Here is an 83,127-nt window from a genome sequence, read left to right on the forward strand (position 1 = left end):
ACCCGCAACTAAGCGGCACAAGGCCCACGTCGGAACAACCGGCCGTACGAAGCAGTCACGCCACCCAGGCACGCCGGCTCCGTACAGACATCGGGTGGGCATCACCTCATTACGTGATGACTCTTAGTGAACGGTCCACAAGTCCCCCGAGAGGAGACGGGGCTCGCGGATCTCGTCGAGGACCTCGCGGTGATCGGCAGCAAGGTCAGCGACCGTGCGCACGTCTGTGGCGTCCAGACCCGAGGCGCTCAGGTCATCCGCGATGGCGTGCAGGGAGGCGAGAACGGCTGCACTCCAGGTGGGAAACCCTGGACCGGCGACCGGACCGAAGTGCGCGCCACGGATGGATTGCACCCGGCCGGTGATCTCGCCGAGCTGGGCGAAGAAGCCCCTCCAGAGCGGGCGGTCGTAGGCACCGAGACGTTCGGGAGCCGAAACGCCGGTCAGGTGGCTTTGCCGTACCCAGTCCCGGCCGATGATCTCCTGCGAACAGTCAGCGAACAGAATCCGCGGGACCAGGGTCGCGACCGTGGAGAGGCAGGGCACGGTGGCGTACTCGTTCCGCATGAGTTCCCGTTCGGAGGCGAATTGCCGATCTGGGGCGGGGGCGATCCGCAGGATGACCGGCTCCGGTAGGCCCTCGGCGGTGATCCGGTACGTCGTGTTGTACATGCCGCCGCCCAGCTGTACTGCCGAGGTGACGCGGACGCTGGCGCCGCAGGCACGCGCGCAGATCTCCTGGATATCGATGTCCGGAGACAGGCTGCTGGAAGGCAGACGACTCGCGAGAGATTGAACGGAACTCCACGAAGGCTCCTCGTGTCCTGGCCGTGGCCGGGGAAACGTAACTGGAAGCTCTGTCTGACCTGCCTGGCAGTGTCAGCGCATGCTCACCAGACCCCGCCCAGGAGCCGACCGTAACAACATCCGCAACGTGCTCCGCGAGACCCCCGCATCAAAGCAGAGAACCTCCGAGGCACTTCCCGGAGCGCCTTCGATCCTGCGATATCTGGAACGGGCCACCGACGCAGCGCGCATCCTGCGCTCCCAGGTCAGTGACAGGTACCTCGACCACCTCGTCATCACCCGCCGCTATCAGGCCCTCCTCGGCAGCTGCGGCACGCTCGCCGGCACCGACCAGCAGCGCCTCGTCAACGACCTGGTGGACCTCGAGATCACCGAACGCATCCAGGCCTTCGAGGAAGCCGAAGCTGCTCTCGACGCGCAGATAGGCCGCTGGAACGCGCGGGAGTGGTTCGTGGTCGCGGACTCCAGCTTCTACATCCACAACCCCGGCAAGCTGGCGAACGTCGATCTGCATAAGGTTCTCGGACTGCCCAGCGGTGACCACATCCGGCTGCTGTTCCCGATCGTCGTGGTCGACGAACTCGACGGTCTCAAAGAGGCCGGCAAGCAACGGGCCCACTGGCGCGCATCCCACACGCTCGGCCTTCTGGACGCAACACTCGCCGGCTCCACCTTCGGGGTTCTCCGGCGCGCGGACCCTGTCTGGCAGGACGGCGAGGTACGAGGTGAAGTAGACATGGAGATCGTCCTGGATCCGCCCGGGCACGTGCGCCTACCCATCCCCGATGACGAGATCATCGACCGGGCCGTGGCCATCCAGCCGCTTGCCGCACGCGACGCCGGAACCCGACTGGGAGGAGCTGGACAAACCGGGTTCGGGCGTGCGGGCTCAGCATCGCGTGCGGCATGCCTCCCGCGACGCCCAGCCTGACGCTCCGCGCGGTACATGAGGCACACCGACGGACCGCCAGAGTGCTTTCCGGCTGGTCCCGAGCGCGTACGAAGGGACGCCGACCTTCACTGAAGGCCCGTAGGAGGTCCCGGTGCCGCCCTTCGCTCTGCCCGCCCCGTTCGCTCTGGCCCGCGCAGTCACTGCCCTGCCCGAGTCGCCGGGCTGGACGCTCGAGCCCAAGTGGGATGGTTCTCCGGACTCTCTGGGGTGTCTCATTCGGGTGCCCGATTGAGGGCTTCCTTGACTATTTGTCGTGTATGGGTGGGTTCCCTCTCGGTGATTGGGGCACCCCAGGGCGGGGCCAGAAGCGGGCTTCCGGAACTCAGCCCGTTTACGGGTGTCGAGAATGGGCCGCTGGCTCCGTCCTCGGTATACCGGTGGCCTCAAAGGGCCGCGCAACGCAGAGGGAGATCCGTCATGACGCTTCAGCGGATGGACAACGTCGGCATCGTTGTCGAAGACCTGGACGCCGCCGTCGCCTTCTTCACCGAACTGGGCATGGAGGTCGAAGGCAAGGCGCAGATCGAGGGCCTCTTCGCGGATCAGGCCGTCGGACTCGACGGCGTCCGCAGCGACATCGCGATGATGCGGACCCCGGACGGCCACGGCAAGCTGGAGCTCGCGCAATACCACACCCCCGCCGCGATCGGCGACGGATCGCACAACCCGCCGCCGAACACACTGGGCCTGCACCGGGTCATGTTCGCCGTCGACGACATCGACGACACCATCGCCCGCCTGCGTCCCCATGGCGCCGAACTAATCGGCGAGGTAGCGCAGTACAAGGACATCTACCGCCTCTGCTACCTCCGCGGCCCCTCAGGCATCATCCTCGCCCTGGCCGAACAGATCAGCTAACGGCCCTTCGCGGCCGACCTGCGAGCAATCAGAACAATTCGCTGGATGGGGAGGACAGGCGATGAACACCCGTCTCGTTCATCTCCAAAGCGAGCCAGCATCCCCACCGCCGTGTCTCGCGATTGTGGATCTCTTGGAGGCCGGTCGCTTTGCCGGTGACCGGGTCGGTCTCCGGCTCCGTCGTCACCTTCCATCCCCGCTCGGACTACCGCCTGTGAAGGTCGGCGACCGCCGCGCGAAACCCGGCGTCGCCGTCGTTGAAGTCCGGGGCCCAGGAGACGGACGGCTGGTCCCGGTGGGTGTCAGCCTCGTCGACACCGAGGTCGTCCACACAGGATGCGCTGGCCCTGGACTTTCCCAGGATCACGGCGTCCGGATCCGAGCCCAGGAAGCGAACGGTGTCCTCGCCGGCGGCCTGCGTGTCGAGTACGTGCTCCAGAAACTGCGCCTCGGAACGGACGGGACCACCCATCACGGCGGTGCAGCCCTTGGCGAACCCGACGAGCAGGAACACCACAGCGGCCCCGGCAACGGACAGCCCCAGCACCCTGAACCGGCGACGGAAATCGGGCGCCGCGGGAGCGGCGGAAGGAGTCGGCGTCATGAAGCCATCCGAACACCGTCACCCAGGCCGACGACTCCGTCGCCCTACTCAGTCTCGTACTCAGACGGGCCGGAGTGTCGGGAGAGTCCGCATGGCCTTTGTGAGGCTCTGAGCACCTATCTGGCGAACGGTGCGAACTTGGGCGCTCAGTCACAATCCCCGCGACTGGTATTCACGAAGGTACCCATGGGTGCATACTCGGGGTATGGCTGACACCACCGTGAAGGTCGACTCCGAGACCAGGGACCGGTTCGCTGCGGTCGCCGCAGCCCGCGGTCAGAGCGTGCGCGCCTACCTGGCCGAGCTGGCCATAGAGGAAGAGAACCAGATCAAGCTGAGTAAGGCGACTGCCGTGTTCCGCGAGATCATCGCACGGCCCGGCCTGGCCGAGGCGTTCGACGAGGCCTTCCCCGACGACGCCCCGGCCCGGCGAAACACCGCGGGGCGGGCGGCCTGACCCTTGGAACTGCATATCGACATGCGATGGCTGCTTGACCGACAGGAGGAACTACTCGGCAAGGAACTCGGGGTCCGGGACTACTCGGGCCTGGTGGCCGCCGTCGCCCGACACCGGGTGAACACACCACAGCTGGAGGTGGGCGAGCCAGACGCCTACTGGCGGGCTGCTGCCCTACTTGAGCAGCTGGTCTTGCTGCGCCCTTTGCCGGCCCGCAACGCGTACTTCGCGTATGGCGTGGCGGTGGCGTACATCCGGGCCTCCGGGGAGGAGATCGACGACTCCTTCGAGCCGTGGCGGGACCTGATCACCGACATTCGCGCGCTGCGGCTCACCGTCTACGACATCGCCGACCGTTTGCGCTCCTGGCGCAGCACCGGGTGAACCGTACGGGACGGGCACGTCCGGACTGCTGGCGGCCGCCCGGAGAAAATCGGCTGGTATAGCGGCTGCCGAACCGTCCTGACTACAGGCATGCAAGGCCCGGCCTGTACGCACAGGCCGGGCCTTGCATGCTCCGCGTCGTATGGAGCCGAATCAGGCGCTGACCTTTTCCTCCGCGCGCTCCTGATCTGCTCGGCCTGACCGTCGGCGCCTGTCAGGCTCACATGTAGCTGCAGACGACCTGCCTGCACGGAGCACGTCGGATGACACCGCCAGTTCGATGCGCGCGAGCAAACCATGCGCTTAGAACTGCGCACGCGTATGCGAGGGAAAGATCACCCAACCGAAGCCGTCTTCTAGGTTCGGCGGCGCTCTCGCCGTGGCGGTGAGGGCTGCGTGGTCGCTCAGAGCGGGACGGTGTACGTCCCGCGAACGGGTGACGCTTGCCCGCCCCAGTCGTGACCTGGGATCTCACACGCTATTTTATTCGAACCTATATTCGAACTGGAGGGAGGCGATGCACCACACACCGAAGGGGGCAGGAGGTGACTCCACCCATGCGTAAGCGCGCGGGCTTCCTGTGCCGATGGCTAGGCCACGTCACAGAGGGCCAGCCCGGCCCTTTTGAGGACGTTCAGTGCTCCAACGTGATCCGCGTTGGCCGTGTAACCGCACGTCGTGCACTGGAACCTCGCTTGGCTGACGCGGTTCTCCTTCGCGGTGTGCCCGCAGGACGGGCAGGTGCGGGAGGTGTTGCGGGGGTCCACGGCGATGACGGTCCGACCGGCGCTTTCAGCCTTGTTGGCGAGGATCGCGAGGAACACCCCCCAACCCGCATCGAGGATCCTTCGGTTCAAGCCGGTCTTGGCGGTGGCGCCGTTCGGGAGGAACGCGCCAGGCCGTTCGGGGTTGGGCTTGGGGGCGGGGGCTTTGGTCATGGTCGCGGTGTTCAACCGCTCGTGCGCGATCGCGTCGTGATCGAGCACGAGGGTGAGCGCGGTCTTGTGTGCGTGGTCCAAGCGTTGGCGCTGGATCCTGGCGTGGATCTTGGGGACCTTCCGGGTGGCGGCGCGGTGCTTCTTCGTGCGCCGTTTGGTGCGCTTGGTGAACGTGGCCAGGTGCCGCTGTGCCTCGGCGAGTTCCTGAGTGGCTGCTTCGAGGAAGCGGGGGTTGGCGATGTGCTCGCCAACCGAGGTGGTCAGGAAGTGTGTGACGCCCATATCGACGCCGACGACCGCTCCTGCGGCCGGGAGTGATCGGCGGGCACGTTGTCACAGGAGAGGACGGTGTACCAGCGGTTGCCCTCCCGCTTTACCGTGATCGTTTTCACCCGGCCCTTAACGGGCCGGTGCTGATGCACCCGGATGTGCCCGACGCCCTGAAGTCGCACACGGGTGTGCGCATTGCGCGGGGTGGAGTCCCAGCGGCAGCTGTCCCCGTCCTTCGGGAAGATCACGCTGTCCGAAGTGCCGGACGCCCTTGAAACGCGGGTAGCCGGGCTTCTCGCCGTTCTTGATGCGACGGAAGAACGCGGCGAAAGCCTTGTCCAGGCGGCGCAGCGTGGCCTGCTGGCTGGAGAAGGACCAGTGGCCCTGCCGCTCTGGATCGAAGGCGCGGATCTCCTTGAGCTGCGCGGACTGGTCCCCGTACCTGATGCTCGTCCTGGAGCTGTGCTGGTAGGCGTCCCTGCGCTCCTGGAGCGCGGCGTTGTTGAGCGAGCGGTGGTCTCGGAGCATCTCGGCGAGCGCCTGGGCCTGGCGGACCGTGGGCCTCATCAAGAACTTGTACGCACGCAACAACGCGGCCTACCCCCCATCAAAGGCTCCCCTGATCAGGGCCGGTGCGATCACGCTATCTGCTGCCACTGACAAGGCAGCGGACTCCTCGTTTCGCGGCTCTGCCGCAAGGCTTCGATTCCCCCACCAGCTGAAACCGGTGGTCCCCACGAAAGTAGGTCTGATGCGAGGCGCGCCATGGGCGGGTTTAACCACCTCAACGCCGTCTCCGGGTTCTCCACCCGCTTCGGTGCTTCCCACCCCGAGCAGCTCCAGCGCGCCGCCGAACGCGGCATGACCGCCCTGGCCCTGACCGACCGCGACGCTGTCACCGGCGCGGTCCGGTTCGCGCAGGCCGCCCTCGAACACGGCATTCGGCCGATCTTCGGCATCAACCTCGCCGTCGCCCCGCTGGCCCCGGCGCCCGTGCAGCGCCTGCGCACCCCGGTCCGCGGCAGTGCCCACGTGTACGAGCCGCCCCACCGCGTCGTCCTGCTTGCCCAGTCCCGCACCGGCTGGGCCAGGCTGTGCCGGCTGACCTCCGCCGCTCACGCCCACAGCGATGGCCCGCCCCTGCTGACCTGGGACGACCAGCACCAGCAGCGGGGGAGGGGCTGACCATCCTGCTGGGCCCCGCCTACGAACCCATCCGCGCTCTGGCCGCCGGCCGAGGCGACCTCGCCGAATACCTCCTTGCCCCCTGGCGGCAGCTGCCCGGCATCCAGCTGCGCCCGGAAACCTGCTGGCTCGGTTTGCCCGGTACCGGGCCCGGCTCACTGCGCGTGGCCGCCAGCACCCTCGCCGACCAGCAGGGCATTCCGGCCGTGCTGACCAACGCCGTCCGCTATGCCGATGCCAGCCAGCACCGTCTCGCCGACGTCCTGGACGCCGCCCGCCTGCTGCGCCCCATCGACCGCCGCCACCTCGACTCCGGCGAGCGCTGGCTGAAGGACCCAGCCGCCATGGGGTGAGATCGCCCGCCGGATCGCCGCGGCCGCCGGCCACGGCGACGACCGCGCGGCCCGCCTGCTGGCCGGCACCGCCGCCACGGCCGACGCCTGCGCCGTCGACCCCGTGGAGGATCTCGGCCTGGGCCGTCCCCACTTTCCCGAACCCGCCGTCGTCGGCGCCACCGGCGGCCCCGAGCACGCCGCCCAGCTGCTGCGTGAGCGCGCCGAGGCCGGCCTCATCCGCCACGGCCTCGACCGCGACCCCCGCGCCCGTCAGCGCCTGGAGGAAGAGCTCGCTGTCATCCGCACGCTCAAGTACGACACCTACTTCCTCACCGTCGCCCAAGTCGTGGCCGACGTCCGCGAGCTCGGGATCCAGGTCGCCGCCCGCGGCTCCGGCGCCGGCAGCATGGTCAACCACACGCTCGGCATGGCCACCGCCAACCCGCTCGACTTCCACCTGCTCTTCGAGCACTTCCTGTCGGTGCGCCGCGCGAGCCTGCCGGACATCGACATCGACGTGGAATCGGCTCGCCGGCTGCGCCCGCCACGCCCTACGCGACACGGGCCTGGCCCTCGGAATCGCCCCTTACGACGTGGACCGGATCGCCAAATCCTTCCCGCACATCCGGGCCGCCGACATCACCGCCGGCTCGCCGAACTCCCCGAACTGAGCAAGCTCGCCACCGAGGCCGGCCGCTGCCGACTGCTGTTCGAACTCGCCGAAGGCCTCGACGCCCTCCCGCGTGGCCTGGCCATGCACCCCTGTGGCGTCATCGTTTCCGACGCCACCCTCCTCAATAGGCTGCCCGTCCAGCCCACTCCCGGCGGCTACCCCATGGTCCAGATGCCGAAGGAAGGCGTCGAGGATCTGGGGCTGATCAAGCTGGACGTGCTCGGCGTACGAATGCAGTCCGCGATGGCCCACGCCGTCACCGAGATCGAACGCGCAACCGGCACTCACATCGACCTCGACGACCCCCAACAAGTCCCGCTCGATGACCACTTCGCGTTCAAGCTCATGTAGGACGCCCAGACCCTGGGCCTCTTTCAACTCGATTCTGGTCAGCAGGACCTCCTGTCGAGGCTGCACCTGCGCAACGTCGCCGACGTGCCCGCCGGGGCACCGAGCACGGCTCCGGTCTGGGCACCCAACGCTGGGTCGTGGAACGCGCATTCGCCCACCTGACTGGTTCCGCCGCCTGCGGATCCGCTGGGAGATCCGCGACGACATCCACGAAGCCTTCCTCACCCTGGGATCTGCGGGTCAGGAGTGCATGCTGCTTCCTGGGCGGCCATAACCTCATCGCCGTACTCGAAGGCCCAGGCGCCGACGGCGTCGATGGGCGTCAGCAAGGTCCGGCCCAAAGCGGTGAGCTGGTACTCGACCCGTGATGGTGCGTCGGGGTCTGCGAGCCGGTCGACCAGTCCGTTGAACTGCAGCCGGCGCAGAGTCTCGGTGAGGACCTTGGAGCTGATGCCCCCGATCCGCTCTCGTAATTCGACCGGGCGCCTGGGGCCGTCGCGCAGTGCCCAGAGCACCACGGCGTTCCAGGTGTTGGAGAGCAGGTCGAAGGCGAGGCGGGCGCGGCAGTCGGCGAGGAAGGCGTCGGTCGTCACGTACCAAATGGTGCCCGAACCGCCTTCTAGCGTCGGTGTGAACGGTCGAAGTAGGCACGGAGAGGGAACGTGTGATGAGAATCGGCGTACTGGGAACGGGCAACATGGCCGACGCGCTCGCCACCCACTGGGTGCGGGCCGGGCACCAGGTGACCATCGGGGGACGGGATGTACACAAGGCGGAGCGGCTCGCGACGCGCATCGGAGGCTGCGTGAAGCCTGCCAGTCTGTGCGCGGCGGCCGAGTTCGGTCAGGAGGTGGTGTTGGCCGCCCTGCCCTTCGGGGCGGGAGTAGACGTGGCACGGGACCTGCACGCGGCCCTGGAGGGCAAGGTGCTGCTCGACTGCTCCAATCGGGTCGGGCCGGGCTTCCGGCTGCTGACGGAAGGGGGCCCCTCAGCCGCGCAGCAACTGGCTGCGGCGGCGCCGGGAGCCCACGTGGTCAAGGCTTTCAACCTCTGCCACGAGGACGTGTGGCGCATGCAGCCGCCCGTCTTCGATGGGCGACCACTGGCCGTGCCGGTCTGCGGGGACGACGAGACGGCCCTCGCGCGTGTAGGCGAGTTGGTGCAGGACGTGGGCTGCGAACCCGTGGCTGACGGCGGTCTCGAACGTGCGGGACTCCTGGAAGCGACCGCCGCGCTGTTCATCGCCCTGTGGGTCGGCGAGGGAGCAGATGCGCAGGCAATCGCACCTCCGCTGGCCTATCCAGCCGGACCGAGCTACCAGGAAGCGGAAGGCGGCACGGGGGCTTTCCGTTGGGAGTACTAAGGCGTTGTGCAGCGTCAGGGTGAGCTCGGCGATCCGCCACCCACCGTCGGACCGTCGCAGGCTGAACGTGTAGAGCCCGGTCGAGGTCATCTGGATGCTTTCGCCGGTGTTCCTCGTCTGCAGCAGATAGGCCCGTATCTCAGCGGTGGCGGCGTCCGTGGTCGCGACCACGACATTGCTCAGGTGGTGCCGCACCCTCCCGGTCTGGGCCGTGTGCCCGTCACGGATGATGTCGAGCACCGCCGTGCGTCCGGCGACCGGGCCGAACACTCCTTGTCCGGGCATCGTGAAGGTCCAGGTGGTGTCCTCGGTCAGGACCGCTTCCGGCTGGGGCATATTCAGCTCGTCCAAGGCATGTGCGTAGTTCGCCACCGCCTGGAGTTCGGCGATCACGAGACCACCGTCAGCACGATCTTGCCTTGGATGTGGCCTTGCGCGGCTCGCGTGTGTGCGCTGACCGCTTCGCGCAGCGGGTAGGTGCTGTCCACCCCGACCTGGAGCTTGCCCTCGTCGAACAGGCGCCCGATCTCGGCGAGCTGGGGGCCGTTGGAACGCACCTGAATGTTCGAGACTGTGATGCCCAAACGCGCCGTCTCTTCCGGGTCGTACTGGGCAAAGAACACCGGAAGCATGGTGCCTCCGCGTTTGAGCACGGTCAGGAAGCGTGAGCTGTCCGGGCCACCGACGGTGTCGATCACCAGGTCGACGCCGCTGGCCACGTCCGCGGCCTGCGTCGTGGTGTAGTCGATGAACTCGTCGGCGCCGAGCTTGCGCAGGAACTGCTCGTGCCGGCCCGAGGCCACCGCGATGACGTGTGCGCCCTTCCATTTCGCCAGCTGCACCGCGAAGTGGCCCACTCCGCCGGCGGCCCCGTTGACCAGCACGGTCATCCCTGGCGTGATCGGCACCGGCTGGTGCACCTGGCCTGTGAAAGGAGACGGCACGTCGTGGCCGAGATCAATCAGGTACTGCCAGGCCGTAAGCACGGCCATCGGCCCCCCAGCCGCCTGCACGTGGTCGATACCGGCTGGCTTGTGAGCCAAGTCAGAAGCAGGCGCGGTCACGTACTCGGCATACGTCCGGCCGTCGAATCCGGGGAACCGCAGCATGCCGAAGACCTCGTCACCGACGGCGAACCCCAGCACGTCCGCAGCGACCGCCTGGACCACGCCCGACATGTCCGTTCCAGGGATCAGGGGGAACTCCAGCGCCGGCCTCATCTCGGCCGGCATGACCTTCATCCCCTCACGCAGGTACCAGTCCGGCGGGTTGATGCCCGCTGCGCGCACCCGGACGAGCACCTCGCCCGGGCCGATCTCGGGAACCGGCACCTCGTCATACTGCAAAACTTCCGGCCCGCCCGCTTCGTGGAACTGGATCGCCTTCATCGCGCCTGTCGCTTTCTCGGGGAAACGTTGCTCCTTCAGTCAAGGCCCAGGACGGCATGGCCGTCCAAGACCGGTTCGGCAACCTGATCATTCCGAAACGGCATGACGCGTACGCTGGAAGGGTGAACGATCTCGGACAGGACCTGGAACTGCGGCTGGTGCGCTACTTCACCGTGGTGGCGGCGCACCAGCACTTCGGCCGGGCCGCCGCCGACTTGCACGTGGCCCAGCCGGCGCTGAGCCGCCAGATCCAACGGCTCGAGAAATATCTCGGCACACGATTGCTGGACCGAACCCCCCAGGGCACCCGACTCACTCCGGCCGGCCAGACGTTCCTCCCCCGGGCCCAAGCCCTGCTGCAGGCCGCCCGCCAGGCCGAGTTGGCCGTGCGTGAACAAGCCCAGACCGAACGAATCGCCATCGGCTACGTTGAAGACTTGGTGATCACTGCCGCCGTACGGGAACTGCGCCGCCGTTACCCGGACGCCGAGATCGCCAGCCGGCATCTGAGCTGCCGCGATGTCGGGGCGCTGTCCGACAAGCGCGTCGACGCCCTGATCGCGCGGGCCCCGCTGCCGCTCGCCGACGACGACGTGTTCACCACCCCGCTGTACGAGGAGCCCCGTATGCTCGTGGTGCCGCGCGGCCATCCCTTGGCCGACCATGCATCGGTGACCGCGGAAGAGCTGGCCGGTGAAGAGGCGGCGCCGTGCGCGTTCGAGACCGCAGACTGGACTTCCTACCGGATCCTCGGGGCTGGTGTGCCGCCGATCGAGAGCTACGAGGACAAGCTCGAACTCGTCGCGAGTGGCGAGGCGATCGCCGTGCTACCAGTCGGCGATCGGCGTAGCTCACTGCGTCCCAACCTCCTGACCGTCCCGATCGAGGGCGCTCCGCCCAGCCAGGTCGTCCTGGTCAGCCGCAAGGGCGACCCGAATCCGATGATCAGGAATCTCCGGCTGGCGGCCAAGGCCGTCCTGACCACCCCGGCAGCTTGACCGGAACCAGCCGACCTGCTTGGCGCTGAACTACAGCAAGCAGTGCTCACGCGCACCGTGTTCGTCGCGTATCTGACGCATCGCTCGAGTTAGGCCGTTCGACCGGTGGAGAGGCGATATTCCAGGAGTGCGCTATTCGGACGCCAGGGGCGGTCGCCGTTGCGTACGGGCAGCGTCCGGTGGATGTGATCAGCGACCCGTGCAGCGTGGACGGGTGGGATGGCGAGGGCGGGGCGTGCGTCGGCGTCTCACGGCACGTCCGTAGCGCGCGGGGCGGGCCCGTAACTGACGGGCCCGGACGGCATGGGTATCGCCCTCCTGCTAGAGCACTAACGGCCGCTGAAGAAGTCGGTGAGGGCGGCGGCGACGGCCTCGGGCTGCTCCTCGGGGATGTAGTGACCGGCGTCGGGCACGATGACGCCGGTCACGTTCTCGGCCCACGGGCTGATGGAGGCCGCCATATCCGGGATCGAGCCGTGGCTGCTGGAGATTCCGAGGACGGGCGCGGTCAGTCGCCGTTGCTCGAGTGCCGCGCGGTTCTTGCGCGCGGACTCGGCGGCGTCGCGGTAGTAGGCGAGGCCGGCGCGCAGGCCGCCATCGACGGCGAGGGCCGCGCCGTAGTGGTCGAGCTCTGCTTCCTCGAACGCGTCGGGCGCGAGGGACTTGGTCTTCAGGAACCAGCTGATGTACTCCCGCTCGCGGCCGGCTATCAGCGTCTCGGGAAGATCGGGCACCACGTGGAACGCGAAGTGCCAGGTCTTGAACGCCAGAGTCGGGTCGAGAGGGATCGCTTCCGGCATGGTGATACCGGGAATTCCGGCGTCGAGCAGCGCGACCCCGTGCAGTCGGCTCTCGTAGTTCAGGGCGAGGGAGAAGGCGACCCAGGCGCCGATGTCGTGCCCGGCGAGCCAGTAGTCCCGCACGCCGAGAGCGTTCACGGCGGCCTGGATGTGCACGGCGACCGTGTGCGTGTCGTAGCTGAGCTCCGGATGCTCGGAATTGCCTTGGCCCGGCCGGTCGATCGCTATGACCCGGAACCGATCGGCGAGAGCAGGCATGACCTTTCGCCAGGCCCACCACGTCTGCGGGAACCCGGTGAGCAGGACGACGGCCGGTCCGTCCGGCCGACCGCCTTCGACGGCGTGCAGGCGGACGCCGTCGGCGTCGACCCAGCGGTGCGTGAATCCGGCCAGGTCATGCAGGGGCAGGGCGGGGACGGGGTTGGTCATGGGAATCCTCCATCGAGGCGGGTGGACCGTGATTCGACGCTAGCACGTCTTGAACTGATCAGTCCAAGATGGGAGGATGGGCCGCATGGCAGGCAAGAAGCAGTTCGACATGGACACGGTGCTCGACGCCGCGATGATCCAGTTCTGGCGCTCCGGCTACGCCGACACCTCGCTCGACGACCTGTCCCGGGCGACCGGCCTGAACCGCAGCTCGATCTACTCCTCGCTCGGCGACAAGGACGCGCTCTTCCTTCGCTGCCTGGATCGCTACGCCACGCGCTACGGCGATAAGTTCGACGCCGCCCTCTCGTGCGCGGCCGAGGACCCCGTCGCCGCCGTCCGTGCGTTCTTCGATGTCACCCTGGGGCGCATCGCCGACCCGGCCGTGCCCGACGGATGCCTGATGGCCCAGTCGGTCATGGCGAGTCCGGCGCTGAGCCCGAGCGTCGCAGAGCATGTCAAAGAGTTGTTCGGCCTACAGCGCCCGCGCCTGCGCACCGCGCTGAAGGCCGGCGGAATGTCCGACGAGAACGCCGAGGACTTCGCCGTACACGTAGCGGCCGTGAACCAGTCTCTCGCGGTGATGGGTAGGGCCGGGTCGAGCCCGGAGCAACTCCGGGCGATCGTCGGTGTGACCGTCGACGCGCTCGCGTGGGCGCTGAGACCGGTCGGATAGCTGGCGTATCAAATTTCTGTCTGAGAGTCTAGGTGCTTCTCAATGAGCCGTGTGCAACATGAAGTTGCAGGTCACGGGTCTGGTGTGCGTTCGCTATCGGCATGCTCACGCTGGTCATGGGCGGATGGCCTCCGTGAAGATCGGCGGTCAGCGGGCGACTTCGCGGTTCGTCAGGACGAGCAGGGCTCGTACCAGTGCAGTTGCCCATTTCGGGCCGGTTCGGAGCTTGCCGAGCACGCGCCAGTTCTTGAGGTGGGCGAAGCCGTGCTCGACCGGCGCCCGGACTGCGGCCAGCGCCTTGTTGGACAGCTTCTGACTTCGGGTCAGGGGTCGGTTGCGGGCGGCCTTGTAGCCGGTGATCACCTCCGGGTCGGCGTCCGGGCCGCTGTCGTCGAGGCCGACGAAGCCCAGGTCGGCGATCGCGCCGAGGCCGGCCGCGCGCAGCTGGGCGGTCAGTTTGTCATAGCGGCAGGCGGTGATCTCCGAGGTGCGTCCGGGCCGGACCGCGGAGACCCACACCAAGCGGCCCTTGTCGTCGGTGAGCGCGATCACGAGCAGGCCGTGGCATTTGTGCTTGCCGGAGTAGTTCTTCCGATTCTCGGCCCCGGTGCGCCGACGGGTGCGTATCAGGGAGCCGTCCAGCAGTACCACCCCGCCACCCGAACGGGTGATCTTCTTCAACGCGCGATCCAGGCGCGGGGCGCGGCCAGCGAGCAGGCCGACGACCTCCCGCACCCACCGGGTGACAGTGGTGCGGTGCACCCCGTTCCCGCCGGCCAGATCGCCGGGCCGCTGGTCACAGCGCAGCACAGCCAGCACGATGCCGGCGATCTTCCCCGCGGGCAAAGCCCGCCATCTCGACAGCGGCAGGCGGGCGGTGTAGATAAGACAGTCGGGGCCCTCGGCGTGAGAGTTGTTTTTCTTCACACCAAACTCAACTGCCGCCGAGAACCCTTCAGTTACGCGGTTGCGGCATTTTCCACCAACTCGGCTACAGGCGTGCGGTGAACTTCCCGTCAGGGCGCTTGTGCAGCCAGCCGCGGTCTGCGAGCTTGACCAGCTTCGCCCGCAGCGGCTCCGGCTTCCCGCGCACCTCCACCTCAAGGCCCAACTCCTCGCCCACCGCCCGCACCTGCACCGGACCGTCGGCGGCCCGCACGATCGACAAGATCCGCCGATAGTCACCGGGCAGCGCGGTCTCGTCCGGGCTGTCGCGGCGGTGCGGGACCAAGAGCACCGCACGCCCGCCGACCTGCGCCGACGTCGGAGCGCCGGCAGCCCGCTCCCCAGCGATCCGCTCGCTCATCCGCGCCAGGCCCCGTTCGGCGACCGCGAGTTCGTCCCGCTCGGCCCGCACCTGGTCCAACTGCTTGACCAGCTGTTGTTCCAGCCCGTCCAGTTCCGCGCGGCGCGCGGCGATCCGATCCAGCACCTCGGGATCCACCATGCCCGGGAGCGTAGGAGCCTCGCGGGCCGGAACGGACCAGAATCCGCGAAGACCTCCCTGCCCGACGATCTAACACGGCAGACTGCCGCGCGCGACCAGCACGAGCACCCGGGTACGGAATCACACCAGGCCCGTGACCTGCCACTTCATGTTGCACACGGCTCAATGGGGCTTCTTCAAAATCTTGCAGACGGTGAGGCATCCCCCGGTAGGGCTGATCTGCGTGCATGCCTCTGGTGGTGAGGAGGTCAGCCCTGGCCGGCGTAGCCTGCGGTGTTCTTGCCTGGGCAGTGGGCGTGCCGGCCCGTCGGCCGGCGCGCCGCCTCCGTCACCCGGGGGAGGGAGGGGTGGTGACGGGTCCCGGTGTGGCTTCAGGGGGTCTCGTGGACCACCATCGCCGAGCCGCCGCCGCGGCGATTGGGCTCGGCCACCGCGGTCACCTTGCCGTTGGGGCCGAACTCCAGTGCCGCGACCGCACCGATTTCGGGCGATGGTGTGAAGGCTTGCGGGGCCAGGACGAAGCTCTCGCCGAGGACTTCAAGTGCTTTGCGCTGGGGCGAGTTGAGAAAGGCCGGTTCGGCCTCGGTCGTGGTGCGGTTGCGCTGGGAGATACGGGGTGCCGCGACCGCGTCCGGCAGGGACATCCCCAGGTCGAGTCGGTTGAGGAGGGTTTGCAGGACGGTGGTGATGATGGTGGCGCCGCCCGGCGAGCCGACCGCGATCAGCGGCTTGCCGTCGCGGATCACGATCGTCGGCGACATGCTGCTGCGCGGCCGCTTGCCCGGGCCCGGCAGGTTCGGGTCGGGCACGCCCGTCTGCAGTGGTGTGAAGTCGAAGTCGGTGAGCTCGTTGTTGAGCAGGAACCCTCGGCCGGGCACGGTGATCGCCGAGCCGCCGGTCTGCTCGATGGTGAAGGTGTAGGAGACGATGTTGCCCCAGCGGTCGGAGGCCACCAGGTGGGTGGTCGACGGTCCCTCGTACGGCTCCTGGCTGCCTGTGCCCTGAGGGCTGCAGCTGGTGGGGTTGTACGGGTCACCCGGTGCGAGGGGGCTGGTCAGCGACGAGTCGGGCCGGATCAGGCAGGAGCGGCCCTTGGCGAACTCCTTGGCCAGCAGTTCCTGGGTCGGCACGTCGGAGAAGGCCGGGTCACCCACCCAGCGGTTGCGGTCCGCGAACGCGATCCGGCTGGCCTCCAGGTAGTCGTGCAGCGCCTGAACCTGGTCGGCGGGTGAGAGCTGGAAGTTCTCCAGAATGTTCAGCGCCTCACCGACCGTCGTACCGCCGGACGAGGACGGCGCCATGGAGTACACGTCCAGGCCGTGGTACGTGGTGTGCGTCGGGTTCCGCAGGATCACCCGGTAGGCCGCAAGATCCGAGAGCCCCATGAGCCCGGGGCGCACCGTCACTGTGGTGCCGTCGGCCACCGGCGGATTCTGGACGGTGCGCACCACGTCGCGTCCGAGGTCGCCGTGGTACATGGCGTCCACACCCTCACGGGCCAGTTCCCGGTAGCTACGGGCCAGATCGGGGTTGCGAAAGCGGGAGCCGACGACCGGCAGCTCGCCGCCCGGGAGGAAGAGCTCGGTGGTCGAGGTGAAGTAGCGGAATCGCGCTTCGTTCATCGAGGTCTGGGCGCGGAACTGGTCGTTGACCACGAACCCGTCGTCCGCGAGGCGGATCGCCGTGCGCAGGGCTTCGGCCAGGTTGATGGTGCCCCACTCGTCAAGCACCTTCTGCCAGGTCGCCGGGGTGCCCGGAACGCCGACGGACAGACCAGAGTTGACAGCCTCGTCGAAGGGGATCGCCTTACCCGTGGACGGGTCGACGAACGAGTCGGACCGCATCCGGGCCGGCCCCGTCTCGCGGCCGTCGATGGTGTGCACCGTCTTCGTGCGGGCGCTGTAGTACACGAAGTAGCCGCCGCCTCCGATGCCGCACGAGTACGGCTCAACGACACCGAGTGCGGCAGCCGTGGCGATCGCCGCGTCCACCGCGTTGCCGCCGTGCCGCAGCACGTCGATACCGGCCCGCGAGGCGTACGGATTGACGCTGGCGACGGCGCCCCCGCTGCCGACGGCGACGGCTTGCTTCGCGGGCGGCAAAAGCCCTGACGACGCCTCGGGTTCCGCTGCCGCGGAGGAAGCGGCGGCGGCATGGGGGAGCAACAGCGGCACAGTAGGCAGTGCAGCGGCGGCTGCCACCAGGGTGCGGCGGGTGATCATCGAACCTCCGATTGGCCCCTCCGGGGAAGAGAGGGGATCGCGACGGGGAGGTGGGGGGTGCCGGAAACCCTGGCAAACGGCCGTGATCAAGGCAACGCAATGAGGCGAGGTTTGCGGAAGACATGAGGTTACTCATGGGTAAACGCCATCAAAACGGCTGCGGTCCGTTGCTCCGGAGATGTGAAGCGAGGACACCTTGTGCGGACTGATCAAGGTTCCACGAGCCGTTAGCCGTCCCGGCGCGGGGGCGCTTCCACTGCTCCTGGCCGCTGTTCCCTGAAGCCTCAGCGTGGCGCCTCCAGCCGGCTCGGCCACTCGGCGTAGCCATCACGAAACCGCGGTGAGAACCAAGTGGGGCGCTCAGTCACGGCAGGTCCCGGCCGTACTGGCCCGCGAGGCGGGCTTCAGGGTCCCGATCGCCCTGACCGCCGCTGTCTGGGCGGACTGCGTGCAGTGGAGCGACGAGGACAGCAACTGACAGACCCCCCAGGACGAGACCGGCCGCCTGTGGGATGTCCTGGCCATGGCCCGCGCGGCCATCCAGGGCAGCCGGGGCGGCGGGGACCGCGTCACGGTCGAGCTGTACCGGATCCCGCGAGGCGGCCGCGCCCGCCAGCCCCGCCGCGCCCGGCTCGCCGCCTGCATCGGGCCGGGTGACCACGTCGAGCCGGTCATGACGATCTCGCAGACCGCCGAGGACTGACGCCCCGGCCGGGCGGGTGCTTCGGTTCCCGCCCGGCCGTCTCTCTTCTGGCGCCCACGAGGCGCCGGCACCACCCCCGCGCCGGCACCACCCCATCAGTCCCGGCCGGGCGCAGTACGGGCCGTGCCCGGCCGGGTGTTCCCGCACCCGGATCCCATCAGGGGCCCGGCCCTCGTCCGTGCGGAGCCCTGGCAGGAGGCTTCCCCGAGCGGGCCAAGCAGTCCGGGCGGCAGCGCGATCACGGCCTCGACCAGGTCGTCGCGGACGAGGCCTTCGCGGATCCTTTGTTCAGCCCGTGTGGTCTTCCCTGTGGTGGCGCTGTCCGCGATGAGGACGGCGGCTCTGCCCTGGGGGGCCAGGGCATGTGCAATGTGAAGCAGCCAGGCGAAGTCGGCGTTGCTCCCCTGCTTTTCAGCCGCCCCGAGCGGCTGGCAGGACCGTGGGGAGGGCTACGAGGAGAGCACGCGCGCGTGAAGGGCGGTGACCGCCTTGCGCGCCGAGGTGAACGCGCCGTGCTGCCAGGCGTCCGTGTAACTGAGCCAGTCGCCCGCGAAGTAGACACGTCCGGTGGGCTCGTTCAGCGGCTTGTAGCGGGGGTCGTCGGGACCGCCGGGGGTGTCGTGCCAGGCGGCCTCCAGGTGGGGTGTCTGGCGCCAGTGGTGCGAGAAGGAGGACGCGAGCTCGCTGCGGTACTTCTCGCCGTAGATCTTCACGCCCGCGGCTACCGCCCGCTTCTCGCGCTCCGCGGGGGTGAGCTTCGCGTACGAGTCCGCGTCGTCGCCGTAGTTGTAGTAGCCGATCATGACGCCGCGCTCGCCGTGGAACCCGTACGAGGGGTGCCAGATGTGGGTGACGTCCTGATCGGTCTCGGTGATGCCGCCGTAGATGCGGTGGTCCAGCTCCCACCAGCGCGACCTGTACTCCAGGCCGATCTTGGCGGCGGACGACGGCGTGATCGCCTCCAGGGCGCTCTGCACGCCCGAGCCGAGGTTGTGCGGGACCTTGGCGAAGATGTTGGGCGGCAGGGCGCCGATGCAGTAGTCGGCGTCGATGACGTTCGTACGGCCGCCCTGGGTGTAAGTGACGCTGACGCCACTGCCCTTGTCGGTGATTTTCGAGACGGCGGCCCCTGTGCGGATCCGGTGGGTCCCTATCGCCCGGGTCAGGGCCTTCGGTATCTGGTCCATGCCGCCCACCGGCTGGAACATCAGCATCGCCTGGTCGAAGCCGAACTCGAAGGAGAAGTAGCGGCCGACCCCGCTGGCGAAGATGTCGGAGGCGGACGGGATGTCGCCGAGCAGCACGCCGGGGGTTCCCGCGGCGGCCGGAACGGTGGTGTATCCGCGGCGCTCCCCGCCCTCGTACGTCAGCTTGTCACCGAGTTCACCGAAGTCCTTGAGGAACTCGACCAGTTTCTCCTGGTCGGTGGCGGTCAGCTCCTTGTCGAGAGCGCCCTTGCCCGCGGCCTTGGCGAGCAGCTCCGACACATAGCCGTAGACATCGGCCTTGGCGGTCCGGTACCGCATCGGCTTCGTCATGCCGGCCGACTCGTTGAAGATGTACGCGTCCGCGTTGACGTTGGTGAACACCTCGACGGGGACGCTCAGTTCGCGGCAGTAGTCGAGGGAGACCATCCACTGTGCGAGGCGGGCGGGGCCCGCGTTCATGTAGTGGCCCTCGCTGAAGCGGGCCGTCTGGGTGTTGCCGTAGAGGTCGGTGGTCGAATCACCGCCGCGGACCGTGAAGTTGCGGCCGCCGGTGCGGTCTCTGGCCTCCAGGACCGTACAGTCGTAGCCCGCCTTGCCGAGTTCGTACGCGCAGGCGAGCCCGGCGATACCGCCGCCGATGACGACGACCTTGGCGGCGCCGCGTCCGGTGAGCGTGAAGTCGCTCTGCTTCAGGGGGCGGAAGGGCTGTTCACGCTGGGCGGCCTGCGCGGTGGGGGCGAGCCCGAGGGCGCCCATGGTGGCGAACATCGTGCCCGCGCCGCCCGTGAGGCCCACATTGCGCAAGAACGCCCGCCGACTCGTACCCGAACCGCTCTGAGTCTGTGCCATGCGTCGGACTCCCCTCTCGATCTTGAATTGACCGGGGGAAGCGTGCCAATGGCCTGTTACAGCCCATCAGTTACTCGTGTATCCCACACGTTTCTCTGGGCGCACATGTCCAACGGGCTGGATACCGGTGGGTAGACGCACTGCGGGCCCGCACCCGCTGGGTGCGGGCCCGCAGTCAGGCGTTACTCCTCAGCGGTGAGCGGTCAGAAGCTGTGTCTGAACCTCTTTTCGCTGGTCACGGCGTTGGGGGATCGATGGGTGGTGCTTGCCGTGTTCGGTTTGCCGTCGATGGACGGGGTGCCGAACGGCAGCGGAGGGTTCTTCAGGCAGCTGCGGGGAGGGTGTGCGGGACGGCGTCGGTGCGACGGTGCGGTCGGGTCAGGCGGCGGGTCATGAGGGTGATGAATGCCCACTGGATGTGGGCTTCGGCGTGGGACATCAGGCGTTCGTAGTCCCTGGCGTTGCGCGCTCGCATGGTCCACGAGTTCGACCGCTCGACCACCCACCTCTTGGGCAGCACGACGAATCCTTTGGCGTCCTTGGGGCGCGCTGCACGGAGGGCTGCCCTCCTTGACGGTGCGCAGCGCTTCAGTTGGCCGGCTGAGCGTGACGGATGACAGCCGCCACGTCTGCCGGCGCGGTCCAGCCGCAGTCCGGGGGTGCCGGGCTGCGGCTGGCATGGTCATCGCACGTCGACGTAGTCCGTGACCAGGGGGCTCTTGAGGTACTGGTCGCCTATGTTGCGGTTCAGGGCAACTGCCCAGGTGCCGTCCTGGGTGTCGTTTTGGGTGATGTTGCGGATCCGGCCCTTGGAGTCGGTGCTCAGGTCACTGATGTAGCGGTAGGTGGAGGCCCCGCGAGGCCGGAAGTACAGGGCGGGGCTGGCGTCGGCGAGCGGCTTCCAGGTGGTACCCGTGTAGTACTGGAGCGTGCCTTTGAGGTGGATGAGACCGTTCCTGCTGACCGGTTCGGGGGTGACGTCGAACCCGGTGATCCGTGTGGGGTAGCGGCGTAGGTGGACGGGCTTGGTGGTGCTGCTCGCGAGGTCGGGGTTGCCGTTGAAGCGGGCACGCCAGTAGGCGTTGTTCTGCGCGGTGAATGACGTGCCGAAGACTTCCTGGAAGTTGGGCTTGTTGTAGCGGATCTTCACCGGGATTGTGGAGGCGGACTTCCAGCCGGTCTTGCCGTCCTTGGAATACTCGATGGTGACGGCGGTGTTGGACGGCCAGTGGGCACGGGGATCGCTGTACTCGATGTCTCCCGAGACGTGGAGTCGGGAGTTCTCGTCGAGCGTGGCGTCCATGGTGAGGTCAGTCGTGTATGCCACGTGGAGGCTGAAAGGCTCAGTGGCAGGCTGCAAGAACGGCGTGTCGCCGAGGACGAGTTGGCCGGTCGGCAACGGATTGTCCGAGGGGACGCGCAGGCTGTAGAACCCGTTATCGTCCGTCGTGGTCGTCCCCCCGTACCCCTGCGAAGAGCCGGTACCTATGAGGCTGAGTGACGTGTGCGGCAGCGGCTGCCAGCCGTCGGCCGTCTGGATCTCCGCATGGCCGGTGACCGTGCCCGTCGTTCCCTGGCGCAGGTTGAGGGCGTGTGTGCTCGCCGTGAACCGGGTCGGTGCCTGCACGGGGTTCATGGGCTGCTGGGGCGAGGGCAGGAGGATCGCCCCGGGGTAGGCGCTGGAGTCTTGTGGCCACGCCGTCATGTCGGCCCAGTACACGGTGGGGACGAACGAGAAGGTGAGGCGCCCGTCGGCGTCGGTCTGCGTATTGAACCTGCTGTACGGGGAGGTGCCCTGGCAGGTGATGACGAGCGGCGCGTTGGCGACCGGAACCCGTGTGCCGGGCGTCCGTGGGTCCTCGGCGAGTTCGGTACCGCTGACGGTCACTTTTTGATGGAAGTAGTCCGGCTTGGTCGGCGTCACCGTAAGGTCCGGGACAGTGAGAATGGTCTGGTACTGCAGTGTCGAGCGTGAGGCGACGCCGGTGACCGTGGCCCCGGAGGAGTCCTCCATGTCGACGGTGATCCGGTACTCGCCGAGGTCCGCGAGGTGCACCGGGGCCCGCCAGATTCCAGACCGGCCGTCCGTGCCGGTCTGCTGGGTGAAGTCGTCAGTGGATCCGGCCTCGGGCGCGCCGTTCGGGCTGCCGACGGGGGTGAAGTGGGCGGTGATATGGGTGATCGCATTGTCCGAGTGCGCGGTGATGAAGACCATTCCGGGATAGGCGTACCAGGCGTCCGCGTTATCCAGGACGGGTCCAGTCCCTGGAGCGGCATCGGCACGGGCCAGGGCAGGGCCGGTGAACATCGAGGTCGCCAGCGCTGTGGCAGTGGCAGTCGAAAGCAGAGCAGCACGTCGCACGGTGTATCCCCCCACAGGATCACATGGCCCCAGCTCAGGGGGGCCATCCGGTACCCGGCCCGACATCACCGTTGGTGCGGATCGTGACCAAGTGATGGATGAATATAGCGGCTGGATCGACCCAAGCTCTCACCGGCAACCCGAAGCGCTGAGTCACCACTGCGTGTTCGCGGACACTCGGGTGAGTCCTGGGCGGACCTGCTGCGTGACTGCGCCCGCCGAGGGATGCGCGCCCCGGTCCTGGCGGTCGGCGACGGGTCTCTCGGCTTCTGGAAGGCCCTGGCCGAGGTCTTCCCCGCCTCCCGGCATCAAAGGTGCTGGGTGCACAAAACCGCCAATGTGCTCAACGCTCTGCCGAAGTCGGCCCAGCCCGGCGCTCGCAAGACGTTTCAGGACATCTACAAAGCCGAGGACCGCGACCTCGCGGTCAAGGCGATCACTACGTTCGCCCAGCTCTGCGGGGCGAAGTTCCCCAAGGCCGTCAAGAAGATCACCGACGACGAGGCCGAGCTGCTGGCGCTCTACGACTTCCCCGCCGAGCACTGGATCCACCTGCGGACGACCAACCCGATCGAGTCCACATTCGCCACCGTTCGCCTGCGTCTTGTCGGAGTCGTAGCCGGCGTCCAGGTGGACGGTGATGTCGCAGCCTGCACGGCCGGATCGCGCACAAAGGCGAGAAGGCGCCGATCCAGGCAAGTCGGAGGTGGCACGTGGAGCGCACCCATGCCTGGCAGAACGCCTTCCACCGCCTCGCCCGCTGCTATGAACGCCGCGCTACCGTCGTCAACGCCTTCTTCGATCTCGCAGACACGATCATCACCGTCCGCAGCCTCATCCGCAGAGCCTGGACCACCCACCGCTAGGAGACGCGCCCCCGACGCCGCCCATGACTGATGACCAATCACCAGGGCACGGGAGTTCCGTCCCAGGAGAAGAAGCCACCGGTGGGGCCGTCGTCCGGCAGCAGGGCCAGGTGGAGGGCACCCTGCGCTGCCTCGGCCGGGTCGCCGCCGGCAGCGGCGGCCCGGGGGTTGAGATCGGTCGCCCGCAGGCCGGGGGCGAGCGAGTTGACCTTGAAGCCGTCCTCGGCCAGCGTCTGGGCGTAAAAGACGGTGAGAGCGTTGAGGGCGGCCTTGGACGACCGGTAGGCGGCAGCGCTACCGCTTCCCGGGGTGAATTGGGGGTTGGGGTTTGTGCTCCAGGCCAGCGACGCGGTGCCACTGGAGATGTTGACGATGCGCGGGTGCGGGGACCGGCCCAGGGCGGGCAGGAAGGCATTGGTCACCGCCACCACCCCGAACACGTTCGTCTCGTACGTGCGCCGGTATTCCTCGACGAGGGTGTCGGCCGGCGAGGCGAGTGACGGTGAGATGCCGGCGTTGTTGACCAGCACGTCCAGGCGTTCCACCTGAGCCGCGGCTTGGGCGATGCCGTCGGGATCCGTCACGTCGAGGACCAGCAGCCGGGCGCCGGCACCGATCTCCTCGACGGCTCGTTGTCCGCGCCCCGGGTCGCGGGCGCCCACGTACACGGTGAGGCCCTCGGCCGCGAGCAGCCGGGCGATGTGCTTGCCGATGCCCTTGTTGGCACCGGTCACCAGAGCTGTGCGATCGTTCATGGAAACTACGGTCCCCCGGCGCTGCGCGCCCTGCCAGGGACAGTCGGTACCAGGCAAGCGGCAGGAGGTGGCATGGCGCGGCACGAGCTGGCCCGCTTCCTGCGGGATCGTCGGGCGGGTCTGCGTCCGCACGAGGCCGGGCTGACGACGACGGGCACCGTCCGCCGTACGCCGGGCCTGCGCCGCGAGGAGGTGGCGGAGCTCGCCCACATGTCGGTCGACTACTACGCGCGGCTGGAGCAGGCCCGGGGACCGCGGCCATCGGCCCGGATCCTGGACGCGCTGGCCCAGGCGCTGCGGCTCACGCCGGCCGAGCGTAGCCACCTGTTCCGCCTGGCGGGATCGAACGCGCCGCCCGGCCGCAACGCGGTGCGGCGGGTACGTCCGCACGTGGCCCGGATGCTGGAGAGGCTGCCGGAGACCGCTGCCATCGTCACTGACGCGGCGTACGGCGTCGTCGCCTGGAACCCCCTGGCCCAGGCACTGCTCGGCAGCGACCTCGCACGCGGGACGACGAACCTGGCCCGGCGCCGCTTCCTGGGCCAGGGACAGATGTACGAGAGCTCCAGCGCCGAGGAGTTCGGGCACATCGTGGTGGCACGGCTTCGCCGGGCCGCCGACCGCTACCCGCACGACCCGCAGGTGACCGCCCTGCTGGCCGAACTGCACGCCGAAAGCGAGGAGTTCAGGCAGATCTGGCAGACACGTCCGGTCCACGCTCCCGGGCACCGCACCAAGACCCTGGACCACCCGGAAGCCGGCACGCTGCGATTGAACTGCGACGTCCTGCTCGTGCCTGAGGAAGACCAGGAAGTCGTCCTGATGACGGCCGACCCCGGATCACCTGCCGTGCGGGCCCTGCACAGGCTGGCCAGGCAGGCGACCTGAAACGAAAGACGCGGACAGGTCTCTCTCCAGCGGTCACAGACCGTCGCAACCACATGTCCACCGGGACCTGTGCCCATCTTGATGCTGAGGCTTTCCACGCCGCCTATCCGCGCGAGCTCTTAGGCGTCGGATTCTGTCCACAGGTTGATCGTTTTAGCGTCGTTCCCGAGCGCTGGTGTCCGCCTTTGGCGGCACCGTCGCGTCGCACGCATACCCGGCACGAAGGGCGTTGGACAGCCATGGCGCAGACGAAGTTCGAATGGCAGGCAGGCACCGTCACCCATGCGAGATGCGGTGATCCACAAGAAACCTAGTCGGACACGGGCGCTGTGCTGTACTCAGGGCGCCCGGACGGCACGGCGTGGATGTCCCGGGCGAAGCGCGCCTGGATTGGGTGTTCGTAGTGTCGATGGACCAGCAGTGCGACCGCCTGTGCCGCCACCATCAGCCCCACTGCGAACAGGACGCCGTTCAGCGGGGCGAACCGGTGATGGACACCGATGGCCTGCCGGGCGGACATCAGCAAGGGGAAGTGAACGATGTAAAGGGCATACGAAGCCTCCCCCAGCGCAACCACGGCCGGCCGGGCGAGCAGATGGCTCCGGCCGTGGATGTCTTGCAGGGCCAGCCCGGCAATGATGAGGGAGAAGGGCACGCCATAGCCGGCCCCGAGGGAATAAGGAATGGGGAGAAATGGAGTTGCGGCGAGTACCGTCACCAAAGCTCCGATGCGGGTCGGCATGTTCAGCCGGGGCCAGCGCTCAGCCTGCACCAGGCGCGCGGTGACGATTCCGAGCATGAACTCCGTCAATCGCACGGGCGGGAAGACGTAGGCGAACCAGAGCGTGTTCAGAGGGAGCGGCCAGCCCGGGAGCACCCGCCCGCCGAGTTCCAGCGCCACTGCGGGGAACACTGCGATCGCTCCGGCAAGGGCCAGCCACGTGCGGCGCAGCCCGGCCGGGGTCAGCCTGCAGGCAGCAGGAATCAGCGCCGGGAACAGCAGGTAGAAGAAGGCTTCGCAACAGACTGACCAGGATGGGTCGTTGAAGCCGTTGAATACTTGCTGAGCAGGTGCCCAGACCTTCACCAGGAATAGCTCTGCGACCCCGCCCAGCACGGTTGCGCTGCCGTCGGCCGCCATGGGGCTGGGGGCGGTTGTGACTGCGAAGAAGAGCGCCCCCAGAAGCCAGCCCAGTGCGTGGTTGGGGTAGATCTTCCAAAAGCGGCGTCGCCAGAAGGATCGTGCACGTTCCCCTGGCCGGTAGGACCAGGCAAGCACGAAGCCGGAGAGGACGAAGAACCCGGATACTGCGGAGGTGGCCAGCGGCACCGTAGCGATGGACAGCGGAGCCTGCAACTTTTGGCTGAAGAGCGCGGAGCCTGACAAGGCGTGAGCCATCAGGACACAGGCCGCGAGGAGGAAACGCAACCCGGTCAGTGAGGGGAGTGTCTTCGTGCCAGTTGAGGACAGCATGCGACCCTGCCTCCAGCACCGAGTTGATACACAATCAATCTGTCACAGCAGCGCCTATTTCCAGCCGACCCAACGAGGTCGAACCGACCGTGCCGTAGGGCGACCGAATGACTCCGGACCGCATCATAACCGCCCAAGCGCCCCCTGTTGTCCGCGTACTCGTCTGAGTGCACCACTGTCGGCAACGGGAGAAAGTTGACCGCCGTGCACCGGGCCAGCCACCCGAGCGGTGACGTTGCGCTCCTGGCGGGCGTGCGGTCGGGACGGTACCGGTTCCAGAAGGGGAGTCAGTAGGCGGGTGCGGAGCCGAAGTCATGCGTGCCCGCCCTTGCCCTGCGCGATGGCCACCTCGACACCGGTCCCCGCGACGGCCTCGGGCTGGAGAACTGCGATGAACTGGTCTTGCCGCTGGGTCCGCGGCTCATGGCCGTCCTAGGTGCCGCCACGGCTACAGCACGATGGGCGCGGATGAGGTGGACCACTACAACACCGCCCAGGTCCGGGCGGCCGCCGACTACGTGTACATGCGGCCCGACAGCGGTCTGGAGAGCTTCGCAAGAAGCGCGGTCACCCCACATTGGCCCAACCGCATCCCGGACCACCTCCGGCAGACAGCCCTCCCCGCCACATTCCTTCGGCAGCCCGAATCCGCTCGCTGAGTGGCTTGCCGATGTCGTGAGCCTGGTGCACGGACGTGCAGGGCTAGCTGGTCATTGCCGGCGCGCAGTCGGAGATGGTGATGGGGATCTCCGGAATCTCGGCCAGGGCTGCTCTTCGCCCCAGGTCGTTCGCTTGGCAACGATGTGGGAAAGGTGCGGGCTGAAGAGTGATTGACGATCTGTGAGGGTGACCGCGCCGGGTCAGTGTCCAGCCTTGCGGCGGGCGCGGTAGGCGGCGACGGTGGTCCGGGTGGCGCAGGCGTTGCCGGTGGTGGCGGGGGTTTGCCCATGCCCAGCCAATGGCCGGCCCCGCTTTCGGGTGTCCTCGTGCTGGAGGCCGACGGCCCAGTGCAGTGCCGTGACACCATCACACCCATGGGAAGAGCCTCACGCCGCCGTGCCGAACACCGCTGCCGGCCCGCTGGACCAAGGACAAGGGCCACCGTGAACGTTCGCCCCCTGACACGCGCAGACCTCGACCAGGTCATGCACCTGCTGGAGGGGGTCATCGAACCGAGCGACCCCGGTCAGCTGGATCCGTACCTGTCGGCACCATCCGCGGCCAACCGATTCGGGAGCGGGCTCGTCGCAGAAGATCACGGGAAAGTGGTTGGTGTGGTCGCGGGCGCAGGCATCAAACTCACTGTCGCCGGTCTTGAAGTGTCCGAGGAAGAGATCACCCAACGCATTGGCCTGCTCGACGTCCTGGCGGTCCATCCCGGCCACCGCCGCACAGGCGTAGGCTCGCTACTAAGGGACCACCTCCTCGACAGACTTCGCGATGTGGGCCACTGCCTGGTCATGGCGAACCTGGCGGTCGGCCGCCGCGACCTCGTACCCATCTACGCAGCATGGGGATGGACCGTGGGGAATCCGGGTGCGGGGATCGCAATCCAGATCGGATCTGAACCCCTGGCACTGGCAGAAGACCCAGGCACACGAGTGGCGTGGACCGCACTCGCCCCCGAAGTCCGCCTGGATTCCACTCTCTTGCCCGGAGCGTCGATTGTGGCCGGCGTATTCACCTGACACGGCCTTCCCGGAGCGGGCGAGTCCGGCACGGGTGGTGGTCCGGCCACGCACGTACCGAGCGTGGGGGTGGCCGACGTCGGGGCGGATCCGCTCCGCGGTGCCCGGAGCGAGCGCTGCGCGCTCTCGCACACTGCCGTGCCGGGCAGTCGGTCTCAGCTTGTTCTTTATGGTCTGAGTCGGTTTCGTTCGATGATGCTCTCGGGTCGTTTCACGGTCTTGCCCACGTCGTAGCGGGGGGCGGGCCGCCGGTTCTTCGAACCAAGTGACCTTCCAGGACCGGGAGTTGAAGTTTTCGGTGCACGGACCGGACAGTGCAAGTGCGGGCGGAGGTTCCGAAACCCCCGGCGGACTCGGGCCGGGGTGAGCCGGCCAAGGTCGGTGGCTTCTCCCATGGTCGCCGCACGTCGGCGGCGGCCTCGCGCAGGAGGCGGATCTGGGTGTGGGCGGCGGTGATCAGCCAGGTCCAGCGCTCGCCGGCCTCGGGGGTTCGCAGCTTCGGACGGGTCCACCCGAGGGTCTGTTTCATCAGCATGAAGAGGTGTTCGATGTCGAACCTCCTCAGGAGCGCCTGCCAGCGCACGTCGACGTCCTCACTGTTCAGGCCGGTGGCGGACGACCAGAGCCAGAGCGGGATCGGGTCGCCTCCGCCGGGCAGGCGGTCGACCTGGAGGCGGATCAGCGTGCCTTCGATGATGGGGAGTTCGCCGGTGTGGTCGATCCAGGCGGAGCGGGTGGTCAGGCGGGGGTGGATGCGGTCCCAGGCCATCGCGCGGGCGGTGCCGTACCGGTCGGTGACCTGCACGGTTGCCGCGTCCGGCTCGCCCCAGGTGTCCGGCTTGGCGAAGCGGAGCTCCTTGCCGTGCTTCGGCGGTCGCCCGCCCTGGGGATAGGACAGGGCGTACTCCTTGAGCGAGGGCGTCGGCCGTCGCATGACGCGGTCGGAGCGCATCCGTCCCAGCACCTCGACCGGGAGGCCGTCGAGGAGGTGGGCCATGCGCGGGGCGTCGTAGCCGGCGTCGAAGACGATGAGGATGTCGCGGTCGCCGAAGTGCCAGGGGCCCATCTCGATCAGGTCCGTGACCACACGGCGGAGCTGGGCGGCGGTGACCTCGGCGACGTCGTTTTCAGGCCCGAGACGGACGGTGTCCAGGAGCTGGCGCCAGGACGTCCGGCCCGATTCGAGGGCGGCGACGAACGAGTACGGCCAGCCCGGGATGAACTGGTCCGAGGGCCGTCCGCTGCGGCCGTAGGCGTGGCAGAACAGCGGTCCCCGCTGGTCGGCGCGTCGGGGCGGAGCCAGTTGCTGGCGTCGACAGACCGGCCAGCACCTGCCGCAGCCGGGGCACGTCCACGTTCCCGTTGTTCAACGCCTCGTATATCGCGCCGTGCCCACGCCGATGCTCGGCCGTGAGCGTGAGATCCACCAGTGTGGTCACCGGGCCGTCCGCGCACAGCAACGCGTCGGTCAGCTCGAACAATGTGTTCCCGCGCACGGTCAGACACTCGAAGAAGTCATCCCGGAAGCGTGACGCCACCGCGAACGGCTCCCGTTGGATGCCACGTTGCAGCAGACTCATTCCCCCACGGCCTTCGTGCTGGCCAGGTGCGTCTTTGGTCGGAGCACAGGATCAGACGCAGGCCGTGTTCGCGTCCCCGGAATCCTCATTCGGGCGATCATGTTCGGGTCATAGTTCGAGGCCGACAAGACCTCGCCGTTTAGCCGACTTGGTAGTCGAACCAGATGCGATGCGTGCCGTCAGCATCAACGGCCATCCCTCCGGCCCCGGAGATCTCGGTCAGCTCGCCGGTGCCGCTTGAAGGCACGATGGTGAAGAACTCCGCTGTGCGGTCGCTGCCGGATGTTGTCGCCGAGTGCACGAAGTTGAAGGACCCCTCCCGTCCCTGCAGCGAGCCTTCGAACTTCTCCATGGCCACATAGGTGCCGACGCCAGTCGACTGGTCGAACGCGGCAGTGAACAGGGTCGCCGAGCGTCCCACGACCTCTCCCTCGAAGTGTTTCTCCATCGTCGCGACACCTACCGGCAGCCCAGTGGACACGGCAGGCTCGGGCTTCAGCTCAGTCGGGACGAACGCTTTGACGGTGAAAGTTGCCGTAGCTCTCATGCGCCGACCGTACCGAGGCGGTCTGACAAACGCGGCTGGACCATAGGTCCCCGGCGCCGGGAGGCGACAGAAACCTTAAAGAACAAGCTCAGTGCCTATTTCGTATCCCCGGTTTCGCGTAGCTTTGGGGTCTAGGCTGGGTGTCCGAAGACGCCGCCGGAGAGCGAGTGTGCGGAGGCTGCGGTGAACGGCTGAGGCCGCAAGCACAGCCCGATGCCGTGTACTGCTCATCGGCATGTCGTGCCAGGCAGCGGCGCCGGGGACGACGGTTGCGCAAGCGGGTGGCCGCGGAGTTGAGCGGTGCCGGCCAGGCCAAGTGCCCCGAGTGCGGGGACACTTGGGTGGTTGGGGTCGATCGCCGTTCGAACGCGGTCTACTGCTCACGGCGGTGCGTCACGAGGGCCTGGAGGGCCCGGAAGGAAACGTTCGGCGAACGCTCACAGTGACCGCATCGCGAACGCATCCGAATCCCAACTTCGATCAGAATGCGGTCAGTTGTGGTCGTTCATTGTGATCATCGCATTTTCGGTCTGACTCTCAGCCCAGGAAACGGGCCGGGTCTTGTCACGGCCGCGGGGTCGTGCCCCGGCCCCTGGTGGGTGGTGGAACGCTCACACGCCTGGGTCATGCACGCCCGTCGGCACGCGCGCCACTACGAACGGCTCATCCAGCACTCGGAATCGCTGATCACCTGGGCCGCTATCACCCTCATGACCAGGCGAATCACCCGGCGATCCTCCCGCAGAAGCAATCAGCCGGCCTCCCGCGAAGCCCAACGGGACTGATCATTCTCAAGGTCATGGTGCTGACCTTGGCCCGCACCGGCCTGAACCCGGCCTGGGCGCCACTCTCCCACCGCCGTCCGTGGCCTGTCAGCGGAACACCACCGCGGAGTGGGCCATCATGGCGCCGGTGGATGCGGGGGTGCCGCATCCGCATGTGCAGCAGGTTTGCAGCCTGAGCCGGGGAACGCTCACCGCGGAGTGTTGTCCGGGCGCTCGGCTCCGTCGAGCAACCCCCGGACGGCGTCGTTGAATCCCGCCGTGTCGGTCAAGCCGAAGGCCACACGCTGGAGCAGGAATCCGTGCAGCAGACCGATCAATACCCGCGCGCCGCTCTCCGGCTCCACGGTTTGGACAGCGCCCGCCGCTTGTCCGCGGCGCAGGGCGTCGGTGATGCTGCGACGGACCCTTTCGAAGCCTTCCAAGGCGCGGGCGTGCAGGCCGTCGTTGCGCAGCAGTTCCGACCAGGTCTGCACGACGCACTGCAGCAGTTCCTCGACCGGCACCACCTGCCCTGCGGCGTCCGTGACGGTCTCGGCACTCAGTGCCTGAAGGGAGGCGGCGACCAGGTCGCCCAGGGAAGGGGCGCCAGCGGCCACGGCCACCCGCTCCATCGGCTCGAAGATCAGCCGGAAGGCGTCCGCGGCGATGGCCAGGATGATCTCCTCCTTGCTCGCGAAGTAGCGGTAGGGGGCACCCGCGGAAACACCGGCTGCGGCGGCGATGTCCGGCATCGAGGTCTGGTGGAAGCCGCCCCGCGCGAAACACCGGCGCGCTGCCGCCACAATCTCCGCACGCTTGGCTTCCCGACGCTCGGGCGTGATGCGCGGCATGGCCTGCCTCCCTCAAAGTGAATGATCGTTCATCTTGACGTGGAACCATATCCGGCCCATCGTGAAAATGAAAGGTCATTCACGGAAGAGAGGATCTTGATGAGCATCGAGCTGACCATCGGCACCTACCGGTACGAGCACACCGAGGCGCTCTTCGACGGCCGCGTGAAGATCGACGGGGTGGACGCCACCTTTGAGACGGAGCCCCTGGTCTCGGACCTCTTCCGGCACATGCTCGAAGGCCGCTACGACATAGCGGAACTCGGCTTGACCTACTTTCTGCGTACCTTCGACCTGGAGGACGCGCCATTCATGGCGCTGCCGATCTTCCCGAACCGCAACTTTCGGCACTCCGCCATCTTCGTGAACACCGAGGCGGGGATCGAGCAGCCGCAGGACCTGGCCGGCAAGACACTCGGCGAGTTCGCGCTCTTCGGACACGACGCCGGGGTCTGGCCCAAGGGCATCCTGTCGGACGAGTACGGCGTGACCGTCGACCAGTGCCGCTGGGTCATCGGCGGCACCAACCATCCCATCCCCGCGTTCGACTGGCTCCCGCAGCCGGTGCCGGACGGCGTGCACGTGCGGCATGCCGACGACGGCCAGACCCTGGGCGCCATGCTCGAGTCCGGAGAGATCGACGCGCTCATCTCGGTCGACGTGCCCCAGGCCATGTTGCGGGGATCGACGAAGATCGTCCGGCTCTTCCCCGACTATGAGAACGTCGAGCGCGACTACTACCGGCGCACCGGGATCTTCCCCCCGATGCACATCGTCGCGGTCCGCAAGGACCTGGTGCGCTGTTCCGAGGATCTGCGCTCGGTCTACCGCGCCTTCGTCAAGGCCAAGGACCTGGCCGAACGCAAATACATCGAGGACGCCGCGAAGCAGCACATGAGCCTGGTGACCCCCTGGTTCAGCAGCCTGTTCGAACACAACCGCAGCCTGCTCGGCGAGGACTGGTGGCCCTACGGCATGCGCGCGAACCGCAAGGCGGTCGACACCTTCCTGCGCTACCACCACGAGCAGGGCCTCTCCAAGCGCCTGCTGAGCAGCCGCGACATCTTCATCCCCGAGTTCCTCGACACCTAGACGAATGAGTCCGATGTCGGGGCCGGTGCGCGAGCTTGAAGAGAGGGCGCTCAAGATCATGTTGTGACGCAAGATCTGAACACCCTCTTGACCGCGCTGTACGTGAAGATTGACGACGAGATCGGAGGGACCCGGTGGATGGGACGGCCGCCGCTGCTGACCGACTCCGAGCTTGTCTGCCTGGCCGTGGCGCAAGCCCTGCTCGGCCACCGCTCCGAGGCGCGCTGGCTGCGCTTCGCCCGCAAGCACCTGGCCGGCATGTTCCCCTACCTCCCTCAACAGTCGGGCTACAACAAGCGGCTGCGAGCGGCGCTGCCCCTGGTCAAGCGGATGATCCGGGAGTTGGCCATGGACAGCGACCTCTGGTTCGACAACCACTGGATCGTCGACTCAACGCCAGTCCCGTGCGGGATGTCCCGCCCGACGGCCCAACGTTCGGACCTCGCCGGGTGGGCCGGGTACGGCTACTGCGCCTCCCACTCGCGGTTCTTCTGGGGCCTGCGCCTCTATCTGGTCTGCACCCCGACCGGCATGCCCATCGTGTGGGCGCTGGCCAACCCGAAGATCGGCGAACGCGAAGTCCTGGTCTCGATGCTGGAGACGGACGCCGACCTGGTCGCCGAACGCGAGGGCATCCTGCTCATCTCGGACAAGGGCTTCGCGGGCAAGGTGTTCGAGCAGGACCTCGCCGGGCAGGGCATCGAGCTACTGCGGCCGTCCCGCAAGCGGGAGAAGGCCCGCTATGGCGAACCTATGCTCAAGAAGGTCCGCCAGCTCATCGAATCTGTCAACGATTCCCTCAAAGGCGAGCTCGACCTGGAACAGCACGGCGGCCGGACCTTCGAGGGCGTCGCCATCCGGGTCGCCCAGCGCATCCTCGCGATGACCGCGGCGATCTGGCACAACCGCAAGACCAGCGCCCCGGTCACCCGATCCCTGATCGCGTACGACCACTGATCACCGTTGGCAAGCAGCGCCTTGAGAGCCTTGTACGCGGCGATGGTCTCCTCGAAGCGGTCCGGCGCGGGCCGGTGCAGTATCCGCAGGTCGAAAGACACCGCGCGCCTCCGGGAGAGGCGGTGGCTCAGACGGCGGTGGTCAATGCTTTTCGCGTCGGCTGCGGATGCTCAGGGCGATGACGGAGACGAGGAACCAGAAGGCACCGAAGGCTGAGTATCCGGCGACGGAGGACAGGCCGCTCGTCGCCGAGGCGGACATGGCAGCGAAGGAGATACCGGCGAGGACGGACAGTCCGCCGCTGATGACCATGGGCCACTGGGCACCGACGGTGCGCCGGCGCCGGATCGCCACGACGAGCTGGATCGCTCCGGAGAGCAGGGCCCAGATGCCGAACACAAGCAGGGCCGTCCCGATGGTGGAGAAGACGGCGACGATCATCCCGGCGGCGGTGGCGAGGCCGAGAGCCACGTTGGTGGTACCGACGCGGTCCATGGAACCGGTGCCAGCCATGCGACGCTCGAGGAGCGTGGCGACGACGTCCCACAGGGGGTAGACGACGAGCAGCACGGCCGCGATCACCGTGGGCCTGTCCGTCGACACGAGCGAGGCGGAGGTCGTGACGACGAGTGCCACCCAGATCAAGGAGAAGGCGACTCGGATCAGGTAGAGCGATCGGAGCCCGGAGAGCGTTGTCGTGGTCGTGGTCATGCTCGAAGGCACGGTGGTCTGATTCATCGGGTGTCCCGTTCGGTGATCGTGGCGGTGTGAGACGGTCGCCTCGATGAGGAGTCTCAGCGCCCTCGGGAGGGGCCGCGTACTTCGAACGAAGTAGTTCCGCCATCCACTTCGCATCGAACGAGTTCCGCCGTCCCCGTCGCCCGGACCGGGCTCGCCGTCTACATCATTCGAAGTACACGGCCGCAGCACATGTGCACGAGAATCAGGCCATGGGCAAGGCGCAGAACAATCACGACGGTCCCGTGGCACCCCTGTGGGTCCGCCGCCCCGAGGCGCTGCACCTCGTCGCTTATGCGGTGGCCGCACTGGTGTTCACCGGCCAGATCGTGGCAGTGATCCTGCGAGGGTCGGACTGGCCGACGGCCCTCTCCGTGCTCCTCGCCGGTGGCGGTGTCGCCCTCTCATGGTGGCGGCCATGGGCAGGACTGGTCGTGGCGAGCGCGGCGTCTTTCGCCGTCACAGCGGTGGGCCATGACCCGCTGTCGGTGTGGATGATGGCGGTGCTCGTGCTGTTCGCGGTCGCCCTCAGGGGAAAGCAGCCGCTGGCCGGAACCGGCATCGTGGCGGCGTTCTTCCTGGGGGCGTTCATGACACTGGGAGGATTCCGTGGCGGCGCGATCGTGGGAGCCGCCGCACTCTTCTCAGCCATAGCGGGAGGCGCGACAGGGGCCGCGCTGCGCATCCACCGAGACCACTGGTTGACCCTGGAGGAACGGGCCGAGAGCGCCATCGCCACCCGTGAGATCGAAGCCACCCGACGGGTGACCGAGGAACGACTCCGCATCGCCCGGGACCTCCACGACGTCGTCGGCCACCAGGTCGCGCTGCTGAGCATGCATCTCGGTGCTGCGGAGATCGGGCTGCCCGAAGACGCCGAGTCCTCCCGGCAGGCCCTCGTCTCCGCCAGGTCCAGCGCCCGCACCGTCGTCGTCGAAACACAACGGATCCTCACGCTCCTCCGCCTCGGAGACGACATCTCCCACGACGAGGCGCTCCGGCCGACCCCGGCGCTCAGCGGCCTGGAGAGCCTTGTCGCCTCTTTCGAGAGCATCGGCCTCGACGTCCGGCCCTCCATCGACATCCCCCCCGGTTTCGTGGAACCCAGCGTCGGCGTGACGGTCTACCGAGTCGTTCAGGAAGCACTCACGAATGCCTACCGGCATGGAGAGGGGGCGGCAACGGTGGATGTGCGCGAGCGCGACGGCAGGATCTGCGTCACCGTCGAGAACCGCGTCGGTCACCCACCGCACGGCTCCGGCTCGGGCAGCGGACTCGGACTCGTGGGGATGCGCGAACGCGTCGAGTCCTCCAGCGGGCGGCTCACGATCGACAGTGACGACGGGCGATTCCGGGTCCATGCGGAGTTCAGCCCCCTGGGAGCCGTCGTATGACCACGCGGATTCTGATCGTCGACGACCAGGACGAGATCAGGGCCGGGATCCGGGCGATGCTCCGGCTCGACCCAAGTCTCGTCGTCGTGGGTGATCTCTCCGATGGACTCCAGGTCGTCCCCTACCTCCGGGACCACCCCGTCGACCTGGTCCTGATGGACATACGGATGCCCGGCATCGACGGTGTCGAAGCGACCCGCCGGATCCGCACAGAGCACCCACCCGAAAAGCTGCGGGTGATCGTGCTGACCACTTTCGACCAGGACGACATCGTTCTCGCCGCCCTTCGCGCGGGCGCCAACGGTTTCCTGAGCAAGACCGTGAGCCCCGCCGAACTCGTCGCCGGAATCACCGAGGTCGTCGGCGGGGGCGGTGCGCTGTCGGCCGCCGCGACGGCCGCGCTCATCGGTCACATGACCGACAGACCGCCCCCGGTGATCGACGAGGAACTGCTGCGACGCTTCGACGCTCTGACACCCAGGGAGCGGGACGTGGTCGTTCTCGTCGCGAGCGGTCTCGGCAACGACGAGATCGCGGCCCAGATGTCCGTGTCGCCGTTCACCGTGAAGACGCACGCGGTGCGGGCCATGACGAAGGTCGGCGCACGTGATCGAGCGCAACTCGTCTCGTTCACCTTCCGGGCCGGCCTCTACCCCTGAGCCTGACGAGCAGAACGCCGAAACAGGTGGCCACCGTGGCGATGCCGAACAGTCCGGCGGGCGGGACGGCGTGGGCACGTATGGAAGACCTCGCCGTCGCGCTGCGCGAGCGGCGTGCCTGCACCTGTACCTGCCGAGCAGGGCTTGCGCCACGGCCAGGCAGACGAGCTCGGAGTCGGTCAGCAGCAGCGGCCGTCCCATCCACCTGGTCCCTCCGATCTCGTCGTCGATCTTCCCTTACAGCGCGGTCAAGAGGGTGTTCAGGTCTTGCGTCACAACATGATCTTGAGCGCCCTCCCTTCAAGCTCGCGCATCCGCCCCGACATCGGACTCATTCGTCTAGCTTGATCTTTAACGGCCGGCGTCGAATGGTGCCTCGAACTTGATCACTCGGTCTGGTATCCGCCGTACGCCAAAGCGGCCTTCGTCTGAACATGTGCTCCGACCAAGGAACACACATGTCCAGCACGAAGGCCGTGAAGATGAGTCTGCTGCATCACGACGCCCGGCAAGAGCCGTTGGCGGAACTGTCATGCCTCCGGGGCGAGTTCTACTCCTGCCTCACCGCTCGTTCGGATGCGTTGTTCGAGCTGGCTGACGCCGTGCTGTGCGGCGACGGACCGGTGAGGTCGCTGGCCGAACTGTCGTTGGTCGGCGAACACCGCCGTGGTCATGGCGGGCTCTATGCCGCCCTCGCCCGTGGCAGGGTCGATACCGGCCGGCTGCGGCGGGCCCTGGCCGCGGTGCCACTGCCGCGGGCTGTCGACGGCCGGCTGGTCCTGGCCATCGACATCACCTGCTGGCTACGCCCCGATGCTCACACCTCACCGCAGCGGATCCTGTGTCACACCTACGGCCGGGGCAAAGACCAGCACATCCCTGTCCCTGGCTGGCCGTACTCGATCATCTGCGCACTCGAGCCGGGTCGCAGTTCCTGGACCGCGCCTTTGGACGCGCTTCGCCTGGCCCCCGGGGACGACAACGCCACCGTCACAGCCCGGCAGCTGCGTGACCTGCTCCACCGGCTGATCACCGCCGGGCAGTGGCAGGAGGGCGACCCCGACGTCCTCGTCATCGCGGACGCCGGATACGACGCACCCCGTCTTGCGTTCCTGCTCAAAGACCTGCCGGTCCAGGTGCTCGCCCGGATGCGCTCAGACCGGGTCCTGCGCCGGGCTGTTCCACCCCGCCAGCCCCACACGATGGGCCGCCCACCCCGGCACGGCGGCGAATTCGTCTTCGGACAGCCCGATACCTGGGGCGTCCCGGACACCGAGACTGTCACCGACACACGTCTTTACGGCACCGCCAGGGCCCGCTCCTGGGACCGGCTGCACCCCAGGCTCACCCACCGCTCCTCCTGGGCCACGGCCGACGGCACTCTCCCGGTCGTCGAGGGGACGGTGATCCGCCTGGACATCGGCCACCTGCCCAGCGGCGCAACACCCAAGCCGGTCCGGCTGTGGTGGTCAGGCACCGACGCCACTGCGGCAGACGCCGACCGTCTCTGGCAGGCCTACCTGCGGCGCTTCGTCATCGAGCACACCTTTCGCCTCTTCAAGCAGGACAACCAGAAGCACACTGGAGAGATCCGGCGTATCCAGGGTGAGTCGCCCCAGGCGAGGTACACCGTCCGCGACGAGAAGACCAAAGCGGAAGAGCAGGTCGAGGAGCGGAAGATCGAGCGGTCGCTGTAACCACAGCAGCGTGATGAGTTGCCCCCTGCGAGGGTGGGCGACTCATCGGCGTGAGGTACTACCTGTCCGGCAGTCGACGCCGGCGGTCGCCGCTCGGCACGGCCTTGCGCTCATCCATCGGCGCCTCCACACCCGTTACGAGATGAGACTCGCCGGCTGCCGCGCTGGGTGTAGGAGCACCTGGCCGCCCCGTGTCAGAGGCCTCGTCCGTTTCCGGGCTTCACCCGCGCCGATGCCCCAAGATCCCGTCCACAGCTCGTCCACGGACCCCGACATAGGGCCGCTTCGGACGGCATGCGGCTGCACAAACGCGAAGACCCCGGCCTCAGCGTTTCCGCTGGTGACGGGGTCTTTGGGCACCTCATAGTGGGTGCCCCCGGCAGGATTCGAACTCTCCTTCACGACCAGGCCGCGGCCGATCTGCACGGCCCAGAAACCCACGCAGGCACCAGCCGTTCACCTTCGGGTGGTGCCTGCCGCGCGCTGCTGTCGAGACTCAGGCCTTGTTGACCTTGGCCGCGCGTCCCGGTCCTTGGATCTGGAACGAGACGGTGTCCCCGGGATGGATCTCGTCGGGGTCGATCACGAGGTCGTCTACCGTGAAGTACAGCACGGGACCACCTTGGTCGTTCTTGATGCTTCCCTCGCCCGGGTCCGCGTTCCACTCATGGATCTTGCCTTGGTCCATGGCTGTGTCTCCTTGGCTTGATGGGGGGCGAGCTCCGGTCGCATGCCGGGCTCGCTTCCAGCGAACGCGAGCCCGCGTGCGTCAGCGACCGCTGTGCGTCGAACAGGTGACGACGGCCGCCAGCCCACCGACGGGCGTTCAGCGCTCCCATACCTCCGGGCCGCCACCGTGCCATTCGATCAGCGGCGAGTTCACCAGGTCCACCACGTCCAACCCCTCCAGGCCGGCACGCTCCAGGAACACGCTCAGGTCATGCAGGCTGTATGCGGTTCCCAGCGTCTCGCTGCCGACCTGGATGCGACGGCCGCCACCCTCTCCGGGCGGGAACACGATCACGCGACGCTCAGCCATAGCCTCAGCCTCGCCCAACGGCAGGTGAGGCGCATTCGGGGGACGGCTGTCAGTGGCGGCGGTTGCCCCACGGGGGGTCGCGTTGTCGTCGTGGTGTCTTGTGGCCGAGCTACACCAGCCGGTGTAGCGTCGTAATCAGCAGTCGTGGTTCCGAAGTCCCGTTCGCCCGTGATCGCATCGCGGGCGTTTTTGCGTTCAACGCCTCTCCGGACCAGGGCGATCACCTCCGGGACCCGCACGGTGCGGGACCCGATACGAGTCCCCTCGAAGGAGACAGGCACATGGCCAAGGGCACTGTGAAGTGGTTCAACGCGGAAAAGGGCTTCGGCTTCATCGAGCAGGAGGGTGGCGGCCCCGACGTCTTCGCCCACTACTCGAACATCGTCGCCCAGGGCTTCCGCGAGCTGCAGGAGGGTCAGAAGGTCGAGTTCGACGTCACGCAGGGCCAGAAGGGCCCGCAGGCGGAGAACATCCGCCCCCTGTAACGCCACACGCAAGAAAGGCCCCAGCTGGTGGGTACATCCCGGCTGGGGCTTCTTCGGTCCCGTCCGCCGGTTGTGCCTGCCGGGGCCGCCCTACCTGTCAGCCCTCGCTCGGGACGATGAAGCCCCTCGCTGGCCTGGGCTCTTCCGGGTCACGCGAGTCCGGCTGCTGCGTGCGCTTCCACGCAGCGACCAGATCCGCGTGCCGCGGGTCGATCCACTCGGGCATGCGGCCTCCCTTCGTGCCCCCGCTGCCTAGATGATCTATTCCAAGGGGTGCCTGAAGAGACGAAAACGAGGGCGTCCAAGATCATGTTGTGACGCACAACTTGGACACCCTCGCGACAGCACTCTATGCGACGACCGATGACCTGCTGAAGGAGCGTCCGGACTTGGCGCCGCGGCGACCGCCAGTCGGTATCGCCCCGCGGCTGAGCGATGCCGAACTGGTCACCCTGGCGATGATGCAGGCCATGCTCGGCTTCACCTCCGAGGCCAGGTGGCTCCGTCACGCCCGTGCCCATCTGCGGCGCCTCTTCCCGTACCTGCCGCAGCAGCCCGGATACAACAAACGGCTGCGCAAGGCTGCCGGCCTGATGCGGACCATCAACCGGATCCTGGCCATCAACACCTCAGTGTGGAGCGACGACGTGTGGGTCGTGGACTCCACGCCGGTCGAATGCGGCCGCTCCCGCGAGACAGTGAAACGCTCCGACCTGGCCGGATGGGTCGAATACGGCTACTGCGCCAGCCACAGCCGGTTCTTCTGGGGGCTGCGCCTGCACCTGATCTGCACCCTCCAGGGCCTGCCCGTCGCCTTCGCCCTGACCGGCGCCAAAGCCGACGAACGCGAGACCCTGCTGGACCTCCTCGCCGCCGACCCCGACCTCCTACGCGACCGTCCCGGACAGACCCTGATCGGCGACAAGAACTACTTCGGCCGCGCCTTCGAACACGAACTCGCCGAGCAGGAAACCAACTTGTTGCGGTCGGCCCGCAAGGGCGAACGGGAACGGCCGGGCGCACACCTCTTCAAGCCTTTGCGGCAGATCATCGAGTCAATCAACGAGACCTCAAGGGCCAGCTCGACCTCGAACGGCACCGCGGACGCACACCCAACGGCGTCATCGCTCGCGTAATGCAACGCATCCTCGTCCTGACCACGGCGATATGGCACAACGACCACACCGGACAAGACGTCCTACGCTCGCTGACCGCGTTCGATCACTGATCCCTTGGAATAGATCATCTAGGCAGGAAGCAGTTCCGTAGCGGTGCCACTTCGCGCCCTCATGAAGGCAGAGCAGATCGGGAGTTGCCTCCGGCTCTTACGGCCTTTGAGTGGTCGGCTTCGCCGATGGGCTGTAACACCCCGGGTTTTACAGCCTGTCCTTGACCGGACAGCCTGGCCGTGGCAGGTCAGTGGGACTGCGACGGGGGCCACTGACCGCGGGACAGGTCGTGGTCGAGCAGTCGGTCGCTGACATCGCCCTTGTAGAAGAGGTCCGAGCCGAACTCGTCACCGAAGTGCTCCGCCAGCAAGGACGAGAACAGCAGTGCGGCTGACTGTGGCCGGTGGTTCATGACCAGCTGACTGGTCTCGCCCGCCTCGTTGAAGTACACTACGACGAAGTTGTAAATCTCGATTCCACCCGGACGGTAGGACTCGCTGCCACGGATGGTGGAGCGGTAGTCCTCCAGGAAGAGCTCGCCGCGCTTGCCGAAGAAGCGGAAGTCCTGGAAAGCGTAGTTGCTTCGGGCGAAGCTCAGCAGCTTCCCTACCTTTTCCTTGCCGATCACTTCACCGTTGGCGAAATTGCCCTGGAGGATGACGTCGTCGGCGAGATTGTCGAGCCACTCTGGGTAGTAGTCCAGGTGTGGCGCCTGGTTCTTCAGCTTGCCGGTGGGCTCGTTCGGTGTGGTCATGGCAGTCGTCTCCTCGTTCCTGGATTTGATTCTGCGTGTTCCCCTCGTCCGAGCAAGAAATTCTCGTTCGGATCAGGGAGATGAAGATGTCGTCGGGAGGATATCGAGCGCCTCGGCGACCAGCCTGTTGATCGTGTCGGTCACCTTGCGCTTGTCCTCCAGTTTCGATGTGGCCGCCAGCAAGCATTCCTGCTTCGAGTAGTTCCTCCGATGAAAAGGATCGTCGACCGTGACGATCGCTGTCCAACGAAAGTCATAGACCGCAGCCATCTCGCTGAGAGATAAGTGGGGGGCTCTCTGAGGGATACTGGGAGGGTGGAACTGCGCCAGCTCGAGTACTTCGTCGCCGTCGCGGAGGAAGCGAACTTCACCCGTGCCGCCGCACGGCTGCACGTCGTCCAGTCCGCAGTCTCCACCACGATCAAGAACCTCGAGCGAGAACTCGGCACGCCGCTGCTGGAACGCACCACCAAACGCGTGCTGCTCACCGATGCCGGTGCTGCCCTGCTCCCGCGCGCCCATGCCGCTCTCGACGCCGCCCGGGAAGCCGCAGACGCGGTGGCCGAGGTCCGTGGAGGACTGCGCGGCACCCTGCGGCTGGGCACGATGACCACGGTGGGGCTCATCGACTTTCCTGCGCTCCTCAGTGAATTCCACCGGCGCCATCCCGGTGTGCTCCTGCAGACCAGCGCCGCCGCCTCCGGCTCCCAGGGCCTGATCGACGCCCTCCTCGAACGGCGGCTCGACCTCGCCTTCGTCTCCCTGCCCGGACCGCACCCGACGGGCATCACGCTGACCGACCTCGTCACCTCGGTGCTCGACCTCGTCGTGCCGGCCGCCCATCCGCTCGCGAAACGCCGCACTGTGCCGATCACCGAACTAGCCGGCCTGGACTTCGTCGACTTCCCCGTGAGCTATGGCATCCGGACCGTTGCCGATCAGGCCTTCGCTGCCGCCTCCGTGCCCCGTCGCGTCGCCCTCGAGATCACTGACGTCCCCACCGGCGTGGCCTACGTCCGCAACGGACTGGGCGTGGCGCTATTGCCACGGCCTGCCCTCGCCAAGGCGCAGGACGTCGCCACGCTGACCATCGACGACGCCGACCTGGACTGGCCGTTTTCCCTGGCCGTTCCGTCCGAGCGCACGCCCAGTCGTGCGGCACGTGCCCTGATCGCGATAACGCACGAGTTCCTCATCTGGCGAGGATGAGCATCGCCTCGGAGTGGTCAGACCGGGTTTTGTAGTCGCGCATGGTTGACCTTGTGGACGATCCGGATGTCTTGCGAGCGCATAGGGATGGGGAAAGCGCTGAGGGCTAGTCGGCGTTGGACCAAGATCCCGTCCACAGCTCGTCCACGGACCCCGACATAGGGCCGCTTCCGGCGGCATAGCGCTGCACAAACGCGAAGACCCCGGCCTCAGCGTTTCCGCTGGTGACGGGGTCTTAGGGCACCTCATACAGGGTGCCCCGGGCAGGATTCGAACCTGCGCACACGGCTCCGTGGGTGTTGTGCGGAAGCTGGAACGCGGCGGCACCGCTTCCCTTCCTTCGCTTCTGTCCATCGCCTCTGCTCTTGGGACGGACATCGCCGTGCTCCTCGGCCAGCAGGCGCCCCGTCGCTCCATGGACCGCGACGAGCGGGCAGCGCTGCGCACGTTGTCCGCAGCCACGCACGATGCCGCCATCGGCATCCCCACCGACACCGAGCCAGGCACCGTCGAAGAGTTCCGTGGTGTCGTTCGGCGCGCTGACGCGGCCTATTGGGCGGGCCGCTACACCGAACTCGGTGCGCTCCTGGGCGCCTTGCTGCCCGAAGCCCGCGCCCGATACGACGCTGCGGAAGCCGATGAGCGGGAGGCCGCGGCCGGCGTCCTGGCCGATGTCTTTCAGACTGCTGGAATGGCCGCGAACGTATGGGGTTCACGGGACTTGGCCTATGCGGCGCTCACCTACGGCCGGCAGATCGCCGTGCAGGTCGGCGACGATCTGCGGGATGCCCACCTGGCCGCCACCACGGCGTGGGTGAATCTCCGCGACGGGCGCACGGCGCAAGGCTTTGCGCTCGCTGCGGCTCAGGCCGACCGGATCGAGCCGAAGATGTCCGAGCACGATCCAGACCGGTTGTCGGTGTACGGGCAGCTCGTCACGAACGCTGCCGTGGCCGCGTCCCGGGGTGGTGCCTCGCCGGACACAGCGCGGGAGTACCTGTCCCAGGCGCATGCGGTCGGCGCCCGCCTGGGGGCAGAGCATGCTCGTGGTCGGCATGCCCAACCATTCGGGCCGCTCTACGCTGCCACACAGGCGATGAGCATCGCCGTTGCCCTCGGCGACACGGGCGGTGCGCTCCGGCTCATGGACACAGTCCGGCTGGACGACACGGTACCCCTCGCCACTCGGGCCCGGTACGGCCTCGACGTGGCGTTGACGCACGTGGAGTGCCGTCGGTGGGACCAGGCTGCCGACACCTTGGAAAAGGTCTGCGGCATGGCGTCGGGGTGGGTGCGGCACCAAATGCTGCCTGGAGTGATCATCTCTCGCCTCGCTGGGGTGTCCGTCGCACGGCTCCGCGGGCTCTCCCACGCGGCCGGTGTGCCCCTCGCCGTCCGCTGACGGCCACCGCCACGCGCCATAGCAGCTCCCACAGGCGTCACCAACCCGACTGTCACGCTCCATTGCAGTCCTGCTGGAGGACGAGCGTGCTGCAGCAGCACGGGACGTGGCAGTCCGCCGCGTCATGACTTCGTGTGGCCGCCACGAGCCGTGCCTGTCCCGGGCACACCACCGACAGCACGCTGACTGCATGCCGAAATCCCCATCCGGCGGCATCGGAGACGTGCCGGTTGCCGTCTACTCCTGTGCGGCCGAATCGGACGCTGTCCGCGATGCCGAACGCCGCGCCCGCCACTGCGCCGACGCCCGGCACTGGCATGTGGCCGGTACCTGGTCCGACGACGACCCGTGCGTGCCGCTGTACGCCCGCCCGGCTTGGGCGGCTGTCACGAGCGCACTGTCCTCCGGCCTGGTCCGTGGCATCGTCGTCGCGGGAATCTCTCACCTGGCTGAAGACGCTGGGCAGTTCGCCGCGCTCGGCGTCCTCATTCGTGATCGGGGCGGCTTCCTCACCGAGGCGACGTCGCCGCCGGTCCGCCAGACCCCGGGGCAGCACGAGCGCCGCCACATCTTGCTCGAAGCCTCCTCGGGCTGGTGGCTGTGGGGCGACCTCGTGCCGGGAGCCGCCTCGTGACCCGGGCACGGGCGGACGCCGGTGACCTGGTCTCGGACGCTAACGGACGTCACGCCATCGCCATCGTCACCGACATCAGGCGGGGCACCGACTGGGGCGGGGCTGTCGATCCGATCGAGCGGTTCTGCGTCGGCGTGTGGTTCACCGGGCACCTCGCTGCCGCAGTCACGCTCGGCACGCTGATCACCGACGACCATCAGGACCTCGCCGCAGTGCGAGAGGAGGCCCTCGACCGGGCGCTACGGGACCCTGCCTCCGGACCCCGATGGGCGGCAGTGGATGTCTTCGAGGTGGAGGCCGGCTTCTCCTCGGTGCTCTCGGACAACCCTCACTGCACTCTCTCCCGCCCGGTTTGATCGGACTGGCGTGCTGCACTTCGGTCCTCCGGTGCACTCACGGATGGTCCGAAGGCTCGGCATTGGGTCAGCGTTCGGGGCCGCGGATGCCCTCGAGCAACAGCGTGACGTGCCTGCGCCAGTCACCGGCGCCGGCCATGTTCGCCATGGCGCCACGGGTGATGAGGACGAAGTCCTGAGCGTGAAAGTCTGCACGGAGGCGGCCGGCGTCGACGGCACGCCGCACGATGCGTTCGGTGATCGCCGAGAAGTCTGTCTTTTCTGCGGCGATGTCGTTCCAGCGCGGCTCTTCCGGGCCGAGGAGCGCGAAGCGAAACGTGGCGTCGGCCTGTGCGGACTCCAGATAGCCGTAGAGCAGCGTTTCGAACGCGGTCCAGGGGTCCTCGGTCTCGTCGGCGGCGCGGGCGAGGGTGGTCATCGCCTCGAACCGGCGGCCGATGATCGCCGCGAGCAGCGCTTGCTTATCGGCGAAGTGCCGGTAGAGGGTGCCGACGCCCAGGCCGGCGCGCTCGGCGATCTCGTCCATCTGCACGGTGTCGCCTCGCTGGGCGAACAGTTCGCCGGCGGCGTCGAGGACGGACTCGCGGTTGCGCCGGGCGTCGGCGCGCAGTGGGCGTTCGGGAGCGGTCATGGTCGCTCCACTGTAGTTGACGATGCGCGGAAGTCGCCCCTACATTCGGAACCGGAGTTCAGGTTCATGTTAGAGGAGATGTGATGATCGTCGTCACCACACCGACAGGACAGATCGGCAGCCAACTGATCCGCCAGTTGCTCGCCGAGGACAAGAAGGTCCGGGTCATCGTCCGTGACGCCTCGCGTCTGGACGACTCGGTCCGCGAGCAGGTCGAGACCGTCAGCGGTTCCCACGACGACCCGGCCGTGCTCGACAAGGCCCTGCCCGGGGCCGAAGCACTGTTCTGGCTCGTCCCGCCGAACCCGCAGGCGCCCAGCGCCCAGGCGCACTACCTCCATTTCGCCCGGGCCGGCGCCGCCGCCATCGCCCGCCACGAGGTCGGCCACGTCGTCGGGGTGTCCAGCGCCGGCCACGGCTGGCCGACCCCGGCCGGCGTCCTGTCGGCCGCCTTCGCGATGGACACCGAACTCGGCACGTCCGGTGCGGCCTACCGAGCGTTGTCCATGCCCTTCTACATGGAGAACCTCCTCGGGCAACTCGACGCGATCCGCGGGCAAGGCGCGTTCCACCTGACCTGCGCAGGCGACCTGCCGCTGGCGTCGATCGCGACGCGGGACATCGCAGGCGCCGCTGCCGGCCTACTCACCGATCTGTCCTGGACCGGGCAGGAGAACCTCCCCGTGTTCGGCCCCGACCGACTGACCCCTGACGGTATGGCCGAGGTGATCAGCCAGGAACTCGGCCGTCCGGTTACCTACCGCCGCCTGAGCATCGACGACTTCGCGTCGCTGCTGCGCAGCCGAGGCGCCGGCAACCAGACAATCAAGGACATGACCGAGGCGTTCGCCGCACAGGACCGCGGCATCTACGACGCGGACTGGGCGACCGCCACGCCCGCACCGACAGACTTCCGCACCTGGTGCAGGGAAGTCCTCAAGCCCGCCGCGGACGCCCGGGCATCCTGACACGAGAGTGACGCTCAGCCCGGCCAAGCTGTCGACAGACAAGCAGACCCACCTGAGATCAACATGGGAATCTCGATCTCGCCGGCGCGGACGTCGCCACGACCAACCCCGGCCGGTGAGTAGGCCTGCTCACCGGCCCATCTGCGCCCCAGCGTGGCACGTCTGGGTACCAGGGCGCGGTCGTTCAGCGTGGCTGTCCACAGGTGTCGAGTCCCTGACCACCGCAACGGAAGATCGTGTCTGCCCGCTCGTCATCGACCATCCCCGGCGGCCTGGGCCAACTCACCAACGCTCACCCGCCGAGGCAGCGGAACACCCGCATCTGCTGGACTGCCTGGCGACGGTGCCCGATCCACGCACAGCCAAGGGCCGCCGCCACCCTCTCTGCTTCGTCCTAGCGCTCGCCGCATGTGCGGTGCCGGCCGGCGCCAAGTCGCTCACCGCGATCGCGGAGTGGGCATCCGACGCTCCGGCCGCCGTCCTGTCCGCCCTCGGCGCCCCGGACCGTGAACCCACCGGCCCCACTGCCCCGGCCGAGGCGACCGTGCGCCGCGCCCTGCAGCGTGTCGACGGCGACGCCCTGGATGAGGCGAACGGGACTTGGCTCACCGCCCGGGATCCCGAGCGCCCCGGCCAGGCGCCGGGCGAGCGGCGGTACCGCTCGCTGGCGGTGGACGGCAAGACGGTCCGCGGCGCCCGCCGTACCGACGGCGTCCAGGTCCACCTGCTCGCCGCGATGACCCGCACCGGCCTCGTCACCGCCCAGCGCGACGTCGGCTCCAAGTCCAACGAGATCACCGTCTTCAAGCCGTTGCTCACCCCGCTCGACCTGACGGACACGGTGGTCACTTTCGACGCGCTGCATTCCCGGAGCGAACACGCCCGCTTCCTGGTGGAGGACGAGCAAGTCCACTACACCGCCGTGATCAAGGCCAACCCCACGCTGCACCAGGAGCTGAAGCAACTGCCTTGGCGGGAGGTGCCGCTGCTGGGCAAGACCCGCTCCACCGCGCACGGCCGCGACGAGATCTGCCGAGTCAAGACCTGCACCGTCGTCCGCGGCATCGGCTTCCCCCACGCCGCGCAGGCCATCCAGATCGTACGCCGCCGCCGGATCGTCATCACCGGCAAGGTCAGTCTGGTACGCGTCTACGCGGTAACAGACCTGACGCCAGAACAGGCCAGCGCTCCCGAGATCGCGCACCGCGTGCGCGATCACTGGGGTATCGAGAACAAGATCCACCATGTGCGCGACACCGTCTTCGCCGAGGACGCCTCGCGCGTGCGGACTGACACGGCACCCCGGGCCATGGCAGCACTACGCAACCTGGCCATCAGCGCTCTCCGCCTCGGTGGCTGCGACAACATCGCTGCAGGCCTACGCAAGCACGGCCGAGACGCCACCCGCCCGCTGGCCACTCTCGGCTTCACCTGATCAATCCGGGCAGATCCCCTGAACGACACCGCCCTGGGCACGGCCGTTGGCGTCCTACGCCTTCTTTGAACAGGCGGAAATCCCTTAGAGATGGACCTGTTGGTCATGCCAAGATGTCACCCATCAAAGGGGCGTAGCTCAGATGGCCAGAGCGCCGGTCTCCAAAACCGGATGCCGCAGGTTCGACTCCTGCCGCCCCTGCCACTGGCCGCGCGCCCGATGTGGGGGCGTGATGCCTGCCTACCGTGTGTGCTGGGACTTCGGCTTGGACGCCAGTGACCCAGTCGACGCGCCCAGGAACACAGGTCGTTGCCGTTCTCCCGGCCCCCCGGCCAGCCGGTCGCAGGTGATCAGCGTGCCGTCCAGCACCACGTGTGTCATCCCCTCGGCGCGGCAGAGGTCCAACACTTCGTGCAGATCAGGAGCTTGGGCGGCCAGTACGCCGATGCCCTCATGGAGGTAGCGGTAGCCGGTGGCCTGCGAGATCCCGGCGTCCCGGGCCAGGCAGTGCACGCGGCCGTGTTCTCGGAACCAGCGCAGCACCAGTACCGCCTGGCGGAACGGGCCCAGGGCGCGAGAGCCCTTCGGCGTGCCGATCCCGCGCCGGTGGGCGGCCAGCAACCGGGCGAGGAACTCCACGATGTGGCGTGGGACGTCGAGCGCGGCAGCATAGGGGACCACCGTGAAGCCTCTGGTTCGAGCGGAATGGTCTTGGCAGACCAGTCCTACCAGGGGCTTCACGCCTGCCCGGCCTCGTGGGCCCGCCGGAAGATGATTTCGCTGGCGAAGCCTCAGTGGGTAAGAGCCACGCTGGGCTCAGCCCCAGGTCTTGCCGGCCGGTTCCTTGATAGTGCGGTTGATCCGATTGAAGAAGTTGGTCAGTGCGATCTCCAGGTTGATCGCGCCGATCTGTTCCTCGGTGAAATGGGCGTTGACTTCTTCCCAGATCTCGTCGGTCACGCCCGGCGCACCGTCCTGCAGCAGGGTGGCGGCCTCGGCCAGCGCCAGTGCCGCGCGCTCCGCATCGGTGTAGAACGGCGCCTCACGCCACGCCGCTACGTTGTGCAGCCGCTCGTCGGTCTCACCTGCCTTCTTCCCCCCGGCGACACTGGCGTAGACGCACGCCGAGCAGCTGTTGATCTGGCTGACGCGCAGGTGGACCAGCACGAGCAGCTTCGGGTCGACGCCCCCCGCGGCGATCGCCTTCTGGAGGTGCTGGATCGCGGTCCACACATCGGGGTTGTTCGCGTTCTTGTTCTTGAGCCGGTTGTCCATGTGGGAGTGCTCTCCTTCAACGGGTTACGTTGCGGCGCCTGTGCGCGTCATCCCTATGACGGAGCAGCTTCCAGGGAGGTAACACCATGGCCGGCACCCATCCCGCGGACCCGATCGCCGAAGCCTTCGAGTCCCACCGTGACCGGCTCCGCGCCGTCGCCTACCGCATGCTCGGATCACATGCCGACGCGGAAGACGTGGTCCAAGAAGCGTGGCTGCGTCTGTCCCGCCAGGACACCGACACCATCGACAACCTCGGCGGCTGGCTGACCACCGTGGTCGGCCGCATCAGCCTCGACGTCCTGCGGTCGGGCCGAACACGCCCAGAAGTCTCCCTCGACGACCAGCTGCCCGAATTCACCGTGACGCTCGACGACGCTCCCGCTCCGGAAGACCTCGTGGCCCTCGGGGACTCCGTCGGCCTCGCGCTTCTCACGGTCCTCGACTCGCTGCGCCCTCATGAACGACTCGCATTCGTGCTGCACGACGTGTTCGCCGTGCCCTTCGCGGAGATCGGCACCATTCTCGGCAAATCCGCAGACGCGACCAAAATGCTCGCCAGCCGTGCCCGTAGGAAAGTACAGGCCGCCCAGCAGCCGGCAAGCGCCGGACGACAACAACGCGAGGTGGTCCAGGCCTTCCTGGCCGCGGCCCGCGACGGTCAGTTCGAGCAGCTGCTGCAGGTTCTCCACCCCGAAGTGAAGTTCACCGTCCACACCCCGAACGGCACGTTCGTCACGCTCGGGGCCACCGAAGTCGCCACCCGCGCGCGGGTGGCCGGCAGTGCGGCACGAGGACGTGCGGCGACCGTCAACGGCAGCCCCGGCGTCATCTCCTGGAGCGAGGGCGGCGCCCCGCTTTCCCTTCTGGCCTTCACTGTCGCCGACGGCCACATCACCGAGATCACCGCTGTGGTGGACCCGGCCGAACTCGCGCTCATGGACCTGCCGGACCCGGTGTGACTCCCTACCGGCGAACTCAGCCTCTGAGAAAACCTCATTGAACTGTATGGGGAAGGTGGGGAGTGGAGAGCTGGTCTTTGATGGAGCCTCCCCCTGAGTGGTGGACACGCTGATACTGGATCTGCTTGATCCGGAGAAAGCGAGACCAGCGCCGATGGCGATGGAGGACTACTCGGCCGAGTTCAAGGCCGATGCTGTGGCCCTGTACGAGTCCACACCCGGGGCGACGTACAAGAGTATCGCCGCCGATCTGGGCATCAACCGGGCCACCTTGCGCGAGTGGGTACTGCGTGACCGCGAACGCCGCGGCGTCACCGCTACCCCTACGACGGCCGGTGAGACGCCGACCCGGGCCGGGGCGGCAGCATCGTCGGCCGATCCGGACGAGCGGATCCGGCGGCTCGGGGCTCGGGTGGCCGAGCTCGAGGCGAGTGAGCGCAAGCTGGCGACCGAGCGAGACATACTCCGCAAGGCGGCCAAATATTTCGCCGGAGAGACGAACTGGTGAGGAGCCGCTTCCAGTTCGTCGACGACCACCGGGCCACCTACGAGGTGAAGCGGCTCTGCGAGGTCCTGGAGCTCAACAGGTCCAGCTACTACAAGTGGCTCTCCGGCCGGCAGGCCAGGGCGGCCCGGCAGCACAGGGACCGGGTTCTGGCCGAGAAGATCCGCGAGGTCCACGGCGAGTCCGGCGGCGCCTATGGCTCACCGAGGGTGACCGCCGAGCTGAGGCAGAAGGGCCTGCCGGTCAACGAGAAACGCGTCGCCCGGGTGATGAGGGCGTTCTCGATTACGGGGGCATCCGTCTGCGCAGACGCGTCCGCACCACCGTCCTCGACCCGGCCGCCACGCTGGTTCCGGACCTGTTCCAGCGGGACTTCACCGCCCCGGAACCGGGCTGGAAATACATGGGGGACATCACCTACCCCCCTCTGACGGGCGGGGAGCTCCTCTATCTCGCGACCGTCCTGGACTGCTTCAGCCGCAGGGTCGTCGGCTGGTCCATCGCCGACCACATGCGCACCGACCTGGTCGCCGACGCCCTCCGCATGGCCGCCCGCACCCGCGGCGGTCTGGACGGCTCGCTCTTCCATCCGATCACGGAGCGCAGTACGGATCCCGGGCCTTCGCCGACCTCTGCACCCAGCTGGGAGTCACCCGGTCGATGGGCGCGGTCGGCACGAGCGCGGACAACGCCGCCTGCGAGAGCTTCCACGCGTCCCTGAAACGCGAGACCCTTCCAAGGCGCCCACGACTACAGCGATGCCACCACCTGTAGAAGGACGGTCTTCGCCTGGCTAACCCGCTACAACACCCGCCGCCTGCACTCCGCCAACGGCCACCTCAGCCCCAACGAATACGAACGCCGACACCACGCCGCTAAGCTCACGCTCGCCGCGTGATCAACGAACGCGTGTCCACCATCACGGGGGAAGACCCAAGGCCGGGTAGTTAGCGTTTTCGCAGGTCACGCAAGTGAGTTGAAGGATTCTCGACACAGGGCTACGGAGCTCGTTGGTACAGGCAGTCGACCAAGACAGCTTGTTCCGAAGGAGCTCCGTTGCCCCGTCATTGTGTCCTGCCGTCTGCGCTGACGGCCATCACCCGAACGGTCACCGTGGCTGGGGGCCGGTTCGCTCCTGGGTATCTGGGGGAGTTGACGGCGGTCGTGCCGTTTGAGCTGGTGGACGCGGTTCTTGCGGAGACGAGGACGGTGCAGCAGCGGCTGCGTGATCTTCCGTCGCGGGTCGGGGTCTACTTTTTGCTGGCGATGTGCCTGTTCCCTGAGGTCGGCTATCGCCTCGTCTGGGACAAGCTGACCGCGGGTCTGTCCGGGATGCCGGTGGTCTGTCCGTCGGCGAAGGCGTTGCGTGACCTGCGCCGGCGGCTTGGCAGCGCGCCGGTGCGGGCGTTGTTCGAGGTACTGGCCGGGTTGCTGGCCCGGCCTACGACGCCAGGTGTGCGTTTCGGTTCGTACCGGATGGTGTCGTTCGACGGCTGCAGTTCGCTGAGGGTTCCCGATTCCGAACGGAACCGGGCCTGGCTGGGCAGGACTTCGCATCATGGCTATCCGACGCTGGAGTTGATGACGCTGGTCGAGACCGGCACCCGGGCTCTGGGTGGTGCGGTGTTCGGCCCCACCGCCGAGGGCGAGACAAGCTACGCCGGCCGGCTGCTGCATTTGCTGCGGCCGGACATGCTGGTGCTGTGGGACAAAGGATTCGACAGCAACGCTTTCCTCGCGCAGGTCACCGACACCGGCGCCCAGGTCCTGGGTCGGCTCCGCAGCAACCGGCGCACGCCGGTCCTCACCCGCCTCGCTGACGGCTTCTACCTGTCGGTGATCGGCACCGTGAAAGTCCGGATCATCGATGCACGGATCGCCGTGACCTGCGTGGACGGCACGTCCTTCACCGGGTCCTACCGACTGGTCACCACCCTGACCGACGCCCGCCGTCACCCCGCCACCGCGCTGGTGGGCCTCTATCACCAGCGCTGGGAACATGAATCCGCGTACTACGCGCTCCGCCACACGATCATGAACGGGCGCAATCTGCGCTCGGGCGACCCGGCAGGCATCGAGCAGGAGATGTGGTCACTGCTCACGCTCTACCAGGCCCTACGCACCGTGATGGTCGGTGCCGCCGAGTCCCTCCCCGGCACTGACCCGGACCGCTGCTGTTTCAGCATCACGCTCCACACCGCCCGCGACCAGGTGATCCAGGCCACCGGCATCGTCACCGCGGACACCGATCGGGACACTCGTCTCGGGATGATCGGCCGTCGGATCCTGATCGGCCTGCTGCCGCCCCGGCAACGGGTCAGCACCCGCAAGGTCAAGTCACCGATATCCCGCTACAGGGACCGACGCGAAGACGGCCGCCCCGCCATCAGCCGCACCGTCACCCACCTCGACGTCACTGTCCTCGAACCCGTGGATCACTCACCCGCACTTCCCTCGGCCTCCCGGGACGACTGGCACGCAGCCCCAGCCTCGCGGCGCCGACACCGTATCCTGGCCCTGCTCCAGGAAGACCCCACGCGTCTCTGGCAGCCTCGCGACATCGCCGCCCACGTCGGCGATGTCACCCTGGAGACCATGTACAGACAACTGAATCGGTGGGCCGCCAGCGGCCTCATCCGCAAACTCGGACCCGGCCTCTACGCCGCAACACCGTGGTCTCCAGCTTCACTTGCGTGACCTGCGAAAACGCTAAGTACCCGGCCTTGAGGGAAGACCCGATCACTAGAGCGTAGGTTTTGGCCATGCCTGGGGACTGGCGGATGGATCGGATCGGGATTGAGTGGCCCCGTTGGTGAGTGGGGTGCCCGGGCCGGTGGCTTGATCGGTCCGCGAGTCTTGATCGCTGCTGAGCCTGCTGATTAGTTGGTCGGCATGACTGAACTTGGAACCGTCGGCTGGCCGCCTGCCCCGATCAAGACCGAGCGGCTCGTACTGCGCGAGTCCGAGGCCCGGGATCGCGAGGCGGTCATCGAGCTGAACGCTTCGCCAGAGGTGAACACCTACCTTGGTGGTCCTCGACCGCGTGCCGAGCTCGAGCGCACGGTGCCCGAGGTGCCCGGGCAGCGCCGTGACTGGTTCGTGGTCGAGCTCGACGGAGCAATGATCGGCACGATCCAGCTCAAACCGCATGCCCCCGAGCGTCCGAGTGACCGCCGTCTGGAGGTGGGGGAGACCGAGCTCGGCTACTTGTTCCTGACGGAGGCGTGGGGACGCGGGTACGCCACCGAGGCGTGTGCAGCGGCACTCGACTGGTTTGCCGGCGCGCTGCCCGGTGAGCCGGTGGTGCTCTACACCCAGACCGCCAACGCCCGCTCGATGCGCCTCGCGGCGAAGCTCGGGTTCACCGAGCTGGAACGGTTCGAGGCGTACGGCGCCGAGCAGTGGTTCGGCGTCTGGTCTGCGGTCACACCGGTCGAGTGAGCTCGTACTCGACGAAAGGTGGCTCAGCACCTGAATGGCGCTCAACCCCAGGAAGACAGAAGGTACTTCGAGGGAACTGCACAGGCCACTTCTTGTTCACTTCACGGGATCTACTCGCATAGACCGGTGTGGTGGTGTCATGCCGTCAGCCGCCCGTCACCCCCTGTCCGGGCCGACTCTGCGGGAGAACCCCACATGCGTCGCTTCACCGCCACCGCCACCGCCACCGCCACCGCCTGCGCCCTGGTCCTCGGGGCCGCGGGACTGATTGCCGCCTCGGCCGGCACCGCCCAGGCGTCGACCTGTTCCCACGCTTACCTGCCGCTGCAGGATTCCTCGTGCACGCCCGGGGCCTACAACCCGGACGTCACCCAGTCGAACATCCACAGCACTATCTGCGTGTCCGGCTGGACCGGCACCGTCCGCCCCCCGACGTCCTACACCAACCCCCTCAAGGCCCAGGGCATCATCGACTACGGCTACTCCGACACCAACATGGCCGACTACGAGGAGGACCACCTCGTCCCCCTCGAACTCGGCGGCGCCCCCCGCGATCCCGGCAACCTGTGGCCCGAGCCCTACTCCGGCTCGCAGACCGCGCACTCCAAGGACGGAGTGGAGACGAAGCTGAAGAACGCCGTCTGCGCCGGCACCATCACCCTGTCCGCCGCCCGCAGCGCCATCAAGAACAACTGGACCACGGCCCTGCAGGTCACCGGAATCGGCTGACACCCTCACCCGCCGGTACGTTCAGCCCACGCGCTGGACGTACCGGCACAGACGTCCCAGGCCCCTCCTCCGGGTCAGGCCGCACGGCCCGTGGGCGGATCCGGATCCGTCGACTGCGGCTGTTCCTTGTGGTGGGCGGTAACCGAACGCCGGGATCAGCCAACCGAACTGCCGGCCACGGTTGTCAAGCCCGACCCGCCGTCCGCTGCCGCGCGCCCCGCAGGCCCCGCAGACGGCCTTCACAATCTGATCAGCAAGACCGGCGACGTCCGGGGCAGCGCAGCCGCACTCGACTTCCGCCAGCAGGCAGCCATCTGGCGCCGGATGGCACAGTGCGCTGAACGTTAGGGCCGCTGGTGAGCTGACGCTGCAGCCCCTCCGATCGGGTACGTGTGGACAGCGACGGCCGGCGAGGCCATGCCTCGCCGGGACGAGCGGTCCTGGCGTTCTCGGCAGGCCGTGCTGTTCCAGTGGCCCATCGCGCGCCTGCGTGCCCCAGGGCGGGCGATACAAGAACGTCGGGATGGGGGAGCATGTGCTTGGTTGTCGCTCGTTCGTGAGGGGTCGTCATGGGTTCCATCCACCGTGCCGTTGCGCCGGTACTGCTGTGCTGCCTGCTGCTGGCGGGCTGTTCATCCGGTTCGCAGTCCGGGCCGGATACCTCGGGGAAGGATGGAGCGTCGGCGGCGGGCGCATCGGGGACTGCCGTGCCCGCAGACACGGCCAAGATTGCGGTGGGTGTGGGGCCGCAGACGACGTACACGGTGCAGCAGCAGCCGTCTGCGGGCAGCTGCCATTTCCGGTATGAGAAGGGCGAGCCTCTCGAGGACCGGGCGTGCACACCGGGTGCCGTCTCCCCGGCGGTGACCCAGGCGAACCTGACGTCGACGATCTGCCGCAAGGGCGGGTACACCAAGAACATCCGGCCGCCGGAGTCGGTGACCCGTAAGGAGAAGGAGCTGAACGCGGCCTCCTACGGCTACACGGGCAGCCTGGGGGATGCTGAGTACGACCATCTGATCAGCCTCCAGCTTGGCGGTGATCCGAACGATGCCCGCAATCTGTGGGTGGAGCCGGCTGATCCGGGTCACAAGCCAGGCGCTGGGGTGAACAATCTGAAGGATCCCGTGGAGACGAAGTTGCACACTGCGGTCTGCTCGGGGAAGGTCACCCTCGCGGCAGCACAGCAGGCCATCGTCACCGACTGGACTACGGCCCTCAGCCGGCTCGGTGTCGGCTGATCCTGCCAAGCCGGATGAGCTCGTCGATGCTCATTCAGTAGCGGCGACCTGATCCGATACTCCCGCTGCGCCCCGTCGCAGGTTCAAATCCACGAACCCGATTCGAGTCGATTTTCGCCACTGTCCGGCTCCGGACCAAGGCCACCCGGGGCGGTGGCAGCGCGGCCGCCGCCCTGGCCATGGTCTTCAAGCTCGTCGAGTGTGCCCAGCAGCGGTGGCGGGCCGTGAATGCACCCCACCTCGTCGCCCTGGTCCGCGCCGGAGCCCGCCTCGAGCGCCGCCACCTCGTCGAACGCTCCGAGAGCCATGCGGCCTGAACGACCGCAATTGATCCACGGGTCATGACTCCTGCCCCCTCAGCCCGGCAGCAGGCCGGCGCGTCGGGCCGATGAGTTTGCCGCTTGCCTGAAGTCTTCCTCGTGACAAGCCCGCCCCGTCGGCGGATCAGGAAACGCCGGATCCTGCTGTCATGGAGGAGAGATGGAGACCAGGATGAACAATCCGATTCGGCTGTACATGTCCATGTCGCTCGACGGCTATATCGCCGGCCCGGACGATCGGCCAGGGCAGGAGCTCGGACGCGACGGTGGACGGCTCTTCAACTGGCTCGACGACCGGGAGTCCGACGGTCCGAGCGGCCAGGTCTACCGCGAGGCGCTGGCGACCGGCGCGGTGATCTCCGGCCGTCGGACCTTCGAACTCGCCGGGCGCTGGCAGGGCGATCACCACGACGGCGTGCCGATCTTCGTACTCACCCACCAGGTGGATGACGGGGACGTGCCACCCGGCCACGCGCGTTTCGTCACCGATGTCGAGGACTGCGCCCGTCAGGCTCGCGCAGCCGCAGGGGACCGGCCGGTCATGGCCCATGGGGCGGGGGCGGCCCAAGCACTTCTCCGAGCCGGGCAGGTGGACGAGATGGAGATCCACCTGGTTCCGGTCCTCCTCGGAGACGGTCGACGGCTGTTCGGCCACCTGGGTAGCGATCACATCGAACTCGACCTCGTCCGACGGCTGGAGGATCGAGACGTTACGCATCTTCGCTACCGGGTGCATCGACCCGAGGAGGCCGCGTGAAGACGCTCTTTGTCTCCTACCGTGTCACCGACCTCAACGGCTCGCTCGGTTTCTACACCACCTTGGGCTACGCCGAACTGGGCAGGGTCGAGGGCGGCGACGGGGCTCGCCTCGTGATCCTCAAGTTCCCCGACGAACCGGCGGCCTCGCTTGAACTGGTCCACCGCCCCGGCGACGGACCGGTCGACGTGGGCAGCGGTTTCGACCACCTCGCGATCCAGGTGGAGAGTCTCGCCACCACCCTGGAGACGCTGACCGAAGCCGGCCTGAGGCCAGAAGGCCTCCAGTACCCGGGCGGCCCTCACGGCCCGAAGACGTCGTGGCTCACGGACCCGGATGGTTACCGGATCGAGTTGGTGGAGTGGCCGTCCGGGCATCCCGACGGCATCACTGCAGCAGACTTCGCCTGAGGCGGCCACGGTCTGCGGAGTGGCGAAGTTCCCCTCAGCGCGACCGCGGCGCAACGCGAGGCGACATCCCACCCCATCCACAGGTCTTGATGCGATGAAGGGGCGAAGTCCGCGCCCTCCGTGGGCGGCCCGGGTAGATCCCAGGTACCCACTCCGTGACGGCGAAGGAGCCCCAGGTGAGCGAGTACGACGGGCACCAGTACGTCGGTGTCGACCTGCACCGCAGGTGGTCTGTGATCGTGCGTCAGACCGAGGACGGTGTCCAACTGAGTGCAGTGCGCATCCTCAACGATCCGGTGGCACTCGGTCTGCAGATCGAGCAGGCCGGGCGCGATTCCGAGGTGGTCCTGGAGGCCACCTACGGCTGGTACTGGGCGGCCGATGTCCTGCAGGCCGCCGGGGCACGCGTCCACCTGGCCCACCCGCTGGGCGTGACGGGCTTCGCCTACCGGCGCGTGAAGAACGACATCCGCGATGTCGCGGACCTGGCGGACCTGCTGCGGATGGGCCGGCCGCCGGAAGCCTGGATCGCGCCACCGCAGGTCCGTGAGCTGCGGGAACTGGTGCGCTACCGAGCCAAGCTCGTCGCGCTGCGCTCAGGGCTGAAGGCCCAGGTGCATGCCGTGCTGGCCAAGGCCGGCGTACTGATCCCCGCTTCCGACCTGTTCGGTACCGACGGCCGAGCCCGGCTGGAGCAGACCTCGTTGGCCGGCCCGTATGCCCAGCGCCTCGCACTGTTACTCAAGCTGATCGACGGACTCGATGCCGAGGAAACCCTGTTCAACGGCCGTATCACGGAACGGCTTCGCCACCACGCCGGCTATCGGGCCATCCAGCAGCTGCCCGGCATCGGTAGCACTCTGGCGGCGGTGCTGGTCGCGGAGATCGGTGATGTGCACCGGTTCGCTTCCGCCGAGCGGTTGTGCTCATGGGCGGGGCTGACCCCACGGCACTACGAGTCCGACACCGTCGTCCGCCGCGGTCACGTCACCAAACAGGGCAGCAAGCTGGTGCGCTGGGCCGTGGTGGAGGCGATCCAGCGCAAGACCACCCCCAAGATCACCGAGGACCGGGCCCGGATCGAGGCCCGCCGCGGCAGGAACATCGCCAAGATCGCCGCGGCACGCAAGCTGCTCACACTGGTCTACTACGGGCTGCGCGACGGAGAAATCCGCGCCCTGGCCCGCCAGGCAGCCTGAGCACCTCGGACGCGGCAGGCGCGCGGTCGGGCAATTGCCTGACCCCCAGCACGGCGCGGTCGCGGTTTTGATTGACCCCGCCTGCCGCACGTCGCAGAGCTCCATGCGGCCCCGCGCCGCGAAGGAATGACCGGCAGCCGAGCACGGCTCTGCCGTCACCCCATCAAGGGCTGGAGAACTTCAACCCCCACAACTGCATGTCCGACGAGCCGTCCCATCCCACCCGCAGTCGCCATCCCACCGACGGGGAGCCGGTCAACGCTGCCCAGAACCACCGACAACCAGAGGAAATACCCCGCTTGACACACTCCGCCCCTTCAGGAATGACTATTGCTCCAGTCGGTCTCAGTGCGCTTCGCGCTCTGGTCTCTCGCTTCGCGCTGCCCGGCTGCCCTCGGCGGTCCGCGCCCGCTTGGCCGTCCCGAGCCTGTCAGAGGACCGGCCCTCTTGCCGTCTACTACTGTTCGGCGTTTTTGTTGATGCGTTCGCGGAGGAGGTCGGCGTGGCCGTTGTGCCGCGCGTACTCCTCGATCATGTGGGTGAGGATGTAGCGGAGTGAGAAGACGTCGTTTCGGTACCGCCCGGTGACGTCGGGGGATGGGGCGGCATCCACGATGTTGCGGGATCGGGCGCATTCCTCGTGCCAGATCGCGAACGCCTCGGATGGGTCTGCGGTGTCGACGGCGAAAGCGCCGCCGTCGCTTCGGGGCCAGTGCACATCGCTGTGCTCGCCGTTCAACACGTTCCGGAACCAGGTCCGCTCGACGTCAGCCATGTGCCGGACGAGGCCGAGCAGTGACAAGCCCGAGGGCTGCACGGCCTTTTGTCTGAGCTGCTCGGCTGTGAGCCCCGCACATGCCATGGCCAGCGTGTCACGCTGGCGTTGCAGGAAGGCGGTCAGCGTGGCGTGCTCATCGGCCACCCGCGGAGGTTCGGTCCTCTCCCGGTTGTCCATCGGACCATCATGACAGCGAGGGGCGCACGGCAGTCGGATCTGTGCGGCTGACCTGCGCCGCCGAGGACCGGCTGCCGCTCGGCGGTTCGGCTCGAGCCTTCGGAGTGTGGAGGCTGGCCTTGGCATGCGTCCGGTGGTGGCTCCGCCCCCCGCCCCGAGGTCGGCCGACGCCGTGGTGCGCGCCCGCGGGGCGGCTCCCCCCTTTTTTGTGCCCGGGAGACGCGGCACGGGGCCGTGGTGTCTGTAAGCACTTGTTTTGGCAGTGCACGGAGTTGTTTTGGCCCCAGCGGCGGGTCGCTGGGGGGGCGTGTGTTGGTGTGATTCACGCCCCTGTAGCAAGGTGATTTGGCCCCACTTCGAGGTGCGTGGAGGGTTGCCGACCCGGCTCGACTCAGGTCGCGGACCGCCCGGTGACCGCGGCGACTGGACGAGAACGGGCGATGGTGCGGCCGGCACTGGGATACGACGGTCGGGCCCAACACGGCTGCGGCCGGCATCCCGTAGGGTGGCCGGCTGCAGCCGTGTTGGGGCAGGTCAGCGACGGCGCTTCTTCTGGCTCTGCGCGAACTGGTAGGACTGGGTGCCGGTCTCGACGATGTGCGCGTTCAACGTGACCCGGTCGACGATCGCCGTGCAGAGGCGAGGGTCGGTGAAGGGCTGCTTCCACTTGGGTTTGCGGCTGGCTCGTCGGCGCCGCCAGGATCGGCTGCATGATCAAGGGTGTGATGTTCGACTTCTCTGGGACCCTCTTCCGGATCGAATCGGCCGCGCAGTGGCTGCGCGCGGTGGCAACGAAGGCCGGTCTGGACGTGCCCGAGGGTGAACTCGAGGCGTGCGTCAGCCGGCTGGAAGAGTTCGGGGCTCAGCCCGGAGGGGTTCCTCCGCGCACAGTGCCGCCCCATCTGGAGGCACTGTGGCGGGAGCGCGATTTGACCGCCGAACGACACCGGGCTGCCTTCACAGCCCTTACCCGGGAAGCGAAGCTGCCTGCGGCTGACCTGGCCGAGGCCCTGTATGAACGTTCCCAAGTGTCCGGGGCATGGCTGCCTTATCCCGACACCGAGGAAACCCTCCGCGCCCTGCGCGGGCGAGGCATCCCGGTCGCTGTCGTCAGCAACATCGGCTGGGACATGCGCCCTGTCTTCCGCGACCACGGTGTCGATGCCCTCGTGGACGCCTACTTCCTCTCCTTCGAGTGCGGGGTGAAGAAGCCCGATCCCCGGATCTTCCAGATGGCGTGCGACAAGCTCGGAGTAGCGCCCGGCGATGCACTCATGGTGGGAGACGAGCCTGTTGCGGACGTGGGCGCTGCCAAGCTGGGGTGCCGAGTCCACCTAGTTGATCCCTTGCCCGTTGACCTGCGTCCCGGCGCGCTGGCCGAGGTGCTCCAGCTCCTCTGACGTGGCCCGACCGGGGCGGCTTTCGGCGCGATGTTGAGGGCCCGGCGACCGAACGCCGTCCAGTCCTCGGGCTCGATACCGCGCAAACGTACCCGCTTACCAGCCCAGAGAAGTCATCCCCTATCCGATCACGCCGCAAGATGCGATGCACAGGCCCTCCTGACCCTGGCCTGAACTGTCTTGTCATACCAGTGGAGCCAGATCAACTTGGTACGTCAGTGGAGCCCCGAAACGCTGGTGCGCTGGTGCCAAAAGGAGTGCTTACAAACAGTGAGGGAGGTCAGGCTGGTGTTGAATGCGCTCTCATGAGCGAGAGCGGTCGTGTGGCGAGCCGGACGGCGGTGCTGGTCTGTCAGGGGCAGGCGGCCGCGGACGGCAGGGCCGTTCCTGGCCGGTTCGCTGATCCGGTGGCGGTGCAGCTGCTGCGTGCCGCCGAGCGTACGCCCGTGGACGAGGTGCGCGCGGGCACGCCTCCGGCGGGGTGGCGGGCGCGCACCGTTTACGAGGGTGTGCGGGCGTGTGCCGAAGTGGTCGTGCCGCGGACGGTTGCGATCGACGAGGCCCTGCGGGCCCGCGTGACCGGCCAGCTGGTGATCCTCGGCGCCGGTCTGGATACGCGCGCGTGGCGTCTGCACGAGCTCACGCAGACGGATGTGTGGGAGGTCGACCATCCGGCCTCCCAGCAGGACAAGCGCGCCCGCCTCGCCGATGCCGCGCAAGCGGTCCGAGGGCCGGACGAGGGCCATCGCGCCGCTGCTGGACTGCCGACCATGGCCCGTTCGGTACGGTTCACACCGGTGGATTTCGCCGTCGGTGATGTCGGTGCGGCGTTGGATGCCGCGGGGCACGACCCATCTGCGCCCACGACATGGCTGTGGGAGGGCGTCGTGCCGTACCTCACCCCCGACGAGGTGCGCGCCACGGTGGCCGCGCTCGACGCCCGGACGGTCTCAAGAAGTGCGCTCATCGTCAACTATCAGACGCCGTCGGTGAAGGCGGCCGCGGGGCGGCTGCTGACACGTGTGCTCGGGAGTTCGGTCACGTCGGGCGAGCCGTGGCGCTCTTTGTGGAGGCCGCAACAGATGGCCGCACTGCTTGCGGAATACGGCATGCGGGTGGTGTCGGACGAGACACTCCTCGCCCTCGCGCACACCATCGGCAGCCCGGCAAGGGGGAGGATTTCCCTGCAATCGGGTCGCGTGGCTGTCGCAGAAAGCCACTGACCTGACGGGCACGATGACCGAGCAGCAACGACAGAAACACTCGCAGATTCACCGGGTTCCTCCGAGGATGCCCTGGCCTTCAGGCCGGGGAGGAATCGGAGTCCTGCGGAGCAGGGCAGGGATAGCCGGGTCGCCGTCAGGGTGATCCGGCGTCCACCCCGCATGGCGGTGAATGGCGCCCACAATGATCAAGAACTCTCAACTGTCAGTCCTCTCGGGTAGGTTCGGATGCATGACGGCAGAGGCGACCACGAAGGACACCGGGCATGCCCGGTACACCTTCCGTGTGCGCCTGTCGGCTGCCGCGCGGCGCGCACTTAAAGCGGAGTGGGCGCGCTGCCGGTGGATCTGGAATGAGTGCGTCGCGAAGTCCAAGCAGGCGCACGCGCAGAGCCGGGCGACCGGCGGGAAGGTGACCTGTGGTCCGGCGTAGTTGGACAGGATGCTGACCGAGGCCCGCGGGGTGTCGCCATGGCTGGCTGAGGGCGCGAGCGTGCCGCAGCAGCAGGTGATTCGGGACTTCGCCAGTTCGAGGGCGAAAGCGCTGAAGGACATCAAGGACCGGTTGCCGATGCACCGCCGGGCCGGGATGCCCCGCTTCAAGAAGAAGCGGGAGGCGCGGTGCAGCCTCAACTACACGAAGGGCGGTTTCCGCCTCAAGGACGGCCGCCTGCACCTTGCAGGCGGGATCGTGCTGAGGGTGGTGTGGTCGCGGCCCCTTCCGGCCGATCCGTCGAGTGTGCGCGTGTATCAGGACACGCTCGGACATTGTACGTGTCCTTCGTCGTTGCCGCGCAGAGAGAACCGCTCGCCCGCACGGGGCGCGTGCTCGGGGTGGACTGGGGTGTGAAGGAGGCCGCCACCACCACCGACGACGCCTACGATCTGCCGCATGGCGAGCACGGCCAGCGGGCCGCGCAGCGGCTGGCGAGGTATCAGCGGATGATGACCCGGCGTCGGCGTCCGAAGGGACAGCCCGCATCCGCGGGCTACCGGGCCGCGCAGGCGCGGGCGGCGAAGCTGCACAAGAAGGTGGCGAGGCAGCGTGAGGACACCGGCCGCAAGTGGGCCAAGTCGGTGATGCGTGGCCATGACGGGGTTGCGGTGGAGGACTTTAGGCCGAGGTTCCTGGCGAAGATCACCATGGCCCGCAAGGCGGCTGATGCCGCCATCGCCGCGACGAAGCGTGCCCTGTGCGAGATGGGCCGCAAGCACGGCCGTGCGGTTGCAAGTGGCTCTGGGCCGATGAGCGCCGGTAGGGTGGCCTGTTGTGGACGCGGGGGCAGGAAACGAGATGGTTGCGGTCCCGTCGGGACGGGTGACGCTGTCGGACCGGCGGACGCAGAGCAGTTGGCCGGTCGAGGTCGCGCCGTTTCAGATGTCGGCGTTCCCGGTCACGCAGTCCTGGTACGCACGAGTCACGGGCCGACGGCCGAGTAGCGCCCAGGGTGAGCGGCTGCCGGTTGAGGGCGTTTCGTGGTGGGACGCGGTCCAGTTCTGTAACGCCTTGTCCCAGCATGAGGGGTTGACGCCCGCGTATCACCTGTGCGTCGACGCCGAGACGGCCGAGTGGGACACCTCCGCAGACGGGTACCGGTTGCCGACCGAGGCCGAATGGGAGCACGCCTGCCGTGCGGGCACTACGGGCCCGCGGTACGGCCGGCTCGACGAGGTTGCCTGGTACCAGGGGAATTCCGCTGGACGGATCCACTCTGTCGGCGGCAAGCAACCCAACGCATGGGGCCTGTACGACATGCTGGGCAACGTGTGGGACTGGTGCTGGGACGTCTACGACGCCGAGGTGTACGGGGCCTACCGGGTGCTCCGTGGTGGTGGATGGGCCGACGAGCACTGGAGCTGCCGGGCGTCGGTGCGGCGGCGCAGCCACCCGACCTCCCGGATCGACGACGTAGGATTTCGCATCGTGCGCTCCACACCACTGCCTCGGCCTGTCTTCGACAGGGTCTGAGGGGACCACTTGGGCAGTGAGAACGGGGACCACGTCGCACCGAGTTCGCGGATCGGCCCGCAGGGTGTCGATCCGGCGATAGCGTGATCGTCATGACGGCTGAGGGCGAGGCGCTGGTCGGCGGGATGGTGAACGTGGGGGCGGTCTTCCGCCGGGGTGCGCTAGTTGAGCGCCCGGCGCCGCGCAACGCGCGCGCCCTGCATGCCCATCTCCTCGCGCTGAAGGAGCACGGCTTCGACGCGGCGCCGGCCCCTGTCGGTCTCACTGCGGATGGCCGTGAGCAGCTGTCCTTCATCCCAGGCGATGTGGCTCTGCCGCCGTTCCCGGACTGGGCGATGACGAAGGCTGCTCTGGAATCGGTGGGGAGCCTGCTGCGGCGCTTGCATGAGACCAGCGCGGCCGTGGCGGTCGACACCCGTGCCGAGTGGTCCTGGGACCTGGCTGACCCGGAGGGGGGAACGATGCTGTGCCACAACGACGTGTGCCCGGAGAACGTCGTCTTCCGTGACGGTCGTGCCGCTGCCCTGATCGATTTCGACTTGGCAGCCCCGGGCCGACCCCTTTGGGACATCGCCATGACCGCACGCTATTGGGTGCCCATGCTCGATCCCGGATCCGCAGCTGCCTTCTACCCCTCTGGGCTGGATGCGCCCGCACGGCTGCGGATCCTTGCCGACAGCTATGGCCTCTCGGCGGGGGACCGCGCTGAGTTGCCCGGCGTCATCGAGCAGGCCACGGAGGTCTGCCGGGCCTTCGTCGCCCGCCGGGTGGCCGACGGTGACCCTGTCTATCTCCAGGCGCTGGCCGAGCGTGGTGGATGGGAACGCTGGGACCGTTTGCAGACGTGGCTGGTGGACCACCGCAAGACGTTCACGGCTGCCCTGCTGAACTGACCGGACCGGACGTTCGAGGAGAAAGGTCCGCGGCTTGAGCCGAGCCGGGTCGGCGACCCTCCACACACCTGTCGGGGATGCGCTGACGGAGGTCCACCGAGGTTTCAAAGCTACCGCCAACACCCCCTACCCGGGCCAGCGGAACCACCCAATCGAAGTGGGCCCTCATGTTCGACTGGCAACAAGCCCGCTGCGCGATCTGCGCGCGGCCCGGTCGACGTGGCGGAACGCGTTCTGACTCTCTGGTCCTGGACCACGAACACGTGTCCGGCTATGCCCGGGGTACCTATTGATCAGAAAGTCATGGAGTTCTCGTTCAGGACGTAGCGGATATGTGAGCGACCTCAGCCGCCGTGGGTGCGCGCCCCCACCGCCTGGAGCACCGCCGACCGGATGCCGGGTGAGGCCTGTTGCGGGGCGTCTGACATGGTGGTGTGTGTGATGATCTCATCGGCGGCAGCCGGCGGAATGGCCCTGGTCGAACTAGGAATGGCACTGACGCCGGGCCCAAACATGGTGTACCTGGTGTCTCGGAGCGTCAGCCAGGGTCGAGTGGCTGGGCTTGTCTCGCTGGTCGGGACTGCGGTGGGCTTCCTCGTGTACATGACTTTGGCCAACGTGGGGTTGGCGGTGGTCTTCGTTGCCGTCCCGTGGCTGTACATCGGTTTTAAGGCTGTCGGCGCGGCCTACCTCGCATTCCTGGCCTGGCAGGCGCTCAGGCAGGGAGGCCGCGGGTTGTTCGAGCCACGCAGCCTCCAGCGGGACTCGCATTGGAGGCTGCTGCGGATGGGGCTGATCACCAACCTGCTCAACCCGAAGGTCGCCATCCTATACCTCGCGCTCATCCCGCAGTTCATCCATCCCGCACGCGGCCACACCACGGCCCAAGGGTTCGCTCTCGGCGCTGTGCAGATCGCGGTAGGCCTCACCGTGAACGCGCTGATCGTGCTCGCGGCTGGATCAATCGCCAGCCTGCTCAAGAGCCGCCCGGCATGGGCCAAGTGGCAACGCTGGACCACTGGGAGCCTTCTCGGTGTCGTCGCGATCGCCCTCGCCCGGGAGGTCCCCGCCCGCGCGCGGGCTTGACCTCTGTCCACAATCCTTCTTCGCACCACCACAAGCTCGCCGTCAGTTTCGGGCCCTCCGGTGCGGCCTGGATGGCGCGCTTTCTGGATCACCGTGCAGGTGTTGACTGTCTTATTTGATCAGAAAATCATGAGGTTCTCGTCCAGGCCGTAGCGGACGTGTGGGCCGCCGAAGTAGCCACGGACGATGTGCGGTTGTCGTTGGCGTTTACGGAAGAACCTGCGTGTCTCGGCGGGGAGTTCGGCCTGGTTCCGGGCCCGGTGCTGCTTGGCCAGGCTGAGTTTGAGGTCGGCGTTGACCAGTTCGTCGGGGTTGAGCTCGGCGAGTACGGCGGCAGGACATGCAGCTCGACGTCGTCGGGGTGGGCGGCGAGCCAGTCGCGGACCTTCCGCACCAGCCGCGCTCGGCGGCCGCCTCGGGAGAGCTGCTGGGAAGGTTTCCGGATGGTGTTCTGCTCGGCGGGGACAGCAAGAGGTTCTCACCGCGGCTCTTCGCCACCGAGGCGCGCGGACCGCGGCGCGGGACGTGAGCGCCGCGGTCCACGGCTTCATGGAAGGAACTTCACCTCTGGGAAGGCCGCGCTCGGGCCGTCGAGAAGATGCCTCCCGCGGTGCCGCAGGTGCAGGTCGAAGAAGGCGAGCGGGTAGGCCTGTTGGATCCGTACCGACCGGGCCGGGTCGAGGGTGCCGATCCAGTCCTGGATCTGCTGGTCGGTCATGCCGAGGATCTTGCCTGCCTGCGGGATGAGCGTCGCGTTGTCGCCGTATGAGTTGTGGACGGCCCCGTCGGCCTGGATGTTGAGCCGCCAGCCGCGAAGGTGCGTCCAGAACTCGGCGACGTCCGGCATGGCGGCCCGGGTGAACACGGCGGTCATCATCATGAACGGCCGGTCCAGGTCGGCGGTGATGGTCGGCTGCATCGGGCCGTCGATGCTCAACCCGGCCCTGACGCGCTGGTCGGCGAGCATGGTGAGCGCGGTGGCGGTGCCGCCCTTTGACCAGCCGAACGCGCCGATGCACCGCGGGTCGAGGGCGCCGAGCAGGCCCTGGGGCAGTGCCTTGCCGTCGACGTTGGGGTTATGTCCGGCGGCGAGCCCCTCCACACAGTCGAGCAGGAACCGGAGGTCCGCGGCGAAGTCCCTCGGGAACATCGGGACGTCGCCCGGGGTGACCACCCGGCCGTCGGGGAACTCGGTGAACGTGTCGTAGGTGTGGTCGACGGTGACCACGGCGTAGCCGTGGCTGGCGAGTTCCTGGACCATGATGGTGTGGTCACCGCGGTGGCTGCCCGAGCCGTGCGAGTACACGATGACGGGCAGGCGGCGGCCCGTACGGTGCACGGGGGCGCCCATGTGTCCGGCGGTGAGCGGGCCGAGGGCGGGGTCGATGGGGAAGTCGGCGTCTGTCAGGAACGCCCGCAGCGCTCCCTCGGGCATCCAGGGGGCACGCGGCAGGTCCTTCGTTCTGCGGGCGGGGTACCAGACGCTGGCCATCAACTCGCGGTGATGCGCAGGGCCGGCCACGGGATCCGGGCGTGAGGTGTCGATGAGGTGGAGCGGCACCGTGCCCACCGAGTGAGGCCCGGTGGGCGGAGGCAGCGTGAGTTGCGCCGGGCTGGAGGCGGTCGGAGCCGCCCACGCGCGGGATGCGACGCCGAGCGGCACGGCAGTCCCGATTCCAGCGGTCAGCGCTGCCCCGAGCATGTGACGGCGAGTCATTGGTTTTCGGCTGTTGGACGCCGTGACGGTCATGAATCCTCCCGAGTCTGGGCTTCTTGGTTGGAACCGGGCTCGCAGCCCGTGGCGCCGGGTCTGGGGCGGCATCGTCATGGCCTCGCGTCCGGTCCTCGACGTCGCTCCGCCGAGGCGGCTGCTTCCGGGCCGATCCTGATGTGGACGATGCCGCTGTCGAGGTCGATCGGCCCGCGGTAGGGGTCGCCCTCGCCGTCGTCGTCGCGCATCCACTCCAGACGCTGTCGCTCCTCCTGAACGTGGCGGGCGCTCGGAAGGAAGACCTCTTCGACGATGTTCACCGCAGGACACTGCCTTGATCGGGCCGAGGCTCCCGACAGGGCGACGGATGGTCTGAAGGCATGGGCATCGTCAAGGCTCCTGGCTGTGGATTCGGAGACAACCGCTGTCGTGTTGCGAAGAGCTCCATCAGCCCGGACGCCGATAGGAAGGATGTCCGGGACCGCTGCGGGGAGTTGGCGTGTCAGCCGTTGCGGGCGGCCTCGGGGCCGGTGATGCGTTTGAGTAGGGGGAGGGTTGAGGCGATGATGCCCAGCGAGGCGACGAGGCCGAGGGCGACGAGCGCGTAATACGCCACGCCCGGCGACATCAGGTCGTAGTGCATCTGCGATTTCAGGAACAGGGCGGAGGCGGCGAAGGCCGTACCGATCGAGATCGCGGAAACCGCCAGCAGCGGCAGTGTGCTCTCCAGGCCGATCACCCGCTGCAGCAGCCGCAGCGGCGCGCCGGTGAGCCGCAGCAGCGCGAACGGGCGTCGGCGATCCGACAGGCCCGCGACCACGCTCACCGCCAGGCTACAGCCGGCGATCGGCAGGGTGGTCAGCAGCACCACGTTGGCCAGTTGCCGCCAACCGGCCAGCTCCTGCTGCAAGTCGGTGCCCCAGTCGCCCACCGTTTGGGCCTGTTGGTGCGGGTAGGCGGTGGTGAGCAGGGTCCGTACGCGTTCCATGGTGGCTGTCGATCCGTCGGTGGCCACGTAGACGAGTTGTACGGGCAGCTTGGCGACGGCTGCGGTGCTGATCGAGGCGGCGGGCCACGGCAGGTTCGGGTGCGATTGGAGGCTGACGAACGCGTAGAAGTCGACGGCCGTGACGCTCGCGCCGGCCGGGCAGCGGCCCACCATGGGAGTCTGCGCCAGGTCGGAGCAGGTCACCAGTGCCGGCGCGTCCAGGGGCGGATCGCCAGGGTGGACTCTTCGGTGGGCCACCGTGCCGACGCTGCCGGGGTTGGCGTGGACGACCGCCACGCCCCGCACGCCCTGGATCGCCCGCACCTCGGTGAGCAGCCGTGTCGGGATGGCCCCGGCCAGCGGCGCCCGGCCGTCGCTGCCGGCCTCCACCACCGTCCGGGTCTGCCGGTCGCCGCCCAGCGTGCCGCGGTAGTCGTTGATGGTGCCGATGATGCTGACGGTTGCGGTGGTCACGAACAGGGCCAGGACGAGGCCGCTGACCGCGCGGAAGCCGGCCTTCGGGTCGTCGGCGAGCCGCCGCACCGCGATCAGGGCGGCCGGGCGTCGGGTGCGCCGGGCGACAGCCCGGGCGACGATCATGGTCAGGTATGGTCCGGCGATCACCAGGCCCAGCATCACCACCAGGAAGCCGGGGAGGTAGGCCGCCGTCTGGCCATTCCCGGTCGCCGGGCGGCGGCCGACGAAGACGAAGTACGCCAGTTCGGCCAGGCCCGCCAGCAGCGGGATCAGCCGCCAGGCGCGCGGCGGGCGCGGGGTCACCCGGCGGGTCACGCCGAGCGGGGAGACGGTGACCCGGCGCAGTGCGAGGCGCGCTGCGATCGCCGCTGCCACCGGCACGCCGACGACGACGCCGAGGGCCTGCGGGGCGCTGAGTGTCAGATCCGAAAGGAAGAACCGCTGCTGCCCGGTGAGCGGAACGGTGGCGACCAGCGGGCGCAGCGCGGCATAGAGCCCGAAGCCGGCCACCGTCCCGGCGGCCGCCGCCAGCGCGGACTCCACCGCCGAGAGCGCCGCCACCTGCCGGGGAGTGGCGCCGACCAGCCGCATCGCCGCGTACCGCTGTTCGCGCGTGGCGGCGGACAGGCGGGTCGCGGTGGCGATGAAGATCAGCACCGGGAAGATCAATGCCCCGGCCACCACGGAGGAGATGAGCGTCATCGCGTCGCCGCGCACGGCGTTGTCCCAGCACCCGTTGTCGCAGACGGATGGCCGGGTGCTTGCGATGGTCGTGACCGCTCTCGCCCCTGGTGCGTCCTTGATCTGGGCGGGGGTACGGCCGATGACAGCGATCAGCGAGTCCGGGGAGGCCAGAGCGGCGTCGCCGACCGTGCCGGTGAGCCGCCCGGGGAAGCGGTCGCCCAGCTGGTCGGCCGGGGTGTCGCGGATCAGCTTCGCCAGCGCCGGAGAGGCGTAGTACTCGCCTGGCGCCGGCAGATGTGTCAGGCCGGGCGGGACCGGCGAGGTGGGGCCGGTCGCGGCGACGTCGACCTCGGTGAGGGACTTGCCGTCGTAGTAGTCGCCGTGCGGCCACCACCACAGCGGGTCCGCCGACGCCTGCTCGGTACGACTCGGGGCGCCGGTGTCGAGCCACACCTGCCGCTGGTTCGTCCGCTCGACGGCGTTCACGCTGGCGAAGGTCGACAGCAGCAGCCCGACGCCGATGGCGACCGCGGCGGCGATCATGGCCAGCCGGGCGACCGCCTCCCGGCCGCCGCTGACCGTGAGGCGGAGCGCGAAGCCGATCACGAGGCGATCCGTCCGGTCGTGAGCAGGCTGGCCTTGCCGTCCCGGACGATGGCCTCGCGGTCGGCGTGCGCGGCGACCCGGGGTTCGTGGGTCACCAGGACGATGGTGGTGCCCTCCTCGTGGGCCGCGTCCACCATCAGGTCCATCACCTGCTCGCCGGTGAGCGAGTCGAGCGCCCCGGTCGGCTCGTCGGCGAACAGGACCTTGGGCCGGGCCACCAGACCGCGGGCCAGCGCCACTCGCTGCGCCTGGCCGCCCGACAACTCCCCGGAGCGGCGCCGCTCCAGGCCATCCAGGCCCATCCGGGCGAACCAGGGCCGTGCCTCGGCGAGCGCGGCCGCCCGGCGCACGCCGGAGAACAGCAGCGGCAGGGCGACGTTCTCCTCGGCGGTCAACTCGGGGACGAGCTGGCCGAACTGGAAGACAAAGCCGAAGGTGTCGCGGCGCAAGGCGCTGCGCTCGGCCTCGTTCAGGGTGTCGATGCGGCGTCCGTCGAAGTGCACCTCGCCCGAGTCGGGGGTGAGGATGCCGGCCAGGCAGTGCAGCAGGGTGGACTTGCCCGAGCCGCTCGGCCCCATCACGGCGAACACCTCGCCGGCCTCGATGGCCAGGCTGGCGCCGCGCAGGGCGGGGGTCTCGCCGAAGGAGAGAGTGAGGTCGCGGGCCTCGATCAGGGCGGTCATGTGCGCACCGCCGCTGCCAGCGTGTCCATCCGGGCCGTGGTCAGCTCGATCCATCGCAGGTCGGCCTCCAGGTGGAACAGGCCGTGGTCGGCGAGCAGGGCGTCGATGATCGGGCCATTGCGGCGCAGCTTCGTCAGCTCGTGCATCCGCTGCAGGTGGGCGGCCCGCTGGGTGTCGAGATACTGCTGGGCGTCGCGGCCGAGCATCAGGGCCAGCACGACTTTGGTGAACAGCACGGTCTGCAGATTGGGCTCGGGGGCCACCGGCTCGGTGAGCCAGGTCTCGAACTCCGTCGCCCCCGCCTCGGTGATCACGTAGCGCTTGCGCTCGGGGCCGACCCCGGGCTCCGCCTCGCCGGCGATGACCTTCCCGTCCCGCGCCAACCGGCCAAGCGTTGTGTAGACCTGCCCGTACGGCAGCGGCTTGCCGCGGTTGAAGAAGGCGTCGTAGTCGCGCTTGAGGTCGTAGCCATGGCTCGGCTCCCGCTCCAACAGCCCCAACAGGGTGAGAGGAACACTCATGCGAGGACCATACACCGCAGATATACTCCGAGTGTATATCTGCTGAGAGTACGTTCTGGTCCTGGGACCTAGCATCCGGTTGCCTGCCTGTCACCCGGCGACCAGCGTGTCGCCCTGAGCCGACTATCAGGGACGCTGGTTCAGATCTTTGGTCGGCTCCCGGTTGACGGCTCGCGCGGCGGCGAGTGTCGGCTTTGTGATCTGGAGGGCTGCCCTTTTCAGGCTGTAGCCGACAGCACGCGGTTTCGCCCGGCCCGGCCGGTATCCCGGCTGGACCGGGCGGCGCACAGTGCCGGGCCAGGGGCCGTCGGCCGACCGCGCGGGTCTGCTCATGGTTTGGCCGCTCAGGTCAGTTGTTCTGGGCTGTCGGTGACGCCGGCCGCGGCAAGGTGTTCGGCGTGCTCGGTTTTGGCGCGCAGGGCGGCCAGGGTCTCCTGCAGGCCGGCGACCTCGCTGAGCCAGACTTGTTGACGGGCCTCGGCGATGCGCTCGGTCAGGTTGGCCTCCAGCTCCCGTAGCAGCGGAAGTCGGCTGGGCTCGGGACGCAGCATGGGGCCGCGGACGCCTGCTTGTCTGAACTATCTGAGTGTTTGGTCCGTGGGATGGTTCCGGAATACGCCAGAGACCTGCCTTCTGCCAGCGGCAGAACACCGGCCCGACCGGGCTCGACGATCACTACAGTCCAGGCTCATGACGACGGTTACAACACGCACGATCGAATACGCGGCCGACGGCCTGACGATGATCGGGCATCTCGCGCTCCCGGCCGGTGTCGACCGTCGGCCCGCGGTCCTGGTCGGGCCCGAGGGGATGGGGCTCAGCGACGTCGAGCGCCGCCGGGCCGATGCGCTCGCCGAGCTGGGATACGTGGCGCTGGCCTTCGACCTCCACGGCGGGCGCTATTTGGGCGACCCTGAGGAGATGCTGGCCTGTTGCGTGCCGCTGCTCGCCGACCCCGGCCGGATGCGAGGCATCGGCCACGCGGCGCTCGACGTGCTCCGCGCCGAGCCGCGGGCCAACCCGGACCGGGTCGCCGCTGTCGGCTACGGCACCGGGGGCGCAATCGCGCTGGAACTCGGGCGCGACGGCGTCGACCTGCGCGCGATCGCGACAGTCAACGCGCTGACCACGGGCCGACCAGGCGAGACGGCGCGCATTCACTGCCCGGTGTGGGCCGGGGTCGGGTCGGAAGACCCGATCATGCCGCCCGCGCAACGGGACGCATTCACCGCCGAGATGCAGGCTGCGGGCGTCGACTGGCGCCTCGTGGTCTATGGCGGCGCCTTGCACGCCTTCCATCACCCGCCGGTCGACCACACCGTGCTCCCGGGGGTCGGCTACCACCCGCAGCACGCGCAGCGAGCTTGGCGGGACGTCGTCGACCTGCTCGCCGAGTGCCTGCCCATAACGGAGTGATCTGGTCGGCAACCACGATCCTGGACCGCAACCTCAGGTCGAACGGGTCGATCAGCCAGAGCACGGGTGTTTCGGCACGGCCGCGATGGGCAAGCACAGACAGCTGAGGCTGCTGTGCGGCAAAGGTGCCCGGCGCCTGCACGCTGATGTTCAACTGCGGCGAGCGAGGCACTTTGGCGAACTGCCGCTGGAGTTCCTCCACCCGGTCGGGGTGCTCTTCGAGACAGATGACGTTGAGCCGGTTGAAGTTCGCCGTGCCGCCGGTGCTGCTTTCCTGCCTGTTGCTGGCGGGTTGTTCGAACGTTTCGTCCTCCGGGTCGGGCACCTCGGGGAAGGGCGGAGCGTCGGCGGCGGGGCCGTCGGGGACTGCCGTACCTGCGGGAGCGGCGAAGATTGCGGTGGGTGCGGGGCCGCAGACTACGTACACGGTGCAGCAGCAGCCGCCCGCAGGCAGCTGCTGCTGCACCGGTACGAGAAGGGCGAGCCCCTCGAAGACCGGTCGTGCACGCCAGGTGCCATCTCGCCGGCGGTGACGCAGGCGAACCTGGCGACGACGATCTGCCGCAAGGGCGGCTACACCAAGAACATCCGGCCGCCGGAGGCGATCACCCGCAAGGAAAAGGCGGCGAACGCCGCCTCCTTCGGCTACAAGGGCAGCCTCGGCGACGCTGAGTACGACCACCTGCTTTCCCTGCAGTTGGGCGGTGACCCGAACGACGCCCGCAACCTGTGGGTGGAGCCGGCCGACCCGGGGCACGAGCCGGGCTCGGGGGTGAACAACCTGAAGGACCCGGTAGAGACGAAACTGCACACGGCGGTCTGCTCGGGGAAGGTCACCCTGGCCGCGGCACAGCAGGCGATCGTCACCGATTGGACCACGGCGCTCAGTCGGCTGGGGCTCGGCTGAGGCTTCGGCTTGCCGTCGGCGAGGGTCGGGTACGGCGTGCGCATCCGTGGTGGCCTCTGGCAGGGAGGCGGAGCCGATGCGCTGACGGGCATTTCCAGGCCGACCAGAGCGGGCTGGAGACGGCTGGTCATGCTCGTGCGGTTGTGACTGTGCAAGAGAGTTGGAGGTCTCCTGCACATGAGATCGGTTGCGCCCGGGGTTCGGTGAGGGTGTCGAGCAGATCGGCGAGGAATCACAGCACGAAGGTGCGTGCCTTCGCTTCCTGCGGTGGGATGGCGCCGAACTCGTCACGCCAGGCCGCTGTGTCCATTCCCATCGCGGCGGCCACGGGGACACCGGTGACCATCGGCGTCTGGGCAGGGTCGGCCAGGTTCGAAGTTATGCCATGGCTCGGCCGGAGGGGCGAGCCGCGAGTCCGTGGGACTAATCATCGACGAGTACGCCCTCTTTTTGCCGCTTGCGATCCTCCAGGCGCCGACTTCTTGACGCAGTATTTCCTTCAACTTTCGGCACCTTCGCATTGACGCACGGAAAGGGGGCCGCATGGCCCCGTTTCCCATGAAAACCCTGTGCATTCTCATTGACCGGAACGCGTCAAGTCTGCTTTGCTTCTCGCCGTCTGACAGGGCATCACCTGCTACGACCAGCAAACACGCGTTGTGGCAGGGGAGTTGCGCAGCCACGTAATGCCGTTGTGAGTCCCCGGCTGTCGGGCAGGTACCCAAGCCCGCACAGTCACCCGGCACAGCCCCGTCGACGTGTCACACAGCTCGCCTCCACCGCACCCACGGCGGAGGCCTGTACGCAGAAAGGAACCCATTACCCATGGGTAAACCCCACATCCGCGGCGCGGCCCGGGCGACCCTGAGCGGTCTCGCGTCGTTGTCCCTTCTCACCGCCGCGGCACTCGCCTCCATACCCCAGGCGACAGCCGCCCCCCAGGCCCCAGGTCACACGGCCAGACCGAACCCATACGACCCGGCTTACCAGCACCCGTACCGGCACGGTGTCCTTCCGACCATCCAGCAGCACGCCAGGATGAAGTCCTGGTCGGCCGCCCATCCCGCCGCGACCGCGGCGACCGGCCCGGAGACGCTCTCCTACGGCGGCGGCATCGACGGCATCGGCGTCCAGAGCGGCCACTCAAAGGTCTACCTGGTCTTCTACGGCTCGCAGTGGGGCACGCAGAGCACCAACGGCAGCGGCGACGCCACGTTCTCCGGCGACCCGGACGGCGCGGCCCCGGTCACCCAGGAGATGTTCAAGGGCATCGGCACGGGCAACGAGCTGTGGTCCGCCGACCTCACCCAATGGTGTGACGGCCCCAACGTGGCGACCGGCGCCACCAGTTGCCCGTCCAACGCCAACTTCGTCCCGTACCAGAGCGGCGGTGTGCTGGCCGGCGTGTGGTACGACAACTCGGCGGCCTCCCCGAGTGCCGCGACCGGGCACCAGCTGGGTGCCGAGGCCGTCAAGGCGGCCGGTCACTTCGGCAACACCACCGCGGCCGCCAACCGTGACGCGTACTATGTCATCCTGTCCCCGCACGGTACGAACCCGGACAACTACCAGGGTCAGTACTGCGCCTGGCACGACTACAACGGCGACAGCACCCTGACCGGCGGCCCGGTGTCCTCCTCCTACGGCGACATTGCGTTCAGCAACCAGCCGTACAACATGGACTCCGGCGCGGGCTGCGGTGTCGGCTTCGTCAACTCACCCGGCACGCTCGACGGTTGGACCATGACACTCGGCCACGAGTGGCACGAGATGATGTCCGACCAGAACCCGGCCGGCGGCTGGACCAACCACACCGGCAGCTCCTACGACGGCCAGGAGAACTCCGACGAGTGCGCCTGGATCTCACCCGGCAGCACGGGCGGCGCGGCCAACGTGAAGATGGGCACCGGCACCTTCGCCGAGCAGGCGAGCTGGTCCAACGACACCAACTCCTGCGCCATCTCCCACCCGATCGTCGGCGGCGGCACGGGCGGCGGCGGTACCCTCACCAACGGCACCTTCGAGACCGGCAGCCTGTCCAGCTGGACCACCAGCGGCAGCACCTCCGCCACCTCCTCCGCGGCGCACAGCGGCAGTTACGGCGCGATGGCCGGCTCGACCAGCCCGACCAACACCTCCTCCCTCTCCCAGAGCTTCACCGCGCCGTCCGGCACCAGCAAGGTCTCCTTCTGGTACAACGTCACCTGCCCGGACACGGTGACCTACGACTGGGCGACGGCCACGCTCCAGGACACCACGTCCGGCACCACCACGACGCTGCTGGGCAAGACCTGCACCCAGGGCGCAGGCTGGAAGCAGGTGTCCGGCACCGTCACCCCGGGCCACAACTACACGCTCACCCTGACCAACAAGGACGACAACTACGCGGGTGACGCGACGTACACCTACTACGACGACGTGACCGTCTCCTGACCTTCACCCCGTACCGCGGGGGGCGGGCCGCCGCCCCGCCCCCCGCCCTCCACCGCCGTCCGTCCCCCCGGGCGGCGTCCACGGGAGCGCCCATGCCACACCTGCCGGCCCGCCGCCGCCCCGTTCGGCTGCGCCCGCTGCGCACCGGCCTCACCTGCCTGGCGGCCGCGGCCTGCCTCCTCACCTGCCTGGCGGCCGCGGCCTGCCTCCTCACCGGATGTTCCGGCGGCGCCGCCGGATCCCTTCCCGCCACACCGCCGCCGGACTCAGGCACCTCCGCTGCTTCGGCCAGCCACTCCTCCGGACCCCTCGTCCTCGACGAACGGACGCGGGGAACCACCGTCCGGGTGACCACCGGCACGCTCGTCGTGGTACGCCTGCATAGCACCTACTGGTCGACCCCGGCCGGATCGAACCCGCAGGTGCTCGCCCCGTCTGGGGCCGGCACCACCCCCGCCGCCACCTGCCCGCCCGGCCGCGGCTGCGGGACCTCCTCGGCACGGTTCACCGCCCGCCGACCCGGTACCGCGCACATCACGGCCTGGCGCACCTCGTGCGGCGAGGCGATGCGCTGCTCCCCAGGCCAGGAACGCTACGAGGTCACCGTCACCGTCACCCGGTAGCGCCCGCAGCAAGCCTCAGCCGCCGCTCAGCACCGCTCGCAGCTGCTCCAGCCCCCGCATCGCGCGCGGACCATCCTGGGGGCCAGCAGCTTGCCCGCTCCGGGCTGGCCCAAGACGTACACGGCACGCGGATCGTCCCGGCTGATGATGCCGCTGGCTTCGTAAGTGAGAACGCTACAAGTGACCAGGCCACCGTCGAGGCCAGGTACTTCGGTGAGGTCTTCGACCGCCCTTCCCCGGAACCGCTGCCCCGGTGGCAGGACTCCAACGGCAGCGATCTGTGGTACGAGGTCGGGGAACTCCTGCCGCAGCCGCCGAGAGGAGACACCCTTGAGCTTGAACGCCACCAGCTCGGTTTCGAAGTCCTCGCACACGGCCCGCATGATCTCCTCCATGCGCCGCAGGTGGACGTCACGGAAGACCTTGTGAGGGTACTTCGTCACGAAAACCAAGTGCGTGTGAAGGGCGAACGCGCGGTGTCGACCCGTTCTGATGTTGCCGTATTCGGCCATAAACCACGTATGTATGGTGATCGGTATGCAGTTGAGGTACAGCTTCCGCCTGTACCGAACGGGCCCCAGCGCAGTGCGCTGGCCAGGGCGTTCGGGTGCGCACGCGTCGTGTTCAACGACGCCTTGCGTATCCGCAAGGACGCCCACGAGCGAGCGCGGACATCCGCTCGATGGCGGCGACCGGCATGGCCCAGTCGGCCATTTCCAGGATCTGACGTGCCTTCGCCCTGGCCCCGCACCGCTCCGAGACGTTCGAAGGGCTGCGGACGGCATCCCACCGGGCGCCACGCTCGATGCGGCGCAGCGGAGACGGAGGACGAGCCGAAGCTCGTGACGCAATCAGCACCACGCGACACCACCGCCCCCCGGTCCTGCATCGGCCGTCGAGGGCGCGGCCTCCCGCTCGCGCTACCCCATCCGGGCGACTGATACACGACATCATGCTGTTTGTGCTATTAGGTTCCTATTATCTCCATTATCCAGGTGTTGGAGCTGCCCTCACTGAAGACGGGCGTCCCAAGCCGAGGAGAGTGGAAACGATGACGACATCGCCTCGATGGCGATCTGTTGTGGCGTCAGCAGCCGCGGCCGCTGCGCTCTTCGCTGCACCGCTGGCAGGCGCGGTGACCGCCTACGCCGATAGCTACCCCAGCACCCCGCATCAGACGCACACACCTAACCGCGAGCACGGTTCGGACGAGGATGGCTGCAAGGAGCACGGCTCCGAGGAGCACGGTTCGGACGAGGACGGCTGCAAGGAGCACGGCTCCGAGGAGCACGGTTCGGACGAGGATGGCTGCAAGGAGCACGGCTGCGACAACGACGAAAAGCGCCCGGACAAGCCGGAACTCGCCCACACCGGTGCAGACCATACGAAGGAGGCGGTCCTGGGCGGTGCAGCCGCCGCTCTGATCGCGGCAGGCGCCGGCACCGTGCTGATTGCGCGCCGCCGCAGCAACTCATAACGGGGTCTCCAGCACATCCGCCGCCCTCTCGAGCGTCCCGGTCATACACCGAACGCCCCCGGGCACACCGGCGCGGTCCATGGCCTTCTGGCCAGGAACGCGCAACCGGCCGCCGCTGTCGCACCGGCAGCGGCGGCTGCCTGGACCAGCCCCACCTGCTTGCTCACCTGCCACGAGCTGCTCGGCCACGCGGCAACCGCCGCCCACCACTATGCAGCCGCCTCCCGCGCTGTCTCAGACTGCTTCATCGGTGGGCCGTCTCAACTCCATTGCATTTCCCAACTCTTCGCCGCTCTGCCCGGCTATACCGTCACTCGCTCGCCCCGGCGCGGCAAGAAGGAGTCCGCCGACTGTGATGCGCCCCTGCCTTTGACCTTCACGGAGTTCACCGCCGAGGTCCTGGCCTGGATAACGTGGTGGAACACCGAGCATCGCCCCGACGGCCTGAGCGGCCAGAGCCCCGTCGAGGCATGGCAGAGGGACCTCACGCCGCTCTCTGACATCCCTGAGGCCGCTGCGTGGGCTCTGATGCTGGAGGGCGAGGGTCGGGCGTGGAAGCTGACCAGCCACGGGGTGCGCTGGCGAGGCCGTGACTACGTCGGCGCGTGGATGGCCGGTCAGGCCGGCCGCAGTGTCCGTATCCGGTACATACCCCATCACGATCATGGCGGATGGTGAGCAATCGGTAGCTCCTCCTCGGTCAAGGCGGTGACAGTGAGTGAGGTATCCGTCGTCTTGATGATCGCCGGTTTGCCGACCGGGGTTCACCGGCTATGTGGTGAGGCGGGTCTCCTGCCCGCTCGTGGCCGGGTGAGTGGCGTGCCAGGCTTCCCAGATCTCGGCGCGGAGTCTGCCGCGTGATGGTACGTGCATGCCCTGGTCGCGTGCCCAGGCCCGTACCTCGGCCACGTTCGGCGCCGGGGCCACGGACCGGGGCCGCCGGGCGGTGGGGACAGGTGCGCCGGTCGGCGTGGGCGGCAGGTGCTCTGGAGTGGTGGTCGCGAAGCCGCGGCGTTCGAGGATGCGGCGGCGCTTGTGGTGCATGCGTTCCAGGAGGGGGGCGTTGGCGTCGAGGTAGTCGTGGGCCTCGACGTGGGACTTCCGCGCTTCGGTGTTGCGCATGATCCGGCCGACCTGCTGGATGACCCGGCCCTTGAACGAGATGGGACTGGTCAGGAAGAGCGTGTCGAGGCGTGGTGCGTCGAAGCCCTCGCCGGCGAGTTTGTCGATCGCCAGGAGCACCAGCGGTTCATCGTGTTCCTCGGACAGGGCAGAACGGACCCGGGCGCGCTCGGTCGGTGGCATGCCGCCGTGCAGGATCAGCGGGGTGATGCCGTGAGGTTGGAGGGCTTCGGCGAGCTGCTGGAGGTGTTCGAGGCGGTTGGTCAGGGCCAGGCTGCAGCGGCCGCGTCGGGCGGCGTCGGCGATGTCCGCAGCGATCAGCTGATTGCGGGCGTCGTGGTGGGCGAGTTGGTTGTAGATGGCCTGGATCGAGGCGCCGTCGGTGCCCGGTTCGTCGGTGGTGAAGGTGGTGGGGTGCACGATGAGGTGCTTGGCGAAGGTGCTGGTGTCGTCGATCTCGTGGCGGATCGGGCCGCACTGCATCGTGATCAACGGGTCCATCTGGTCTGCCCGGTAGGGGGTGGCGGACAGCCCGATGAAGCGCGGTGCCTTCGCTCGGCGGATCGCGGCTTCGGCGCCGGGTGCGCCGACGGCGTGGCACTCATCCACGATGACCAGCCCGTACCCGTTGAGTAGGTCGTCGGGGGCGTCGCGGTGGGACAGCGTCTGCAGCATGATCAGGTCGACGATGTGGCCGCGACGGTCTTTGCCGCCGCCGAGCGAGCCGACCGGGCTGTCGCCCAAGTCCAGGAAGGCGGCCAGACGCTCCTGCCACTGGGTCAGCAGTTCTGCCCGGTTCACGATCACTGCGGTCGGGGTGTGGTGGTGGGCGATCAGGGCGCAGGCCATGACGGTCTTGCCGGAGCCGGGTGGCGCGACCAGGATGCCCGCCGGATGGCCGCCCATCGCCTCCACAGCGGTGCGCTGGGTGGTGGTCAGCTCGCCTGTGAAGTGGGCGGTGATCGTAGGGGGTTCGGGCAGTTCGCTCGTGACGTCGAGGGTACCGCCGGCGGCGGCGATGAGCTGGGTGGCCTCGTCCACCAGGCCGCGGGGCAGTTTGAGCCAGTCGGGGTCGGATGCGTCGAAACAGCAGACGAGGCGCGGTGTGGCCCAGGTGGAGAAGCGCTGGTTCTGTTTGCGGTAGAACTCCGGGTTGTGGAACGACGCCGCGTGCTTGAGTGCGGCCAGCAGTTGCGGCGGCAATCCGGCTGTGGAGATCGAAAGCATCGCCGCGAGCCGGGCCTGGACGCGGCCGGGAGCCTTACCGAGTGCCTTGCGGCGGGGCTTGCGCCCCAGCTCCGGGGCGGTCGGGGAAGGTCCGGCCTTGACCGGGCCGAGCTTGTCGACGAGCACGTCGACGTCGGCCGGGGACAGCCGTTCGGTGCGTGCGAGGTGGGCGAACTGGTCGGGGTAGGGCTGCCAAGTGGCGGGGTCCACGAAGACGGTGGTGCCCTTGCCGCGGGAGACGCCGTGCAGCGGCAGCGCGATCAGGCTGCCGAACCGGAAGCGGCCCTTGGCCTTGCTCGGCAGGAAGTCCTGGGCGGGAAAGAGCCGGTCGTAGCTGGACAGCGCCATCTGCCCGCGGGCGTCGATCGCCTGGCGCAGCAGCGCCATCCCCAGGGCGCGGGCAGTGGCCGCCGCGACGGGCGCGGTGAAGAATGTCCACACGTGCGCGCCCTTCCCTGACCGGGAGATTTCGAGGACGGCGGGAACGCCCGCCTCATGGCAGGCCGTGACGTACGCGCTCGCGTCGGCGCGCCAGTCGCTGCCGTCCTTGCCGTCGAAGTCGCACGCCAACAGCCGGCAGGTGTCGTCGGCCAGCAGCGGATACAGCCCGATGTGCAGCTCGCTGCGGCCCTGACAGGTCGGGTCCAGATGGCGGTAGACGGTTTCGTCGGTCAGCGGCCAGAACACCCGGTCCTCGTCGGCTTTGTTCTTGTCGAACGGGTTGTCCTCGGCCGGGCTCCAGCCGGTCCGGCCGGACCTGGCGCTGACCCATCGCTTCGCGTAGACGTCCTCGCGGCCTGCGAACAGGGACCTAAACAGGGTGATCTTCGCCTCGGCACTGGATGAGGCGTCCGCATACGGCAGCCCGCCGGGCCCGGCTGGTGGAAGTGCTGGGACGGCCTCGGAAGCAGGCGGCATGTCGACAGGTGCAGTCTGGGTGTCTCGGCTCAGGAGGCTGCACAGCCGGGCGTTGTCCGCTCTCAGCCGGGCAATCTCCCCGCGAAGCTCTGCGTTCTCCTCCAGCACAACGTCGAGACGGATGCGCAATTCATCGGGATCGAGGTAGTCGGACCAGTCCTCCACGGTTCCCATGATCCAGACTGCGCGTGCGTCACGCAGCGAAACCAGTCAGGTTTCCCTCTCCCGACGCCCCTGTTTCGCAGTGGGGTAGATGGAGCGCTTGGGAGCGGACGGTGATCCGGGTCCGTACGGCTGTGCCGGTGTATGCGTCGCCGTGTGCGGACCGGCAGTGCCGTTCAGGAGCAGTACCGCGAAGGCAGCGGCGATCACAGCCGGGCCTGCCAGGCCGGCCACCGCGTCGCCTTCGCCACCGCGTCCGAATGGGTCGACCGCCTGGCCGCCGCCCACCACGCCGGACGCCTCCAGGCCAAGCTCACCAAGCTCGGCCGCTACCCGCTGATCGTGATCGACGAAGTGGGCTGTGCGCCACGACTGGAGACTGGGACTTGAGTGGCTGTTGTCGTTCCGAATCTGAGGGCGGCGTTTTCGCTGGTCAGGCATAGCGTGGGTGACCCGGTGGGAGTGGTGGCATGTCGTGTCGTCGCTCCCCGGGAGGTTGCGGATGCCGTCCGTCGT

74 protein-coding genes, 1 tRNA gene and 20 pseudogenes are annotated in these 83,127 nt (G+C 68.1%); 55 read left to right on the forward strand and 40 right to left on the reverse strand.

Going from position 1 to position 83,127, the window contains the following annotated elements; genetic code table 11:
- Window positions 1-123: 123 nt before the first annotated feature.
- Window positions 124-672, reverse strand: a complete 549-nt coding sequence (locus tag SRB17_RS41280; protein WP_153546816.1) for a phosphotransferase — start codon at window positions 670-672, stop codon at window positions 124-126.
- Window positions 673-934: 262 nt separating this feature from the next.
- Here SRB17_RS41280 and SRB17_RS41285 point away from each other — a divergent pair, with 262 nt between their 5' ends.
- Entirely contained in the window at window positions 935-1,738 is an 804-nt protein-coding gene (locus tag SRB17_RS41285) for a hypothetical protein (RefSeq protein ID WP_228396594.1), read from the forward strand.
- Window positions 1,739-2,176: 438 nt separating this feature from the next.
- Window positions 2,177-2,617, forward strand: a complete 441-nt coding sequence (locus SRB17_RS41290; RefSeq protein ID WP_153546818.1) for a VOC family protein — start codon at window positions 2,177-2,179, stop codon at window positions 2,615-2,617.
- A gap of 205 nt (window positions 2,618-2,822) precedes the next feature.
- On the opposite strand, the gene SRB17_RS41295 is transcribed toward SRB17_RS41290, so the two are convergent.
- Window positions 2,823-3,221, reverse strand: a complete 399-nt coding sequence (locus SRB17_RS41295) for a hypothetical protein (protein WP_153546820.1) — start codon at window positions 3,219-3,221, stop codon at window positions 2,823-2,825.
- A 205-nt stretch (window positions 3,222-3,426) separates the two neighbouring features.
- Between SRB17_RS41295 and SRB17_RS41300 the strand changes: the two genes are divergently transcribed.
- Entirely contained in the window at window positions 3,427-3,678 is a 252-nt protein-coding gene (locus SRB17_RS41300; protein WP_153546822.1) for an antitoxin MazE7, read from the forward strand.
- Window positions 3,679-3,681: 3 nt separating this feature from the next.
- On the forward strand, window positions 3,682-4,062 hold the full coding sequence (locus SRB17_RS41305) for a toxin Doc (protein ID WP_153546823.1): 381 nt from the start codon (window positions 3,682-3,684) through the stop codon (window positions 4,060-4,062).
- Window positions 4,063-4,652: 590 nt separating this feature from the next.
- Here the strand turns inward: SRB17_RS41305 and SRB17_RS47110 are convergent.
- Window positions 4,653-5,282 carry an RNA-guided endonuclease InsQ/TnpB family protein gene (locus SRB17_RS47110; RefSeq protein ID WP_228396595.1) on the reverse strand — a complete coding sequence of 210 codons (630 nt, stop codon included), beginning with the start codon at window positions 5,280-5,282 and terminating at the stop codon, window positions 4,653-4,655.
- Window positions 5,283-5,399: 117 nt separating this feature from the next.
- The gene (locus tag SRB17_RS47115) at window positions 5,400-5,837 is read right to left on the reverse strand and encodes a hypothetical protein (protein ID WP_416237134.1); all 438 of its coding nucleotides are present in this window, start codon (window positions 5,835-5,837) and stop codon (window positions 5,400-5,402) included.
- Between the two features lie 198 nt (window positions 5,838-6,035).
- Between SRB17_RS47115 and SRB17_RS41315 the strand changes: the two are divergent.
- Window positions 6,036-7,907 (forward strand): annotated as a pseudogene (locus SRB17_RS41315) (PHP domain-containing protein); the annotation flags it as partial.
- Window positions 7,895-8,088 (forward strand): annotated as a pseudogene (locus SRB17_RS47120) (transposase); the annotation flags it as partial. The pseudogenes SRB17_RS41315 and SRB17_RS47120, both read left to right, overlap by 13 nt.
- On the opposite strand, the gene SRB17_RS41320 reads toward SRB17_RS47120, so the two are convergent.
- The gene (locus SRB17_RS41320; RefSeq protein ID WP_323377475.1) at window positions 8,036-8,407 is read right to left on the reverse strand and encodes a helix-turn-helix domain-containing protein; all 372 of its coding nucleotides are present in this window, start codon (window positions 8,405-8,407) and stop codon (window positions 8,036-8,038) included. The pseudogene SRB17_RS47120 and the gene SRB17_RS41320 sit on opposite strands and share 53 nt — an antisense overlap.
- 74 nt (window positions 8,408-8,481) lie before the next feature.
- Here SRB17_RS41320 and SRB17_RS41325 point away from each other — a divergent pair, with 74 nt between their 5' ends.
- Window positions 8,482-9,177, forward strand: a complete 696-nt coding sequence (locus SRB17_RS41325; RefSeq protein WP_153546914.1) for an NADPH-dependent F420 reductase — start codon at window positions 8,482-8,484, stop codon at window positions 9,175-9,177.
- A gap of 30 nt (window positions 9,178-9,207) precedes the next feature.
- Here the strand turns inward: SRB17_RS41325 and SRB17_RS41330 are convergent.
- Window positions 9,208-9,570 (reverse strand): annotated as a pseudogene (locus SRB17_RS41330) (nuclear transport factor 2 family protein); the annotation flags it as partial.
- Complete coding sequence (locus SRB17_RS41335; RefSeq protein ID WP_153546825.1) at window positions 9,567-10,565, reverse strand: NADP-dependent oxidoreductase; 999 nt, start codon at window positions 10,563-10,565, stop codon at window positions 9,567-9,569. The pseudogene SRB17_RS41330 and the gene SRB17_RS41335, both read right to left, overlap by 4 nt.
- 56 nt (window positions 10,566-10,621) lie before the next feature.
- On the opposite strand from SRB17_RS41335, the gene SRB17_RS41340 reads away from it, so the two are divergent.
- Window positions 10,622-11,563 (forward strand): LysR family transcriptional regulator, encoded by a 942-nt coding sequence (locus tag SRB17_RS41340; protein ID WP_228396597.1) that lies wholly within the window; start codon window positions 10,622-10,624, stop codon window positions 11,561-11,563.
- A gap of 329 nt (window positions 11,564-11,892) precedes the next feature.
- On the opposite strand, the gene SRB17_RS41345 is transcribed toward SRB17_RS41340, so the two are convergent.
- Entirely contained in the window at window positions 11,893-12,792 is a 900-nt protein-coding gene (locus SRB17_RS41345) for an alpha/beta fold hydrolase (protein ID WP_153546827.1), read from the reverse strand.
- Between the two features lie 85 nt (window positions 12,793-12,877).
- Here SRB17_RS41345 and SRB17_RS41350 point away from each other — a divergent pair, with 85 nt between their 5' ends.
- On the forward strand, window positions 12,878-13,468 hold the full coding sequence (locus SRB17_RS41350; protein WP_153546829.1) for a TetR/AcrR family transcriptional regulator: 591 nt from the start codon (window positions 12,878-12,880) through the stop codon (window positions 13,466-13,468).
- 147 nt (window positions 13,469-13,615) lie between these two features.
- On the opposite strand, the gene SRB17_RS41355 is transcribed toward SRB17_RS41350, so the two are convergent.
- The 3 genes from SRB17_RS41355 to ggt form a co-directional block, all read right to left on the reverse strand.
- Entirely contained in the window at window positions 13,616-14,395 is a 780-nt protein-coding gene (locus SRB17_RS41355) for a transposase family protein (protein WP_416237135.1), read from the reverse strand.
- Window positions 14,396-14,459: 64 nt separating this feature from the next.
- Window positions 14,460-14,915 carry a hypothetical protein gene (locus SRB17_RS41360; RefSeq protein ID WP_194294306.1) on the reverse strand — a complete coding sequence of 152 codons (456 nt, stop codon included), beginning with the start codon at window positions 14,913-14,915 and terminating at the stop codon, window positions 14,460-14,462.
- Between the two features lie 371 nt (window positions 14,916-15,286).
- Window positions 15,287-17,137, reverse strand: coding sequence for a gamma-glutamyltransferase (gene ggt, locus SRB17_RS41365; RefSeq protein WP_153546831.1), 1,851 nt, complete (start codon window positions 17,135-17,137; stop codon window positions 15,287-15,289).
- Between the two features lie 340 nt (window positions 17,138-17,477).
- Here ggt and SRB17_RS45715 point away from each other — a divergent pair, with 340 nt between their 5' ends.
- Window positions 17,478-17,615, forward strand: a complete 138-nt coding sequence (locus SRB17_RS45715; RefSeq protein WP_194294307.1) for a hypothetical protein — start codon at window positions 17,478-17,480, stop codon at window positions 17,613-17,615.
- Between the two features lie 45 nt (window positions 17,616-17,660).
- Window positions 17,661-17,840, forward strand: coding sequence for a hypothetical protein (locus SRB17_RS45720; RefSeq protein ID WP_194294308.1), 180 nt, complete (start codon window positions 17,661-17,663; stop codon window positions 17,838-17,840).
- A gap of 95 nt (window positions 17,841-17,935) precedes the next feature.
- Here SRB17_RS45720 and SRB17_RS48715 read toward each other — a convergent pair.
- The 4 genes and pseudogenes from SRB17_RS48715 to SRB17_RS41390 all read right to left on the reverse strand — a co-directional run.
- Window positions 17,936-18,232 (reverse strand): annotated as a pseudogene (locus tag SRB17_RS48715) (N-6 DNA methylase); the annotation flags it as partial.
- Between the two features lie 57 nt (window positions 18,233-18,289).
- The gene (locus SRB17_RS41380) at window positions 18,290-19,816 is read right to left on the reverse strand and encodes a flavin monoamine oxidase family protein (RefSeq protein WP_416237136.1); all 1,527 of its coding nucleotides are present in this window, start codon (window positions 19,814-19,816) and stop codon (window positions 18,290-18,292) included.
- Between the two features lie 409 nt (window positions 19,817-20,225).
- A pseudogene (locus tag SRB17_RS41385) lies at window positions 20,226-20,447 on the reverse strand (IS5/IS1182 family transposase); the annotation flags it as partial.
- Window positions 20,448-20,579: 132 nt separating this feature from the next.
- The gene (locus SRB17_RS41390) at window positions 20,580-22,112 is read right to left on the reverse strand and encodes a hypothetical protein (RefSeq protein WP_153546836.1); all 1,533 of its coding nucleotides are present in this window, start codon (window positions 22,110-22,112) and stop codon (window positions 20,580-20,582) included.
- Between the two features lie 324 nt (window positions 22,113-22,436).
- Here SRB17_RS41390 and SRB17_RS41395 point away from each other — a divergent pair.
- A pseudogene (locus tag SRB17_RS41395) lies at window positions 22,437-22,862 on the forward strand (transposase); the annotation flags it as partial.
- A gap of 41 nt (window positions 22,863-22,903) precedes the next feature.
- Window positions 22,904-23,125, forward strand: a pseudogene (locus SRB17_RS41400) (IS5/IS1182 family transposase); the annotation flags it as partial.
- Between the two features lie 38 nt (window positions 23,126-23,163).
- On the opposite strand, the gene SRB17_RS41405 reads toward SRB17_RS41400, so the two are convergent.
- Entirely contained in the window at window positions 23,164-23,880 is a 717-nt protein-coding gene (locus SRB17_RS41405; protein ID WP_153546838.1) for an SDR family oxidoreductase, read from the reverse strand.
- A 72-nt stretch (window positions 23,881-23,952) separates the two neighbouring features.
- Here SRB17_RS41405 and SRB17_RS41410 point away from each other — a divergent pair, with 72 nt between their 5' ends.
- The gene (locus tag SRB17_RS41410; protein WP_153546840.1) at window positions 23,953-24,768 is read left to right on the forward strand and encodes a helix-turn-helix transcriptional regulator; all 816 of its coding nucleotides are present in this window, start codon (window positions 23,953-23,955) and stop codon (window positions 24,766-24,768) included.
- Between the two features lie 310 nt (window positions 24,769-25,078).
- Here the strand turns inward: SRB17_RS41410 and SRB17_RS41415 are convergent, their stop codons facing one another.
- A complete protein-coding gene (locus SRB17_RS41415; RefSeq protein ID WP_153546842.1) occupies window positions 25,079-26,242 on the reverse strand; it encodes an acyltransferase family protein in 1,164 nt (387 codons plus the stop codon).
- Window positions 26,243-27,345: 1,103 nt separating this feature from the next.
- Between SRB17_RS41415 and SRB17_RS41420 the strand changes: the two genes are divergently transcribed.
- A complete protein-coding gene (locus SRB17_RS41420) occupies window positions 27,346-27,930 on the forward strand; it encodes a GNAT family N-acetyltransferase (protein WP_194294309.1) in 585 nt (194 codons plus the stop codon).
- Window positions 27,931-28,097: 167 nt separating this feature from the next.
- Here SRB17_RS41420 and SRB17_RS41425 read toward each other — a convergent pair.
- Both SRB17_RS41425 and SRB17_RS41435 read right to left on the reverse strand, forming a co-directional pair.
- Window positions 28,098-29,510, reverse strand: a pseudogene (locus SRB17_RS41425) (NF041680 family putative transposase).
- A 139-nt stretch (window positions 29,511-29,649) separates the two neighbouring features.
- The gene (locus SRB17_RS41435) at window positions 29,650-30,057 is read right to left on the reverse strand and encodes a DUF3224 domain-containing protein (protein WP_153546845.1); all 408 of its coding nucleotides are present in this window, start codon (window positions 30,055-30,057) and stop codon (window positions 29,650-29,652) included.
- A 596-nt stretch (window positions 30,058-30,653) separates the two neighbouring features.
- Between SRB17_RS41435 and SRB17_RS48720 the strand changes: the two are divergent.
- Window positions 30,654-30,788: pseudogene (locus SRB17_RS48720) on the forward strand (IS5/IS1182 family transposase); the annotation flags it as partial.
- A gap of 242 nt (window positions 30,789-31,030) precedes the next feature.
- Here the strand turns inward: SRB17_RS48720 and SRB17_RS41445 are convergent.
- A complete protein-coding gene (locus SRB17_RS41445) occupies window positions 31,031-31,672 on the reverse strand; it encodes a TetR/AcrR family transcriptional regulator (protein WP_153546849.1) in 642 nt (213 codons plus the stop codon).
- A 99-nt stretch (window positions 31,673-31,771) separates the two neighbouring features.
- On the opposite strand from SRB17_RS41445, the gene SRB17_RS41450 reads away from it, so the two are divergent.
- Both SRB17_RS41450 and SRB17_RS41455 read left to right on the forward strand, forming a co-directional pair.
- Complete coding sequence (locus SRB17_RS41450) at window positions 31,772-32,764, forward strand: 4,5-dihydroxyphthalate decarboxylase (protein ID WP_153546852.1); 993 nt, start codon at window positions 31,772-31,774, stop codon at window positions 32,762-32,764.
- Between the two features lie 63 nt (window positions 32,765-32,827).
- Window positions 32,828-33,721, forward strand: a complete 894-nt coding sequence (locus SRB17_RS41455; RefSeq protein WP_323377479.1) for an IS982 family transposase — start codon at window positions 32,828-32,830, stop codon at window positions 33,719-33,721.
- Window positions 33,722-33,862: 141 nt separating this feature from the next.
- Here the strand turns inward: SRB17_RS41455 and SRB17_RS41460 are convergent, their stop codons facing one another.
- Window positions 33,863-34,432: a DUF308 domain-containing protein gene (locus SRB17_RS41460; RefSeq protein WP_228396599.1), complete on the reverse strand. Its 570-nt coding sequence runs from the start codon at window positions 34,430-34,432 to the stop codon at window positions 33,863-33,865.
- 239 nt (window positions 34,433-34,671) lie between these two features.
- Here SRB17_RS41460 and SRB17_RS41465 point away from each other — a divergent pair, with 239 nt between their 5' ends.
- The 3 genes and pseudogenes from SRB17_RS41465 to SRB17_RS41475 all read left to right on the forward strand — a co-directional run.
- Complete coding sequence (locus SRB17_RS41465; RefSeq protein ID WP_153546856.1) at window positions 34,672-35,853, forward strand: sensor histidine kinase; 1,182 nt, start codon at window positions 34,672-34,674, stop codon at window positions 35,851-35,853.
- Entirely contained in the window at window positions 35,850-36,512 is a 663-nt protein-coding gene (locus SRB17_RS41470) for a response regulator transcription factor (protein ID WP_153546858.1), read from the forward strand. The genes SRB17_RS41465 and SRB17_RS41470 overlap by 4 nt, the downstream gene beginning before the upstream one ends.
- 482 nt (window positions 36,513-36,994) lie before the next feature.
- Window positions 36,995-38,077, forward strand: a pseudogene (locus tag SRB17_RS41475) (transposase); the annotation flags it as partial.
- A 628-nt stretch (window positions 38,078-38,705) separates the two neighbouring features.
- Here the strand turns inward: SRB17_RS41475 and SRB17_RS41480 are convergent.
- Complete coding sequence (locus SRB17_RS41480) at window positions 38,706-38,897, reverse strand: hypothetical protein (RefSeq protein ID WP_067045490.1); 192 nt, start codon at window positions 38,895-38,897, stop codon at window positions 38,706-38,708.
- A 138-nt stretch (window positions 38,898-39,035) separates the two neighbouring features.
- Window positions 39,036-39,248 carry a hypothetical protein gene (locus SRB17_RS41485; protein ID WP_153546860.1) on the reverse strand — a complete coding sequence of 71 codons (213 nt, stop codon included), beginning with the start codon at window positions 39,246-39,248 and terminating at the stop codon, window positions 39,036-39,038.
- A gap of 281 nt (window positions 39,249-39,529) precedes the next feature.
- On the opposite strand from SRB17_RS41485, the gene SRB17_RS41490 reads away from it, so the two are divergent.
- Window positions 39,530-39,733: a cold-shock protein gene (locus SRB17_RS41490; RefSeq protein WP_067045496.1), complete on the forward strand. Its 204-nt coding sequence runs from the start codon at window positions 39,530-39,532 to the stop codon at window positions 39,731-39,733.
- A 97-nt stretch (window positions 39,734-39,830) separates the two neighbouring features.
- On the opposite strand, the gene SRB17_RS47795 is transcribed toward SRB17_RS41490, so the two are convergent.
- Complete coding sequence (locus SRB17_RS47795; protein WP_267133494.1) at window positions 39,831-39,959, reverse strand: hypothetical protein; 129 nt, start codon at window positions 39,957-39,959, stop codon at window positions 39,831-39,833.
- A gap of 88 nt (window positions 39,960-40,047) precedes the next feature.
- Here SRB17_RS47795 and SRB17_RS41495 point away from each other — a divergent pair.
- A pseudogene (locus SRB17_RS41495) lies at window positions 40,048-40,961 on the forward strand (IS982 family transposase).
- Between the two features lie 188 nt (window positions 40,962-41,149).
- Here SRB17_RS41495 and SRB17_RS41500 read toward each other — a convergent pair.
- Window positions 41,150-41,656: a hypothetical protein gene (locus SRB17_RS41500; protein ID WP_153546863.1), complete on the reverse strand. Its 507-nt coding sequence runs from the start codon at window positions 41,654-41,656 to the stop codon at window positions 41,150-41,152.
- A 72-nt stretch (window positions 41,657-41,728) separates the two neighbouring features.
- Complete coding sequence (locus SRB17_RS41505) at window positions 41,729-41,926, reverse strand: hypothetical protein (protein ID WP_153546865.1); 198 nt, start codon at window positions 41,924-41,926, stop codon at window positions 41,729-41,731.
- Window positions 41,927-41,971: 45 nt separating this feature from the next.
- Between SRB17_RS41505 and SRB17_RS41510 the strand changes: the two genes are divergently transcribed.
- From SRB17_RS41510 to SRB17_RS41525, 4 genes are all read left to right on the forward strand, one after another.
- Complete coding sequence (locus SRB17_RS41510) at window positions 41,972-42,865, forward strand: LysR family transcriptional regulator (RefSeq protein WP_323377481.1); 894 nt, start codon at window positions 41,972-41,974, stop codon at window positions 42,863-42,865.
- Window positions 42,866-43,166: 301 nt separating this feature from the next.
- Window positions 43,167-44,267 (forward strand): transcriptional regulator, encoded by a 1,101-nt coding sequence (locus SRB17_RS41515; RefSeq protein ID WP_228396601.1) that lies wholly within the window; start codon window positions 43,167-43,169, stop codon window positions 44,265-44,267.
- A 190-nt stretch (window positions 44,268-44,457) separates the two neighbouring features.
- The gene (locus SRB17_RS41520; protein WP_153546867.1) at window positions 44,458-44,901 is read left to right on the forward strand and encodes a hypothetical protein; all 444 of its coding nucleotides are present in this window, start codon (window positions 44,458-44,460) and stop codon (window positions 44,899-44,901) included.
- The gene (locus SRB17_RS41525; protein ID WP_153546869.1) at window positions 44,898-45,257 is read left to right on the forward strand and encodes a hypothetical protein; all 360 of its coding nucleotides are present in this window, start codon (window positions 44,898-44,900) and stop codon (window positions 45,255-45,257) included. Before SRB17_RS41520 ends, SRB17_RS41525 begins: the two co-directional genes overlap by 4 nt.
- Window positions 45,258-45,324: 67 nt before the next feature.
- On the opposite strand, the gene SRB17_RS41530 is transcribed toward SRB17_RS41525, so the two are convergent.
- Window positions 45,325-45,888: a TetR/AcrR family transcriptional regulator gene (locus SRB17_RS41530; RefSeq protein WP_153546871.1), complete on the reverse strand. Its 564-nt coding sequence runs from the start codon at window positions 45,886-45,888 to the stop codon at window positions 45,325-45,327.
- 83 nt (window positions 45,889-45,971) lie between these two features.
- Here SRB17_RS41530 and SRB17_RS41535 point away from each other — a divergent pair, with 83 nt between their 5' ends.
- The 3 genes from SRB17_RS41535 (at window position 45,972) to SRB17_RS41545 (ending at window position 48,495) form a co-directional block, all read left to right on the forward strand.
- Complete coding sequence (locus tag SRB17_RS41535; RefSeq protein WP_153546873.1) at window positions 45,972-46,856, forward strand: NAD(P)H-binding protein; 885 nt, start codon at window positions 45,972-45,974, stop codon at window positions 46,854-46,856.
- A 343-nt stretch (window positions 46,857-47,199) separates the two neighbouring features.
- Window positions 47,200-48,291, forward strand: a complete 1,092-nt coding sequence (locus SRB17_RS41540) for an ISAs1 family transposase (RefSeq protein ID WP_323377483.1) — start codon at window positions 47,200-47,202, stop codon at window positions 48,289-48,291.
- A gap of 127 nt (window positions 48,292-48,418) precedes the next feature.
- Window positions 48,419-48,495, forward strand: a tRNA-Trp gene (locus SRB17_RS41545).
- A 132-nt stretch (window positions 48,496-48,627) separates the two neighbouring features.
- On the opposite strand, the pseudogene SRB17_RS41550 reads toward SRB17_RS41545, so the two are convergent.
- Both SRB17_RS41550 and SRB17_RS41555 read right to left on the reverse strand, forming a co-directional pair.
- Window positions 48,628-48,972: pseudogene (locus tag SRB17_RS41550) on the reverse strand (IS5/IS1182 family transposase); the annotation flags it as partial.
- A 135-nt stretch (window positions 48,973-49,107) separates the two neighbouring features.
- Entirely contained in the window at window positions 49,108-49,566 is a 459-nt protein-coding gene (locus SRB17_RS41555; protein WP_153546875.1) for a carboxymuconolactone decarboxylase family protein, read from the reverse strand.
- 86 nt (window positions 49,567-49,652) lie between these two features.
- Between SRB17_RS41555 and SRB17_RS41560 the strand changes: the two genes are divergently transcribed.
- From SRB17_RS41560 to SRB17_RS41605, 10 genes and pseudogenes are all read left to right on the forward strand, one after another.
- Complete coding sequence (locus tag SRB17_RS41560; protein ID WP_153546877.1) at window positions 49,653-50,528, forward strand: sigma-70 family RNA polymerase sigma factor; 876 nt, start codon at window positions 49,653-49,655, stop codon at window positions 50,526-50,528.
- 154 nt (window positions 50,529-50,682) lie between these two features.
- Window positions 50,683-51,931: pseudogene (locus SRB17_RS41565) on the forward strand (IS3 family transposase).
- 215 nt (window positions 51,932-52,146) lie between these two features.
- On the forward strand, window positions 52,147-53,730 hold the full coding sequence (locus tag SRB17_RS41570) for an IS4 family transposase (RefSeq protein ID WP_323377491.1): 1,584 nt from the start codon (window positions 52,147-52,149) through the stop codon (window positions 53,728-53,730).
- A 195-nt stretch (window positions 53,731-53,925) separates the two neighbouring features.
- Window positions 53,926-54,474, forward strand: coding sequence for a GNAT family N-acetyltransferase (locus SRB17_RS41575; protein ID WP_153546881.1), 549 nt, complete (start codon window positions 53,926-53,928; stop codon window positions 54,472-54,474).
- A 195-nt stretch (window positions 54,475-54,669) separates the two neighbouring features.
- Window positions 54,670-55,203, forward strand: coding sequence for a hypothetical protein (locus SRB17_RS41580; RefSeq protein WP_194294313.1), 534 nt, complete (start codon window positions 54,670-54,672; stop codon window positions 55,201-55,203).
- Between the two features lie 569 nt (window positions 55,204-55,772).
- On the forward strand, window positions 55,773-56,444 hold the full coding sequence (locus SRB17_RS41585) for a hypothetical protein (RefSeq protein WP_153546883.1): 672 nt from the start codon (window positions 55,773-55,775) through the stop codon (window positions 56,442-56,444).
- Between the two features lie 61 nt (window positions 56,445-56,505).
- Window positions 56,506-56,761 (forward strand): annotated as a pseudogene (locus tag SRB17_RS41590) (IS256 family transposase); the annotation flags it as partial.
- Window positions 56,762-56,936: 175 nt separating this feature from the next.
- The gene (locus SRB17_RS41595; RefSeq protein ID WP_153546934.1) at window positions 56,937-57,521 is read left to right on the forward strand and encodes a dihydrofolate reductase family protein; all 585 of its coding nucleotides are present in this window, start codon (window positions 56,937-56,939) and stop codon (window positions 57,519-57,521) included.
- Window positions 57,518-57,931 (forward strand): VOC family protein, encoded by a 414-nt coding sequence (locus SRB17_RS41600; RefSeq protein ID WP_323377485.1) that lies wholly within the window; start codon window positions 57,518-57,520, stop codon window positions 57,929-57,931. The genes SRB17_RS41595 and SRB17_RS41600 overlap by 4 nt, the downstream gene beginning before the upstream one ends.
- A gap of 176 nt (window positions 57,932-58,107) precedes the next feature.
- The gene (locus tag SRB17_RS41605) at window positions 58,108-59,130 is read left to right on the forward strand and encodes an IS110 family transposase (RefSeq protein WP_323377486.1); all 1,023 of its coding nucleotides are present in this window, start codon (window positions 58,108-58,110) and stop codon (window positions 59,128-59,130) included.
- 457 nt (window positions 59,131-59,587) lie between these two features.
- Here the strand turns inward: SRB17_RS41605 and SRB17_RS41610 are convergent, their stop codons facing one another.
- Together SRB17_RS41610 and SRB17_RS47125 are read right to left on the reverse strand one after the other, a co-directional pair.
- The gene (locus tag SRB17_RS41610) at window positions 59,588-60,085 is read right to left on the reverse strand and encodes a DinB family protein (protein ID WP_153546884.1); all 498 of its coding nucleotides are present in this window, start codon (window positions 60,083-60,085) and stop codon (window positions 59,588-59,590) included.
- 534 nt (window positions 60,086-60,619) lie between these two features.
- Window positions 60,620-60,742, reverse strand: a pseudogene (locus SRB17_RS47125) (AAA family ATPase); the annotation flags it as partial.
- A gap of 53 nt (window positions 60,743-60,795) precedes the next feature.
- Between SRB17_RS47125 and SRB17_RS41615 the strand changes: the two are divergent.
- The 7 genes and pseudogenes from SRB17_RS41615 to SRB17_RS41645 all read left to right on the forward strand — a co-directional run bounded on the left by SRB17_RS41615 (window position 60,796) and on the right by SRB17_RS41645 (window position 66,656).
- Entirely contained in the window at window positions 60,796-61,485 is a 690-nt protein-coding gene (locus tag SRB17_RS41615; RefSeq protein WP_153546886.1) for an HAD family hydrolase, read from the forward strand.
- A gap of 305 nt (window positions 61,486-61,790) precedes the next feature.
- Complete coding sequence (locus tag SRB17_RS41620; RefSeq protein WP_153546888.1) at window positions 61,791-62,708, forward strand: class I SAM-dependent methyltransferase; 918 nt, start codon at window positions 61,791-61,793, stop codon at window positions 62,706-62,708.
- Between the two features lie 433 nt (window positions 62,709-63,141).
- Window positions 63,142-63,935 (forward strand): annotated as a pseudogene (locus SRB17_RS41625) (RNA-guided endonuclease InsQ/TnpB family protein); the annotation flags it as partial.
- Between the two features lie 67 nt (window positions 63,936-64,002).
- Window positions 64,003-64,677, forward strand: coding sequence for a formylglycine-generating enzyme family protein (locus SRB17_RS41630; protein WP_153546890.1), 675 nt, complete (start codon window positions 64,003-64,005; stop codon window positions 64,675-64,677).
- Window positions 64,678-64,769: 92 nt separating this feature from the next.
- On the forward strand, window positions 64,770-65,570 hold the full coding sequence (locus SRB17_RS41635) for a phosphotransferase (protein WP_153546892.1): 801 nt from the start codon (window positions 64,770-64,772) through the stop codon (window positions 65,568-65,570).
- A gap of 155 nt (window positions 65,571-65,725) precedes the next feature.
- A pseudogene (locus tag SRB17_RS48725) lies at window positions 65,726-65,863 on the forward strand (endonuclease domain-containing protein); the annotation flags it as partial.
- Window positions 65,864-66,059: 196 nt separating this feature from the next.
- A complete protein-coding gene (locus tag SRB17_RS41645; protein ID WP_416237137.1) occupies window positions 66,060-66,656 on the forward strand; it encodes a LysE family translocator in 597 nt (198 codons plus the stop codon).
- Window positions 66,657-66,775: 119 nt separating this feature from the next.
- Here SRB17_RS41645 and SRB17_RS47130 read toward each other — a convergent pair.
- Window positions 66,776-67,047: pseudogene (locus tag SRB17_RS47130) on the reverse strand (transposase); the annotation flags it as partial.
- Here SRB17_RS47130 and SRB17_RS45730 point away from each other — a divergent pair.
- Window positions 66,997-67,185, forward strand: coding sequence for a hypothetical protein (locus tag SRB17_RS45730; protein WP_194294314.1), 189 nt, complete (start codon window positions 66,997-66,999; stop codon window positions 67,183-67,185). The pseudogene SRB17_RS47130 and the gene SRB17_RS45730 overlap by 51 nt on opposite strands.
- Window positions 67,186-67,203: 18 nt before the next feature.
- Here the strand turns inward: SRB17_RS45730 and SRB17_RS41650 are convergent, their stop codons facing one another.
- The 6 genes from SRB17_RS41650 to SRB17_RS41675 form a co-directional block, all read right to left on the reverse strand.
- Window positions 67,204-68,484 (reverse strand): acetylhydrolase, encoded by a 1,281-nt coding sequence (locus SRB17_RS41650; RefSeq protein ID WP_323377487.1) that lies wholly within the window; start codon window positions 68,482-68,484, stop codon window positions 67,204-67,206.
- Window positions 68,481-68,687, reverse strand: coding sequence for a DUF6191 domain-containing protein (locus SRB17_RS41655; protein WP_323377488.1), 207 nt, complete (start codon window positions 68,685-68,687; stop codon window positions 68,481-68,483). Before SRB17_RS41655 ends, SRB17_RS41650 begins: the two co-directional genes overlap by 4 nt.
- A 182-nt stretch (window positions 68,688-68,869) precedes the next feature.
- Entirely contained in the window at window positions 68,870-71,122 is a 2,253-nt protein-coding gene (locus tag SRB17_RS41660) for an ABC transporter permease (protein ID WP_228396604.1), read from the reverse strand.
- On the reverse strand, window positions 71,119-71,805 hold the full coding sequence (locus SRB17_RS41665; protein WP_153546899.1) for an ABC transporter ATP-binding protein: 687 nt from the start codon (window positions 71,803-71,805) through the stop codon (window positions 71,119-71,121). Before SRB17_RS41665 ends, SRB17_RS41660 begins: the two co-directional genes overlap by 4 nt.
- Window positions 71,802-72,326, reverse strand: coding sequence for a PadR family transcriptional regulator (locus tag SRB17_RS41670; RefSeq protein WP_153546902.1), 525 nt, complete (start codon window positions 72,324-72,326; stop codon window positions 71,802-71,804). Before SRB17_RS41670 ends, SRB17_RS41665 begins: the two co-directional genes overlap by 4 nt.
- Window positions 72,327-72,670: 344 nt before the next feature.
- Window positions 72,671-72,877, reverse strand: coding sequence for a hypothetical protein (locus SRB17_RS41675; RefSeq protein WP_153546904.1), 207 nt, complete (start codon window positions 72,875-72,877; stop codon window positions 72,671-72,673).
- Between the two features lie 139 nt (window positions 72,878-73,016).
- Between SRB17_RS41675 and SRB17_RS41680 the strand changes: the two genes are divergently transcribed.
- From SRB17_RS41680 to SRB17_RS41695, 4 genes are all read left to right on the forward strand, one after another.
- Window positions 73,017-73,742 (forward strand): dienelactone hydrolase family protein, encoded by a 726-nt coding sequence (locus tag SRB17_RS41680; RefSeq protein ID WP_153546906.1) that lies wholly within the window; start codon window positions 73,017-73,019, stop codon window positions 73,740-73,742.
- An 85-nt stretch (window positions 73,743-73,827) separates the two neighbouring features.
- On the forward strand, window positions 73,828-74,649 hold the full coding sequence (locus SRB17_RS41685; RefSeq protein WP_323377489.1) for a hypothetical protein: 822 nt from the start codon (window positions 73,828-73,830) through the stop codon (window positions 74,647-74,649).
- Window positions 74,650-75,474: 825 nt separating this feature from the next.
- Window positions 75,475-77,082, forward strand: a complete 1,608-nt coding sequence (locus SRB17_RS41690; RefSeq protein WP_194294315.1) for a hypothetical protein — start codon at window positions 75,475-75,477, stop codon at window positions 77,080-77,082.
- A gap of 92 nt (window positions 77,083-77,174) precedes the next feature.
- Window positions 77,175-77,705 carry a hypothetical protein gene (locus SRB17_RS41695; RefSeq protein WP_153546908.1) on the forward strand — a complete coding sequence of 177 codons (531 nt, stop codon included), beginning with the start codon at window positions 77,175-77,177 and terminating at the stop codon, window positions 77,703-77,705.
- A 347-nt stretch (window positions 77,706-78,052) separates the two neighbouring features.
- Here the strand turns inward: SRB17_RS41695 and SRB17_RS41705 are convergent.
- A pseudogene (locus SRB17_RS41705) lies at window positions 78,053-78,217 on the reverse strand (transposase); the annotation flags it as partial.
- Window positions 78,218-78,242: 25 nt separating this feature from the next.
- On the opposite strand from SRB17_RS41705, the pseudogene SRB17_RS41710 reads away from it, so the two are divergent.
- Window positions 78,243-78,364: pseudogene (locus tag SRB17_RS41710) on the forward strand (helix-turn-helix domain-containing protein); the annotation flags it as partial.
- Between the two features lie 977 nt (window positions 78,365-79,341).
- Window positions 79,342-79,860, forward strand: coding sequence for a Mu transposase C-terminal domain-containing protein (locus tag SRB17_RS47145; protein WP_153546910.1), 519 nt, complete (start codon window positions 79,342-79,344; stop codon window positions 79,858-79,860).
- Between the two features lie 93 nt (window positions 79,861-79,953).
- Here SRB17_RS47145 and SRB17_RS41725 read toward each other — a convergent pair whose 3' ends face one another.
- The gene (locus SRB17_RS41725) at window positions 79,954-82,623 is read right to left on the reverse strand and encodes a TOTE conflict system archaeo-eukaryotic primase domain-containing protein (protein WP_153546912.1); all 2,670 of its coding nucleotides are present in this window, start codon (window positions 82,621-82,623) and stop codon (window positions 79,954-79,956) included.
- 144 nt (window positions 82,624-82,767) lie between these two features.
- Here SRB17_RS41725 and SRB17_RS48320 point away from each other — a divergent pair, with 144 nt between their 5' ends.
- Window positions 82,768-83,001, forward strand: coding sequence for an ATP-binding protein (locus SRB17_RS48320; RefSeq protein ID WP_323377490.1), 234 nt, complete (start codon window positions 82,768-82,770; stop codon window positions 82,999-83,001).
- Window positions 83,002-83,127 lie beyond the last annotated feature (126 nt).

It is taken from the genome of Streptomyces sp. RB17, from assembly GCF_009604455.1.
GTDB lineage: Bacteria > Actinomycetota > Actinomycetes > Streptomycetales > Streptomycetaceae > Streptomyces.

Coding starts and splice junctions, on each gene's coding strand:
- SRB17_RS41280 (WP_153546816.1), bottom strand. CDS start 672: ATGTACAACACGACGTACCGGATCACCGCCGAGGGCCTACCGGAGCCG.
- SRB17_RS41290 (WP_153546818.1), top strand. CDS start 2,177: ATGACGCTTCAGCGGATGGACAACGTCGGCATCGTTGTCGAAGACCTG.
- SRB17_RS41295 (WP_153546820.1), bottom strand. CDS start 3,221: ATGACGCCGACTCCTTCCGCCGCTCCCGCGGCGCCCGATTTCCGTCGC.
- SRB17_RS41300 (WP_153546822.1), top strand. CDS start 3,427: ATGGCTGACACCACCGTGAAGGTCGACTCCGAGACCAGGGACCGGTTC.
- SRB17_RS47110 (WP_228396595.1), bottom strand. CDS start 5,282: ATGGGCGTCACACACTTCCTGACCACCTCGGTTGGCGAGCACATCGCC.
- SRB17_RS47115 (WP_416237134.1), bottom strand. CDS start 5,837: ATGAGGCCCACGGTCCGCCAGGCCCAGGCGCTCGCCGAGATGCTCCGA.
- SRB17_RS41325 (WP_153546914.1), top strand. CDS start 8,482: ATGAGAATCGGCGTACTGGGAACGGGCAACATGGCCGACGCGCTCGCC.
- SRB17_RS41335 (WP_153546825.1), bottom strand. CDS start 10,565: ATGAAGGCGATCCAGTTCCACGAAGCGGGCGGGCCGGAAGTTTTGCAG.
- SRB17_RS41340 (WP_228396597.1), top strand. CDS start 10,622: ATGGCCGTCCAAGACCGGTTCGGCAACCTGATCATTCCGAAACGGCAT.
- SRB17_RS41345 (WP_153546827.1), bottom strand. CDS start 12,792: ATGACCAACCCCGTCCCCGCCCTGCCCCTGCATGACCTGGCCGGATTC.
- SRB17_RS41350 (WP_153546829.1), top strand. CDS start 12,878: ATGGCAGGCAAGAAGCAGTTCGACATGGACACGGTGCTCGACGCCGCG.
- SRB17_RS41360 (WP_194294306.1), bottom strand. CDS start 14,915: ATGGTGGATCCCGAGGTGCTGGATCGGATCGCCGCGCGCCGCGCGGAA.
- ggt (WP_153546831.1), bottom strand. CDS start 17,137: ATGATCACCCGCCGCACCCTGGTGGCAGCCGCCGCTGCACTGCCTACT.
- SRB17_RS45720 (WP_194294308.1), top strand. CDS start 17,661: ATGGCCCGCGCGGCCATCCAGGGCAGCCGGGGCGGCGGGGACCGCGTC.
- SRB17_RS41380 (WP_416237136.1), bottom strand. CDS start 19,816: ATGTTCGCCACCATGGGCGCCCTCGGGCTCGCCCCCACCGCGCAGGCC.
- SRB17_RS41390 (WP_153546836.1), bottom strand. CDS start 22,112: ATGGTCTTCATCACCGCGCACTCGGACAATGCGATCACCCATATCACC.
- SRB17_RS41405 (WP_153546838.1), bottom strand. CDS start 23,880: ATGAACGATCGCACAGCTCTGGTGACCGGTGCCAACAAGGGCATCGGC.
- SRB17_RS41410 (WP_153546840.1), top strand. CDS start 23,953: ATGGCGCGGCACGAGCTGGCCCGCTTCCTGCGGGATCGTCGGGCGGGT.
- SRB17_RS41415 (WP_153546842.1), bottom strand. CDS start 26,242: ATGCTGTCCTCAACTGGCACGAAGACACTCCCCTCACTGACCGGGTTG.
- SRB17_RS41435 (WP_153546845.1), bottom strand. CDS start 30,057: ATGAGAGCTACGGCAACTTTCACCGTCAAAGCGTTCGTCCCGACTGAG.
- SRB17_RS41445 (WP_153546849.1), bottom strand. CDS start 31,672: ATGCCGCGCATCACGCCCGAGCGTCGGGAAGCCAAGCGTGCGGAGATT.
- SRB17_RS41450 (WP_153546852.1), top strand. CDS start 31,772: ATGAGCATCGAGCTGACCATCGGCACCTACCGGTACGAGCACACCGAG.
- SRB17_RS41460 (WP_228396599.1), bottom strand. CDS start 34,432: ATGACCACGACCACGACAACGCTCTCCGGGCTCCGATCGCTCTACCTG.
- SRB17_RS41465 (WP_153546856.1), top strand. CDS start 34,672: ATGGGCAAGGCGCAGAACAATCACGACGGTCCCGTGGCACCCCTGTGG.
- SRB17_RS41470 (WP_153546858.1), top strand. CDS start 35,850: ATGACCACGCGGATTCTGATCGTCGACGACCAGGACGAGATCAGGGCC.
- SRB17_RS41480 (WP_067045490.1), bottom strand. CDS start 38,897: ATGGACCAAGGCAAGATCCATGAGTGGAACGCGGACCCGGGCGAGGGA.
- SRB17_RS41485 (WP_153546860.1), bottom strand. CDS start 39,248: ATGGCTGAGCGTCGCGTGATCGTGTTCCCGCCCGGAGAGGGTGGCGGC.
- SRB17_RS41490 (WP_067045496.1), top strand. CDS start 39,530: ATGGCCAAGGGCACTGTGAAGTGGTTCAACGCGGAAAAGGGCTTCGGC.
- SRB17_RS47795 (WP_267133494.1), bottom strand. CDS start 39,959: ATGCCCGAGTGGATCGACCCGCGGCACGCGGATCTGGTCGCTGCGTGG.
- SRB17_RS41500 (WP_153546863.1), bottom strand. CDS start 41,656: ATGACCACACCGAACGAGCCCACCGGCAAGCTGAAGAACCAGGCGCCA.
- SRB17_RS41505 (WP_153546865.1), bottom strand. CDS start 41,926: ATGGCTGCGGTCTATGACTTTCGTTGGACAGCGATCGTCACGGTCGAC.
- SRB17_RS41520 (WP_153546867.1), top strand. CDS start 44,458: ATGCCGAAATCCCCATCCGGCGGCATCGGAGACGTGCCGGTTGCCGTC.
- SRB17_RS41530 (WP_153546871.1), bottom strand. CDS start 45,888: ATGACCGCTCCCGAACGCCCACTGCGCGCCGACGCCCGGCGCAACCGC.
- SRB17_RS41535 (WP_153546873.1), top strand. CDS start 45,972: ATGATCGTCGTCACCACACCGACAGGACAGATCGGCAGCCAACTGATC.
- SRB17_RS41555 (WP_153546875.1), bottom strand. CDS start 49,566: ATGGACAACCGGCTCAAGAACAAGAACGCGAACAACCCCGATGTGTGG.
- SRB17_RS41560 (WP_153546877.1), top strand. CDS start 49,653: ATGGCCGGCACCCATCCCGCGGACCCGATCGCCGAAGCCTTCGAGTCC.
- SRB17_RS41575 (WP_153546881.1), top strand. CDS start 53,926: ATGACTGAACTTGGAACCGTCGGCTGGCCGCCTGCCCCGATCAAGACC.
- SRB17_RS41580 (WP_194294313.1), top strand. CDS start 54,670: ATGCGTCGCTTCACCGCCACCGCCACCGCCACCGCCACCGCCTGCGCC.
- SRB17_RS41585 (WP_153546883.1), top strand. CDS start 55,773: ATGGGTTCCATCCACCGTGCCGTTGCGCCGGTACTGCTGTGCTGCCTG.
- SRB17_RS41595 (WP_153546934.1), top strand. CDS start 56,937: ATGAACAATCCGATTCGGCTGTACATGTCCATGTCGCTCGACGGCTAT.
- SRB17_RS41610 (WP_153546884.1), bottom strand. CDS start 60,085: ATGGACAACCGGGAGAGGACCGAACCTCCGCGGGTGGCCGATGAGCAC.
- SRB17_RS41615 (WP_153546886.1), top strand. CDS start 60,796: ATGATCAAGGGTGTGATGTTCGACTTCTCTGGGACCCTCTTCCGGATC.
- SRB17_RS41620 (WP_153546888.1), top strand. CDS start 61,791: ATGAGCGAGAGCGGTCGTGTGGCGAGCCGGACGGCGGTGCTGGTCTGT.
- SRB17_RS41630 (WP_153546890.1), top strand. CDS start 64,003: ATGGTTGCGGTCCCGTCGGGACGGGTGACGCTGTCGGACCGGCGGACG.
- SRB17_RS41635 (WP_153546892.1), top strand. CDS start 64,770: ATGACGGCTGAGGGCGAGGCGCTGGTCGGCGGGATGGTGAACGTGGGG.
- SRB17_RS41645 (WP_416237137.1), top strand. CDS start 66,060: ATGGCACTGACGCCGGGCCCAAACATGGTGTACCTGGTGTCTCGGAGC.
- SRB17_RS45730 (WP_194294314.1), top strand. CDS start 66,997: ATGCAGCTCGACGTCGTCGGGGTGGGCGGCGAGCCAGTCGCGGACCTT.
- SRB17_RS41650 (WP_323377487.1), bottom strand. CDS start 68,484: ATGACGATGCCGCCCCAGACCCGGCGCCACGGGCTGCGAGCCCGGTTC.
- SRB17_RS41665 (WP_153546899.1), bottom strand. CDS start 71,805: ATGACCGCCCTGATCGAGGCCCGCGACCTCACTCTCTCCTTCGGCGAG.
- SRB17_RS41670 (WP_153546902.1), bottom strand. CDS start 72,326: ATGAGTGTTCCTCTCACCCTGTTGGGGCTGTTGGAGCGGGAGCCGAGC.
- SRB17_RS41675 (WP_153546904.1), bottom strand. CDS start 72,877: ATGCTGCGTCCCGAGCCCAGCCGACTTCCGCTGCTACGGGAGCTGGAG.
- SRB17_RS41680 (WP_153546906.1), top strand. CDS start 73,017: ATGACGACGGTTACAACACGCACGATCGAATACGCGGCCGACGGCCTG.
- SRB17_RS41685 (WP_323377489.1), top strand. CDS start 73,828: ATGGGCAAGCACAGACAGCTGAGGCTGCTGTGCGGCAAAGGTGCCCGG.
- SRB17_RS41690 (WP_194294315.1), top strand. CDS start 75,475: ATGGGTAAACCCCACATCCGCGGCGCGGCCCGGGCGACCCTGAGCGGT.
- SRB17_RS41695 (WP_153546908.1), top strand. CDS start 77,175: ATGCCACACCTGCCGGCCCGCCGCCGCCCCGTTCGGCTGCGCCCGCTG.
- SRB17_RS41725 (WP_153546912.1), bottom strand. CDS start 82,623: ATGGGAACCGTGGAGGACTGGTCCGACTACCTCGATCCCGATGAATTG.